This window comes from Filimonas zeae, from assembly GCF_014641615.1.
In the GTDB taxonomy this organism is placed as follows: domain Bacteria; phylum Bacteroidota; class Bacteroidia; order Chitinophagales; family Chitinophagaceae; genus Filimonas; species Filimonas zeae.
On record NZ_BMIB01000006.1, the window covers coordinates 57,672 to 173,014 of the forward strand.

Genomic DNA, 115,343 nt, shown 5'->3' on the forward strand with positions numbered 1-115,343 from the left:
CACTGGGTATAGTTGTAACAATAGTGCGCTGCGGGTATCGGGTAATACAATCATCTGCAACCGCCTGCGCCAGTGCGCTTATATCCAGCTCCTGCCTTTCAAGCCGGTAGGCGCCTGCTTCCAGCTGGGCAGATACCAGTATGTTATTACAAAGCTCGTTCAGCCTGTTGGCCTCCTGTAACGTGTTGCGTAACAACTTTTCCCGCTGGGCATCTTCCAGTTTTCGCTTCAGCATGGTTTCCAGATTCAGACGTGTAACCGCAATAGGTGTTTTCAGTTCATGCGTTACCGCCATCATAAAATTCTGCTGCTGGTGCGATACCATTATCTGCCGCTTGGTAGCGCGATACACAAACCCCGCACCCACCAGTATCAGCAGCAGAAAAATAGAGCCTTCGCCAATGTATTGTATCGATTTTAAACGGCGGGCTTTTTCTGCCTCCATTACTTTGTTGTAGTAGGTTGGTTCATCCCGTTTCAGTTCACTTACCCGGTATACATACATCTGCTGGTTTTGTGTTTCCAGCGATATAAACCAGAACACCAGCGCGGCTATAATATAGAACAGCAGAAACCACGATACCAGTGTAACAAAACTCAGATGCTTTTTGCGGAAATATTGTACAAGCCCCATACGCTATTGCAGATTATACTGCCTGATAAGCGCGAGTAATACACCGTTGGTCCAGCCAAAGCCATCCTGCGCAGGATACTCCCCGCCACCGGCTTCAGTAGTCATATCAGTAACGTTGTATTTCTCCATCAGCTTACCGGTAGCCTTATATACTTTGTTGTTCAGTTCTACCCAGCGCGTAGCAATGGTTTTGGCCAGCGCCTGTTGGTTATACTGGTTCAGCCCCTGTACGGCCATCCATTGCAGTGGAGCCCAGCCATTAGGCGAATCCCATTGCTGACCGGTGTTTTTAAGCGTGGTAACCAGGCCACCCGCTTTCAAAAACTTATTCTTCAGCAGCGTAGCAACCGCATTGGCCTGCGCCTGTGTGGCAATTCCGGTAAACAAAGGGGTTATGCCTGCCAGTGTAAGCTCTTTGCTTTTGCTTTTGGTTACCACATTATAATCGGTAAACCAGCTGTAGTTAGCATTCCAGCAGTATTTCAAAATAGCCGCCTTTCTTTTGCCAGCTATTTTTGTATAGTAGTTGCTACGCAGCAGGTCCCCGGTTTCTTTATACGCTTTACCTAAAGTAAGCTCCAGGTGGTACAACAAACAGTTCAGATCAACCGGAACCAGGTTAACGGTTTGTATGGTAGAGAGTGATTTGCTATCGGCCAGCCAGCGGCTGCTGAAATCCCATCCGCTTTCTGCACCGGAGCGCAGGTTGCGGTATAACTGCGGCGCTCTTTTACCGGCAGCGGCGCCCAGTGTAGAATCTTCGTAAAACGATTCCTGACGTGGAACAATATCCTGATCGTAATACCGGTTTAACACCGTACCATCCGGCATTTTAACCGCATGGCCTTTGCCATCGGCTTTATCCATCCAGTAATCATATTCGCGTTGCAAAGCCAGCTGGTACTGGGCATATACCCTGCCGCCTTTCTTTTCGGCCAGCAAATCCAGCATCAGCGAGAAAAACGGAGGTTGCGAGCGGCTTAGAAAATACGTACGGTTACCATTGGGAATATGGCCATACTGCTGAATCATGAAAGAGAAGTTATTAATCATGTTCTCCATCATATCATACATACCGCTTTCTTTCAGCCCCAGCATGGTAAAGTAAGAATCCCAGTAATAAATTTCGCGGAAACGGCCACCCGGTACAATGTAGGCATTGGGCAGCGGCAGCAGAGAGCTGCCATTAACAGGTTTATCAGGCTCGTGGCTCAGCACCTTCCACAATCCGTTAATATGGGTGGTTACCGGTACCGTGGTATCCGATACATAGCCCGTAGCAACTTCTCCCGGAACGGTAAAGTTCGATTCTACAAACATCTGTAGCGAGTAACGTACCAGCGGGTTATTCTTCAGCTTACCATAGGCATCCGCTATTTCCTGCGGTGTTTTTTTAGGAACACAATCCACAAAGGTTTTCCCGTCTTTAAACACACGACTCATCTGCACATCGGCAAACAATACACCATACAGCTTATCAGGCGGGGTATAGCTACCATATTGCGCCTGTGCAAACGAAAAAACAAACAGAAAAAGAATCAACAGCAGCCTGGGCATACGCGGAATGTTTTAGAGTATAAAACAAAAAGAATGGGGCATTGTTGCCTACTGTTTCTCAATGCGGATACCTGCATTCAGTACATGTTGCAGCGGGTCTTCCCGCATACTCTGCTGTAGCCGGAAGGTATATGTGCCTTTTTTCAGCAGTCCCGGTGCTTTGGAAAAAGCAATCCGGTGCTCAAACACATCGTCCATACCGGCACCCAGCCACTTTTCTCCGTCAGCCAGCGTAAACTGGCGCTTTACGGTATAGGTAGAATCGGGCGATTTCACCTCTATATTCACCCAGATATTTTTATAACGGTACGCATCCGTATGCCTTACCACAAAGAAAAGCTGATAGGGATGCGTAGTATCGGAAATTTCAAATGTAAAAGAAGGTTTGTTGTCGGCGCTCCATTCATGAGAGGCAAAAGAAGCCGTTTTTTCATACAAGCCTACAGTACTGGTACAGGATGCCAGTAGAATACTGCCTGCCAACGCCATAATACCCATTACCGGAATTGCCCATTGCTTCTTTATGCTCATCATACAACCAATTTAACTTACCTGCTATAACACGTTTAACACCTGTTCTTTCGCCTTTTCCAGTTCATCCTTCATAATAATCACCGCCTGCTGAATCTGCGAATCGTAGGCTTTAGAACCGGTAGTATTAATTTCGCGGCCTATTTCCTGCAATATAAAAGACAATTTTTTGCCTTTGCTCTTTTCCTTGCCCTTCAGTATATCGCGGAAATAATTACAGTGGTTGGTTAAACGCACCTGCTCTTCGCTGATGTCAATCTTCTCAATGTAGTAAATCAGTTCCTGCTCCAGACGGTTAGGATCATAGTTTTCTTTACCCACATTGTCTTCCAGCACTTTCACCAGGCCTTCTTTAATTTTAGTGCGGCGTAAAGGTTCCAGTTCAGTAACCACTTTCTGCTGCTCTTCAATGGCTTTAATACGGCCCTGTAAATCAGCTTCCAGCACTTTACCTTCTTCGCCGCGGTGTTTGGTAAGCTGATTGATAGCCTCTTTCAGTATGCCTTCAAAGCCTTTATAATCTTCTTCGCTCAGTACATCCGTTACGGGGGTAATTACCTCCGGCAGTTTCAGTAAAGTACTTAATATATTGTCGGTTTCAATACCCAGTTCCTTAGCCAGTTGCGCCATAGGCTGATAGTAACCTTTAGCCAGATCGGTGTTGATAGAAACAGGTTTGGCAGCGCCATTCTGTTTCAGATAAATGATACATTCTACGCTGCCGCGCTCCAGCTGCTCACTCAATGTAGAACGTACTTCAAATTCGTAGGGCTTCAGCAGCGCCGGTATGGTAAGCCTTAAATCGAACTGCTTGCCATTAAGTGAACGTACTTCCACCAGAAACGTCTTATCTGCAATGGTTTGCTCCGCACGGCCGTATCCGGTCATTGAATATATCATATAGAACGCTTGTTAAATGCGTAAAAGTAGTTGAAAATAAGCAAAATGAAGCCACTATGTGTTAATACCGGCAGATTGAACAACAGAATGTTACCTACCTTTGGCCCATGTTTACGAAAGATATTTACACAGCAAGAAGACAAAAGTTACAGGCTGGCGTAGGCAATGGCCTGGTAATACTACCCGGAAATGAGGAAATAGGCATGAATTACCGCCATAACACCTACCATTTCAGACAGGACAGCACCTTTTTATACTATACCGGCATTAACCGCCCCGGCCTGGTGTACATCCTGGACATTGATAATAACAAAGAGATAATACTGGGTAACGAACCCACCATTGACGACATTGTATGGACCGGCCCGCTGGAAACCCTGCAACAGCAGGCAGATAAAGCAGGCATTACCCAATCCGGCCCGCTTTCTGCCCTGCAACCACTGCTGGATAAAGCATTGAGTGCAGGCCAGACCATTCACTTTACGCCGCCCTACCGTGCCGATACCACCGCGCAACTGAGCGGGTGGTTACAGATACCTTATGCACAGGTTAACAGCCGTGCTTCGGTAACCCTTATAAAAGCCATTGTAGCCCAGCGTGCTATTAAAAGCGCAGAAGAACTGGCAGAAATAGAAAAAGGGGTAAACACTACCGCTGCTATGCAGCTGGCTGCCATTACCGGCGCCCGCCCCGGCAGTTCAGAAATAGAAGTAGCCGGTAAACTGCAAGGCATTGCCATTAGTGCAGGCGGTAACCTCAGTTTCCCTACCATACTTACCGTAAACGGGCAGATACTGCATAACCATTTTTCCGAAACCATTATGCAGGAAGGCCAGATGGCCCTGTGCGATTGCGGTGCCGAAACCGCTATGCGTTACGCAGGCGACCTTACCCGTACCTTCCCCGTTGGTAAACGCTTTACCGATACCCAACGTGAGGTACACGATATAGTGTTACAGGCACAACTGGCCGCTATAGCTGCGCTGAAACCCGGCGTACTGTTCCGCGATGTACATTTTATTGCCTGCGAACAACTGGTGGACGGCTTAAAAGGGTTGGGGCTGATGCAGGGCGACACCAAAGAAGCAGTTGCCGCCGGCGCGCATACCCTGTTTTTCCAATGCGGACTGGGGCACATGCTGGGCCTTGATGTGCATGACATGGAAAACCTGGGCGAAGCATACGTAGGCTATACAGACGACCTGAAAAAAAGCACGGAATTCGGACTGAAATCGCTGCGCCTGGGCCGCGCACTGGAACCCGGTTTTGTAGTAACCATTGAGCCCGGTGTATATGTAATACCTGAACTGATAGATATGTGGCAGGCGAAAAATCACTTACCACAGTTTATTAATTATAATAAAGTAAATGCCTTCCGCAATTTTGGCGGCATACGTATTGAAGATGATTTTGTAATTACCGGAACAGGCAGCCGCCTGCTGGGTAACCCACTTGCCAAAACCTGGCAGGAAATGGAAGCCCTGAAGTAATTGGGATAAATAAGACTATTGACGAACAGGCGGGTTTTCTATGCAGAAAACCCGTTCTGCTCTGTCAGCTTACATAGTTTGTTTGAACAAACAGGTACCGCTATTTTTATAGCAAAACGAGTACAGTGCAGGCACCTGTTATAGCAATTATAGGCGGCGGATTCTGCGGCATGTTAACAGCAGTACACCTCTGCCGCGAAGCGGATAGCACACTTCATCTTATACTGATTAATAAAGGCAGCCCCTTTGCCCGCGGGCTGGCATACAGCCCACACAGCCACCAGTATCTTCTAAACGTGCGCGCCAGAAGCATGAGCGCATTTGCTGATGAACCTGTGCATTTTGTAGAATGGCTACAGCAGCATCCTCTTTATAAACACATTTCACCGGCAGCATTATCTACTTCTTTCATACCCGGCACTATCTACGGAGAATATCTGGAAAGCATATGGCAGCAGACAATGGCTACTAAGCCTTCGTTTGTAACCATTAGTATGATAGAAGAAACTGCTGTAGATATTCAGGAGGCTACACCGCACTACAACATACACCTCCAAAACAACCGGCATGTAACAGCCGATTATATAATACTGGCCACCGGCAACAGCCAGCCCCGTCCACTGCCTTTTACAGCCACACATAGCAGCTTGCCATGGAGTACATACACCTTATCGCTGGATAACACCACCACTCCTGTGTTAATTGCAGGCAACGGCCTTACCATGGCCGATACCGTAACCGGCTTACGCGAACAAGGTTTTACCGGTGTTATACATACAATATCTCCCAACGGCTATGCGTTAAAACCCCATAGCCAACCAGACCTTTCTTATTTTCTTTCTGCGGAAAGTATTGCTACTTGCAGCACACTGCGGCAGTGGAAGAAAGAAGTATATAAACAGATTACACAAGCAAGAGCAGCCTCCCTGCCGGATGAACTGGTTATAGATGCCCTGCGCCCATATACTACAAATGCCTGGCAGCAGTTTTCCTATGCAGATAAACAGGATTTCCTGCGCCACTCCGCACACTTCTGGAGCATCCTTCGCCACCGTCTGCCACACAGCATTCATGCTGCATTGGAAAGAGAATTTCAAGCAGGAATGTTTGCACCACACAAAGGCGTTATTCAACAAACTGAAAAAGACAGCAACGGCGGAATTCATGTTAACTGGTACAACTGCATCAGCCGTAACCACAGGCAACTACATGTACAAAAAATTATCAACTGTACAGGCCCCGGCACAGATATTACCCAAAGCAGCAACCCACTGCTAAAAAACTTAAGCAGTACAGGGTTACTGAAAGCAGATGAGTTAAAGCTGGGCCTGTGGGTTAACGCGGCAGATTATTCTGTTATTGATGCCAACGGCAATAACCACCGCCGAATAGTAACACTTGGCACCAACCTGAAAGGATTGTTATGGGAAAGTACAGCAGTGCCTGAGTTGCGGGTGCAATGTAAACAAGTAGCAGTAAGGCTTTTACAACAGGTTAACCATAAAGAAAAAGCCTGCATATGAATACATCATATACAGGCCTATTTTCAACAGGGGGATATAATTAGTTCTTCTTTAAAATGTAGGCGTAGTTACCAGCACCTTTGCTCAGGTCCAGTGTAATAGTATAATTACCCGCTGCCGCCACGGTAATATCATTGCCCCCACCAGTGAGCTTACCTTTGGTAATTCCTAGATTATTTTTGGCGGTAGCATCACTGTTTGCACGGAATTTTAAGCCCCCTGCCGTCAGGTTAGCTGTTACACTCCATGTTTGTGTAGCACTATTATACGTCATTTTAGTATCAGTAGCAGTACCACCTGGAGTTGCGCTACCTATAATACCCCAATCTGTTTTGGTAGCAGACCATTTCAGCCCCGTAATATTTGCCTCCAGCCTGTAGTATCCTGCGGAAGGAACGGTAAGATCGCCACCTGTTTTAGAAAGCGCATCACCACCGCCGCTTCCGTAAGCAACATCCCAGCTGGCAGCAGGTGTTATTTTAAATGCCAGGTTACCTGCTGTATAATTTATATACCCTTCGTAGTTATTATCGCTTCTTACCGAAGCCAGCTTATTAGCAGTTTCGGGATTCCAACCCTGGTAAGCGCCAGGAACATATACTACAGGATATACGATTACAAACTGGTAAGGAGTCACAGTCATGTTTACGGTATCAGAATACACCGGCGCAACAGTAGAGGTACCATTTTTATCGGTACGCACCTCTGCCTTTACCCTTACCTTAACAGCACTGGCAACATTCGCTTCAAGCCCTACCGTCTGATATAATACGGTATCCAAACCACCATGGGTAAAACTGGCAGTGGTAGCATCTACACCCACCTCAACCAATCCTGAACTCGAAAAATTATCAGAGCCCAGTGAAAACTCCAGAGAATAGGTTAATACTGCCGGAAACCCAAAGCTTACTTTGTTCCAGTTAAAAGAAACCACACTGGTAGCTCTCTTTAAGCTGTCCAGAACCATTGTGGTAGCAGAAGCAGTTAGCTTAGGAGCGTTCTGCGGAATGAGTACAGTTTTAACTTCATCCTTTTTGCAGGATGTTATTAGCAGTGCCGCCACACCGGATAACAGAAATATGTTGAACCACTTTTTCATACAAGCGATTTTGAAGATGAATTAATATCCTGTGTTTTGTTTCAGGTTGGTATTGGCAATAATATCAGATGCCGGAATAGGATAGATATTAAAACGACTATCTACAGCGCGGCCACCTGCAACACCACCTTTCCATGGCCACAAATAAGTATTTGTTGTAAACTTACCATAACGGATAAGATCGGTACGTCTGAATGCCTCCCAATACAATTCACGGCCTCTTTCATCCAATACATTATCCACGGTAAAGGTTGAAACGTTACCAGAGTTATTACCATAAGCCCGCTGGCGTAATAAATTAATATAAGAAATGGCAGTACCAGTGTTTGTGTTAGTACGTAATGCAGCTTCTGCATATATCAGATACATTTCAGCCAAACGGAATAAAGGAAAATCAATAGAGCAGAAAGTACCATTGGTTGACGGCGCTGTTGCCCCACTCTTAGTTACGTTTCTGAATTTAGTTACCTTCAGCCCCTGGTCAAATTTGGAAACATCTGTAATAGCAGGCGTAGTACCAAAGAACATTCCACGCTTATCAACTGAGGTATCAAACAAGTTAAACAGACCAGCTGTAGATCTGTTACCAGACCAACCACCACCAGGAACACCAAAGGAAGCAGGCACCATTTCGGGCCCTACAGCCGCATTCACCAGATAAGTAGTACCACCATAATTCTGAGTAGAGTTACCATCATAATTCAAAGACAAAATTACTTCCGGATTACTCAGGTTGTTATCAGCAAGAAACAGGTTTTTATAAGTACCCATTAATGAATATCCTGCCTTGATTACTTTATCTGAATAGGTTAATGCATCCTCGTAATGAGTTGTACCAATGTAAATGCCTGCATTCAGATATACACGGGCTAATAAAGACCATGCAGCAGCACGGTCTGCACGACCATACTCATTGGCTTTAGGAGCTACCAATAAAGAATCCACCGCCTTCAACTCAGAAACAACATAATTATACAGGTCTGCTCTTTTAATCTGCGGGGGCATAGATGTACCAATCTGAAAATTTTCATCAACGAAGGGAGGATTACCAAACAAATCCATTAAAACCCAGTACTGATATGCCCTTAAAAACCGTGCTTCAGCCCGGTAGTAAGCAATATTAGTAGCATCAGTGCCTGTAATTCCCCTTCCAGACACCTTATCAGGAGTAGATTGCTTAATAAAGTCGTTACAAACAGTTATTCCATATACGCTACGCGTGTACAAGCCGCGTAAAAAAACGTTGGCCGATGTCCAACTTAAGTTATGAAAGTCAGGCAAACCGGCGTCGTTCCACACACACATACCTTCATCAGTAGACAGCTCTTGTGCGTTCCAGAATAAACGCAGAAAGTCAGATGTGCCTGCATCAATCCCCCCAAGATCAGACTTATCCGGACCGTTACTGCTGGTTAAAGCAAAAGATCCATATACTTTAGCAAGCACCTGCTTGTAGGCAGTCGCGTTAGCGTAAGCACTGTCTGCATCAATGGAGTTTTGTGGATATCTGTTCAGGTCTTTGTGACAGGAAGCTAAACCTCCTGCCAGCAAAATCAACATCCCCGCTATATTCAACAGATTCTTTTTCATATCTGAGTTCTTAAATCAATTAATTAAAAGTTAGGTTAACGCCCAGGGTATACGTTCTGGGTCTGGGATAAAACTTATAGTCAATACCCGGATATACATCAGGATAAGTACCAGTGTAGCCGCTTTCCGGATCCAGTCCCTTGTATTTGGTAATTACAAATACGTTCTGGCAGTTGGCAGTTATCATTAATCCCACTTTATTATTCAGTACCCGACCAGCGTTATAAGAGATAGCCAGGTTGTCCATTTTCAGGAAAGAGGCATTCTGCACATAATAGTCACTAAAGAATTGGTTATTTGCAAAATTTGTATTCTGTAAATCTTTATGCGCATTTGAAACAAACCTGTTGGTGTTGTTGATAATACTTGATATACCCAGATTAGAGGCTACGTTGTTGTAAATATAGTTGCCAACATTGGCACGCATTACAACACTCGCGCTCCACTTTTTATAAGTAACGTCAGTATTAAAGCCATACACCATCTTAGGGAATGGCGACTTGTATCTGTACATGTCCTTCTCGTTTATCGCACCATCTCCATTCAGGTCGGCGTATACACCTTCAATAGGTTTTCCGGCCTGATCATAAACCTGTTTGTATACATAGAATGTATTAGGGCTATATCCAACAGAATGTATTTGCACAGTATTTCCTGTACCTCCTGTAATACCACCTACAGGATTACCCGCATATGCCGAGTCTGTAGTTTGTGTAAGGTTAGTGATAGTGTTCTTGTTGTAAGCCACGTTAAAACCAACATTCCAGCTCAGGTCTTTCTTATTAATGATGGCCGCATTTAATGAAAACTCGGCACCTTCATTATCCATATTACCCACGTTGGCAACAGTAATATTTGTGAAGTTTGAACCCACAGGCAGACTGATGGGACCTAACAGGTCTTTGGTTTTCTTCTTATAATAATCAACACTACCTGTAATACGGTTTTTAAAGAAGCCAAAGTCAAAGCCCACGTTAAATGCACGTGTTTCTTCCCACCTCAGATTAACAACATATTTTCCCGGAGAAGTCTGATAGAAGAAATTACTTCCTAACTGATATAAGGCTGTATTAACAGTACTGGAAGTATAAACAGGAAGATAATCATAGTTAGCTATACCATCCTGATTACCCGTAACACCATAAGTTCCGCGCAGCTTCAGATCTGACAGCCAATCCACATTTCTCAGGAAAGCCTCCTGGTTCATGCGCCAGGTAAGACCAACAGAAGGAAATTGCCCCCAACGATAATCCGGAGAAAACTTAGACGATCCATCAGTACGCATAGAAGCAGATAAGATGTACTTATTATTAAACGTATAGATCAATCTTGTATAGTAAGAAATCAGTGTATTCCTTGGCTTATCATCTAAAAAAGTAACCGTTGTTACGGTATCTCCGTTTGCTTTTAACGTAGGATAGTTAAATACATGCGTCAGGTTATCATAATAACCATAACCGGCAACAATATTGATATTACTCTTAATACTTTTTAAGTCCTTAACGTAGTTCAGGTAAAACTCACCCACTCTGTTATTAACAGTTTGCTTGTATTTGGTGCGTGAACCACCCGCGTTAAAGCTTGCCGCCGCTTCTGCAGGTACAAATACACCACCCCAACCTTTTGCTACATCATAGCCGAGGTTCAGGTTAGCACGCAGCTCAGGCAGAAAATGAAACTTGTAATCAAACTGAATATTACCAAAGCTTCTGTTCACCTGGCCATTGTCAAATTTCTGATTCAACAGGCCTACAGGGTTTTTAGGAGCATTGGTACTGGGCAGTGTTCCGTCAAGCCATTCAAAATAACCGCCATATTCGCTTTTGCCGCTATACACAGACTGAGTAGGATCAAAAGTTAAGGCAGAAGTAATAGCATCCTGGTTTCCGAAAGTAGACTTTGAAATAGTTCCTTTCAGATTGATATCCACTTTCAGATGGTCGTCAAAAAATTTAGGGCTAACGCCGATAGCAGCAGAGTAACGGTCCAGATGATCTCTTTTTAAAATACCATCCTGATTAAGGAAACCAACTGAAATACGATAAGGCACCTTCTTAACAGCACCAGTAACACTCAGGTTATTATCATTGGTAATTGCTGTTCTGTATATTTCTTTCTGCCAGTTGGTATTGGCAGTACCCAGCTTGTTAATAAATGTAGCATCACCACTGGCATTTACGCGCGCTCTTATTTCATCAGCGGTATACACATCGACCAGTCGCATTGCTTTACCAGCAGAAACGTTTGAGTTGAAGTTAAATACCGGCTTACCACTTCTTCCTTTTTTTGTAGTAATTAAAATTACACCGCCAGAAGCACGTGAGCCATATATAGCGGTAGAAGCCGCATCTTTTAAAACAGTAATATTTTCAATATCTGCCGGGTTTATCATTGCCATAGGGTTGGTTACACCTGGTATGCTCTGCACAGAAGCGGCTACCGGCACCCCGTCAATTACATACAGTGGATCATTGTTACCGCTGATAGAAGCACCACCACGAACGCGAACCACACTTCCTGCTCCTGGTGCACCACCCGCAGGCGTAATAGATACACCGGCAATTTTACCAGAGATCAACTGATCGGGCGATACAATGGTACCCTTCTGAAAATCTTTAGACCCCACAGAAACAACCGAACCCGTAAGTTCTTTTTTTCGTGCGGTACCATAACCAATTACCACCACCTCACCCAGTGCAGCATTGCTCTGCTCCAGTGCGGCGCTGATAGTACCCTCGCCAACGGCAACGGTTAAAGTGGTATAATTAATGGAAATCAGTTCCAGCGAATCTTTACCGGCCGGAACACGTAAACTAAAAGTACCATCGGCTTTTGTGCGGGTGCCAACGGTGGAGCCCTTTACCAATACGGATACATCAGCTATGGGCGATCCGTCTTTGGCGTCTGTAATTTTCCCTGTAACTACCTTGTCCTGCGCCAGTGCAGGCATCGCCAGACATAGCAGCGGTAGCACTATTGGCAAAAACAGTCGTTTGAAATTCATATCATGTGCGTTTTCGAGTGTATGAGAATCACTTTGTTAATTGTGACTGGTTGAAATTGATCTGGGAAGGGGTTGATGAAAATAGCGGAGCCAGAAAAAAATACGCAAGCTGGCAAAGCATGGAGGCAATTAGCAAACAAACGATAATCATAATTGTAGTATTTATGGCAAAACAAACGGCCGTGTGCGTAATAATTACACATTCACAACAATACAAAATTGTGTAATTTCTACACAACTCAAAAAAAAACTTAAAATTTTTTCCTTAAAAAGGGCTGAAAACAAAAAAAGCGCCGATAAGGCGCTGTTAATTAGAGATAAAGAATTCCGCTAAAAGTCTATTCCAATCCAGCTACGCTGGTTTTTCTCATACTTCTGAAAATTGAATTTGTACAAACGACCCGGGCGGTGTGGTACATCATCTTCATACTCCCCGGTATCAATCAGCAGGTCCATAGAAAAGAACTTCTTGCGAAAATTGCGGCGGTCCAGCTTTACGTTCAGTACCACCTCGTACAGATTCTGCAACTCGCGGAGGGAGAATTTATCGGGCAGCAGGTTCAGGCCCAGCGGGTGTTCCTGCATGCGTTTCTGCAACCATTTATAGCAATAGTCCAGCACTTCCTGGTGGTCAAAAGCCATATCCTTCAGGCCATTGAAGCTGTGCCAGTGTAACTCATTTTCGTGCGTTTTCAGCTGGTGGTGTTCAATATTCAGGAGTGAGCAGTAGGCTACCGTTAGTACCCTGCCGCCGGGGTGGCGTTTGGGATTGCTGAAAGTGCGCACCTGCTCCAGATATACATCGTCCATACCGGTGCGGCTGCGCATTACGCGGTAAGCAGCATCGTCCAGCTCTTCCTGGTCGCCGGCAAAATCGCCCAGTAGCGACCATTTTCCATGAAAAAGAGGTAAATCGCTGCGTATCAACAGCACTTTCAGTTCGTTTTCGTCAAAACCGAATATCACACAGTCAACCGTAATAGGCACTTTGGGGTAAGAGGCCACCAACGCCACCGCTTCTTCAATCAGTTCTTTTTCTCCGGGAACGGCTGTAGTAGCCGGGATATCTGGATTTATATTCATAATGGCACAAATGCGGGTTCAGGTCAAAAATACAAATTTCCGGCGTTTGTGTAATTTTTACATACCGCACGGTCTTTTTCTTTCTTTACACGTATTCCCTGCTTGCACAAAGGTAATTACCTTTAGCGCCCACAAATAACCGTCTATGTATTCTTCCGCGGAAACCAGAGCATTACAGGATAAAACAGAAGCACTTAAAGCAAAAAAAGAATTAGCAGTTGAGCAGTTGGAAGAATTAAGAGCGGTACTCCGGTTTCATGAATACCGGTATTATGTAGCCAGCGAACCGCTGATTGCAGATGCCGAATACGACCAGTTATACAAGCAGCTGGAAAAAATAGAGAAGGCGCACCCGGAACTGATTACACCCGATTCGCCCAGCCAGCGCGTAGGCTTGGGCCTTAGCAAATCCTTCCCTACCGTACAGCATCTGGTGCCTATGCTTTCACTGGAAAACTCTTACAACGCCGATGATCTGGTGGAGTGGGACCGGAAAGCACGCGAACTCTCCGGCCTGGAAACCATTGAATATTGTATTGAGCCAAAGTTTGACGGTGCCAGTATATCGCTCATATATGAAAACGATTTACTGGTGCGTGGTGTAACCCGTGGCGATGGCGTAGCGGGTGATGAAATTACCACCAACATACGCCAGATACGTTCTATACCATTATCTGCCCCCTTTTCTAAATATGGCATTCAAACCATAGAGATACGTGGGGAGATTATCATGACCAAGCAGTCGTTTGAAAAATACAACGAAAAGCTGGCAGAAAAAGGAGAAGCACCACTGGCCAATCCGCGTAATGCTGCCAGCGGCAGCCTGCGCATGAAAGACCCACGTGAAGTAGCAGAGCGTAACCTGGAAGCTTTTCTGTACCATGTAAGTTATTATACCACGCTGGACGGCTTTACCCTGGCCATAGACGGCAAAAGCAATGACGAGTTACCGGATGAAAACCTGAAAACCCAGGGCTCGTCCCTGCCTTCAGCAGACTCTCCGCTGGGTACACACTCCGGATCGCTGAAACTGTTGTGGGAATGCGGGTTCCGCTCGCCCCAGAAGGAGAAGCAGGTACTGAAAGGCATTGCGGAAGTAACCAGACACGTACATGATTTTGAGGTACTGCGCGATGAACTACCGTACGAAATAGACGGCATGGTAATTAAGGTGAACGACCTTACGCTGCAGGACCGGCTGGGCATGACCACCCACCACCCACGCTGGGCTATGGCTTATAAGTTTAAAGCACGGCAGGCCACCACCAAATTGCGGGCAATTGAGTTTCAGGTAGGCCGCACCGGTGCCGTTACGCCCGTAGCTAAGGTTGACCCCGTTTCCATCGGCGGCGTAACCGTAGGCAGCGCCTCTGTACACAACGAAGAATACATACGCGAAAAAGGCCTGAAAATAGGTGACACCGTACTGGTAGAACGTGCCGGCGATGTAATACCGCAGATTGTACAATGCATGCCCGACCTGCGTAACGGCAGTGAGGTGGATATTGCATTTCCACGCAACTGCCCGGTATGCGATAGTGAACTTACCAAAGAAGAAGCAGAAGCCGTATGGCGATGCCCCAATATAGAATGCCGCGCACAGGTGCTGGAAAGAATGATCCACTTTGTAAGTAAAGATGCCATGGATATACGCAGCCTGGGTGCTGCCAATATTCTGCGCTTTTACGAAGCCGGATTATTGAAAGATGTACCGGGTATTTACCAGCTGGACTTTGACGAAATAGCCAAACTGGAAAAGTTTGGAAAGAAATCTATCGACAACCTGCGCAGTGCCATTGAAGCCAGTAAAACCCAACCTTTACACCGCCTTATTTACGCACTGGGCATCCGCTTTGTAGGCGAAACCACTGCCAAAACACTGGCCAATGCGGTACACGATATACTGGAATTGAAAGATAAAACAGAAGAAGAATTACAGCAGCTGGAAGATGTGGGTGTAAAAGTAGCCCGCAGCATTTACGCGTTCTTCAGCAACGAGCAGAATATTCACATGCTGGAGCACCTGAAACAGCTGGGCGTGCAAATGCTCAACAATAAAAAAAGTGCGGTAGCGGCAGGCGCAGATACCCTGCACGGACAAACCTTTTTATTTACCGGCACCATGCCTACTCTTAAACGAAGCGAAGCCGAAGCCATGGCGGAGGCACACGGCGGTAAAATTGTAAGCGGCGTAAGCAGCAAACTGGATTACCTGGTGGTGGGCGAAGATGCGGGCAGCAAACTGGAGAAGGCTAAAAAAATCAATACCATTAAAATTATTGACGAAGCCACCTTTTTAAAACTTGTGGGCGAACAACCCGCAGAATAACAACCATTAACTAACAACGGTTAGGAGTATTTGCGCAAAAAAGATTGTTTATTTGCACCGCAAACGCAACCAATAACACGGTATTCTAAAACATTAAACCAATAATTAGTCATGAGCTACATTACCGACATCCATGCCCGTCAGATATTAGACAGCCGCGGCAACCCTACTGTAGAAGTGGACGTATTAACCGAAAACGGTCACCTGGGCCGTGCTGCTGTACCCAGCGGTGCTTCTACCGGTATTCATGAAGCGGTTGAACTGCGTGATGGCGACAAAAGCGTTTACGTAGGTAAAGGTGTTTTAAAAGCTGTTGAAAATGTAAATAGCATTATAGCTGAGCAACTGATTGGCTGGTCTGTAAACGATCAGGCTGGTATTGATGCCAAACTGTTGCAGATTGATGGTACTGAAAACAAAAGCAAACTGGGTGCAAACGCTACCCTGGCAGTATCTATGGCAGTAGCCAAAGCAGCTGCACTGGAAAGCAACCTGCCTCTGTACCGCTACCTGGGTGGTGTTAACAGCACTGTATTACCTATTCCTTTAATGAACATCCTGAACGGTGGTGTTCACGCTGATAACAAAATCGACTTCCAGGAGTATATGATTGTTCCTGTGGGTGCTACTACCTTCAGCGAAGGTTTACGTTGGGGTGTTGAAATTTTCCACCAGCTGAAAAGCGTGCTGAAGAAAAAAGGTTACAGCACTAACGTAGGTGACGAAGGCGGTTTTGCACCTGATATCCAGAGCAACGAAGAAGCTATTGAAACTGTACTGGCTGCTATTGAAGCTGCTGGTTACAAAGTAGGTACTCAGATTGGTATTGCACTGGACGCTGCCAGCAGCGAAATGTTCAAAGACGGCAAATACAAATTCTATAAGAGCAGCGGTAAAGAAATCACCAGCGATGAAATGGTGGCTTACTGGACTGAGTGGGTAAACAAATATCCTATTGTTTCTATTGAAGACGGTATGGCTGAAGAAGATTGGGAAGGCTGGAAAAAACTGACTGACGCTATTGGCGACAGAGTACAGTTGGTAGGTGACGATCTGTTTGTTACCAACACCAAAATTTTACAGCGCGGTATCAGCACAGGTACTGCTAACAGCATTCTGATTAAAGTAAACCAGATTGGTACTGTAACTGAAACTATCAATGCGGTACAAATGGCGCAGAACGCTGGTTACACTACTATCATGAGCCACAGAAGCGGTGAAACTGAAGATACCACTATTGCTGACCTGGCTGTAGCCCTGAACTGCGGACAAATTAAAACCGGTTCTGCTTCCCGTACCGACCGTATGGCTAAGTACAACCAGCTGATCCGTATTGAAGAGGCACTGGGTGCAAACGCAATTTACCCTAACGGTAAAGTACGTTTCTTCAACAAATAGTACTATCTCCATAGATATACCAATAGCCGGCCGATAACCATCGCCGGCTATTTTGTTTTTATATACCTTTACCCTATGATTAAACCGGCGGTTATTCTTTCTTTTCTCAAAAACAAATACGCTGTGTCGATAACTGCATTTGCCCTGCTGATGCTGTTTTTTGACCGCAACGATGTGTTTACGCAAATGGAAAGAAAGCGCCAGTTGAAAGATTTACAGGCCAGTAAGCGGTTTTATGTAGAAGAAATTGAGAAAACGAAAAAAGAACTGGCCGAACTGCAAAACAACCCCGCCGCACTGGAAAAGTACGCCCGGGAAAACTTTTTTATGAAGCGCGATAACGAGGACGTGTACATTGTGGAGTCGCCCGACGCCAAAAAAAAGTAAGCATACTTACAATATCGGAACGCAACTTCCGTTTAATTACTATTCGACTGCTTTTCATATCACCTTGTCACCTTATTACTATGCACAACAGCTGTACCACGGAGGATCTTTTGCAATATTTATACAACGATTTGCCTGCCGGAGAACGCACAAAAATTGAAGTTATGTTACAGGAAAACTGGGGCCACCGCGAAAAATTACAGGTTTTAAAGGAAGCTCAGGAACAATTGAATTACACGCCATTAGAAGAACCCCGCTCACAAAGTCTGCAAAACGTTCTGGACCATTTGTACAACAGCAATAAGCCGGAAAAACGTTCTTATACTACCTGGTATTCAAAACCTGCGGCTGATATGTTATAAGCCGGTAATTTCGTGTCTTGTTTTTATGTGATAGAATATGACACGAAAGGAAAAGTACCGCTTTGTAATCAACTATTTTGAGCAGCATGCACCCAATGCAGAAACGGAATTAATTTACGATAATCCTTTCCAGCTGCTGGTAGCCGTTATACTCTCGGCCCAGTGTACAGATAAACGGGTGAACTTAACCACTCCGGTGCTGTTTGCGCATTACCCCACCCCATACTCCATGGCGCAGGCCAGCTTTGACGAGTTGTTTCCTTTTATAAGAAGCATTTCGTACCCCAACAACAAAACCAAACACCTCATAGGCATGGCCAACATGCTTATACACGACTTTAAAGGAGAAGTACCTATGACGGTAGAGGAACTGGTAAAACTGCCTGGCGTGGGCCGCAAAACCGCCAATGTAATTACTTCTGTTATAGATGAGCAGCCGAACATGGCCGTAGATACGCATGTATTCCGTGTATCGCACCGGCTGGGCCTTACCTCACCTTCGGCCACCACACCGCTGGCCGTGGAAAAAGAACTGATTAAAAACATACCTACCGAACTGGTACATAAGGCACACCACTGGTTGATATTACACGGACGTTATATTTGCCTGGCCCGTACCCCCAAATGTGCGGAATGTGGTGTTACAGAAGTATGTAACTATTATAAGAAGCTGAATAAGGGCAGGAAATAACTCATTTGAATAACCAACTGCAATAAAGCATATTTCTGTATAACTATTTGCTTAAAATAAAGAAGCCGCCTCCATAACGGACGCGGCTTCTTTATTTTAAGCAATGCAACGGCTACTAGCCAGGCATGCGGGAAATATACTTTTCAATTTCTTTAATCTGGCTTACTACTTCTTTGGTAGTAGGTTTACAAGCCTTCGCCTTACGGAAGAAATCTTTTGCTGCTCTGAACTCACGCTTGTTCATAAAAATCTGACACATGCTAAGGTATGCAACCGCTTCGCTTTCTTTATCAGGAATACCCGCGCGGATGGCCTGACGGATATAGCTTTCGCCACCTTTCAGATCGCCTTTTTGCATAGCCATCATACCCAGCTGCAGCTTGTTGGCTCCTTCTGCTTCCGGCATAGGCGAACCCAGTTCGGAGCTTTTCTTCAGGTGCTTTTCAGCAGTTTCAAAGTCCTGCGACATCATGGCCAGGTTACCTTTTATGGTAAAGTACGTAGAACGGATAGGCTTATACAGCAGGTTGGGAAACCATACAGAATTCAGAATCTTTTCCACTTCTTCCACACGGCCCTGCTCCATTGGCTCCTGAATCAGGCGCAGCGGACCAATAAAAAAGTGACTGAACAGGGCAATCACACCCAGAAAATACAATAAGAATGCAGGCCAGAATCCGGCTGTTACGTTCACAGTCACCGCCAGCACAATAGCCAGTAAACCCAGCCAGAAACGGTATTTAATCAGGAGATTATAAAACTTCATACATCAATTTTCGAGCGGCAAAGATAGGGGGTTCATACAAACCTGAGATTTTTAGCATATAGAATGATGTAAACCATTATTTTTGCTGCCTGAAAAACGGTTTTCCGGTCCCGTAGTTCAATGGATAGAATAGAAGTTTCCTAAACTTTAGATACAAGTTCGATTCTTGTCGGGACTACCAGATACTCTTTAAGCTTTGAGCATGGCGCTCGAAGCTTTTTTTATGCGCCAAATGGAGCTTTATGCTTATCAGATTGATTATATGACAGATACGTAAGCAGCAGCTTCTTAACCGTTGGATTTTTTACAACATACAGATGAGTGGATGTTCTGCTCCGTTGAATGGAGCAGAACATCCGCTCAATAAATTGTCTGCTCCACTGAACGGAGCAGAACATCCGTCCGGCAAATTGTCTGCACCGTTGAACGGAGCAACTGCTCCACTCAGTAAATTGTCTGCTCCACTGAACGGAGCAGATGCACTGCCCGGTAAATTGCCTGCACCGTTGAACGGAGCAACCGCTCCACTCAATAAATTGTCCGCTCCGTTGAACGGAGCAACTGCCCCATCCGATAAATTGTCTGCTCCATTCAACGGAGCAACTGCCGCGCTCAATAAATTGCCTGCACCGCAGACCGGAGCAGTACATGCACTCCACTATTTTCAGGCACCATGGAAGCGCTTTTTAAAAGCATTGCCCCCAACAAACAGAGCCCGGCATTTTTCTTAGTATATTCAGAAGCAAACTAACTGCTATAAGAAACCCTTACACCTTACCCCCATGGGATTAAACATACTGATTGCTACAGACGCCGGCAAAGAGATACATGCGCACTACAACAGCACTACTATAAACGATAAACATAGCCTCAACCAACTTTGGCAGGATTTGGTAAACATGCAACGCTTTCTGAATTTTGCCAAAGAGAAGGGAGCAGGCACTGTTTACTTCCGGTATGGATAACCACTACATACATTGCCTGTATAGGTTACCTTTATGTATGCACTACCACCAGGAATTTGCACCGCCGGAAGCGCTGTGCGATACCATCAGATGCTTTTGGTACAACAGCACAGACTACCCAACAGAACTATCAGGTTTTGAAGTAACACCTGACGGCTATGCTGAAATTATTTTTCATTTCGGAAGTGGTTGCAGCATTGTACACAACGGCGTATTACAACCACTACCATCTCCCTTTATCATGGGTCTGCTCAATCAGCCCGTTCATTTCTACACACAAAACCGTTTGCAGATTATTGGCATACGATGTTACCCGTGGACGGTATTTGATTTGCTGGGGCTGCCCTCGGGCAAAGAACCCGTGCGCCAACTAGAGCACCCTGTAGCTCAGCTACACGCCACCTTACACAAATACATGGAGGCAGGCAACATAGCAGATGCGCTGGCCGAAGTACAGCAGTATTTTATACAGGCACGCGCGCAGGTGGCTATGGATAGCATGTTATTTAAAGCAGGGGTAGCCATGCGTAAAGCCAACGGTACTATGCCCGTAAGTAAGGTAGCAGCTGCAGCACATGCAACCGTACGTACGTTGGAAAGAAAGTTCAGGCAGTCATCCGGCCATACGGTTAAAGATGTATCCGGCCTTATGCGCTTTGAGCAGGTAAGGAACAGACTATGGTTGCATCCGGAATCTAACCTGGCAGGTCTGGCCCATGAAGTAGGTTATACCGATCAGGCCCATCTGAGCCGGGAGTTTAAACGTTACAGCGGTACCACGCCTGCTGCATTTGCACGCAAAGCGAAGAAAAGGCAACAATCTGTAAACGACCATTTTGTCGCGTTTATACAAGCCTGACGTAGCAGCATTCCGGAGTTTTGCGTATCAATATATTCAACATGAACGCAATACAGAAAAGCAACAACGCTTTACACAACCATACTATTTACGATGTTATTATATCTGGCGCAGGCCCTGTAGGTTTATTCCTCGCCTGCGAACTGGCGCTGGCCCAATGCACTGTGCTGGTGCTGGAGAAGGCAGACAACCCGCACTCACCATTAAAACAGCTACCGTTTGGTATACGCGGGCTTTCAGCACCCACTATTGAAGCCCTGCACCGCCGTGGATTATTACAGCAACTGGAACTACACAAGCACTTAAAAAATCCGCATATCGTTCCGGTTACTCGTCAAGGCGTACCACCCACACGCCAGGCAGGGCATTTTGCCGGTATCCCATTTCAGGAAGAAAACATAAACACTTCTCAATGGCCATACCGCCTGCCCAACGCAACCCCTCTTATTTTATTGTCTGAAATAGCAGAGCTGGAAACAATACTAACCCGCCGCGCAATAGCATCAGGCGTAGAAATAAAACGGGGGCTGCCCGTTACTGCTTTTCATCAGTCCGAAAACGAAGTAACTGTGTATTCAGACGATCAATCTTTTACAGGTAAATGGCTGGTAGGTTGCGATGGCAGCCGCAGTGTGGTTCGCAAGTTGGGAGGTTTTGAGTTTGCCGGTACAGAGCCGGAGTTTACAGGCTACTCCGCTCAGGTAACCATGGCTAATCCGGAACTGCTTCGCCCAGGCAGGAATGTAACAGAGAAAGGTATGTACCTGCAATCTCAACCCGGCTATATCATTATACAGGATTTTGATGGCGGAGCCTTTCACCATGCACAAACACCCATTACTGCCACACACTTACAGGAAGTACTGCGCCGTATTTCAGATACAGAGATAACTATCACCAACCTGCATATCGCCACTACCTGGACCGACCGGGCGCGACAAGCCACCGCCTACCGCAATGGACGGATACTGTTAGCAGGTGATGCTGCACATATCCACTCTCCACTGGGCGGGCAAGGCCTGAACCTGGGATTGGGCGATGCCATGAATCTGGGATGGAAGCTAGCCGCAACCATTCAGCAACAGGCACCCGAAAGCTTGCTGGACACCTACTATACAGAACGGCATTCCATTGGCGCACAGGTGCTCAACTGGTCACGTGCGCAGGTAGCTATTATGCGACCCGATGCACATGCCCGTGCATTGCACGCTATTGTCAGCGACCTGATAAATACCCGCGATGGAGCCAGCTATATTGCCGGAAGGGCATGGGGTGTTTTTACACAGTATTCACTGGAAGGTAGTCACCCACTTACCGGTCGCAGCGTTCCTGAGTTTGCATTTGAAAATGGCACCACTATCAGTAGTCTTATGCACGATGGTAAAGGCATGCTGATTGATTTTGATGACAACGCAGCACTGAAAACATTTGCCAGCGAATACAGCAGCCAGATAGAATATGTTTCCGGCACCGTGAAAGACCGGCTGTCTGTAAATGCCTTACTAATACGTGCTGACGGTATTGTTGCCTGGGCGTGTGACAAAGCGCCTGATTACAATGAATTAAAGGATGTTGCTAACCGCTGGTTTGTAAAACAAACAGAGAATGACTGATAGCAACAAAATATGGATATTTGGTGATGAAACTGGAATACCTTGATGACATTACTGACGGTGGCCGATACCCGGATGCAGACCCCGACAAGCTGATCCGGCTGTATGATTTTGATTGTACAGAAGTCAGGCAACTTCAGGAGGCTATCCGGTTACAGGTAATTTCCCACAACCATCCTCTCATGCTATCTTCTCTTCCCTTTATAACCGCTGTCAATTGTCAGCTTACACTCATACTAGCCTCAACAAATGAGGGTATCAGTGTTGCATCTGATAATAATGATTTTAAAGGCTTATTTACAATGGCTTCTTTCGAGGAAATGCTAGCCGTTATGGAGCCCTTTACCAACGAAAGCAGGAATAATTATGGCTATAACTGGCTTTATGACCCCGCAGATAGACAGATTGATCTGTTGTTATCGCCAGCTGGTGGCTGGTAATAAAACATTTGCCTTAATAAGGGACTAATCCTTACGTTGTATCTGCCCCAATATTGCCTTAGGAATTAAAGCGGCTACTTCTACTTTAGTGGCCGCTACTTTAGGTATACGGTATTCTATAACAGGCCCAATAACCTGACTGGCCTCCATAAGAGTGAGACTGTAACGTTGCTGTAGCCATACAAGTAAAGATTCAGTTGCCACTTTCAAAGATTTATCCAGAGAGGATTCTATTCCAAAAAACGTTAAATAGTCAGCGTTTTCTACCATCGGAACCTGTAAAGGGAAAGTATCTCTTTTCAGCACCTTTACAGAAAAGCTGAAGTCCATGGAAGTTTCCAGCGCATCGCCATTCAACTCACCATCACCCTGCGCGGCATGTCCATCGCCCAGATACAGTAATGCTCCCGAATGAAACACAGGAAGGTACACGGTTGCACCCGTGGTATTATAACAGAAATCCAGATTACCACCATAAGGGCCGGATGCACCTGTGCCGGTTTCTCCATCTCCCTCAGGAGCTACGCCTACACAACCGAGAAAGGGATGCAGCGGTATTGTCACATTCCGTAAACGCAGAATGGTATCTGCCGGGCTGCCGGTTAGCTTTTCCACATCAAGCTGCCATTTTACCAGCCTGGCAGAGCGCCAGGTATGTTTGGCAACGGCTTTGGGCAGCACTTTTGGAATTAAAGCATTAAGGGTAGTGGCGTAGTTTCGGCTGAGAGATACTTTATGCAATGTAACGGCCACTACATCTCCCACCTCAGCACCTTCAATGTAAAAAGGCCCTGTTAGCGGGTTGCCGCGTTGGGCTACTCTTGCACCATTCTTATCAAAACCTACTGCATCTACACTGGAGGTAATTACGGTATCGCCCTGCTTAATGCGCAATACCGGCACTGGGCGGGCAGAGAAAACATTGGAGTAATGTTGAGGCGTAAAACGAACGGACTGCTGGGCGAATATCCATTCATACTGGCAAAGCAACATGACTGTGAAAGCAAACCATTTCATAGTTGATACATGTATTGGCTTTTATGCGCAATAGCATTCTTTCACAAGTAAAAACAATCAGGCTAATTCTGCAAGTACAGGTAGAGAATTGTCCGGTCCGGCTATTGTGTTGCCGGAGTCCGGCATACCTGTTTTTATTTACGACCTGTTAGCTGATACAGCTTTTTACCTACGGTAAATACGGCCACCGCCACCAAACCAGCAATCACCCCCGTACCAAACTCCAATATCATAGCAGGCCATTGCGGAAGCGCATGATGCAGGTACTCAATATTATGAATAAAGATGCCACCGGAAACAAGAATTAATGCAATGGTGCCTATAAAGCCTAAGAATTTAATCACCACAGGCAGGGCTTTCACCAGTATATTTCCGAGCGCAGTGAGCCAGCCTTTGTTATCAGAATGTTTTATCAGCTTATATCCGGCGTCATCCATTCTTACAATCAGCGCTACTATGCCGTATACACCAATAGTAGCCAGCAAAGCTACAATGGAAACTACCAGTATTTGTATAGACAGGCTTTGTTCCATTACCGTACCCAGGGCAATAATTACAATTTCTACAGAGAGGATAAAATCCGTAGTAATGGCACTTCTGATTTTAGTTTTTTCTACAGCACCAGAACTCTCTTCATTCAGTTCTACGGCGTGTTGCGGGGCAGGGGTGCGGTGAAACAGGTATTCAATAATCTTTTCTACCCCTTCATAGGCCAGGTAAAACCCGCCTGCTATCAGAATGGCTTTAATGGCCACCGGAAAAAACGCATTCAGCAGCAGCGCCACCGGTATAATAATAAGCTTGTTCAAAAACGAGCCTTTTGTAATGGCCCACAGCACAGGCAGCTCGCGGGAGGCCAGAAAACCGGTTGCCTTTTCTGCATTTACTGCCAGATCATCCCCCAGTATACCTGCTGTTTTGCGGGTGGCCACTTTGCTGGCCAAGGCTACATCATCCATTAAAGCCGCAATATCATCAAAAATTGCAAAAAAGCCTGATGCCATAATTCTGTTATTCGTAGATGTTAATTCCTTCAACAAACATGCCTGCCTCAGTCTGTTTAGGTTACTTTTGAAAAATGTTAAACGATTTAACCGGAGACCAACTGCTGTTAGCTGATTACATGAGCTATATCTCTGAAGAAGGATATACAGCAGGATGGATGGAAAGCCTTGAATTTTCACTATGGAAGATTTTAATTGAAGGTGGAAAGCAGTATGGCAGGCATATTGTTACAGAGCAGGATATTGAACAGCTAAGATACCTATCCGAAAAATGCGGCTGTTGGATAGCATTCGATGATATACAGGAAGAAACTGCAATTGACTTGGAAAGCTGGAAAAAGATATATGACGAAAGAGTAAAGTCCGGCGCTCCAATAAGAGGCTAAGGAAACACAATTGTCGCCCCTTGAAGTAACGTTCATTTACACATAAACACCATTATTATGCACCTGTTTACGCGCGTTTTTCTTACGCTTCTCTTTACTGCCACCTTACTATCTACACGTAGCATTGCTCAGAACAAACACACTTCGGCTAGCGCAGATCAGGATGTTACTCCCATCCGTAATGAATTTAAGCGCATTAACACTTTGCCCTTGCAAAAGGAGCAGTTTACCTATGAAGTGGCGGGCTGCGTAGAAGAAGGAAAGGTGGTATGTTATTTCAGCAACAAAGCACTGGTTAAAATAGCAGAATCTGGCAGCATAGGAGATGGCAGTTGGGTACGGGAGTTTTATTACCGCAACGGCAAATGCATTTTCTGTTACGAGAAACTGGTAGGCGGGCCTGCGGAAGGGGCAGCTGTTACTACAGAGTACCGCTTTTATATAAAAAATGATAAGGCTGTGAAGTGTATGGAGAACAGCACTGTTATACCTGCCGATAGTAAATCAACGGAAATTATTACTATAGCACAGAATCTTTTACGTGCCTATCCTACCAAAGATTTTGGAGCGGCATTGTGCCAGTAGAACATTACGGCACACTCACTTTCATTGCAACAGATGAGAACATTTAAACGCACCATACGCAAAATGGCCTGGTTTCTTATACCCGCACTCATTGTATTGCTGGTGTACATATTACTGGCTTTTAAAAACGGTTACCGCATTCCGGATATTGACAAAGAGAGCAGCTGGAAGGCCTTTCCGGAAGGCAGTAATCAAAGTATATCCATAAAGCCTGTTGACAGCTTTTACGTCTGCAACCTGCAGGCCATACCCGGCACTGCCGATTATATGGTGTTTTACAATACAGATAGTGCCGGTTTTTACAACAGCAGCAATAACAGCATCAATAACCGCTTTGGCATTATTAATCAGCTGGGCGCTTTAAAAACAAGCTTTGCGCCAGACAAAACTATTTATTACGACGATACACGGATTATTCTACTGGATATGGGTAGTGGCGGGGAGCGAAAAGACTCCTGTAGCATATACTACCTGCCAACCGCAACCTTATCACAACATCCTGTACAAACCATTGAACTACCGGAATCGTTAGACCATTTTCTGCAAAAAGCACCTTCCGATACCACAGGATTTATTCAAAAGCACCAGAGTACATTCTTCCGCAACCTCCGGGGCTTGCAATGGTTTGAGGAGCACCCTATCTATCTTGGCAATCAGGATCGTAACCGGGGCTATTACCTGTTTACAGATACCATAGGCAATATTTACCGGCTGTCAGATTCTTCCAGTCATTACGATCTGGGGCTGCTTGCACCACAGACTGTTCATTACAACCTACCGGCATCCGCGTTTGTAAGCGGAGTTAAAGGTGCGGGCATTACTATAGCCCATCCACCTTCGCTTATAGATAATGATATCCGGTGCGGTTACACTGTAGGTTTGGGCAACCCCAATGGAAATGGTGGAGGCTTTTATTTTTTTGTAAACCACACCTGGCTGCATTATTATAAACTACGCGTAGGCAAAGCAGTTACCTGCTTTAAAGAAAAGGGGCCTGAAAAGGATGAAGCTTATATACGACTATTTCAGTTGAACACGCCATTGAATACACATGATCCGCTGGTACTAGTTGCTGCCAACCGCATCTGGCATCTTACAAACCAATCAGCGTTTCGTTAGCTTACCATTGGGCTGCAGCTGATAAACGGTTTGGGATTTTAAAGTACGTTTTCCTTTCTTTTCCACTTCCGTTACAATGGTAATTTTATACATGGCATCTATAGAAAAACGGGTATGTTCTTTTTCTTCATCGTTATCCGGTTCAAACCATAAACCTTCTACGTATTGCTTATCAACCAGTTTGTTACCCACAATGGTTGCCAGGTACCAGCGGTATTCAAAATCGCCACAATCCAAAGGAATCAGTATTACCCGTACGGTACCAAATCCGGGCAGGGGCAGGTAGCGTTTATCATCCTCGCCACATGCCAGATTACTCCAGCCTTTAATGGCGCAGGGCAGGTTTTTCAACACCACCTTATCAGGCTCATGCTTTTGATTATAGGGAAGCTTTAACGTGTTTGTGGGAAGGCAGGATTGTGCAGCAGCACGGCTACTTACTGCCAGCAGCAGCATACACAGGATACCGGTAAACAGGTGTTTCATTGTTTGAGTTGTTTAGGCAGAACAAATCTATCGTTTTTCAGGAAAAAATACAGTAAAGGCACTGCCATAGGGTTGTCAGCGGACAGATTTTACTTTGCATTACTACAATCCCATTGTTATGGAAAAGCTGGATTTAACCAAACAGTACAAAAGCTATTATACGGCCGCCAGAAAGCCTGAACTGGTAAGCATACCACCTGCACAGTATATTGCTATCTGCGGCAAGGGCGATCCCTCTTCAACCGCCTTTGCAGCGCCCATAGAGGCATTGTACGCTACGGCCTATACCATCAAGTTTGTGTATAAGGCCAGGGGTAAAGATTTTACCGTACCCAGGCTGGAGGGGCTGTGGTGGTACAATGAAAAGAAATATCCCGGCGCTACTATATCCTCCGCGGCAACTGCTATTCCCCGGAGTGAATGGGAGTATCGCTTACTGATACGGTTGCCTGATTTTGTGCAGCAGTCAGCTGTAGCCGATGCCACAGCCGCAGTTTTACAAAAAAACAAAGCTGCACTGGCCGCACGGGTAACGTACTTTACTATGGAAGAGGGTAGCTGTGTGCAAATGCTGCATGTGGGGCCGTTTGCCAATGAGCCGGAGAGCCTGCAACAGATGGCAGATTATATGCAAACGCATCAGTTGGGCAGAAATGGGATGCATCATGAAATTTACCTGTCAGATTTTCGCAAAACAGCACCGGAAAAACTAAAAACCATCTTGCGCGAACCGGTTCGGAAGGGTTAGGCAACCTGCCAGAATGCTCTATCTGCTATTGGCATAGGGAAGGAATTGCAAAAAAGCTCCATAGAGACGTTTATTTATAACAATATTCATGATGCAAACTGCTGCTGGAGGCAGGTTTGTTATATTCGTACAAACAACCCATATGAGATTCCTGGTTTTTTCAATTAGTATATTGCTTACGCTTAGCCTTATTTCTTTCACATGCTATTCCCGTGGCTATACTATCAAAGGTTCTGTAAGCGGCCTCCGGGATAGCACGTGGCTCTATCTGCGTTGTGGCAAACCAGACACCCTCATCGATTCCTGTCGCATACTAAACGGCACCTTTCAATTTACTGGCAGCATTTCTGACACAGCAATACCAGTTTACCTTCATACTGCCTCATATTCAGATATGATTGCATTTTGGCTGGAAAATAGCGCTATGGACATAACCCTTCAGGCTGGTTCGTTCCGAACAGGAAAAATAAGTGGCTCGTTAACCCAGCAAGCAATAGATGAACTATCCAAACAGGTTATTGCCATAAGGTCACAAAAGGACAGTATTCACAAAGACAATAAGTTACCTGAAAAGAATTCAGAGCAGCAGGAAATGGAACTATACAAAGCATGGGTAAGATCGCATCCCCGCTCTCCCGTTTCTGTAAGCCTGTTAAGCGCCTATGGTAAACATTGGGGGATAGATACCACTAAAGCACTATTTGAAAATATTAGTCCTGAAATACAGCACACTGTGTTTGGCAAAGAGGTGAGCACCTATCTGTCACTCGCCAGAAACCTTGCTATTGGCAGCAAATATGAAGATTTTGAACAATCCAATACACAGGATAAACCTATAAAACTTTCACAGGTAAAGGCCAGGTATATATTGCTGGATTTCTGGGCCTCCTGGTGCATACCTTGCCGGCATGAAAACATTGGCCTCAAAAGAACATACGACGCATACAAAAACAAAGGATTTGCCATTCTGGGAGTATCGCTTGACAACAATAAGAAAGACTGGCTGGAAGCTATACAGAAAGATGAACTTGCATGGGAAAATGTATGCGACCTGAAAGGTTTTCAAAATCAGGTGGCGCTAATGTATAATGTTGACGCTATTCCAACAAACTTTCTGATAGACGAAAAAGGTATCATTATCGCGAAAAAGCTTCGTGGCAAAGCACTGGAAGATAAATTAAAAGAGCTGCTTCCGTAAGCAGCCGTATAAACAATACAAACAACATGTCGTACTGCAACGCAATAGAATATATGTCGGAGGAAAAGAAGGCGATACACAAACCTTATCACGACCTCCATTATGGCTTTCCCATTCATGATGACAACGAGCTGTTCGGCCGGTTGGTTATGGAGATTAATCAGGCCGGGTTGAGTTGGGAAACCATTTTAAAAAAGGAACAGGGGTTTCGTAAAGCCTATCACAACTTCAACATTAAAAAGGTAGCTGCTTATACAGAGGCAGACCGCGAGCGGCTGATGGCGGATGCAGGCATTATACGTAACCGGCTAAAGATTAATGCAGCTATAGAGAATGCCCAAACCATTCTGCAACTGCAAAAGGAGCATGGCTCTTTTGAAAACTGGATTAACCACCACCATCCTAAAAGCAAAGAAGAGTGGGTAAAGCTGTTTAAGAAAACATTCCGCTTTACAGGTGGGGAGATTGTGAATGAGTTTTTGATGAGTACGGGTTATCTGCCTGGTGCACACTCCAGCAGTTGTGCTATTTATAAGAAGATATTGAAGTCAAAACCTATGTGGAATAATTAATACCATGAAACACCTGTACCTGCTGGCTGCCTTATGTGCAGCCGGCCTTGCCTGTGGCACCAAACATTATCAGCAATCGCAATACCCTTTTCATAATCCGGCGTTTACGATGGATACACTGCACGGGCTTAAAACCAATGGCGTGTATGTACTTCGCAGCATACAATCTGGTGATAGTATACGCCAGGCTACCGTGCACCAGTTTTACCGTTTCTATGCCACCGGGCAAAGCAATCTTACGCTGGATAACCAGCACAGCATTACTACACCTGCCGGTTATGTAAACGCCGTACGTAAAGATGCTGCCTATACCGGCCACGGCACCCTGTTTGAAGGCTATTACCGCCAGCAGGGCGGGCGCATGGTAATACAGGAGGTAACAATGCCTTTGCGGCAGTTCAATTACAGGTATGGCTACACCAACCAGGATAGCCTGGTACTGGTGCGTTCTACTATTAAGGGGAAGGGACGTTTTACAGAAGACTACTTTCACAGCAACTATAAAGAAGTATACCTGTTTATGCCCTTACCTGCGCTGGCAACAGACAGTTACCGTCCGCACTGGTAAGTTTGTTGCGAAGCATGCCGGGGTTCACGGCATACCCGCAACACCTGTCTACTCATATACCACATAAGCGGTATTACTCGTTGCCAGCTGGCTGGCTTTCACATTATCGGATTGCAGATAATAGTAATAGGTGTTTCCTTTTTTTACACCGGCATCTTTAAACCGTAAATCGTTTACACGTACTGTGGCTATCTTTTCCGGTTCGCCCCCTTTGGCATAGCGGTATACCCCCAGCTGGCTTACGCGGGTATCTGTTACCTGCTCCCAGGTAAGCAGTACAGCGGCATCTTCCACAGTGGCAGCCACATCCGGCGGCAACAGTTGGCTGGCAGGCATATTCAGCACTTCTGTTATGGCTTGTGCGCTGGTATGGCCGTCATCATCGGCACACTCCATCGCATATATATAGCCTGTACCTTCTTCTACTGTGGTATCGGTAAAAGCGGTAAAGGCAGCAGGATAACGGGTGGCTACGGGGCGAAAGTCCTGTACCCCATCCCCTTTGCGGTAAATATTGTAGAAAGACAGGTTGGTGTTCAGCAATTTCATATCGTACCACAGCAGGCGGGCAGATTTGTTAGAGAGCAACACTTTTACATCGCGTGGCGTAGGTAAAATAACCGTGTTGCCTGCCTGTATTCCGGTTACATAAGCAGGTACAGAATGCTGGCTTACCTTGTTACTGAGGTTTTCGCTGGCTACGCTATATACATACAACAACGATGGCTGCAATGTACGGGATGAGTCTATAAAGGTATTGATAGAATCAGCCACAGGAAGCAGTGTACTGATGCGCTCAAAATTTTCAGCATCTCCTGTTTTACGGTACACATAGTAACCGCTTACAACACCGGTATCAGGTGGGTTTTCCCAGGTAACCTGAATACCAGCGGGTGTACGTACTGCCTGTACAAATCGGGCGGGCGCATCGTTCAGCGTGTCCTGTAACAGACCAAAGGTTTTTACACTGCGGGCGCTGTTACGGCCCATCTTGTCTGTCATTTGCAGGTAGTAATAGTATTTTCTGCCCGGTACAATTCTAAAGTCAGCAAACAGGGTATCTTCCGGTGTAGCAATGCCTACCTCTTCATATCCTTCATCAAACGATAAGCTGCGCATAATATGTACGCTGCCTATATAGTCCTGATCCGGCAACAGAAAGCGTACCTCTATTGCTTTCTTCGCTATGTTTTCATCGGCCCGTACATACTGCGGGGTAAGCAGTTGCTGCGGATTCATACAGGTGGCAGGAACGGTATCAGATACTATATTACCTCCCCCGCCAAACAGGTTTACAGGGGTAATATAATAGCGGTACATTTCGCTGAACAGTACTTTGGTATCATGTACTATATATACGGTGGTATCGCCACGCTGCTGTGCACCGGCAAATACATCTATGCGCTCAAAAGCAGTATCGTTGCCGGAGGCGCGGTATACCAGAAATTTATCTGAGGGTATAATGCCGGTGCTATACCACTGCAACAGAATGGCATCACGCTCTGTCTGCCTTTGCAGCAGGCGCGGAGCAGGTGCCTGTATTACTGCCGGGTAGCTTACCCAGTTACCGGTACGCCTGTTTGCCTCCGCTTCTGCCTCGCCCTGTTTCTGCACACGGTACTGATAGGTTTTACCTGCTACTACAGAAGTATCGGCCAGTACAATACCAAAGGCCATCTGGCCGGGTATATAACTTACTTCGTTTAACAGCGAATCGAAGGTTTGGTAAAGCTGCCATCTACGCCAGGCTTCACCGGCATCAAAGCGCATATCATACTCCGGAAACAACTGGCGGGCCTCTTCATATCGGTCCATTACATCTGCTGCATTGCTGATAGCGGTGTAGGTGCGCACAGTTGTCCACATTTCACTGCCACCATGTTCACGCCTTTGCAGCAGCAGATTTGTTTTCAGCGTATCGGGCAGCAGGCTGCTGTATACAAACACAGCACCTTTACCGGCAAAAGAGTTATCATCGTTCTGTTGTGCAGCTGCATCAAAGGTGGCAGCAAGCAATATCAGTATACATATATATCGGATACACATAAGTTATAAGTTAGGAACAGGAATGGTAGCACTATATGGCTTATCTAACAGGTTTACGTAAATAACAGCCTGGTCTGGCGTTACTGCACCTTTATTTTTGGTAATGGTAATACCACCAGATACCGACATGGTTTTTCCAATACCTTTTTTATGGCAACCGGGTGGCACGGTAACACCCCACACTTTTACCGAGTTACAGCTGGAGTTACAAACCCCTGCGCCTACATAGGCAGATCCGCCCAGCTGCGCACCCATTTCTACATTCACGTCAATCTTACTATCGGTAAGCAGCGCTACAGGGTTGGTAACATATTGGGTAGCACCTTTCAAAGCAGGCAGTTCCAGATGCAGGTTACCCTGGGCATTTATCTCTGCCGCCAGCGATACGCCCGCACAGGCTATGCCTATACTGGCACCTCCGTTTACATTTACGTAAGCACCTACCTTTAAACCTCCATCCACAATAGGGGCAGTTTCATCAAAGTTCAACCCGGCATAGGCATTACCATATATGCCATATCCCACGTGCACATTGGCCACACCAATATCTATATCCAACGTGGGTAATGGCAGCTTCAGATCTACTGCGGCTACAAACAGGGCTCCTTTAATAGCAGAGAATTTAGAACTGAAATCATTAGGTAGTATACCATTGTGAAATACCGGCTGAATAATCTGTAGTTTCTGCGGGGTGATAGAAGTACTTCCCAGACAGAAGGCGGCACCTGCCCCATTCAATGGCAAAGGCACAATTTTCAGTTTGTTAATACTTACAGAGCCCAGCATGTACCATTCACCACCACCCAGCTGCATTTCTACCGCTGCATCAAAATCAGCAGCAGGCGTTTTCATATCCGTAAGCTGTAAAGAACCTACTACGGCTTTCTTATCAAAATCGTAGGTAAGGTTAAACGCACTGTTGGGCAGATAAGGGAAAGGCATATTCTTTACCCCCAGTTCTGTTTTGTTTGCAACCAGATCGCCTTTTACCTCAAAGCCCATATGGGTAGGTTTGTCCTCCGCCATACCTTCGGCCAGCACATCGCCTTCAAACTTAAAGTTGAGCCAGGTTTGCCCTATCAGCGACATCATGCCTGTAATTCGCTTCATCTGCTGACTGCCTCCCAGCGATATCACATCTTTACGCGTGGTATCTACCACTATGCGGGTATAGTTATTCTTTTTGGAAAATATTACATTCAGCGCGTAGGGCGAATTACTTACTTTATCGCGCAGCACACCTTTCAGCTGTAACATACCCCCGGTAAATATCTGGTCTGCCGTAGAAAACTCGGTACGTATGCCGTTGGTGGTAAGCCGCAGGCCCGCAATGGGCGAATGCTTATGAATCAGCTTACCGGCACTGTCAGTATAATTAAGGCTGTAAGGCGCACTTTCCGTTCCGGTAAAGCCCGGAATAGAGAAGCTTAAAGCACCATTCACTTTCAGGAAGTCTTTACCATTTTCCACCTCAAAAGGCACAAAGCCGGCAAAGCCATTGAGTGTAACCGAAGGATGGTTTTGTTTAAGAATGATACGCGATTCACCACCCTTGCTGTAAAGTGATATGTTCATAATGTGCAGCTTATCGCTGGCAGCCATATCATGTAAGCCCGTTAATTGCGTAAGTGCGTCATTAGCGTTCTTAGGCAGCAGCGAAAGAGACCAGCAACCATACTTTTTATCGTACAGTGTGCCATATTGTGCTGCTTTATCATAACCAAAAGACACCATGGTTTGCGATTGTACAATATTTAGCTTGTACACCCCGGCTATAGCAATCTTATCCAGTTTTAAGTCGCCAAAGCCGATGGACGTTTCGCCTATCACCAATCCTTTTGCAGGTACTGTAATAGAGCCTGCTTCAATATCGCCATCCAGCTCCAGTGCACCGTTGTTTATGCTCCACTTTTTGCTTTTAATATTCCAGTCATCCAGCGGAATAGTAATATCGCTGTTACCCTCCACAGGCGCCATTGCCTGGCTTGTTACCTTCACCTCCCCAATGCCCAGTTTAATATCCGGGGTGGTTACGTTTTCCAGCCGGGTATGTATGGTAGAAAACAAGTGCAGCCCATCTTTATCTACATAGCTTTTAGCATACGTATCTGTTTTGTAAATTTTGTTAAGGCAGTACCGCAGCGTACCTTCTTTGTTTTTAAAGCTGTAATAACCGGTAATGCTGCCAGCCATATCTGCATGCGACACAAATACCGGTATTGAGTTTTCTACCGGTACGTTTATCAGAAAGTCGGAAGATTTAGGGTCTACCAGTTTAGTCATACCCATACCACCGCCGGCCTGTTCAGCACTGGCCAACGCATTCAGCGATACGGAGCCCTGCCATTGTACGTTAGCCGCTACGCTACCGCTCTTCATGGTAACGGTACCGGTTACTATACCCTTGTCGGTACTTTTGTTATAAGAAGTAATCTTAACCCCGGCCTGGTATCCTTTCAGGCGGGCATCATACATACCAAACAGCTTCACAGGCACATCGTCATTATCCACTTCTACTTCCCCGCTTGCAGTGGCCAAAGGCATGCTGCCTTTATTTCTGGTTTTAGACAGTTTGATTTTTGAAAAATGGAGATAGGTTTCTTTACCATTAAATGCTTTATTGGCTGGTACACTGATGCGGCCGGTAAGGTAGCTGGTAATACCATTGGTTACAAACCCTTCCACTTCCAGCGGAAAGCCATATAACTGTGTAAGATCAAAATCTTTATTTTCCGTAAGGGTAAAGTCAATCTGTTTTACCCCCACCACCTGTAAGTTTTGCGAACTGTTGCCATGCGCACCGGCAGCCCAGTTGTTGTTGCCGCTTAAATTATTACTATAGTTGCCGGTAGCAGAATAGTTGCCTTGCCCAATATTAACATTAGCAGTGGTTCCACCACCTGAGCCGGAACTGGTGGGCGTGCTGGTATTATCCAGCTTTACTGCCTGGCCCTGGCCTATTACATTAGAGCCGGGCTTCACGGCCATTACAGTAACAGTGGCATTGTTCTGCGGTGCTCCATCCAGTTTGTAATTACCGGAAGCATCAGTGTATACCGCGGGCAGGTTACCCAGTTCTTTTATATACACTTTCGCATCCTTCAACGGCTGCCCGTTCAGCACTACCTTACCTTGTATGGTAACAGCCGGCTCCAGGTACACCATCAGGTCTTTAGGAATATCATCATTGGAGTTGTTATTTACCCAAAGCGTTTTGGTGGCATATCCGGCACTGGTAATCTGTACGCGGTAAGATGATTGTGCAGAAACAAAAGAAAATTCCTTACAATGATCTTTCTTTAACAGCACCGGATAAATAGCCGGGTTTACCGCGTCTGCTACATCCATAATAGTAACTGTGCCAGGTAATCCTTTTTTAGTTTTAGCATCAAGCAGGCATACGCTGATGCGGTTGCGGCGTGAATACAACTCAAAGTCGGGCAATGTTTGCGAAGGCCCCGATACCTGCTGGGTTTTATCGGCCGGAGCCTTTACCTTATGCTGAAAGGTTTGGGTGCGGTAATGCACATTATCATCTGGTATTACGGTAAAAGTAACATTGCCATAAGGTGTGGTAAGGTCTACCCCGGTGGTAAACAGTGTTGTTTTTTTAGTAGTGAAATTGTAGTTATACAGCACCTTCTGTTCTGCCCAGCTAAACTGATCGCCCACTACAATATTAGCAGCAACCGGCTCACCCGTTTCTGCATCTTTTACGGTAGTATGCACTATCTGCGGCGGAAGCAGAAAACCTTTAACCGTTTCTTTTACACCTGCAACCATAGGTTTGCCTGCATTTATCACCTCATAGTTACTTACAAAACCATCTTTAAAAAAGGCCAGCAGCTTCCATCCTTTGTATTTACCCTGCACGGTAGGATCGCCAAAATAAAAGCGCCCATCACTACCGGTGGTCTGCGTTTCCTGTATCTGTAGTTTATTCTCAAAGCCCTTCATCCATAAAGCCATTTCTACCCCATAGTCTTCAATAGTTTTTTCTATGCTTTCAGCAGTAAGCGAGGTGCTTACATTGTATATACGCACCTTCACACCGGGCAGCGCATTGGTGCTGGTGTTGGTTTGCGGGTATACACCGCCTTCTATAAATGGCGCCAATGGCTTAGCCTCAAACGTATTCGCATATTCTCTGGCCTTCTTACGCACGTCGGCATTGAATACAAAGGCCGCTTTGTTATAGTAATTCGTCCACGATGCTTTCTGAAAAGTACCTATCCCTGCTTTCAATCCGTATTGGGTAGAGTAATTCTGTACAGAGGTGATACCCGATTCGGAGTATATATAATACTGGTCATCGGCATTGTTAAAGTCTTTCGCTACCAGGTTACTGAACATAACTTTACCATCCGAACCTGCCTGCCCGTAGCCAATTACATTGTACCATGTATTATCAGCATCTTTTATCTTCTCCTGCGGCAGGTTTTTCTTTACGCCTTCATCGGCAGGCACACCCCACGACTTTGGATTTACCGAAGCTTTACGGCACAGGAATACCCGTTGACCGGCAAGTGGCTCTATTAAACCATTATTGGCATTTTTACCGGATATAATAGCAGTATAGCTATAGTCTTTTACCTGCGCCACCAGCTCACCTAAGTTATAGGTATTGCCCGCCTGCAAACGGAAAGCATTGTCAGGACTACCATAATAAGGATTGTTTACTGTAATAATCTGATCAAGCCCCAGCAACAAAGCATTACCCGTTGAATAATCATTATAGTTAAGCATACCAGCATTCAACTCAAAGTATCCACTGCTGCTGGTGGTAGTAGTGGCATATACCCGATTGTGGCCATACTTATTTTCATAATCGTATAGCTTACTGCCCTTGTCGTTCTGCCAAAGCACAGATTGAAAGCTCACCTTTACATTGGCCAGCGGTGTAAGGTTACCACCCTTAAACTGGTATTTCATTACCCCTTTTACTTTTATAGATACATAAGCAGGCTTCATGCTCACTTTCTGCGGGGTGTTGTTTACTACATAAATAGGCCGGTATTCCGCAACATTGGCGTAAGGCTGAAAACCAAACTCCTGCGGCGTAAAATAAACCGATGAGCCTTTGTACTCAGCGTAGATATAATAGTTTTCGTTACTACCCAGGTTGTTAACAAGGTTATAGAACTCTGCATTTGCCTGGAAGTTGTTAGGATTGGTAAGGCTGGATATCTGGTGCGTAATAACGGTGCGTTTGGCTACGATATAATATTTACTTCCTTGCAGAAAGGCTGGCTTTATATCGGACTGTGAGGCAAACCCTACCTGACCGCTGTTATCCCCCTCTGTAGCAGGTACCCTTTTGGTATAAGAAGATTGTGTTGGCAGCGGGGTTCCTTTACGCAGAATGTATACATCCACCATGTTATCCGCCTTGTTTTCTACACTCACCTGCTGGCTTTTACCCTGGTCTGTAGAAAACTCTTTATTCCGGTTAATGTTTACCTGCAATACGTAATTATCTATAAACACTTTAGAAAAACCGAGGTTTACAAAAGATCCGTTTTCATCATCTGGCGCGTAAGCATACACAAAGGGATCGGTGTAGTGTTTGTTTTTAACGTTTACATAGTAACAATAGATCATGGCAGTGCCATCAGAAAATGCATCTGATATATAACACCTTTTAAAAGTAGTTGTATTAAAAGCGTAACCGCCGGAATTATCGGTAGTAGTAGTAGCAATTACCTCACCCAGTCCGTTGGATGAAAGGCCTGCCGGCTGAATGCCGGGCATAAGCATAGGCGCACCTGAAACAGGCACACTGTCTATTTGCAAAAAGGTTAGCCGGGCCGAATCTCTGCCCGAATAATTTATTGTAACACCGGTGGGCAGGCTCATGTTTTTCAGCGCCTCGCGGCTTACCGTTTGTGTCACCACTTTCTTCTGAATATTCATTTTCACCTTACAAAGGCCATAACACAATTGCAGCTGCTCATTTGCTAATGGTATGGAATCAGTTTTGATGCCCTTGAAAGAAGCAGGTAGTGTACCATTGTTACTGCGATACCTGTAATGCAACACACCGCTGACAGATACGGCATTGCCCTTTGCCACACGTGCCGGTTCGGGCGCAGCTCTTTCATCCCGCGCTCTTGCCAGCAACTCTGTACGGCCATACTTAAATACTGCCGCTGCACTTATGCCTTCGTTTTTAAAATTGGTTTTACCCGTAGGGTCAGAAGCTACTACGCGCCAGGCGTAATAGCTACCTTTTTTCAGGGCCAGATTGCCTACGTTGTACACATAAGAAGTGGTTCTTAGTTTTTGTGACAAAAGTGGAAACGTAGCACTGATAAGTACCTGATTAGGATTGGCGTTACGCGCAGGCATCTCCTGTATCTGCAAGGTGTACTCCGTTCCGGGCGGCACTGCGCCGGGGTTCATCCAGCTAAAGATTACGGTTTGAGGGGTAGCTGCATTTACACTATCGCCCGGCAGCGGACTAACCAGTACCGGAGGCTCGGGGTAGGTAATGGCCAGCAGGGCGCAACCGGTGGGCGCACCGGCAGATAGTGGCCGGCCTGAGTTATAATCCAGTGCCTGCACACAAAGGTTGTAATTGCCTTCGGGCAAACGCAGCGTACGGGCCAGCGTATTTCTGTCAATACCCGTTACATCAAAATTGTTGAGATCAAATATTTCGCTCAGGGCTGTTCCATTCAATTGGCGAATCTGCCGGGGTGCCAGCGTAATCATCTGCGACGAAACAAAGCCTGGCCTGGAACGGATAGCCACACCATTATCGCCTACCGCAGAGCCCGCCAGCCTAACCTGAAGTGTTCCGGTAGTAGTGTTCTGCAACGTGAGAAATATTTTATTGGCATCCCGCGAGGTATAGTTGGAGAGATAGGGGGAATAGGGCGGTGTTACGCCGATAGTAACATTTACCTGCGCAACCGGCTGCTGTAATATACCCAGCAGGCATAACAGCAATGCAATGATGTATTTAGTGTATCCCATAAACTATTGTTATAAAGAGCTGTGTGGTAACAGCCGCTTAAAATGTATATGCGTATGTGAAATTGGTTCTGAATTCTTTAAATGAGGGCGACTGCTGCTCATCGTCTGATATGCTTTGCAAATAACCCAACGTAGCATTCAGCGCGTTTCTTTTACTTACCCGTACCGATCCTGTAAAGGTTCCGCTGATGTAGCGGCCTGCCTTTGTATCATTATTCGTTTGCAGCTGATAACTCCAGTTGGTATTCAGCGTAATACGCGATTGCCATAGCTGTTTATCCAACCCCACAGAAGGGCCATGTATTACCGCGTGCAAAAACGGTGCATCTGCCACTGTGTAATTGTACGAGGCGGAAACATTGAAGCCCGATTTAAGGAACGCTCCCTGCCAGGAAAGATTACCGGTTTTGCTGTTGGTTTCTGTGCCTCCGGCGGTAGACTTATTCAGATCAACCAAAGCCTGATAATTACCAACCAGTATAAAACTCTGTTGCAGCTGCTCATTAGCCAGCGTATACCGCAGCATCGCATTTACATTGTGGTTGGTGCGCGATACACGCAGGGTGTCTATTACCGGGTTTAGTCCCCTGTCCTGGCTAATGCCGTAGTTGCTATACTGCACACTGGCACCAAACGCCTGCTCATTAAACGCTACGTTTACATTACCAATGGTTTTGTTACTGCGGAAGCTTTTGTCTTTTAGTATATTATCATGCTGCCAGCCAATGCTGCCATTGACTATCAGGCGGCGCCTCATAAAATAAAAAGAGGGTATAAGGGTATAGTTCTCCACGTCTGTTTCAAAGTAGTAAGCTCCCATAGACTGAAAGTTGGGATCTACCCTTTTATACTGCACCCGTATATTGAATGCCTGCGCTTCGTAACCCAGTGAGGCCTGGCCGGCAGTAAGCGCCTGCGAAGAGGCGTTTATCTTCACCAGGCGATTCAGTACGCCCGCATCTTTTAACAGCTCATTAGAAAAGGTATCAGCCCCCTGGTCTCTGGTGTAAAGGCTGCCCGCCACATCACTTTCTATTACAATGTGCTTAAACAGTTTATACTTTAATGAAACGCCGAATACCGCATTTTCTGCGGGGGTAATATTATACAGGGCATCGGGGCGGCGGATGGAGTTGCTGTCATCCTTAGCGCGCATGTAAATAAAATCAACGTGGTTATCCTCTGTACCGTATCCTATTTTAGCCGCGTATCCGGTACGTTTATAGGCTGGTATTTGTGAAAAGTAACTGGTACTTTTGGTAGAATCTGCTTCAATGGCTTTATTAAAACGGCCGTAGACGAACCCCAGCCTCAGTTTGCCGGGATTCATTTCTACTCCGCCACCTAAAAATACTGCTCCCCCAAGCGTATAAGGCGAAAAAGTAACAGAGCGCCATCCACCATGAACGGTAAGCCATTTATACCGCGGACTGGCGCCATATTGGTTAAAAGGTTGTGTAAAACCCCGCTGCTGATCGGATACTACAATACCTACCGGAAAGCTGATACCATATACAGATACCACGGGTGAACCACTTACAAGATAAGAAAAGCTTCTGGCGCGTGAGGGTACCCCGCTAACGTTGTAGGTTCCTATACCCACACCAATAGTACCGGAAACAGAAAAGGGCTTCTGCTTCTTTAGTGCTGCCATATCCTGGGCAGAAGCAATCATTACAGGCAGGTATACAAAAGCCAGCAGCAGCGTGGCTTTGTATATCAATTTACGCATAAGAATAATTTTGGCACAGGTGAAAATACTTTCATAAGTACCACAAAAGTGTTTACATTCATTCTACAGACGAATACCCAAAAAGGGTTACCTGTATGTACAAGGCACTGCCATATATATTATTTATTGCATCTCTATTAGCAACCCAAACTGCTAATACACAAACTATTTCATCACTCACCAACAACTTTCAGTTTGATGCTTATACTACGGATAACGGGTTAACAGACAACTTTATCAGTAAGGTAATTACCGACCGGCGGGGCTTTTTATGGATAGCTACCAAAAACGGCCTCAGCCGCTATGATGGTTATAACTTTAAAAATTATACGCATATACCGGGCGATACCAGCAGCCTGCGCAGTATCTGGATTACCGATCTGCTGCTGGATAGTGCGGGCACCCTCTGGATATCTACTGAAGGGGGGCTGTGCTATTATGATGCTTTATACGACCGCTTTCATTATATCAACGGTACTGATAATATGCATGTACTGTACCGTGCGCCGTTATGCCAGGGCAGCGATGCCTATACTTTATGGCTGGCTGCGGAGGATGGCCTTTTCCGCATTGATACCCGAACCAAAACTTACACGCACATGCTGAAGGAGCATATACCCGATCCGCAGTGTATTGTGTATGATAAAAACCGGCTGCTTACCGGTACCCGCACCAATGGTATTTACGCCTTTGAAGCTGGCAGCAAACAGTTACAGAAGCTTGCCATACCCACCTTACCTGCGGATGCCCAAACAATTGACCTGTATAAAGACGACGATGGCACCATATACGCAGGCACCAATGTAGGTCTGCTTTCTATACGAGACACCAGTTACCGGTTGTTTAACAAAGGCACGCCGGAGTTGCAGCACCTGGACTTTGATGATATTATGTGCATATCCAGCTTTCCACGGCTTACCGGCCCCGGACGGTTAATATGCGGCACCTACGACAATAAAGTACTGGTATTTGATAAACAGCAGCAGCAGTTTATTTACTCCTGGCAAAACCGCAACTCCAAGCTGAGCAATATGCCACGCGGCATCTTCTCCTGCTTATTTCTGATGGATCATATTTTATGGATTGGTACCGACCATGGCCTGTTTAAGCTGAACATGAACATGCAGGATATTGTATCGGAGAATATTCCGCAGATTATGTTTGGCGACAATATTGTACTGGTAAAAAAGATTTATCAGGACCCGCATAACAAACAACATCTCTGGCTTACGTTGGACAAGCCGGTAGGTGGCATCGCTGTATACAATACCACACAGCGCCGGGTAACCCAATGGCTGCAAACACTACCCAAAGGTGAAAGTCCGGAAGCCTGCGTGGTATATCAGGATCTGCAACCAGACAAGCAGGGCTACCTATGGGCTATAGCAGAAAAGGAGATACACCAATACCAGCTGACCAGCTTTCAGCGCACTGCACATACCCCACCACGCACCTGTTATTCCGCCTCAGTAGATCATCAGCAGAATTTATGGATTGGTACCGACCGGGGACTAATGTATTACAATACCCACACCCGGCAGTTTACACCGTATGATTATTCCTTTAACGGTACCTCTATAGAAAACAGCTCGCTGTGGCTCTCTTTTCCGGTACAGGATATCCTGCACGATCAGCAGCACACCGTATGGCTTACCTGTATTAAATACGGCCTGTTTAGTTTTAATACCCAGTCCTGCACCTATACGCCCCATCGCCAACCCTTTACCAGCTGTTACGATACCCGCAACCGCTGCTCCTCACTCAGCTTCGACCAGCAGGGCAATATATGGGTAGGTACTATGGCCGGGCTTACACAGTACCTGCCGCAGCGTGATAGCTTTATCAACTTTAACCGCACGCATGGCCTGCAATCAACCTACGTATATTCAGTAAAAGCCGATACCAACCAGTGCATATGGGGCAGGGGCAATACCGGGGTGTTTTATTATGATATGCAGCAACATAAATTCACCAACTACCTCTTACCCGCCTCGCAAAGCAGCGCATTTTTTCTGCAACGCATATCCGCAGTATCCGATAAAATGCTGGCAGGGTACGAAGGTGGCTATAACATATTTGCATTGAACAACCGCAATCCGGTAAAGGAAACACCACCAGACCCTTATATTGCCCGGTGTTATGTAATGAATGCACCTTTTTATTATAACAGCGATAGTATTCTGTTGCAGCCACCCTCCTTCGATTATCACCAGACGCTTTTCCGGTTTGACTTCAGTGCGGTTAATTTTAACGACAATAACAATATTACTTTTCTGTATAAACTGCAAGGGCTGGATAAAGACTGGCAGCGCAGCTCCGGCCCTTCCAACGCCAGCTACAGCAACCTTAAACCGGGGCAGTACCTGTTTCTGGTAAAAACGCGCAACAGCAATGGCATAGAAAGCGGTGTGGCGGGTTTTCTGTTTGCCATTCAAACCCCTTTCTGGCAAACAGGGTGGTTTTATACACTGATAGGGCTTGCTATAGTGGGTGTTTTTTACGTATTCTATCGCACGCGCATTAACCGGCTTACCGCTTTATACCAGCTGCGGTCTAAAATAAGCAAAGACCTGCATGATGATATTGGTGCCGCTTTAAGCAGCATTAGTATTATGAGTGCAGTGGCGCAGAAGAAAATAGATAGCCAGCCAGAAGAGGCCAAACATGTAGCCACCCGTATAGAAAGCACCAGCCGTAACATGGTAGGCGCTATCAGCGATATGGTATGGAGCATTAACCCCGATATTGACACGCTGGAACAGATTATAGTAAGGCTGCGTGAGTATATGAGCAATATGTTTGATGATACACGTACGCAGTATCTGCTGCATTGTACCCCTCAGTTACTGGCCCGTAAAATAAGCATGGAATTGCGCAAGGACATTTACCTCATCAGCAAGGAGATTATCAACAACACCGTAAAATATGCTGATGCAGAACACTTCTCTCTTCACTTTTCTATGGAAAAGAACTGCCTGGTAATTGCTTCGGAAGATGACGGAGTGGGCTTTAACCAGGAGCATGCCCGTAAAGGCAACGGCCTGTATAATATTACCGAAAGAGCACGCAAACAAAAAGGAAAAGCAGTAATAACTACAGACGACAGCGGCACCCGCTGGTTGATTAAAATGGATATAGGCCGGTAAGCTAACCCGAATAGGGTATTGAGTTTTCAGAAGCGCAATCTTATATTTGAAACAGCATGAATTCCATCAAAGTATTAATATTTGAAGACAACCCGCTGATGCAGGAGTCGTTGAGTGATCTGTTACAGTTGCAACCTGATTTTGAAGTGGCGGGGGTTTATTCCAATGCGCGGCATATATGCAGGCTGTACGATCAGCACCGGCCGGATATTATTCTTTCAGATATAGACATGCCCGAAGTAAACGGACTGGAAGGCATCAGCGAACTGAAGAAAACACACCCACAGGCCAAAACACTGATATTAACCGTTTTTGACACCAACGATAGTATACTTAACGCCATTTGCCTGGGTGCCGATGGTTATCTGCTCAAAAGCACACCGCCTGAAAAAATAGTAGAAAGCATTAAAGATGTATTGGAAGGCGGTTGCCCGCTAACACCTTCGGTAGCCAAAAAGATACTCACGCATTTTCCCAAATCGCGTTTTATTGCTCCTAAACAGGAAGAAAGCTTAAGCGAGAAAGAAAAGGAGGTACTGGATTACCTGGTAAAGGGTTACAGTTATAAAATGATAGCTGCCGCTTTAAATAAAAGCGTAGAAACCATACGGGTACAGATTAAAAGCATATACCGCAAGCTGCATGTAAACTCCAATGCCGAAGCCATTATAAAAGCCATGAACGGCTACGGCAAATAAGTTTATATAGCGGCAGCCATTTCATCATCATATCCACCCGCCTGCTTTTCGGGTATGCTTACCACAAAAGTAGCACCGCTGTCCGGCACACCAGAGGCAGAGATAAAGCCATTGTGCTGTTCCATAATTTTTTTACAGATAGACAGGCCTATGCCGGTACCCTCTATTTCATGATAGCTGTGCAGGCGTTTAAACACTACAAAAATATCTTCGTTGTACTGCTCTTCAAACCCGATACCGTTGTCAATTACAAATACCCGGTAATAGTTGTTATCCTGCATGGCAGACTGCTCTGCATAAATCTTTATTTCAGGCACGCTGTTGCGCTTTCTGAACTTGATGGCATTGCTGATGAGGTTAGAAAACACCTGCCGCATAAGGCCCGGAATTACAAATACAGAAGGCAGGGGGTGCAGGTGTATTTTTGCACCGGATTGTTGCACAGCTATTTCCATTTCCGCAATGGCTTCTTTTACTATTACGTTCAGGTCGGCCATCATAAAATCCCCACCCTGTAAAGAGTGGCGGGAAAACCGCAACAGATCGTTCACCAGCTGCTGCATACGAATGGTGGCATTCATAATTTTAGTTACATACTTATCCACCTCCGCTTCCTGGCTTTTGCGCTGTGCAATCATATCACTGAATACACGAATCTTACGCAGGGGTTCCTGCAAATCGTGTGAGGCGATGTAAGCAAAGCGATCCAGCTCTTCATTCACTGCTTTCAGGTGGCTGTTGTTCTGCACCAGTAACCGGTTAAGATCGCGCACCTTCTGTTCGCTGGCCTGCCTTTCTTCAATCTCCTTCTGCAGGGAGGCATTGATGGTAAGCAGCTTGGTTTCCTGCGCCAGTAACGATTGGGTTTTCTGGTATAATTCCACAAACAACCCCACTTTAACCCGCAACAGTTCGGGGTTAATGGGTTTGTAAATAAAATCTACCGCACCCACCTTATAGCCTTTAAAAATGGCTTCATCTTCACTATGCGCGGTAATGAATATGATAGGCACATTCTTCAGCTTCTCCCGCTCATAAATTAACGAAGCCGTTTCAAAACCATTCATATCCGGCATCTGCACATCCATCAGTATCAGCGAGAAGTCGTACTCCTTCAGCAATATCTTCAGGGCAGCCCTGCCAGAGTTGGCTTTTACTATATGGTAATCTTCTTTCTCCAGTATGGTTTCGATAGACAGGAGGTTATCCGGTCTATCGTCTACCACTAATATTTTTATAAGATCTTTTTCCGGCACTGTGTATTTTTTATAGGAAACTGGAATGCAACTACCTGTACAACCACACTCTCATCAGCGACAACAGTTGATCTATTTTTAAAGGTTTGGTAATATAGTCAGAAGCGCCGGCTTCCAGGCATTTCTCCCGGTCGCCCTTCATGGCTTTGGCCGTTACAGCTATAATAGGCAAGGCACTGTTCTTATGCTCCCTCCGTATCTTCTGCATGGTTTCGTACCCATCCATTTCCGGCATCATAATATCCATCAGCACAATATCAATATGGTTATTCTCATCCAGAATATTCATCGCTTCTTTACCACTCTCTGCCGTAATGGTGTTAATCTGGTAGCGCTCAAATGCCGTGGTTAAAGCAAACAGATTACGCACATCATCATCTACTACCAGTACATTCTTATGAATCAGTACATCTTTCTGCGAGCGCAGGTCTTCAATCAGCTTACGCTTCTCCGGCAACAGCGCCTGATGGTTCAGGTGCAGCTGCATTACGGTTTCTTCCAGTAGCAGATCCAGAGAATTAACGCCCTTAAGCAGTATTTTATTGGCGTACTGCTTTAGTTTCGACTTTTCTTTGTTGGTAAAGTCTTTGGCAGAATACACAATAACCGGTGTAGCGTTGTAACGGTTAATGGTTTGCATGTTGGCCACAAACTCTGCCCCCTCAATATCCGGCAGCATAAAGTCGGCTATAATGCAATCAAACGCCTGCTCTTCCAGTTTCTCTAACGCCATCTTCCCATTCTCAGCAAAGGCAATCTGTATCAGATCTCCATTATCCAGTATGCGCGCAATCTGAGAAGCATCCGGCTCATTATCTTCCACTACCAGAACACGCTTTTGTTTACGTACATGGTGCTCAATAATGCTGGAGAACAATACAGTAAGCGCTTCGGAGGTAAGCGGTTTCAGGTTAAAGCTGCGTGCGCCGCGGTGCATAGCCAGCAGGCGGTTTTCTTCACCGGAAATAAGGTGAATAGGAATATGACGCAGGTTAATATCATTCTTAAACAAGTCCAGCACACGCCAGCCACTGGCATCGGGCAGTTTTACATCCAGGGTAACGGCAATAGGGTTAAACTTATTGGTAAGATCGAACACCTCGCCAAAACTGGTGGCCACCACTACCTTCAGGCCCATTTCATGCGCTTTCTCCTGCATAATTTTGGCAAAACGCACATCATCTTCCACTATCAGCACCACTTTATCATTCTCCGATATATGCGTTCTGTCGTCACCTATTTCGTTTATTATTTCACTCAACCCTTCCAGGTCTTTGCTATCTGCTACCTTAACAGTAGGTACCGATTGTATTACTTCCACATCGGTAAACCCTTCATCTAACTGATACTGGCTTACGGTAAGGCTGCTTTGTTTTTCTTTGCGAATGTTGGCAGGGTTATAATGCAACGGCAGGAACAGGGTAAACACGCTACCATTGCCGGTTTCGCTTTCCAGCTCAATAGAACCGCCCAGCAGATCGGCCAGGCCACGGCTGATGGATAAGCCTAAGCCCGTACCACCATATTTACGGCTGGTAGAACCTTCTGCCTGCTGAAAGGCTTCGAATATAATGTTTTGCTTGTCTTTAGAAATACCAATACCCGTATCGCGTATTTCAAAAGCCACTACACGATCTGCACTATCCAGGCTGTGGTTAGAGAGGCGCCAGTTGCGCTTAGATTCATAAATACGTAAACGCACTTCTCCTTTCTCAGTAAACTTAAAGGCGTTAGACAACAGGTTTTTCAATATCTGGTTCAAACGCTGTACGTCTGTTTCCAGTGCCTGGGGCAGCTGATCATCTACATCAATACCAAAGCGCAGGTTTTTGCTTTCTGAGATATGTTTAAAGGTGGTTTCCACAAAACCAATCACTTCACTAAAGCGCACTTTAATAAAGTCGGTAGATACATAGCCGGATTCAATTTTAGATAAGTCCAGAATATCATTAATCAGCTGAATAAGGTCATCACCACAGCTGTGAATGGTTTTGGCATAACGCACCTGCTTTTCATTCAGGTTACCATCCGGGTTTTCGTACAACTGCTGGGCAAGTATCAGCAAGCTGTTCAGCGGTGTACGTAACTCGTGCGACATGTTGGCAAGGAACTCAGATTTGTACTTGGAAGTAAGCTGTAACTGCTCCGCTTTTTCTTCCAGCGATTTTCTGGCTTCTTCCACTTCCTTGTTCTTGCCTTCCACCTCATCTTTTTGTTTCACCAGCAGGTGGGCTTTATCCTGTAATTCCTCGTTGGTTCTTCTTAACTCATCTGCCAGCGATTGCGATTGCTCCAGCAGATGCTCTGTACGGGAGTTGGCTTCGATGGTGTTTAATACAATACCAATACTTTCTGTTAACTGGCTCAGGAAATCGAGGTGCGTTTGGCTGAACGAATCGAAGGAAGCCAGCTCAATTACGGCCTTAATCTGTGTTTCAAACAATACCGGCAGTACAATCAGATTCAATGGCGGCGCCGCGCCTAAACCAGAGTTGATTTTAATATAATCAGAAGGCACATTGGTTAACAATATCCGTTCTTTATCTATAGCCACCTGGCCCACCAGGCCCTGGCCCAATGCAAACTCACGTTTCAGGCTCACTTCATCACCATAAGCATAAGCAGCAAACAGTTTCAGTTTGGCTTCGCTGTAGTCTTCTTCCTGCTCCAGAATATAGAACATACCTTTTTGTGCGTTTACCACCTGCGCCAGTTCTGACAGAATACGGCGTGTTACCGCGTTCAGGTCTTTCTGTCCCTGTAACATTTGTGTAAACTGCGCCAGGTTCGATTTCAGCCAATCCTGTTCCTGGTTACGCAGGGTAGTTTGCTTCAGGTTGGCAATCATCTGGTTAATGGTATCTTTCAGCTGCTCCACCTCACCTTTCGCTTCTACGCGAATCATCTGGGTAAGATCACCTTTTGTTACCGCCGAAGCCACCGCAGATATCGCACGCACCTGCGTGGTAAGGTTTTCCGCCAGCTGGTTTACGTTCTCCGTCAGGTTTTTCCAGATGCCCGATGCACCTGGTACGCTCGCCTGGCCGCCCAGTCTGCCTTCCACACCCACTTCACGGGCCACGGTAGTTACCTGGTCGGCAAACAACGCCAGCGTATCAATCATTTCATTAATGGTTTCCGTTAACTGTGCCACCTCACCGCGCGATACAATGGAGAGCTTTTGTTTCAGATTACCGGTGGCCACCGCGGTTACCACCTTGGCAATGCCCCTTACCTGGTTGGTAAGGTTACTGGCCATCATGTTTACAGAATCGGTAAGGTCTTTCCAGGTACCACCCACACCCTGCACTTCTGCCTGGCCGCCCAGCTTACCTTCCGTGCCTACTTCACGCGCCACACGCGTTACCTCAAAGGCAAAGGAGTTCAGCTGATCCACCATGGTGTTAATGGTATTCTTCAGATCAAGAATTTCTCCTTTTACATCTATCGTTACTTTCTTACTTAAGTCACCCGAAGCCACCGCTTTGGTTACCTCGGCAATGTTACGCACCTGCGAGGTAAGGTTACCCGTCATCTGGTTTACAGAATCGGTAAGGTCTTTCCAGGTACCGGCCACACCAGGCACAAACGCCTGGCCACCCAGTTTACCATCCGTACCCACCTCACGCGCCACACGCGTTACTTCCGATGCAAACGCCCGCAGCTGATCCACCATCGTGTTCAGCGTTTCTTTCAGCTGCAATATCTCTCCACGCACATCCACCGTAATCTTACGGCTCATATCACCATTCGCTACCGCAATGGCCACATCAGCAATGTTACGTACCTGGGCAGTAAGGTTACCCGCCATCTGGTTTACAGAGTCGGTAAGGTCTTTCCAGGTACCGCCTACACCCGGCACGTTGGCCTGGCCACCCAGTTTACCTTCCGTACCCACCTCACGCGCCACACGCGTTACTTCCGATGCAAAGGCGCGCAGCTGTTCCACCATGGTGTTAATGGTATTCTTCAGCTCCAGAATTTCGCCTTTCACATCCACTTCAATTTTACGGCTCAGGTCACCATTCGCCACCGCTGTGGTTACCTCCGCAATGTTACGCACCTGCGAGGTAAGGTTACTCGCCATGATGTTTACAGAATCGGTAAGGTCTTTCCATAAACCTTCCACACCCGGCACATCTGCCTGGCCACCCAGCTTACCTTCCGAGCCCACTTCACGCGCCACACGAAACACTTCCGATCCAAACGCATTCAGCTGATCCACCATCGTGTTAATGGTATTCTTCAGTTCCAGAATCTCGCCTTTTACATCCACCGTAATCTTACGGCTCAGGTCACCCTTCGCCACCGCGGTGGTTACCTCGGCAATGTTACGCACCTGGGCAGTAAGGTTACTACCCATCTGGTTTACCGATTCGGTAAGGTCTTTCCAGGTACCGCCCACACCCTGCACTTTTGCCTGGCCGCCCAGCTTACCTTCTGTACCTACTTCCAGCGCCACACGCGTTACTTCCGATGCAAAAGAGTTCAGCTGATCCACCATGGTGTTAATGGTTTTCTTCAGCTCCAATATTTCTCCTTTCACATCCACAGTAATCTTACGGCTCAGGTCACCATTGGCCACCGCCGTGGTTACCTCGGCAATGTTACGCACCTGGCCTGTAAGGTTACTGGCCATTTTATTTACAGAATCTGTTAAGTCTTTCCACGTACCGGCCACACCTTTTACTTCCGCCTGGCCACCCAGCTTACCTTCCGTACCCACTTCCAGTGCCACACGCGTTACTTCCGATGCAAAGGAGTTCAGCTGATCCACCATCGTGTTGATGGTCTTTTTCAACTCCAGAATTTCCCCGGCCACATCCACCGTAATCTTTTTGGATAAGTCACCATTGGCCACCGCCGTGGTTACATCGGCAATGTTACGCACCTGTGCAGTAAGGTTACCCGCCATCTGGTTCACAGAGTCGGTAAGATCTTTCCATACACCACCTACCCCTTTTACCGTTGCCTGGCCACCCAGCTTACCTTCCGAACCCACTTCCCGTGCTACACGCGTAACCTCGGCAGAGAAGGAGTTGAGCTGATCCACCATGGTGTTAATGGTATTCTTCAGTTCCAGAATTTCCCCTTTTACATCCACGGTAATCTTACGGCTTAAATCGCCCCGGGCTACCGCTGTGGTTACCTCGGCAATGTTCCGCACCTGGCCGGTAAGGTTACTGGCCATTTTATTTACAGAATCTGTTAAGTCTTTCCAGGTACCGGCTACCCCTTTTACTTCGGCCTGGCCGCCCAGCTTACCATCCGTACCCACTTCACGCGCCACACGCGTTACTTCTGAAGAGAAGGAGTTGAGCTGATCCACCATCGTATTGATGGTATCTTTCAGCTCCAGAATTTCACCCTGTACGTCCACTGTAATTTTCTTGGACAAATCGCCCTTGGCCACGGCCGTAGTTACATCGGCAATGTTACGCACCTGGGCAGTAAGGTTACCGGCCATCTGGTTTACAGAGTCGGTAAGGTCTTTCCACACACCCGCTACATCTTTTACCTTGGCCTGGCCACCCAGCTTACCTTCCGAGCCTACTTCCCGCGCCACACGCGTAACCTCTCTGGAAAACAGGTTCAGCTGTTTTACCATTTCATTCACCTCGGTGGCAATACGGGCAAACTCGCCCTGCAACACGTGGTCTTCAATCTGCAAGGGCATTTCCTGCGATAGGTTGCCTTTTGCCACAGAACTGATTACGTGTGCTATTTCAATGGTAGGATGTACCAGATCGGATATTAATGTATTAATGGCACCCACCGCCACATTCCAGGAGCCGCGGGCAGAGCGGGGCATTTCAACCCGGTGATTCAGCTTACCCTGCTTACCAATGGTATTGCGTGCAATCATCAGTTCCTCTACCAGCAACTCGTTCAGCGCAATAATTTCATTAACTGTATCACATATTTTACCGCTGAGGCCAATATTGCTGCCTGGCATTCTTGCACTGAAGTTGCCATTTTTTACTTCCAGCAATACCTGCAATAATTCATTGGTATCCAATTCATCGGACAAAGGTTTTCGAACGGCATCATTTTGCGGAATAATTTCCACAGAATCTGAGGCAGAAGCAGTCTTGGCCGCTCGCTTTTTGGGGGCAGTCATGAAAGGTATTAGAGTTTAAACTTGATAAAAAGAATAAAAAAATCTGTTCCGGTTGCAGAATAGGCTTGCTTTGATATGAAACCAAATAGTAATTTAGCGTTACCTTTCATATAACCATTTAATTTGATGCAATTTTTAGGCCACTTGAACAGGCTGATTTTATTGGCGGAAGACGACAGTGACGATCAGGAACTATTAGAAAGCGCGTTTGGAGAAATAGATCCGGCATGGAAGGTAGTATGTATACCTAACGGCAAGCGCTTTGTTGCCTATCTGGACACTATAGCGGACGAGCAGTTGCCCGCCCTGCTGGTACTGGATTATAATATACCCGAACTAACCGGTGTAGAGATTGTAAGGGCGCTGAACAACCACACCCGTTACCAGGCCATTCCTAAAATTATCTGGAGCACCTCCAGCTCGCCCGTTTTTAAAGCTATGAGTATGGAACTGGGTGCAGTAGATTATATTACAAAGCCGAATGATGTGGCTTCTTTTTTAACTATTGCAAAGTATATGCTTTCGTTTGTGAAAGCATAATCACTATCATACTTAAAACAGAAAAGCTGCATCTGATATGATACAGCTTTTCTTATATATTCCTATGAACTGATACAGGAAGGCTTACATAGTTATCATTTACTTAATCCTCTCTGCTTCCATCATCTGCCATCCTTACAATTTTAGGTTCAAACTTCGCCACTACTTTAACCAGTTCCTGCTGTGCACCCATTACCTGGTTAATGTCTTTATAAGCCATCGGTGCCTCATCCAAACCTGCGCCAATAAGCGTAACACCGTTTTCTTTTAAAACTGCCTGCATATCTTTTTTAGATATCTGCTCAATGGCTTTAGTACGGCTCATCTGCCGCCCGGCACCGTGTGAAGCAGAGTTGATAGCAGCTTCATTACCCAGACCACGTACCAGGAAGCCCGGCGCAGTCATGCTACCCGGTATAATACCCATTACATCTTTACCTGCCGGGGTTGCCCCTTTTCTATGCACAATCACTTCTTCCCCATTCCATATTTCTTTCCAGGCAAAGTTGTGGTGGTTTTCCACTTTAGCCAGTACCCTGGCCCCGATAGCCGCAGTAAGCTTCCGGTGAATAACCTCATGGCAGGCAGAAGCATAATCACCCGCCAGGTTCATAGCCAGCCAGTATTCCTGACCTGCTTCGCTATCCATATCCAGCCAGGCAAGGTTAGCAGCTTCTTTAGGCAGCCTGCACAAGTCTTTCGCCAGGCGGGTATAATACCCTGCAATAGTAGCACCCATACCTCTTGAGCCGGAATGCGACAACAAAGCCAGGTACTTACCCTTTTCTATATTCAACGCCTCGTCTCTTTCTTCAAATTCAATAATCCCCCATTCCACAAAGTGGTTACCTCCCCCCGAAGATCCCAGTTGTGAAGCTGCTTTATCATGCAGCTGCTTAATGAACGGGGTAATATTGAATGTATCGCTATCCAGTACGCCGTGGTCTGCCTTATACTGACCGTGGAAACCGGCACCTGCACCAAATTTGGTATGGGCAATCAACTCTCTTTTATATTTTGCTTCATTGGCATAAAAGGCATCAGCCGGAATATCAAACACAGACAGCGCCATCCGACAACCAATATCCACCCCCACCCCGTAAGGTATAACTGCATTACGGGTAGCCAGTACACCACCTATAGGTAAACCATAGCCCTGGTGCGCATCGGGCATTAAGGCCCCCGCGGCAGTTACCGGTAATTGCATAGCCACCGCCATTTGCTTACCGGCACCTTCTTCAATATATTCCTTACCATACACCGCATACTCCTTTTTCTCTGTTACCAGTGCTATAGTAGTATCGGCTGGCTTATTCATCTCTTCAATCATGGCAGTAGCCAATGCTTCCAGCTTTTCATCATCCAGAAAATTTTCCGGATAATCTTTTACTTTCAGCAGCAACGCCAGTGCTTCTTCTCTTGAAAGATGCTGTAGTGCTGCTGCGGCTTTTAACGCCTCGCCTAAAATACGCCCCTGCTTATAGCCGGCAGCTAATAAATCATCACCGTTTATTCTGTTTTCCATATGTTATCAGTTCAGGTAGCTTATCCATACAATGCTGTACGCATATCCACTACTATTTTTTCAATCCGTGCTTTATCAGGCATAGCCTGTAGCACAGTATTACTATATGCCTGCACCATTTCTTCCTGCAAGGCTTCTGCCATTTTCAGCAACGCTTCGTACGTATACCTGCCTTCTTTAATAGCCAGTAACTGTTCCCGGTTATTGCGCCGCACCTGCAATTTACCTGTTGCGCCTATTTCCACTGCCATTTGCAGCAACCTTATCGTGTGCATCATGTTTTTAGCGTCATAATCGCCACCATGTGCCTGATTGCCCAGAAAGCGTAATTCATTGCGTTTATCCACCCAATCCCAATACTCCCGGTATTCTTTACAGTATATGGAATATCCATCGCGGTTAAAGAAAAGATAAGTCAACATTGCCTCCTCTTCCGGAACAGAAGAAAGGCATACCTCATTGGCATCTTCTCCCGTGGTTATTCCTCTGTAGCCTTTTGTACCGGTAACATCATAATACAAGGCATACATTCCTCTGGCATGTGTAACAGCGCTCAGCCCGCAGCACTCCTGTCTTTTATCGCATGCCTCCAGCCATTGCTGCAAAGGCAACGTTCCACCACCTTCCAGTATATAGCAAAAATCAGTAACGCTTTTTCTTGCTTTCTCCTGCGGGTTCAGCATTTTTTTGTTCAGTCCTCTGGCCTTTTTAATCTGCGTAACAGCGTAGCTGCCAAACGTTTCCCGGCAAAGGGCCGATAAAAACAAATCTGCCGTAAGGTGCTGCATCACCGGATGCCTGTATAATATACAGTCATCCGGGGCAGCCAGTGTTTCGAGGAGGTTAGGGTTGTTTTTTAATAGCAGAGAAACAAATCTGCCCAGTTCATAATATACTTCGTCGTTGGTGTCGTTGTTTATCTGTTCTATATAGCCCAGTCCGTAGAAATGCTCTTTAGGTAAATAAAACACCCCCTTTATATCTGTATCCGATTGCGGAGTGGCCAGGCCATATGCCCTGCTGCCGCTAACACATTCCAGCAACAGCAGTCCTCTGCTTTTCATTTCTGCTATAGTCATAACACTTCAGGGTTTGTACAAAAAAAGCATCCAATGCCTCTGGCGTAAATACCTGTTTTTCCAAACGGCTCACCGCTTTATTACAGGCTGCTATTTCTGTGTTTATATAATCTGCCATGCCTGTGCTTACCTTAACCATATACTTCTCCGGCGATGTTGCCTTTAATGCTATCAGCGCATGCACTTCTTCCTGCAAGTCTGCAGGCAATAACACCATCAGATCATAGATAGTAAGCGGTGCTATAGCATTCTTTTCTATATTCCATTTAGCGCACAACAACGAGCGTAGCACGTAAAACAAACCTTTTATGGTAACCGGCTCATCACCTATGGCGTCACCGGTAAACTTACGTACCAGACCCAGGTAGTGGCAGGCGTTGGTTTTCGCATCAAAATAACTACCCGCCAGCTTTTCCAGTGCTGTTATAAATGCAGCGTTTTTAAGATATACAATGGGCGATTGCATCCACTCAAAGCCGGTTACGTTACTCCTGTGCATCAGCTTCAGTACCTTGCGCAAATCCCAGCCGTACACATCCAATTCATCGTTTATAGGCAATGTTATAAAGTCGTCCGTTTCTTTTACAGAAAGGTAACCGGCCAATGGGCGTATATATATAAATCTTACATCGTAGTCGCTGTCAGGAGAAGGAAACTGCCATCCCCGGCAACCCGACTCGCAGGAGTACAGGATGTGTATACCATACTCCTTTTCTATTGTATCCAGCGTTTCCAGTATCCGCTTTTCCATACTATTTCCTTTTTAATCAATTAATAAAGCTGTAACAGCCGCAGCGTTGGTTGCCCATGCTTTGGTATACACTTCATCTGCCTGTTCAGTTTCTGTTAAAACCATACCCTGCGCCTCTGCTTTCAGCGTTAACAACTCGCCTATGGTAATTTTATCCTTCAATTTCTGCAACATTCCTTCCACTACAGTGGTATCCAGGTTCTGCACCACCTGGCCATCAAACGGAATCTCCATCCACACCATTTCACCGGCCGCTACATCCAGCATACCAAACACCAATCCTTTAGAAAGGCTCCGGGTTACACGCACCTGGTGTTGCACATGCGCAGGGTTATAAGCCACACCGGTGTTTTTAGAAATCTTCATCGGGTATCTGCTGTTCATCCATCCCACTACCAGGTTAGGTGTTACCGTACCATTGCTAAAAGCGTTACAGGTAAACACCACATAATCCGCTTTTGCTTTACGCAGTGCTTCCAGGTTAATTTCAATATACTCAGCCGTACCTGTTTTCTCCGGAATATGAATAATATCGCCGCTATGCTTACATCCGGTAATGCTCAACGAACTATAAGAACATCTTTCCACTTTACCACGATAAGTAACCAGGCAGCTAAGATCCATATCCAGGTGTTGCGCAGGCAGGCCGGTACCCCATTGCATAAATAACCGTACCGAAGCACCTTCTACAGGAAATCGTGTACCCATTAATGCCGGGAAAACATCCTGCACGGTAGTGCTACGATCGCCAATAGCCACAGGCATATAAAACAGTTCAGGCGCTATATACATTTGCTTACCAGCAGCAGGTGTAGCTGCAAAACGCTGCTGCACTGCTTTTTTACACAAACCCCTTACCGCCTTACGCATTTCCTGCAAATCATCCTCTGCATAAATATCCAGCAACTGGTGTTTATTCACCACTTTACTAATACCTCCCAGCGGCTTTACTATACGTTTGGTACGTTTATCAAAATAGTTCTCTGCATACATATCCAGTGTTAACACCAGGCGTGCAGGCACCTTATCAATTACCTCTGTAAACGCCTCCGTTACCTCTTCATGGCCAAACCATAACATGTTTGAAAACAAAGAGCGGGCAAACAAGCCGGGACGTTGTTTTAACAAAGCCAGCGTAGCAGCGCTATCGTAACGGGTACGACCGGTATTCACCTGGCCCTGCCATACTGTATAGTCTTTGTTATAAAACTTATCCAGTACTTCCTGTAACTTTTCAAAGCCTTTACGGTTGCCGTATTCTGCCAGGCGCAAGGCACGTATAAAACGCACCCACATCGCTCTTTTTGTATGCATTATCTCACACATGGCATGTGCCTTCAAAGGCAGTTCATTCAGCCAGCGCGCTATTACAATGCTCTCCTTTCTGGAATAATGTAGGTGCAGTTTTGCCTTCGCTTCTTTTTCTCCGGACACTACTTTGTTTTTCAGCAGGCTTTTAACTATAACAGAAGGTTCTGTCAATTGCAGCATACCGGTATTTTTAAACCACAGGTACCGCAGTATATCCGCCGGCGTATCAAACAGGCTTTGTGCTTCTTCGCCTTTGTTATGAGTCAGCAATGCATCAATAACTGCCATACGTGTTTCCTTCATCGCTATCTCTACCGCAGGCAAACTTAGTTCGGCCAGTAAGGCATTCAGGCTATCCATCTGGGTAGCATCCAGTGCTGTTTTAGATAACAGCAGGTTACACAAATAGGCTTCCGCGTCTTTCTCCGTCCACAGTTCCAGCACCTGTAAAGTGCCCTTGTATTCTTTTAAATGCAGCTCTCCTTTGGTGAAGGGCGTACCACAAAAAGGGCAGCCGTTATAACGCTCTAAAGGAAATGTGTTGGCAGGTATAATATGACCGCACTGCAACCTTGTACCCTTTGTCTGAAATATATTGGCAAAGTAGGTAATGATATGATCCAGCAGGGTTTCGCCGGTAGCATTACCCCAGTCCTTCACCAGCGGCGTCCAGTTTTTATGTACCCCCTTTACCTTTTGCACGGCAGCCAGCACCTTAGCCAGATAAGCTGGCGGCGCCACGCTAAGGGCTGCCAACAGTTCGTCAGATACGCCATAACCCAGCTTTGCCATATTGGCCACTAACATAGCCGCAGGGCCACTCAGCAGTTTACCTGCTGTTTTTCTAATGGTAGCCGGAACAAATATGGCCTTCCCGCGCAAACTCACCTGTAATACTGTGCTCATAACTTTTATTTTAATAACCAGGTAATGCGGTTGCTGTATTTACCTGAAAAATATTTGAAGTAAGCAACCTTTGACCTCAGTTTGTAAAGCAGGCCGGATTTGAACCGGCAACCCGCGCATAATGGGCATAGAAGTAAGTTTTAATTGACCACAGGGGTAAGTTTAAAACTATTTGCGTGCGCTGCTCTAACCAATTGAGCTACTGCTTTAAATACGAAGGAGGTAATGGATAAAGTGGTCATTTAACAGATGGTTTTGAAGTAACTTTATCTTGACCAACCTTCGATACAGCAAATATGGCCGTGGCACTACGCAGCGTAAGTACGCGGTAAAAACTTTTTTGATCGAAATCCGATAACTGCCTGTAAACAAATCTGATAGCGCCGGATTTTACTTAAAATCCTTTTGTAACACTTCCTTGTACGCAGATATATTGCGCAGTAAAAAGCGGATTACCTATTTTTAAACCACAATAACCCTTATGTCTATTAATAAACTGGCCCTTATACGCTATAAAACCATTGACGACTGCCTGAAAAACCGCCGCCGGAAATGGACACTGGACGACCTGATTGAAAAAGTATCAGATGTATTATATGAAAGCGAAGGCATCGCAAACGGAGTAAGCAAACGCACCATTCAGGCAGATATTCAACTGATGCGCAGCGATAAGCTGGGTTATAATGCCCCTATTGTGGTTGCCGAAAGAAAATACTACATGTATGAAGATGCGGATTACAGCATTACCAACACCCCCATCAGCGATGCAGATGTAGACAAGATGAAAGAGATAGTGGGAGTGCTGAAACAGTTTAACGGCTTCAACTATTTTGAGGAGATGAGTGAGATGATTGCCCGGCTGGAAAATAATCTTTATCAGTCTACCCACCAAAGCCGCAACTGCATTCAGTTTGAGGATAACAAACGCCTGAAAGGCCTGCATCATATTACTCCGTTATATCATTGCATTCTCAACAGAAAGCCCCTGCTGCTCGAATACAAATCGTTCAAAGCAAAAAGTGCACAGCAGAATGTGTATTTCCCCTACCTGCTTAAAGAATACCGCAACCGCTGGTTTTTGATAGCCAAGCCTAAAAAAGGCAACCTGCTGGCCACGCTGGCACTGGACCGTATTATTGATTTTCAGGAGCTGCCCAAAGAAAAGTTTGTAGACTATGATGGGGTAGACTTTGACCGGTATTTTGATGATGTGCTGGGCGTAACCAAAACTATTAAAGACCGGGCACATAAAATAGTGCTGGAGGTAAACAAGTACAATGCCCCCTACATACTTACCAAACCCCTGCACCCATCGCAGCAGGTGTTACGCGAAAATGAAAACGGCATTATTATACGTATTGATGTGGTATTGAATTTTGAACTGGAGCGTGAAATACTGGGCTTTGGCGAATGTATGAAGGTATTGGCCCCACGCAGGCTGGCACATGTTATAAAAAAGCGCCTGGCCAATGCCGCCGCACAATATATAAAACCAGCGGCAGAGGAAGCAGCCACGGATGAGCAAGAAGCGGGTTGATGCCGCTAAGGGCAATTACTACTTTTGACAGATGAACACGCAGGCAATGGAAACACAGCAGTTAATGAACTATGAGCGGATAGCAAAAGCTATTGAATACATTCAGCAACACTTTAAAGAGCAGCCCGAACTGGAAGCCATAGCCGCGCACGTACACCTGAGCCCTTTCCACTTTCAGCGCATGTTTACGGAATGGACAGGAGTAAGCCCTAAAAAGTTTCTGCAATACCTGAGCATAGAGTACGCAAAAGATTTATTGAAGAGCAGCCAGGCCAGCCTGTTTGAAACGGCGCACGAAACAGGCCTTTCCGGCACCAGCAGGCTGCACGACCTTTTTATCAACATAGAGGGCATGACGCCGGGCGAGTACAAAAACGGCGGCGCACAACTTACTATTAACTACAGCTTTGCAGAAAGTCCGTTTGGCCACATCATTGTTGCCTCTACCAGCAAAGGCATTTGTTATCTTGCTTTTGCCACAGAACAGCTGGCAGCTTTTATGGAGTTACAAAAGCATTTCCCCAACGCACAGTATCAGCAAATGACCGACCTGCATCAGCAAAACGCACTGTTTATTTTTACGCAGGACTGGAGCAGGCTCAGCGAAATAAAGCTGCACCTGAAAGGCACCCCGTTTCAGTTAAAAGTATGGGAGGCGCTGTTGAAAATACCCATGGGCAATCTTACCACGTACGCTGCCCTTGCACATTCCTTAAACCATCCCCGTGCCAGCAGGGCAGTAGGCACCGCTATTGGAGATAATCCGGTTGCATTTCTCATACCCTGCCATCGTGTAATACGCACCAACGGCGGGCTGGGCGGCTATCACTGGGGCTTTACCCGCAAAACCGCTATTATAGGTTGGGAAGCAGCAAAGACGGCGCGGGAAGACTAATTTAACAAAACCAATACCGCCCGCTTTTGTTAGTATTGCTGATATAACTGATACTATATGAATCTTACCTATCCGGCTTTACTACAGCAAGGCATTCTCATCAACAACCAATGGCAAACAGGCAACAACACCTTTCCCGTTTATAACCCCGCCACCGGCCAACAGATTACGGAGGTAACCGATGCAGGCACCGCAGAAGCAGAGCAGGCTATTGAAGCAGCCACTACCGCTTTTAGCAACTGGAGCAGCAGACCTGCCAAAGAACGGGCAGACTTACTGAAAAAATGGTACCAGCTGGTAATACAGCATACAGATGATCTGGCAATACTGCTTACTACTGAGCAGGGCAAACCTTTAACGGAGGCAAAAGGAGAAGTGCAATATGGTGCTTCTTTTATTGAATGGTTTGCGGAGGAATGCCGCCGTACTTACGGGCAGGTTATTCCCGCACCTGTAGCGGACCGCCGCTTTTTTACTATTAAGCAACCCATAGGTGTAGTAGCTGCTATTACCCCGTGGAATTTTCCCATTGCTATGATAACGCGTAAAATAGCGCCTGCACTGGCAGCAGGTTGTACCGTAGTATTAAAACCAGCCGAAGATACCCCCTTGTGCGCACTGGCTCTGGCGCAACTGGCCGTAGAAGCCGGGCTGCCCGCAGGCGTACTAAACGTAATTACCACACAGCAGGCTGCGAAAGTAGGCAAGGTACTTACCACGCACCCCAACGTACATAAAATATCCTTTACCGGCTCTACAGAGGTAGGCCGTATATTAATGCAACAGGCATCCTCTACGTTAAAAAAACTTTCGCTGGAGCTGGGTGGCAATGCACCTGCCATAGTGTTTGACGATGCCGATCTGGAGCAGGCCGTTAAAGGCACCATGGCCAGTAAATACCGCAACGCCGGCCAAACCTGTGTTTGCGCCAACCGTGTACTGGTACAGCGCAGTATTTACCCCGCCTTTTTAAAGGCATATCAGGCCGCGGTAACTGCCCTTAAACCAGGTAACGGCACAGAGCAAGGTGTAACCATTGGCCCACTGATTAATCAGGAGGCTATTGATAAAATACAAACACTGCAAAAAGATGCGGTGGAACATGGGGCAGAAATAGTTTGCGGCGGCAACATACACGAGGCAGGACCATTGTTTTACCAACCCACCATACTTACCCATTGCACAACCGATATGCGGTTAAGCCAGGAAGAGATATTTGGCCCTGTAAGCGCTATTTACCTATTCGATACAGTGGAAGAAGCCATTGCACTGGCCAACAACACAGCGTATGGCCTTGCCGCTTATTTCTTTTCGCGCGATGTGCAAAGGGTATGGCATGTAGCAGAGCAGCTACAGTATGGCATTATAGGAATGAATGAAGGCATTATTTCCTTTGCAGAAGCACCTTTCGGCGGTATTAAGCAAAGTGGCTATGGTAAAGAAGGCAGCTTCTATGGTATAGAAGACTACCTTATTACCAAATATCTTTGTTTGGGTGGTGTTAGTTAGTCACAGGCATAAATATGCTCAATAGCATCTTTATACTTTTCCATAATCACCTTACGCTTCAGGCTTAGCTTAGGCGTCATTTCACCGGTATCAATACTCCACTCACGCGGCAGCAGTTCAAACCTTTTCACCTGCTCTACGTGGTTAAAGGAGGCATTGAGGCTTTCTACAATTTCCTTATACTTATCCAGCACTTTGGGGTTCTTCACCGCCTCTTCATGGGTGGTATAAGGAATATTGTTGCGCTTCATCCATTTTTCCAGATGACTGAAAGAAGGTACTATCAATGCACCTACAAACTTTCTTTCCGGCCCCACTACCAGCACCTGTTCAATGAAAGGGTTTTCTTTCATCTTGTTTTCAATAGGCTGGGGGGCTACATATTTACCACCACTGGTTTTAAACAGTTCTTTTTTACGGTCGGTTATTTTTAACAGATTGCCGTTTACCCACACGCCTATATCACCGGTATGCAGCCAGCCATCTGTTACTGCTTCGGCAGTAAGGTCAGGCCTTTTATAATACCCCTTCATTACGCTCGGGCCTTTTACACAAATCTCTCCGTCTTCTGCCAGCTTTACTTCCAGGCCATCAATAGGCGGGCCTACGGTACCAAACTTAGCCAGTTTTCTATCTCTGCGGTTTACACAAATTACCGGACTGTTTTCTGTAGGGCCGTAACCTTCGTATACAGGCACCCCGGCAGCATTAAATATGCGCAGCAGCCTTTCCTGGCAGGCAGCGCCACCGGTTACAATAAACGAAATATTACCGCCCAACGCCTGGCGCCATTTACTAAACACCAGCTTATTGGCTATAGCCAGTTGCAGGTTATACCAGAAGCCACCACTGATATTGTTATCGTATTTCTCCGCAAGCTTTACCGACCAGAAGAACAGCTTACGCTTAATGCCGGTTAACTGGCTGCCAGTGTTCATAATTTTCTCAAACACCTTTTCCAGCAAACGTGGTACGGTGGTAAAACCATTTGGCTTAATCTCTTTCAGGTTATCGCCAATGGTTTCCATGCTTTCAGCATAGTAAATACCAATACCGCTATAGAGATAGATATAAGTAACACACTTTTCAAAAATATGGTTCAGCGGCAGAAAGCTTAATACCTTATGCTCCGGCGCATCATCAAACGGAAAGCTTATTTTACTCAGGTAAGCATCGCTCATAATGTTGCGGTGCGTAAGCATTACACCTTTAGGCGTGCCGGTAGTACCGGATGTATAAATGATAGTAGCTACATGACTTTCCGGTATACGGCTTTTTACCGCCTCCACATCATGTAACGAAGCATCGCCCGCAGGCACCAGTAAGGTTTCCCAATGGTCTACGCCTTCTACCTTGTCAAACGTGTAAATCTTTTGTAACGAAGGAATGGAAGGCAGCACATCCTTCACCTTTTCGTACAGTTCTTTGCTGCTGATGAAAATATGCTTCACCGCGGCATCATTGAGAATAAACTCAATTTCGTGCGGGTTGGTGGTAGGATACAAGGGTACCAGTATGGCGCCTGTCTGCTGCACAGCCAGATCGGTAAATACCCACTCGGGGCGGTTATTGCTGATGATAGCAATTTTATCTGCACTGTCTTCATCAAACTGATTGCCGCTTACACCCAGCTTTAGTAAACCCGCGCTAAGCCGGTTTACCATACCTGCCACATCGCCGGTGCTGTAGGTTTTCCATTGGCCATTTACTTTGGCAGCCAGCATATCCGGCTTTGGAAACTTCTGTAACTGATAGTTTACTGCGTCGAAAAGTCTTTTACAATCCTTCATACATGCAAGAATCAAATGTATACAATTACTACATTTAAGGTAGTTATATTCAGGCAAATAAAAAAGTTCCCACCCTTACGGGCAGGAACTTTGCTTTATAAATTAACATTCCTGTGCTAGTGCGGGTAATATTGCCCTTCAGGCACCTTAAACACCCGGTTACTTTGCAGCTTCAGAAAGTTGTTATTCTCTTCTTCATGTGCTTTTACCCAGGTTTGGTACGCGTCCGGGCTGGCCGGTGCAGTAAACAACCACTGGTTATAGGCATCAAAAGTACCTTCCTGCAGCAGCTGACGCTGATGATCGAACAAACGATAAGGAAACTGTGTGGCATACTGCTTATACCAGTCGGTAATAAAGCGGGTACGCAGCACGGTTAAAGAAGCAGCGGTTACACCTTCCGTAGTAACATCACCGTACTTGTTAAACGTTTCGGCTATGGCTCTGGTAAACGGAGTGCCTTTGGCTATGTAAGTATTCAGCAACCCCGGTTTCATGAACAACAGTTTGTAATTGTCTTTTACTATGTTCTTCATAATAATGGTACGCGGGCTAAGGCTTTCTATGTTCAGAAACATTTCGCCATAAATAACCGACCACAACAGATCATCCTTTTCATCGTAATACCTGGCTGCGTTGTAGTAGTTGGTGCTGATGTTAGGATCTACCTCAATGCCTTTTTCCCAGTAAGGAATAGCCTGATCCAGCTTATGCTGCATCGCATACAACTCGCCAAACTCGTTGTACAACACACCGCTTTTTGGAAACTTTTTCAGCCCCTTTTTATACAGCTTTTCGCATTCCGTATATTCAGCAATAGCCTTATAGCTTAAGCCCAGTGTCTGGTAACCCGTTTCATCGTCAAACGCATCCACCACCTTTTTACCGGTAGCAATAGCATTTGCATAATCCTTTTTCAGGTAATAGGTAAACGCCAGGTCTTTACGTATATCCGCATTGCGGGGCTCCTGTTCTGCGGCACGGTTTAATACCATTACTGCATTATCGTAATCCCCTTTGCGCATAAACTCTTTACCCGTGGCGTGTAACGATTTACTGTCGCCCTCCTGAGCCATTGCTGTAAAACCTGTGGCAGCAAACACCAACGCAATCAGCGTTCTTTTCATCATAGTACTTCAGTTCTATTCGTAAATAAGATGTGTTAATAACCCATCTCTCAACTTCGGCTCAAACCAGGTGCTTTTGGGTGGCATTACATTTCCGGTATCTGCAATAGCAAATAACTGGTCAATGCTTACCGGATACAGACTGAAAGCAACAGCCCATTCGCCGCCGTTTACACGCTTTTCCAGCTCGCCCAGTCCTCTTATACCTCCCACAAAGTCAATACGCTTATCTGTACGCGGATCGCTGATGCCCAGCAGTTCGTCTAATACGTTGTTCTGCAACACGCTCACATCCAGTATTCCGATAGGATCTTCTGTGTAAGTACCTGGTTTAGAAGTTAATTTATACCAGGTACCGGCTAAATACATGCCAAATTCGTGTAAACCTGCCGGATGCACCGCACTGGTGGCAGGCGCTACCTCAAACTTCTGCTCCAGCTGCTTCAGAAAATCTGCCGCCGACAAACCGTTCAGGTCTTTTGCCAGGCGGTTGTAATCCATAATATACAACTGGTTAGAAGGAAACAGGGTGGTAAGGAAGTAGTTAGCCCCCTCTTTGGCATCGCTGCCAATGGCTTTACGCACCTTGGCAGCAGAAGCAGCACGGTGGTGACCATCTGCTATATACGTGCAAGGCACTTCTTTTTCAAACAAGGTGGCTATTTCTTCTACGGCTTTTTCGTCGTTCACAATCCAGATAGTATGCTGAATGTTATCGTCTGCCGTAAAATCGTATACCGGGCTTTTGGCAGCTTTCCATTTTTCTATCAGCGCATCAATACCCTCGTGGCTGCGGTAGGCTAAAAACACATTACCGGTTTGTGCGCCGGAGGTTTTAATATGGTTAATACGGTCCTGCTCTTTTTCAGGGCGGGTAAACTCGTGCTTTTTAATAATATCGTTCTCGTAATCATCCACACTGCTTACACCTACCAGGCCGGTCTGGCTTCTGCCATTCATAATCAGCTGGTAGATATAATAACACTCTTTTGCCTCTCTGAAAAGCAGTTCTCTTTTAACAAAAGCTTCCAGATTTTCTTTGGCCTTTTCGTACACCTGCTGATCGTGAATATCTACCGACTCGGGCAGATCTATCTCACTTTTGGTGATATGTAAAAACGAATTGGGGTTGCCCTGGGTTTCAACTTTAGCCTCCTGGCTGTTGAGTACATCATATGGCTTGCTGGCGATTTGTTTGGCCAGTTGCGCCTGCGGACGTAAGGCCTTGAATGGTTTAATGATTGCCATTATAGTAAGAGTGGTTAATAATTAAGCATGTTTGTTTGAAAAATCTTTCATCAGATGGCACATAGCCTCTACGCTGCTCAGTGGCATGGCATTGTACATAGATACGCGTAAACCACCCACACTGCGGTGGCCTTTTACGCCCACCATACCGTTTTGTTTACACAGGTCCAGAAACTCTTTTTCCAGTTCCGGCGTAGGCAGTAAAAATACGGCGTTCATCAGGCTGCGGTCTTCCTTAGCCACGGTAGGGTTAAACAGCGGCAGACTATCCAGTGTGTTATACAGCAGGTCTGCACGCTCTTTCGCCTTCTGCTCCATAGCCGCTAAACCACCATTGGCAATAATCCAGCGCATGGTAAGCATGCTTACATATACCGCAAATACCGGTGGGGTATTTAACAAAGCTTCTGCCTCAATATGCTTGCGATAATCCATAATTGGCGGTATGGCCCGGCTAATCTTACCCAGTATATCTTTCTTTACCACTACCAGCGAAACACCTGCAGCACCTATGTTCTTTTGCGCACCCGCATAAATGAGTGAGAAACGGCTGAAGTCCATGGGGCGGCAGAAGATATCACTGCTCATATCGGCAATCAGCGGCACCTGTGTATCAGGAATATGATGCCATTGCGTACCTTCTACCGTGTTATTGGTAGTATAATGCAGGTAAGCAGCATCAGCCGGAATATCCAGCTGCTTATTAATATAAGTATGTTTTTTATCGGCCGAAGATGCGGCAACAGCCACCTTACCAAACAGCTTCGCTTCTTTAATGGCTTTATCGCCCCAGATACCATTATCGCAATACGCTGCGGTAGCATTCGTATCCAGCAGGTTCATGGGCACCTGCATAAACTGGGTGGTAGCACCTCCGTGCAAATACAGCACTTCGTAATCATCACCCAGTTGCATTAATGTTTTTACATGTTGCTGCGCCTCGCGCAGTACAGCCTCGAAATAAGAGGTACGGTGACCAATTTCCAGAATGGATAATCCTGTGTTGTTAAAGTTGTGAATAGCAGCAGCAGCTTCGGTAAGTACTTCCTGTGGCAAAATCGAAGGACCTGAATTGAAATTATGCATTTTCATTTCATCAAATTAAGATGCAAAGTAAAGTGTTTTGAAACAAAGGGTTGTTAGTATAAACCCTTGTACTGTGTTAATCTACATGCGTAACACCACCCGAAACCACAAACTTCATGGCGTCTGAAGCAGAAGTGTTTCTTATCGGTCTTACTTTATGTTTGGGAACAATATAAGTTATGCCGGAGATAGCGTAGGAATGCGGCACGTACACCACCACATGATCTTCCAGATCAAAGCGATCCGCGTTTTCTCCCGTAACAAACCCTACCCGCCACACATCATCCCCATCTACATTTACCAGTACAGGCTGATCAAACTTCTTTTTGTTGCCGGCAAACGCCTCCATAAAATCTTTCACCGAGGTATAAATAAACCGTACACCCGGTGTTTTTTCCAGTACCTTATCCAGCACATGCACCAGGCGGGTAACCACAAAAGAAGAAGAAATCCACCCCACCAGCAGCACTATCGCTATCACTACCACAAAACCCAGGCCCGGGGTTCTTTCCAGTTCGCCTGCTGCATTCTGCTCTATCCAGCGCGGAAACAGGCCATGAATAATATTGGGCAGTATATTATCTACCGCGTTAAACAGCCATACCACGGCAAAAATGGTAATACCAATAGGTGCCAGCACTACCAACCCCTGTAAAAACAACTGGATCAGCCTGCGCCAGCGAAACCTCACCAATACCCTTTTTCTGCCTATTGACATTTACCCTGATTTTGATGTAAAAGTAACGCACCGTTGGTGCATGCGTAAACTTACCGGTATAAAACATGAAGATTTTGCGGCAGCTGTTTTTTACCAGCAAACAAGCCGCCCCGGCTGGCGGAGGCGGCTTGTGTAAAAAGCCACTGATTATCTGGCTGCTACTCCGCCAAATACGGCCATATATACTTCACTGTTCTGCCCTACATACTCATCACCGGTGTAACAACGGCACATATATTCACGTACCTCTGCTTTGCCTGCCACCTGTAACGGCCTTACATCTTTATAAGGCGTACGTTCTGCATCATCAAGCTTTATCCATTCCTCTGTGCCATGAAGGCGTGAGTAAATGGAAACTCCCGTTTGGCTACGCTTATTAAAGCCAACTTCCACATACTGAGGATATACATTTAACCGCATGGCCGGCTGTAACGTTACCTTACTAAATGCCCCTGTGGTAGTAATAATGCCCAAAGCACCGCCTATGTTGCTTGTATACAAAGGGCTTCGTTTCAATATAACCGCAGCATTGGCAATAAAGCCTACCTCATCGGTGCGTACCTGATTTTTAGACAATATGGCATCTTTGTACTCCTGCTTTTTAAATACCACCAACAGCAGCTTTTCAATGGCCTTCTGCGCCTTATCCTGCAGTTCTGTAACCTGAGCCGCCGTAAGCCCGGCCGCCGGTCCTGCAGTAATGATCTGCTCTTTAAAATTGTTCAGCCAGCGTACCAGTTCTGCATCAGCCGACGGAATAAAATAGTTATATGTCTTTTTCATTGTTTACAATTTGATAGATGATAAAAATCCCGGTTTTATATAGTCCGGGGCCGGAACAGTTTCCGCATCAGCTGCTGCTTCTTTTGTACAAATCATCCGGAGAAGAAGCGGGCAGATATGCCGGATCGAATGGCCATTCTGGTACTGCTCTGTTGCAATGTAAAATTCGAAAGAAGGCGCCGGGCGGCAAAACTTGCGTCGCAAGTGCGTCGGCCTCAAACGCAGTGGTGGCGCGGAAAAAAACTTTTAAAAAAATTGAAAAGACAGCAGTGCTGAAAAGGGGGAAAAATTCATTTTATTGATAATCAATCAGATGCGACTATCCAAAACGCAAATCCGGGACAAGTCTGACGCAAGTTTTTTTCTGAAACCCTTGCTACACAGGGGCCGCAGACGTCATATAGTTTGTTTTTCAAATGTGTTTTAAGCCATTTTAGCGGCCAAAAAGCCCAAAATGCCACTTTAGCTTTCCATCCGTAAGCTGGGCGGTTCCACCGGCAAGCTTCTGCAAATGCTCCTAAAGCTGCTGATTGCCGTCTGGCAGTTGGCTCACCACTTCCATAAGTTGTTTCTTTCTGTGCCAGAGCTTTCTGATTGCGCCAGAAAGCTGGTTGCGCACTTTTACAAGTTCTTTACTCCCGTCCGGAAGTACGGCCATTACCTCATAAAGTTGGTAAATGCCGCCGGAAGGTTAATGGATGCCATGCAGAAGCTGCTGAATTTCATCCGAAAGCTGGGCCGTGGCATGCAGAAGCTTCAGAATGGCGATTGGCAGCAGCCAGCTATCCAGCTATAACACTATGCGCTTTCCGCCCAGCTCTGCCGTTGCATACAGATTACCGTGTGTTATATGCCTGAGCTTCTGCTCCATTTCGCCCTGCTTTTCATTTAGTTGCTGGCGCTTTTTGATGGCATGCCAGCGCTTTAGGGCCATTTGCCAAAGCACCGGATTGCGCCGGAAACACCCCTTATTTCCACGGATAACCAAAACGCTCATCCCTGGCATATAACCATTCAGCCCAAAAAGCCTGCGGAAACTCTAAGTCACTAAAAAGTTTCCATAGTTTTACTCCGGAAAAATTCAACACCATGGAAATAAAAGAAAGGATACTGGAAAAAGCGGAGGAGTTGTTTCTGCGGTTTGGTGTACGGAGCATTACAATGGATGAGATTGCCAGTCAGTTAGGCATCAGCAAAAAGACGATTTACCAGTCGTTTGCCGATAAGGAGGAGTTGGTTTTTATGGTGTTTGACAATCTGTTTAACCATTGCAGCGAAGATTGTGTGCAGGACCGGGCACGGGCAGAAAATGCCATTCACGAATTGTTTCTGGCTATTGACATGATGGAAGGGTTTTTAAAAACCATGAACCCTTATATATTATACGACCTGGAAAAATACCACCCGGCCGTATACAAACGCTTTCTCTCTTTCAAACACGGATTTCTGTATCAGAGTATCAAAGACAATGTGGAGTGGGGTATTAAAGAAGAGCTGTACAGAACAGATATCAATGTAGAAATCGTAAGCCGGTTCAGAGTTGGCACAGCCATGTTATCGCTGGATGCAGAAACCTTCCCGCATAATAAATTCTCGGTGTTGGAAGTGGAAATACAGTTGCTGCTACTGTATGCCTACGGCCTCGCTACCCCTAAAGGAATTAAACTGATACATAAATACAACCAGCAACGTGAAAATAAAAATGTGTAAGATTATGAATAAAGCAAGGAGGGTAAACCTGCTATTGCTTTGCTGCCTGCTTGCCGCAGGCGCCATTGCCCAGGCACCCGGCGACACTACCCATGCAGTACACACCATGAGTGCGCAGCAGATTGTGGAATACGCCCGCAAGAACAATGTACAGGTAAAGAATGCGCTGATTGATTTACAGATTCAACAGCAAACCAACCGGGGCATTACCGCCGCCGCCTACCCGCAACTAAACGGCCAGGTAGGAAGCACGTATTACCCCAACATTCCCGTGCAGGTATTTCCCAACTTTATTGCTATGGCTACCTATGGCGTACTGGAGCAGGAGGGTGTTAAAAATGGCAGTGGCGCCCCTATTACCTCGCCCACCGATTTTGGTTTTGTACAGGCTGCCTTTGGTACCAAATGGAATGCAACCGGCGCCGTAAGCCTTTCGCAGATATTGTTTGATGGGCAGGTGTTTGTAGGCCTGCAGGCCCGCGAAGCTTCTATTCAATATCAGCAAAAGAATATTGAAATAACAGAAGAGAACATTAAGGTAAATGTGTACAAAGTGTATTACCAGCTGGTAGTAAGCAAAACACAAATGGCACAGATAGATGCCAATATTACCCGCGCCAATAAACTGCTGAGCGATACCAAAGCCCTGCATGAGAATGGCTTTGCAGAACAGTTATCGGTAGACCGCGCCAACGTACAGCTGGCCAACCTGGAAACAGAAAAACTGAAGCTGCAACGCACTATCGACAATGGTTATACCGGCCTTAAGTTTCTGGTAGGTATGCCGGTGAATGATGTACTGATACTTACCGATACCTTGTCTGATACAGAAATACGCAAAGGCATACTGGAAGCCAGTGAATACCAGTACAGCAACCGTAAAGAATATCAGGGGTTAGAATTAGCGCAGAACCTGAATGCCTACAATGTAAAGCGTTATAAATATGCCTACCTGCCTTCTGTTAACCTGTCCAGCTCGTACGCCAAAAATGCCTTCCGGGATAAGTTTAACTTCTTTGGCCGTGGCGATTGGTATACTGCCTGGAACATTGGTTTAAACATCAACATTCCCATTTTTGATGGCTTTTTAAAAGCATCCAATGTAAGAAAAGCAGAACTGGAACTGCAAAAGACCAACAACCAGCTGGAGAATCTGAAACTGTCTATAGACAACGATGTAGTACAGGCCCGCAACCGCTTTAAAGCAGCCATTACTACACTGGACTATCAGCAAAAGAACATGCAACTGGCCGAGCAGGTGTATAACCAAACCAAAAAGAAATACGAATCGGGCCTGGCATCTAACACAGATATTACCAATACACAAACAGACCTGGTAGGCGCGCAAACCAACTATGTAAGCGCCCTGTACGATGCTGTAATTGCTAAAATTGATTTTCAGAAAGCTACCGGTCAATTACCATAACCATTATCAACTCAACTATATGCAAAAGATATTTCCTGTATTTATAGCAATGATTGCCGTTACACTTACAGCCAGCAGCTGCAAGGAAAAAGATCCGCTGAAAGCGAAGAAAGAAGAACTGGCCAAACTGAAAACAAAACAGTCTGACCTGAACAAAAACATTACTAAACTGGAAGGCGAGATTGCCAGATTAGACCCCAATGCAGTACCCGAAAAACCAAAGCTGGTAAGCATTGATACCGTTACCAACAAGCCTTTCAGCCATTTTATAGAATTACAGGGCCGTGTAGATGCAGAAAACATTGCTTATGTAACCCCACGCGGCGGTGGCGGCCAGGTAAAAGCAGTGTATGTTAAAAAGGGCGAAAGAGTAAGCAAAGGCCAGCTGCTGTTAAAGCTGGATGATGCCGTGGCACGCAAACAGATAGCCCAACTGCAAACGCAGTTAGACTATGCCCAAAACCTGTATGAGCGCCGCAACAACCTGTGGAAAGAAAATATAGGCACCGAAGTAGAACTGATTACTGCCAAAAACAATGTGGAGCAGGTACAGCGCCAGATGGAGCTGGCCAAAGAGCAACTGGGCTTTAGCAATGTATATGCTGATATGAATGGCGTGGCAGAAGAAGTAACCATACGTGTGGGCGAACTGTTTACAGGCGGCAACCCTGCCAGCGGCATTAAACTGGTAAACACCGGCGATTTAAAAGTAACCGCACAGGTGCCTGAAAACTATCTGGGCCGTGTTAAACAAGGCGATAACCTGCTGGTAGTATTTCCTGATGTAAACAAAACAATAAACGCCAGAATAACATTAGCAGGCCAGTTGATTGATGTAAACAGCCGCTCGTTTTATATAGAAGCACGCCTGCCTAACGACAAAGCTTTTAAACCCAACCAGGTTGCGCTGGTAAAAATACAGGACTATTCCGTGGCACAGGCTGTTACAGCACCTGTAAACACCCTGCAGACTGATGACAAGGGCAAATTTTTACTGGTAGCGGTAAACGAAGCCGGCAAGTGGCGCGCTAAAAAACGTCAGGTACAACAGGGCGAACTGTATGGCGACCGTATTGAAATTAAAGAAGGACTGAAAGCCGGTGACCTGATTATTACCGATGGCTACCAGAGCCTGTACGATGGTCAGTTAATTACCACTAAGTAAACAGCCTGTGCCACGCACAGCATTTTACACCCAACAACTTGTTTCATGAGCGCACTCGAAAATTTTACAGGTAAGTTTAAGCACTTTAAGCCTACTACCTGGAGTATAAAAAATAAGACCTCCATTTACCTGCTCATGCTGATGGTGAGCCTGGGAGGCATTTTTCAGTTTGTTACCCTTCCGAAGGAGCAGTTTCCGGATATAGTTATTCCTACTATTTATGTATCCACTATCTATGTAGGTAACTCACCCAAGGATATGGAAAACCTGGTAACACGCCCCATTGAAAAGCAGATAAAGGGCATTACCGGAGCCAAGATTAAAAAGTTTACCAGCACCTCGCAGCAGGATTACTCTTCTATCATTATTGAATTTGATACACGGGTAAAAACTGATATAGCCCTGCAAAAGGTAAAAGATGCAATAGACAAGGCCAAGCAGGACCTGCCTAACGATCTTACGCAGGAGCCTACTGCACTGGAAGTGAGCATTAGCGACCAGCCGGTGATGTACGTAAACCTGAGCGGCGATTACGATCAGCAGCGTTTAAAAAAATACGCCGATGATATGAAGGATCGCCTGGAAGATCTTACCCAGATTAACCGGGTAGATCTGGTAGGTGCGCCTGAGCGGGAGTTTCAGATTAATGTAGACAACTACCGCATGCAAAGCGCCAATGTTACTTTTGATGATATTGCCAATGCGGTAGCACGGGAGAACATGGACATATCCGGCGGCCTGCTGGATGTGGGTAACATGAAGCGTAACCTGCAAATGAAAGGGCAGTTTAAAACTGCTTTTGATATTGAGAAGGTGGTATTACGCAACGGCCAGGGCAGAACTATTTATCTGAAAGATATAGCTGTAATTAAAGACACTATTAAAGACCGCGAAAGCTATGCCCGTCTGGATAGCAAAAACGTGGTAACGCTTAACATTATCAAACGCTCCGGCGAAAACCTGATTGAAACATCGGATGAAGTAAAGAAAGCAGTGGATGAAATGAAGGCCACTGTGTTTCCTAAAGACCTGAAAGTGGTAATTACCGGCGATTTGAGTATAAAAACCAAAGCCTCTTTTAATGAGCTGGTGAACTCTATCGTTATCGGCTTTGTGCTGGTGTTAATTATCCTTATGTTCTTTATGGGTGTGGTAAACGCCTTCTTTGTGGCGTTGTCTGTACCGCTGAGTATGTTTGTGGCCTTTGTGTTTTTGCCCGCAGCAGACTTAATTGTAGGCGGGCACGTAACGCTCAACTTTATTGTACTGTTTGCACTGCTGTTTGGCCTGGGTATTATTGTAGACGATGCCATTGTGGTAATTGAAAACACGCACCGCATATTTACAGAAGGTAAGGGAAAAATAAAAACCGAAACCTCGGCCATGATGGCTGCCGGCGAAGTGTTTGTGCCGGTACTGGCGGGCACCTTAACTACGCTGGCTCCCTTCTTCCCCCTGCTTTTCTGGCCAGGCATTATTGGTAAGTTTATGATTTACCTGCCTACCATGCTCATATTTACGCTGGCTGCCTCGCTGGTAGTGGCGTTTATTATGAACCCGGTGTTTGCAGTGGACTTTATGAACCATCCGGAGCATGGAGAAAAAGAACCCAAATCGGCTATGTTTAAAAAGCCGGGCTTCTGGATAGGCTTAGGGCTGGGTATAGTATTAGATCTGATGGGCATTACTTTCTGGGGCAACCTGCTCATCTTCTTTATGCTGCTGATTATACTTAACCGCTTTGTGTTTGATGATGCTATTCATGCCTTCCAGAACAGAGTACTGCCGTGGATTATGGACCACTACGAAAACCTGCTGCGCTGGGCGCTAAAAGGCTGGCGGCCCGCCTGGCTGCTGCTGGGTACGTTTGGCCTGCTGGTATTCTCTTTTGTATTCTTTGGCATACGCAAAGTGCCGGTGGTATTCTTCCCTAAAGGAGATCCTAACCAGGTATATGTATATCTGAAACTGCCGGTGGGTACTGCCGTAGAGTATACCGATTCTGTTACCAGCGAACTGGAGAAGAAAGTATTTAAGGTACTGGGCATGGAAAACGGCAAGCATAACCACGTAGTGGAAAGTGTTATTACCAACGTAGCTGTTGGTGCCAGCGACCCTGCCAGTGGCGACCGCAGCACCCGTAGTGAACTCGGCCGTATACAGGTATCTTTTGTGGAATATGAAAAAAGAGAGGGCACTAGCACAGCACCTTATCTGGATTCTATAAGAGCGGTTATGAAAGGTGTACCCGGTGCAGAAATATCGGTAGATCAGGAGCAGAGCGGCCCGCCAACAGACCCGCCGGTGAACATTGAAGTAGCCAGTGAAGACTTTGACGGATTAATTAAAACAGCCGTATCGCTTAAAAACTATCTGGATAGTATACAGGTGGCTGGTGTGGAAGAGCTGAAGCTGGATATTGACCTGAAGAACCCGGAAATTACGCTGAACGTAAACCGCGAGCGCGCATTGATTGAAGGCGTATCTTCTGCACAGATTGGTCAGCAGATAAGAACCGCCCTTTTTGGCCGCGAAGTATCTAAGATTAAAGAAGGCAAGGATGAATATAAAATTCAGTTACGCAACCAGGAACTGCAACGCAAAAACCTGGCAGATCTGCTGAACATGCGTATTTACTTCCGAGACCTGGCTACCGGTGGTTTCAAGAGTATTCCTATCAGCAACCTGGTAAATATTGACCTTACCACTACCCTGGGTAGCGTAAAGCGTAAAAACCAGAAACGCATGATTACGGTGCGCAGTAACGTGTTAAGCGGTTATACGCCTACAGAAATTAACGATGTAATTAAAGGACATATTGACAACTTTAAAGGCAAAGCAGATGGCGTAACCATTAAGCAAACCGGTGAAGGAGAGCAGCAGGCAGAAACCGGCGCCTTTCTGTTTACCGCGTTGATAGTAGCGCTGATGCTGATATTGTTTATTCTGGTATTACAGTTCAACAGCGTAAGTAAATCGGTAATCATTCTTACTGAAATTGTGTTCAGTGTTATTGGTGTACTGCTTGGGTTCTCCCTGTTTGGAATGGAAGTATCGGTAGTAATGACGGGGGTAGGTATTCTGGGGCTTGCCGGTATTGTAATTAAAAACGGAATTCTGGTAATTGAGTTTGCCGATGAACTGCGCAGTCGTGGTTTACGCACGCGTGAAGCCGTAATACAGGCAGGTAAAACCCGTATTATACCGGTACTGTTAACGGCCGTGGCCGCTATATTAGGTTTTATTCCTATTGCCGTTGGCTTTAACATCAACTTTGTTACTCTGTTCTCTGATCTTAACCCGCATATCTTTTTCGGAGGCGATAACGTAGTGTTCTGGAAGCCGCTGTGCTGGACCATCATCTTCGGTTTAATATTCGCGTTTTTTATGACGCTGATTATTTTACCAGGTATGTATCTGATAGCAGAGCGCTTAAGACGCCCGATGCGCAGCATGTATGGCGGCAAATGGGTATCTATGTTAGGCATACCACCGCTTACGCCATTGTTTCTGTTATTTATGGCAGGTACACTGGTTAAACATCGCTGGGATAAAGCACGCCGCCGTCGTAAACTGGCAAAGCAGCGTGTTAACGAAGCCTTTATAGGCAGTTGGTTTTAACGGTATTGATTAATACATAAAAGAGGGTGTATCATAAAAGTTGATACACCCTCTTTTTTATCAGGCAGCAGGTGCAGCCGGTTTAATAGCTACCACCGGGGCAGGCTCATTGCCATGCAGTGTTACAAACGCCGCTTCTACCAACGCCCCCAGTTGCTCGTAAAAAAACAGTACTTCGGCACGTTGCCTGGCGCTTAACCCATCGGCATATTCACTACTTACCCAGCTTTTGGCCAGCTGCCATAAATGGGTATAACAGGCAGGAAGTTCAAAGGCATCAAAAAACTCTTCTACGGCAAGCTGTGGTTGTTCTGTTTGCCTGCCGGTGAGGTAACGGAATGTGTTTGACTGGCTGTTCATATGTCAGTTTTAATGTTAACAGGCGCGGATTTAATTAAGATAATTAGCGAATCAAAGTATATTAGTACAATGATTTACGCTGTTATGCGTGGAGATAAAGTAAGTAGGAATAGCTGAACCAAAGATATTCCTACATTTTTGAATTTCAAATTTTATACTTCATTTTTAACCTTAAAAATTGAAAGTAACCTTGAATAACTTACCGGGAAACCTGCGTGTTTTACGCAAAAGTAAAAAACTACAGCAGGAGGATATGATGGAGCCTTTGGGCATTTCGCGCGCTACCTGGAGTAACTACGAACTGGGCAAAACAGAGCCGCAGATACAGACACTGCTTGATATAGCTGGTTTTTTTGAAGTATCGATGGACGATCTTTTGAAGAACAACCTGAGCGAACACCCGCAATGGGCACAGAAAAAACCGGTACGCTATCAGCAACAAAAACGCAAAAAAGGATTGCAATTGGAAGAAAACATTGCAAAAGATGCCAATTTTGCTGCTGGGCAGGAAGAACTGCTGCAACAAATACTGGAAGAACTAAGAGCCATCCGTAAAAACATCAGTCAACAATAAACCATAAATTTCAAGACAATGATCAATAACCATGATATCGACTTCCGCATTATAGGTGAGGAAATGCAATATGTGGAGATAGAGCTGGATCCCAATGAAACCGCAGTAGCAGAACCCGGTGCCTTTATGATGATGGATGACGGTATTCAGATGCAAACCATGTTTGGCGATGGCAGCCAGCAACAGGGTGGCCTGATGAACAAACTGTTTAACGCAGGTAAGCGCCTGCTGGTAGGGGAAAACCTTTTTATGACCGCGTTTACCAACGTTGGACAAGGTAAAAAACACGTATCCTTTGCTTCACCTTACCCCGGTAAAATTATTCCACTGGATTTGCTGAGACTGGGTGGGCGGGTAATTTGCCAGAAAGATGCTTTTTTATGCGCAGCAAAAGGAGTTAGCGTGGGCATTGAGTTTCAGCGCAAGCTGGGTACCGGCCTTTTTGGGGGTGAAGGTTTTATTATGGAAAAACTGGAAGGCGATGGAATGGCCTTTATGCACGCAGGCGGGCACGTATTGCAAAAGCAACTACAGGCCGGCGAAATGCTGAAAGTAGATACCGGCTGCCTGGTAGGTTTTACCCATGGCGTACACTACGATATTGAGTTTATTGGTGGCATCCGCAATACTTTTTTTGGTGGTGAGGGTGTTTTCTTTGCCACACTACGCGGGCCTGGTACGGTATGGATTCAAACCTTACCCATCAGCCGTTTGGCCAGCAGAATTATACAATACGGCACCTATAAAAGAAAAGAAGAAGGCAGCATCCTGGGCGGCTTAGGCAACCTGCTGGATGGTGATGGACGCTGATAAATCGCCTGAACTACAACTGAGTCCATCAGGAAACCAAATAAAAAGCGGGTGTATCACTAATTTTGATACACCCGCTTTTATGCCTATGCCACAGTTACGTGAAAGTTAACATCCATATTTCCTCTGGTAGCCTGAGAATAAGGACATATTTCATGCGCCTTGGCAACCAGATCTTCTGCTGTAGTTTGCTCCACACCGGGTATATGCACCTTTAACAGCACCTCTAACCCAAAACCTCCACCATCGTTTTTGCCAAAGCTTACCTCCGCAGTAACCTGGGTAGGGCCGGCAGTTAACTGCGCATTTTTAATAATCAACCCCAGCGCACCATCAAAACAGGCAGCATACCCCGCTGCAAACAACTGCTCCGGATTAGTATACGGGCCTCCGGTGCCACCCATTTCTACCGGTATACGCAAATCGTGCTGCAGCACCCCATCAGAACTTTTAACCTGCCCATCTCTTCCTCCTGTGGCTGTAGCCGCTGCTGTATACAGTATTTCCATGTGCGTGTTGTTTGGTACTAAGATAAGGCTAATCTCCAAACCCGTTTACCGTTGCACCGCCGATTTAACATACACTAAACCTGGCGACACAAAAAACGCCCGGTGTTTGTAACACCGGGCGCCTTATTATCACAACTATAAAAAATTAATTTCTGCTGGATAAGCGGCTTAACAGCTTCAGAATCTGAATGTATAACCATACCATGGTTACTGTTAATCCAAAAGCACCGTACCACTCCATGTGTTTAGGCGCGCCCATTCTTACCCCCTGCTCAATACGATCAAAGTCCAGTATCAGCGAAAAGGCTGCAATACCTGCCACAAACAGGTTAATACCTATACCCAGCATGCTGGTATCTTCCCAACGCATAAAAGACATGTTTACACCAAACAGGCTGAGAATGAACCAGATGCCATAGAATAAGGCAATACCAGCTGTGGCCGTAAGAATGATAGATTTAAAGCGCTCCGTAGCTCTGATTACTTTAAAGTTGTACAGCAGAAACATAGCCAGGCCAATGGCAAATGTTAAACCTACCGCCTGTATTACAATGCCAGGGTTCTTTTTGGCAAAAGCACTGTTTACCAGTACCGAAATAGTACCCAGCGCCAAACCTTCCAGCAGGCCATACAGCGGTGCCAGATAGCGGGCGGTATTGGGTTTAAAGGAAATGATAAGGCCGGTAACCAAACCTCCAATCAGGCCCACCCAGAACAAAGTCATCATGGTTCCATCCTGATATTTACCAAACAGGCCCCATGTATAGGCTGCGCCTGCCATAATCATTAACAGTAAAAAGCCAAATTTGGCAAGTGTGCCACGTACGGTCATTACCGCTCCGGAAGGCATAGAAAGCGACTGTTGAAATACCTTTTCGCCTAACGTAGGGTTTTCTGATTCAAATAAAGCCATAAGTTTTTCAGTGTTTATTCAACAATAAAATTACAAACTAAGTAAATGTATAGATTGTTAATTAATTCGCCACGGAATACTCCGGATGTTTTAACCGGGGATAGTTATCAATGGTTTCAAAAACGTACCGGGAATTTTTCTGCAACTCGCTGATAAACAGGCGTAAAGAATCGGCATCCTGTGGGCGGCGGAACATACGGTCGTGCGCCAGAATCACAATATGGTTGCGGGCATGGCTTTCTTTTCTTTCCACTGCTGTAGATACCATTTTCAACATACTGCTTACGTGTTGCACCGGCCGGCTTTCTTTATGGGTAAAATTCCATTCCAGATCCCAGCCTATTACATTATAGCCCAGCGAATCCAGCAAAATACTTACGGGTTTTACCATTTTAGAAGCACGCACCTCTCCGCTATCACGTACCCAGGCACTGTTACCGGGCAGGCGGATAATTTTATAAGGCACTTTCAGGCTTTTCTGTGCACGCAGAAAGTCGTTTAAAGCATATACAGGATGCGTATAAAAGTATTGATAGTGGTTGCCCGCATGGGTATAACTATGGTTGGCCAGTAATGCCTGCGGATAGCTTAAACGGATAGAATCCACAATTTCGGTCGTCTTTTTATCGTATACATGTTGCCCTACCATAAAATAGGTGGCTTTAACCCCCAGGTTACGGCAGATATTATATACGCTCATGGTGCCGTTTTGCGGGCCATCATCAAAAGTGAGGTAGATATAACATTTGGAAGAATCGTACACCGGCGGTTTCCATTTAAACCCTTCCTCTGCGGTAGAGTCCGTCATTAATTGAAAAGGCTTTACTTTTTCCGTATCTGCAACAGTACTGTCACTGTCATGCGCAGGGGAGGAACTGTTACTACAGGCCGTTAATAAAGCGATGGTGTTTAGCGAAACAAGCACAAGCGCTCTTAAAAAGCGCCTTTCCGGTTGAATGAACATGTTGGATAGCAGCATTAAAACGATAAAAATGGCTTCAAAAATAATCATCTTTACCAAATGCACTTCCGATTGCGCAATTTTTAACCAAATTCAAAGGCCACCCCCGTAAGAGTGGCCTTCTTATACAAACGATTTTTGTTCGTTGTTTCTTTGCCTTTTAATCAGCTTCCTCTGCTTCCACCTGTTTTAACAGGTTTAATGCTCACCGCTGCTTTACCAGGTTTGGCGATAAATTTAGAACCCTGCAGGTTGTTTGTTTTCGCCTTGCCGGCCTTTTTACCTTCGTTTTTGTTGTTTACAGGTAGTGCCATAGCTTATTGTTTTAACGGGGTGAAGATAGGAAATAATTTCTCCGGCAGGGAGAAATGCAGGTGCTGTTTACCTGTTAGCAGGAAAAAGAGCGGCTATTTTCTGAAAGCGGAAATCGAAGATATGCTTCAGCTGCTTTTTTACATATAAAACATGCGCCAGGCTACCCAGTATGCCAAAAGGAATTTTATAGTGTACAATATCCGTCATTTCCACGCCGCCGTCTTTCTCCTGAAAATGATGCTGGTGGTGCCAGAGCGCGTAGGGGCCGAAGCGCTGCTCGTCAATAAAATAGGCATGAGGCTGTACGTGGGTAATCTCCGTCATCCAGTACAGTTTTATAAGCCCCAGCAGCTTCAGGCGGTATTCAATAACCTGCCCCGCGTACATCTCTGCGCCGTGGTGTGTGCTTATGATATCAAAGCCCATATCGGGCGGGGTAATTTCTTTGAGATTGTAGGGGCTGCTGAAAAAACGCCAGGCCGTATCCATATTCACCGGTAGCCATTGTACCGTTTTAAGAGAGTATACTTTAGACATGCCGGTAATAATGTTAATGGAACAAAATTACCGGCAAGTTAAGTTATTCAGCTATGGCTTATTACTCATTACAAAAACAAGACTACCGCCTTTTACAATATCGGCGTGGCTGATAGCTGTTTTAGTGTAAGGCTGGCCGTTCAGAAGCATCTTTTTTACATATACATTTTTATCGCTCTGGTTCTGCGCTTCTACTGTAAAGGTATTGCCGTTCTCCAGATGCAATACCGCCTTTTCAATAGCAGGGCTGCCAATAGCGTAATCTTCACTACCGGGCGCTACCGGATAAAAGCCCAGCGTACTGAAAATATACCAGGCACTCATCTGGCCACAATCATCATTGCCTCCCAGGCCATCTGCACCGGTATGATACTGATGTTTCAGAATCATGCGTACACGTTCCTGGGTTTTAGCAGGCGCCCCCGCCCAGTTATACAGGTACGCAACATGATGCGAAGGTTCGTTGCCATGTACGTAGTTGCCAATGATGCCGTCACGGGTAATATCTTCTGTATGTTCAAAGTATTTATCGGGCAAATGCATGGTAAACAATGAATCCAGATGGGCTACAAAACGTTTTTTACCGCCCATCAGTTCAATCATGGAGCCAGGGTCCTGTGGTACATACAAACTGTAGTTCCAGGCATTTCCCTCAATAAAACCCTGCCCCTCGGTATCCAGCGGATCAAACTCTTTTTTAAAGCTGCCATTGCTCAGGCGCGGGCGCATAAAGCCGGTGGAGGCATCAAATACATTCTTATAATAAGCAGCACGCCGCATAAAAGAATCGTACACCGCAGGCCGGTTCAGCTTCCTGGCCATCTGGGCAATAGCCCAGTCGTCATACGCATACTCCAGCGTTTTAGATACCGAAGCACCGCTTTTATCCTCGGGCACATACCCTTTATCAGTATAATCACCCACCCCCTCATACCAACGGTTGCTGGCGGTAACAATACAGGCGTCCAGCGCTTTATTGGCATCAAAAGAAGCATTACCCTTTACCACCGCATCTGCAATCAGCGAAACGGAGTGATACCCCGTCATACACCAGTTTTCATTGGCATAATGGCTCCATATGGGCAGCATATGTAATGAAGTCTGATCGTAATGTGCCAGCATAGAGCGTATCATATCTGCATTACGTGCCGGTTGTATCAGGTTAAAGAAAGGATGTAAAGCCCGGTAAGTATCCCACAGCGAAAAGGTGGTATAGTTTACAAAACCATCTGCTTTATGGACATTCTGATCCAGCCCTTTATAACTGCCATCCACATCCATATACACCGTGGGGTTAATAAATGTGTGGTACAGTGAGGTATAAAACACTTCTTTGGTAGCTTTATCGGGCGTGAATATTTCTACGCGGTGCAGTTCGTTTTCCCAGGCCTGTTGCGCTGCATTCTTATATCCATCAAAGTTCCAGTTGCCCGCTTCTGCACGCAGGTTGCGTAAAGCGCCATCCATACTTACAGGCGATAAAGCCATCTTCAGCATTACCTGCTCTCCCTGGGTTATAGCAAAGTCGAAAAACAGCTTCAACTGTTTGCCAGCCAGTTCCGGAAAATTGGCATTCTGATTAAACTTGCGCCAGAAGCCGCGGTACACCTGCCTGGCAGAACTGTTTTCGCAGCCGTAGTTTTTGAATGGCTTAGAAAAGCTAAGCGCAAAATATTCCGTACGGGTTCTTGCCCAGCCATTGGTTTGCCTGTAGCCGGTAATGAGTGTATCATTTACTACCCGCACATACGTCCATACATTTTTATCGGGGTAATTGTAAATACCATGCACCAGGTCCAGTATAATATGCGCCTGGTCTGCTGCCGGAAAAGTATACCGGTGTATACCTACCCGCGGCGTAGTGGTTAACTCCGCAGTAATATGATGATCATCCAGCTTTACCTTGTAATAACCGGCTTCTGCTGTTTCATTGTCGTGAGAAAAAGCAGAGCGGTAACCGCTTTCCGGTTTATCTGCCGTTCCTGGATTCAGCTGCAATGCACCTGTAGTGGGCATAATCAGAAAATCGCCCAGATCAGAATGACCGGTTCCGTTAAAGTGCGTATGGCTGAAACCTACAATGGTTTTATCGGCATACTGATAGCCGGCACAATACCGGTACACATCTTTGTTATACTGCCCATTCTGCTCGTAAGACAGGGTATCTGTATCAGGACTCAGCTGTACCATACCAAAAGGAACCGTAGCACCCGGGTAGGTGTGCCCCATGCGTGCGGTACCGGTTAACGGCTTTACGTAGGGCACCAGACTTTCTGTTTGCTGCGCCATGGCGGGAATGGCAAACGCCATTCCCAGAAAAGAATACCAGTATTGAATACGCATGCTCAATGCATTTCTTGGTTACAAATTATAAAGCGGGATTGGCTGCATACTCCTTCCAAAGCTCATCCACAGTAGAGCCGGTTTGCTTTTGCCAGAACTGCCCGGAGTACGTTTTAGAGCGCATAGCCGCATCCAGCTTTTGCACCAGCCCGGCCTTTTTATGCTTTTCTATCCAAGCCAGAAAACGTGCTGTTACCCGGTAAGCATTTTCATAATGCTGGTTCTTGTTATAATCAGGCAATGCCCAGTTACCACCTGCATTATCTACGCCCATGCTGTACCGTACATAATCAGCAATGCCCTCGGTTATCCAGCCCGGCCCGGCACCATCGGGATAGCCCTGGGCAATATGCATTACCTCGTGGGTAACCACATCAATATCTTCCGGATGGTTCTGCATCCACTCAGGACTAAAACGGACTATACCGCCGGCAGTTGCTGCCACACCTTTGTATTCGGGGTCAATAATGAAAATAACTTTGCGGGTAGTGTGTTGATTATACAAAGCAGCCTGTTTAGGATACACCGTAAAATAGGCATCTACCATACGCTTACCCGTAGCAGTATTAAAACCGGCTGATTTGTTAATAAATATCAGCGTAAAGCCCTGCCGGGTAAAAGTATCTCTGCTTACAATACCCTGCTCTTTAATTTCATCCCATTTACTTTGTGCAGCACCAGTGTGGGGCTTTAGTAAAGGCAGCAGTATTGCCGCCGCCATTATCCAACGTTTCATATATTAAATGCCTCTATTTTTTATCTGTAGAAAATGAATAAGGAAAATCTTTTTCCTGGGTGCCCTTTGTGGTTTGCGGACGTGCAGACATGTTTACCTCCATGCTGCCGCCTTTCTGAATATCCCAATGACTGATCCAGTTTTTAGTATAACCCACGCCATTCAGTTTTGCACCTTGCACATAACGGTTTTCGGCGTTATTGGCAGGGGCAGCTATTACGAATGACTTACCGTTCTCCTGCTTCAGGGTAATTTTTTTAAACAGAGGCGCACCCAGCACATACTGGTCAGTTGCCGGACAAACAGGGTAGAAGCCCATTGCCGAAAACACATACCAGGCAGAGGTTTGGCCGTTATCTTCATCACCACAATATCCATCCGGTGTAGCCTTATACAGTCTCTTCATTGCCTCACGCACCCAATACTGCGTTTTCCAGGGCTGGCCTGCATAGTTATACAAATACAGCATGTGCTGAATAGGCTGGTTACCATGTGCATACTGGCCCATATTGGCAATCTGCATTTCTCTTATTTCGTGAATAACGCCACCGTAGTAACTATCGTCAAACGTAGGTGGCATTACAAAAACAGAATCCAGCATGCCCACAAACTTGTCTTTACCTCCCATCAGTCCCATCAAACCATTAATATCATGAAACACGCTCCAGGTGTAGTGCCAGCTATTGCCTTCGGTAAAAGCATCACCCCATTTCAGCGGGTTAAAAGGCGCCTGAAACTTACCATCCTCATTCTTTCCTCTCATTAAACGGGTTTCAGGATCAAACAGGTTGCGGTAGTTCTGACAACGTTGTGCATACAGATCAATTTCTTCTTTGGGGCGGTTTAACGCCTTTGCCAGCTGGTAAATAGTAAAATCGTCGTACGCGTACTCCAGTGTTCTGGCAGCATTTTCATTAATACCCACGTTATACGGCACATAACCCAGCTTATTATAATAAGCTACCCCTTTACGCCCTACTGCAGAAACCGGCCCTTCGTTATTAGCGCCATGCAGCAAAGCCTCGTACAGTTTGTTAATATCATACCCTCTTAAGCCTTTGATATAAGCATCAGCCACTACAGAGGCTGAGTTGTTGCCCACCATAATATCTGCATAGCCTGGGCTGCTCCATTCCGGCAAAAAGCCGCCTTCCTTATAATCATTCAATAAACCTTCCTGCATTTCCTTATTAATAGAAGGGTATACCAGATTGAGGAAAGGATATAAAGCCCGGAACGTATCCCAGAAGCCCGTACCCGCAAACATATATCCTGCGTGTACCTTACCGGTATAGGGGCTATAGTGTACTATATTGCCGGTAGCATCTTTTTCATACAACTTATGTGGGAAAAACAAAGTGCGGTACAAGCTGGAATAGAACGTACGCACCTGATCAATAGTACCACCTTCTACCTGTAAACGGCCCAGGGTAGTATTCCAGATATCGCGGCCCTGTTTTTCTACCGTTGCAAAATCATCCTGCTTTAACTCTTTCAGGTTAAGCAACGCCTGCTCTTCGCTGATAAAAGAAGAAGCTACCCGCGCATGCACTTTTTCGCCACGGGCGGTTATGCTAAAACCCACTACGGCACCGGCGTGTTTGCTGTGCATTTCTGTTTTGCCGCGCTCCAGACCGTTTTCATTCCAGGTATTTACGGTAGAAAAAGGCTTGTCAAAAACGATAACAAAGTAATTTTTGAAGTTTTTGATGGGCCCTCTGGAGTACCGGGTAGAGTAACCCACAATCTTATTTTCGGAAGGGATAATTTTTACGTAAGATTCTTTATCAAAAGCATCCAGCACAATAAACGCGCTATCTGTTTTGGGAAAGGTAAAACGAAAAATAGCAGCACGTTCTGTTGGCGTTATTTCGGTAGTAACATCATGATCGGCCAGGTAAACGCTATAGTAATAAGGCTTTACCGTTTCTGCTTTGTGAGAGAACCAGCTGGCCCTTTCTTCCTGTTTGTACACCAGCTTACCGGTAACAGGCATGAGAGAAAACTGCCCGTAATCGTTCATCCAGGGAGAGGGTTGGTGGGTTTGCTTAAACCCTTTTATTTTATGGGCGCTGTAGGTATACTGCCAGCCATCACCATTGTTGCCCGTCTGGGGTGTCCACAGGTTCATACCCCATGGCCGGCCGATGGCAGGATAAGTGTTTCCGTTCGACAAATCACCCTGAGAATCAGTACCCATCAGCGGATTTACCCAGTCTACCGGGTCAGATACTTTTTGCACCTGTTGTGCATGCGCCACACCTGACAAAGCAATCAGGCCTGTAACTATTATCCTTTTCATATTGAGTTTCCGGGTTTTGCAAAGCCCTGGTAAATATAATTGCTATTTCGTTTTAGCACTGATAAAAATGTGTTCAGGCAGTTCCGTTTTATCACCTTACAAAGCTTCTGTTCTACCTGCTGTAGCCCCCCGTTTCACAAACAGCTTATAGTTTTCTGCTGAAAGCCACACCTTTACATAAAAATAAAAAAAGGCAAGACAAGTTTGACTACAGATTGCACCCACAAATGTTAACGGATATTAAACGGGCCGGAAGCGGGGGAATAATAGCAAAAAACTAACGAAATTTAAAAATGAAGAGTATTTCCTTTTCCTACAAAGCCATTGCTGTGGCAAGTTTTTTAATTCTGTCGGCGGTACAGTTCTTTCTCATTTACAATACCTACAACTTAAAAGGCGAGCACTACTACATAGCGGAAAAGGATATTATTAAAGAAGAATATGGCGCTATTATCAGCAACGAACTGGCCTATCCGGGCGGGGTGCGTATTATAGACAAATACCTGAACGGAGCCAGCATAAGGCACCTGGAAACCCTGTACAACAGCAACAAAAAAGCTTTTGAAACCTATCAGCAACAGATTACCGATAGCATGTATCATGATCTGGTACGTAACAATATTATGGACAGCTTTATGCAGCGTGTAACAGAAAAACACCACCTGGCTAAAAACTTCCGTTACGCCCTTATCATCAACCAACTGAGCGTTACTTTTAAAAACAACGTGTACATTCCTTTGTATAAGGCAGGCACCTCTTACCCGCTGATTGATGAGAAGCTGCAAAAACCTTATGGCATATTGCTGGGTGGTACACTTACAGATATAAAACTTCAGAACCAGACCAATAGCATTACCGTAAGCGTTGCAAGCAACTATACCTATAAAATTACCATTGCCCTGCATGCGGATACGCCTTACAGAATGCTGGGTATTCTCAAATCTATACTTCCCATTCTACTGTTGTCGTTAATTTCTATCATATTGGTCGTATTCCTTTTTTATATCACCTTCCGCAACTGGCAGCAGCAAAAGAAGCTGGCAGAAATGAAATCAGATTTTGTAAACAGCATTACCCACGAGTTTCATACGCCGCTGGCAGCTATTATGATAGCCAATAAGAATCTGCAGAACAGTCGCATTATTGAAGACAAAAAGAACATTGGCCCGCTTACAGATATTATACAGCGCCAGAGCGACCGGCTTAAAAGCCTGTTTGAGCAGGTTTGGGATATTACCAACACGCAGCAACCGCATCTGAATAAAAAGCAGCAATCGCTACACCTGTTACTGGATGATATTCTGCTGGATTACCGGCTTAAACTGACAGATAGCAATATTCAGCTCAGTTTTACACCCGATGCAACCAGCGATGTAATACGTGTAGATACCTTCTGGCTTACCACCATGCTTACAAACCTGTTTGATAATGCACTCAAGTATAATAACAGCAGCAGCAAAGAAATTCACGTACGCACCGTTAATTCGGGCAGTAAACTGATTTTAGAAATAGCAGACAATGGCATAGGCATGAGCCCTGAAACTCAGAAACTGATTTTTGAAAAGTTCTACCGCCACCCGGGTGTGTTAAAAAACAGCAAAGGGCTGGGTGTAGGGTTGTACTATGTAAAGCTGTGTATAGATGCCCATCAATGGAATATAGATATCAATAGTGAACCAGGTAAAGGCAGCAGATTCAACATTATAATACCCGTTAATTAAGTATATACGCATGAAGACGAAAGTGTTGTTTGTAGAGGATGAAACTGATTTGGGTAATGTGGTAAAACAGTATCTGGAGGTAATGGATTTTGATGTGGACTGGTGCCATAACGGGAAAGCAGCACTGGAAAAAATAACAGATCCGCAAAACCATTACCACATTTTTCTTATAGATATCTCTATGCCTGAGATGGACGGCTTTGAGCTGGCCGATCAGCTGATACAGATGAAAAACACAACACCTTTTCTTTTTCTCACCGCCAGAAGTGAGAAAAAGGATAAGCTACATGGTTTGAAAATAGGTGCCGACGATTACATTACCAAGCCGTTTGATATTGACGAACTGGTGCTGCGCATTAAAAACATTATCCGTCGCAATCAGGTAGAAGCCCCAGCAACGGTTGCCCCGGATTTTATACAGCTGCACGATGTAAAATTTCATAAAGACACCCTGCGGTTGTACATACACAGTAATGAAATTGTGCTTACTGTGCGGGAAGCCGAACTGCTGGAATATCTGTTTAACAACCGCAACCGCGTGCTGAAGCGGGAAGAGATATTACAGCAACTATGGGGTGAGAATGATTATTTTCTCGGCCGCAGCCTGGATGTGTTCATCTCCCGTTTGCGCAAACACCTGAGTAAATCGGAAAAAATAGCCATTAACAACGTATACGGTGTGGGTTTTGTGTTTTCCTGTTAACGGGTGGCGCTTTCTGCCGGGAGGGTTATCTTTGCCCCTCCTTTAAAGCAATAGAACATGAATAATCCTGGTACAATTGATCAGAAACTGGACACCCTTACCCGTTTAACAGAAGGTTACGATGCATTTTTATACGACTGCGATGGCACCCTGGCCGATAACATGCAGGCACACAAAGATTCTTATGTAAAAGTGGCTGCCAGTTACGGACTGGAAATGGACCCGGCCATTATTGATGAGTTTGCCGGATTACCTACCGTACTGGTAGTACAGGAAATTAACAAACGTTACGGTACCAACTTTGAGCCGCAGGAGTTTGCCACCACCAAGTCAGGCGTGTTCTTTGAAGATTATATTGAAAAAACACTGCCTATAGATTTTGTGGTAGCACACTTAAAAGCACACCATGGCAGGGTAAAGATTGCCGTAGTATCTGGCGGCAGCCGCAGAACCGTTACCAAAACCTTAACCGTACTGGGCATAGTTGACCTGATTGAAGTAATGGTTTGTGCCGGTGAAACACCTAATGGCAAACCTTTTCCCGATCCGTTTCTGCGGGCAGCAGAATTGCTGGGTGTAGCACCTGAGCGTTGCTTTGTGTTTGAAGATGGCGAGCCCGGTGTGGCAGCAGCTACCGCAGCCGGTATGCAATCGGTGCGGGTAGATAAGATTGTATAACAATCACCAAAACATACATCATGAGAAAACAAACAGGGGTAATAGCCAGCATTCTGGCCTGTGCCATTACTACCGCCACTGCACAACTGCCGGACTGGACACCGTTTTTTACACAAATTAACCAGGAAGTACTTACGCATTCGCGCGCGTACAGCACTTTAAAAGAAGCTACCTCTACCATTGGCCACCGGCTTACCGGATCGGCCAATGGCGCAAAGGCAGAAGCATATGCTTTTCAGTTGCTGAAAAGCTATGGCTTTACCGATGTACAATACCAGCCTTTTGAAGTAGAAAGCTGGAGCCGGGGCACCATTGCCATTACCACCGGCCCTTCTGCTGCTGTACAGAAGCCGGTGAAGTCTGTTTCGCTGGCACACTCACCGGTAAAAGCCGATGTAACGGCTGAACTGGCAGACATGGGCAACGGCGTGGAAGAGGATTACACAGCCGCACCCGGTAAAGTAAAAGGCAAAATAGCACTGGTATACCTGGGCGTACTGCCCGGTTCTAAAACCGGCACGCCACGCCTGCACCGATCAGAGAAAACAGCTATTGCTACCAAACATGGAGCGGCGGGTGTACTGTTTATTAACACCGTAGACAATGGTGTATTGCTTACAGGTACTGCCTCTGTAACCGGCAAACTTATTCCTGTTCCTGCCGCCTGTATAGGCAAAGAAGATGGCCTGGCTATTAAAGAGCAACTGAAAGCAGGTAAAGTGGTTAGCCATATTACCATGACCAACTTTTCCGGTAAAATAAAAGCACGCAATGTAATAGCCACCCTGCCCGGCAAAACACTACCAAACGAAAAGGTAGTGATTGGTGGACACCTGGATAGCTGGGACCTGGCCACCGGTGCTATTGACAATGGTATTGGCTCTTTTTCTGTAATGGATATGGCCCGTACATTTAAAGTACTGAACCTGCAACCCGCCAGAACGGTGCAGTTTGTACTGTTTATGGGTGAAGAGGAAGGCCTCCTGGGTTCCAAAGCTTACATTAAGGCAGCTGTGAAAGACAAGAGTATTGAGCAGGTAAGATATATGCTCAACTACGATATGACCAACGACCCGAAGGGCTACCATACTACTGCTGCGGAAAGCAAAGAGTTGTTTCAGCACATAGGTGCAATTGCACATACGTTAGACACTTCATTCGCCAACAGCTTTCGTAACGAAGCAGGTTTACATAGCGATCACCAGCCGTTTATGTTACACGGCGTACCCACCGCCGGTGGTGATGGCGGCAAATTGCCCAACAATGCAGGCGCCTGCTATCATGCCGATTGTGACAATTTTAACCTGGTTGATGAAAAAGGCATGCAGAACACGGTACGTTTCAGTGCTATGTTGTTGTATGGCATTGCAGATGCACCGGAGTTGAAGGCTAAACATTTCAGCGATACAGAAACACGCGACTTTCTGATTAAAAACAACCTGAAGCAACCGCTACAGATTGCCGGCGAATGGCGCTGGAAAAACTAATGCTTACAGCCGCTTCATACCATATATAGCTACAGGAGGCCGGAAATACTGATCTTCTTCCGGCCTCTTGTAAATGTTATTTACAATATTCATCCCTTTTACCACCTTGCCAAAGGCGGCATATCCCTGCCCATCAGCATTATTCTCGCCTCCAAAGTCCAGCCCGGGCTGCTCTCCTATACAAATAAAAAATTCTGCCGCAGCACTGCCTGGGGTGGTTCTGGCCAGCGATATAGTACCGGAGGTATGGCGAACGCCACTCTGTTGCGTGGTTTCGTGCTGCACGCCTGGTATACCAGCTGCCTTTTTGTATTTGGTGCGCCACAAACCTCCCTGTATCAGATTGGTTTTAGGCGCATTGGAGGGCTGATTGTCATCGTTAAGAATGCGGTAGAAGCTGGTGTTGGTATAAAACCCGGAATCAACATAAGACAAAAAAGCCCCTGCGGTTTTGGGTGCCTTATCGGGATACACTTCCAGTTCAATATCACCTGCACTGGTTTCAATTAACACATGCGGGTGGGTGTACGTAGGCTTGCAAGCTGTATGCAGCAATACCATTACAATTAACGCGTATATATAACGTATCATAGTCCGTTGATGAGTAAGGCAAAAATAACAAACCGTACCTTTATATGATGGCAGGTAAACAGTTACAAGCAGAAAAGTATCAACAGGTATACCAGCAACTTAACCCCCAACAACAACTGGCCGTAAATACCATTGAAGGGCCTGTAATGGTAATTGCAGGCCCCGGAACGGGAAAAACGCAGATACTAAGCGTACGCATTGGCAAAATACTACTGGAAACCGATGCCCATCCCCACAACATTCTTTGCTTTACCTATACCGATGCCGGCGTAATAGCTATGCGCAAACGCCTGTTCAACATTATAGGTGCCGATGCCTGTAAAATAAACATCTATACCTTTCAAGCCTTCTGTAACCATGTAATACAGGAAAACCCATTGCAGTTTGAGCAAACAGCCCAGGCCCCCATCTCAGAACCGGAACGCATTGGGATATTAAAACAGCTGATTGACGGGTTTCCTAAAAACCATCCGCTGAAGCGGTACCGGGGTGATGTATACTTTGAAATCACCAGCCTGCAATTGCTTTTCAGTACCATGAAACGCGAAGGCTGGACACCGGCGTTTATGAACAGTAAGATAAACAGCTACCTGGCCGACCTGCCCCTGCGGGATGAGTATATTGCCGAAAACGCAGTAAAAGCCTTTAAGAAAGGCGATATACGTACAGATAAGATTGCAGCAGAACAGGAGAAAATGGAAAAGCTGCGTGCTGCAGTAAACGAGTTTGACCGCTTTGAAGATATGATGCACCAGCGCGGACGATACGACCCTGACGATGCAATCAACCAGGTAATACGTGCATTTGAAGAGAACGCCCCTATGCTCAGCCACCATCAGGAACGCTTTCGGTATATACTGATTGATGACTATCAGGATATCAGTGAAACGCAGAACCGGCTGGTACAACTGATCACTAACGTCCGGGAAAAGCCGGGCATTTTTGTGGCAGGCGATGATGACCAGCGTATTAACCCTTTCCAGGGCGCTGATATTAACCACATGCTCAACTTTGCAGATAACTATAAAAACGATCTGCTTACCGTAGTACTTACCAGCAACTACCGCTCTGTACAACCCATACTGGATGTATCCAAAGCAGTAATTAACCACAATCAGGAACGGCTGGTAAACCAGGTAAACGGGTTGAGTAAAGAATTGATTACCGCCAATGAGCAACTGATACATTCATCGCACCGGCCTGTGGTAAGGGAATACGATACGCAGCAGCATGAAATGATACATATTACCCTGGAGATAGAAAAACTGCTGCAGCAACACAACATAGCACCCGGCCGTATTGCCGTTATTTATAATGAAGGCCTATATGGCGAAGGTTTTGCGGAATACTTCAGCGCCCGCAGCATTCCGCTGTACAGCGAGCGCAGTGTAAACCTTCTGCACCTGCCCATGGCAAAAAAACTGCTGCTGCTGCTACGTTACCTTTCTGCTGAACACGATATGGCATACGGAGGAGATGAAATGCTGTTTGAAATATTACACTTCGACTGGTTTCAGATACCTGCTATTGAGATAGCCCAACTGAGCGTGGAAGCCGCAGCACGTAAGTACGGAGAACGGAAAACTACGCTGCGTCAGCTACTGGCCGAAAAAAGTAATCAGCCTCCTAAAGACCTGTTCAGCCTATCCATTCACCCGCAGCTGAAAAAGGCCGGCGCGATTATGGAAAAGCTGATAGCCGATGTACCCAATTTGCCCCTGCAACAGCTGTTTGAAAGTAGCATACGTGAAGCAGGCGTACTCAGCTTGATTATAGCCAGCAGTAATAAGATGGCACTGATGCAGGAGCTGACAGCACTATTCGACTTTGTAAAAGCAGAAACCCGGCGCAACCCCGTTTTAAACCTGCGTGAATTTGTGGCTATTACAGATCTGATGGTGCGGGAACGCATTCCCATTCCTATGGTACAGGTAAGCGGCAGCGAAAAAGGGGTAAACCTGCTTACTGCCCATGATGCTAAAGGGCTGGAGTTTGAGCATGTGTTTCTGGCCGGCTGTAATGCTGCCTCCTGGGAAAAGCAACGCAAGCCCGGCCCAGGTTACGCCATGCCCGATACCCTGTTTTCTTCTTCTGCCAACGGCACACAGGAAAATCACGATGCACTACGCCGCCTGTTTTATGTAGCGCTTACCCGTGCAGAGCAACATCTGGCCGTTTCGTACAGCCGCTTTAAAAGCGATGGTAAAGCACTGGAGCCTTCCCTGTTTCTGGCAGAGATACAGGAGCAGCTTTCCCTGCCGGTAGAAACTCCACCTGTTGATTCAGAAACAGCATTTGTATTCCAGGGGCTGGCCTTCCAGCGCCCCCAGGCACCGGAGATTGCCCGTGTAGAGGCAGACTGGGTTACCCATAAGCTGGAGAAGTTTGTAATGAATGTAACAGCCCTCAACAGCTATCTCAAATGTCCGCTGGAATTCTATTATAAAAATCTGGTACGTATCCCTTCCCCCAAAAACGAGGCTACCGGATTTGGCTCGGCCGTACACCATGCCCTGCAAAGACTGTTTGAGAAAATGAAACTGAACCGTGACGAGTTTGGACCACTGGAAGAGTTTATTACCGGTTTTGAGCAGTACATGCACCACCACCGTGAAGACTTTACCCCTGAGCAATACAAAAGAAGGCTGGAATACGGCAACGATGTGTTATCGGCTTATTACCACAAATACGTACACCAATGGCACAAAATCACTTCCATTGAAAGGAATTTCAAAAGCGTACTGGCAAACGGCATACCCCTGAAAGGCAAGCTGGATAAACTGGAGTTTTGGGGCAAGGAAGCCAATGTGGTGGATTATAAAACCGGCGATCCGGATAAAGCGCTTGAAAAACTGGCCCCCCCTGGTGAGCAATGCCCGAACGGCGGCGATTACTGGCGGCAGGCCATTTTTTATAAGATACTGGTAGATGCATATGACCAGAAATTGTGGAACGTGGCAAGTATTGAGTTTGACTTTATAGAGCCGGACAGGAAAAAGGAATATCAGAAACGCAAAGTGGTGGTTACCCCGCAGGATATTACCACCGTTAGCCAGCAGATACGGATGGTTTGGGACAAAATACAGGCCCGCGACTTTTACACCGGTTGCGGAAAAAAAGGTTGCCACTGGTGCCAATTTGTTAAAACCAATAATATGGCTGTTAAACTGCACGAAATAGCGGCAGAGGACGAAGAGGGATAACGCGAACAACCTATGTTTGCAAATTATATGCGTTTACGGATGAAACACTCATATTTTCCGGCTTTTGCGATAGCGGTTTTACTGGCAGCCCTTCAACTTCTGCCTTCCTGTGCCAATATTGTACCTCCCAGCGGTGGACCCAGAGACTCGCTGCCGCCGGTGCTGGTACGTGCCGTTCCGCGGGATTCCGTGACTAATTTTACCGGCAACAAGATTGTGATTGAGTTTGATGAGTATGTTACCATTGATAACCCGATGGAAAACCTGATTGTTTCGCCTTATCCTAAAAACCAGCCACAGGTAGATGGCAAACTGCGCACCATTACCGTAAAACTGCGCGATAGTCTGGAAGCCAATACCACTTACGCCATTAACTTCGGCCACTCTATTAAAGACGTAAACGAAGGCAACGTGGCGCGTGAGCTGACTTATGTGTTCAGCACGGGTGATTATATAGACAGTAACTTTCTGGAAGGGCAGGTACAACTGGCCGAAACCGGCAAACTGGATACCACCCTCATTGCTATACTGCATCGCGACCTGAATGATAGTGCAGTATACAAACGATCGCCCCGGTACTACGCCAAACTGGATGGACAGGGACATTTTCAATTTACTAACCTGCCGGCATCTAAGTTTAACCTGTTTATTATGCCGAACGATTATGGCAAGAAGTACGATGACAGCACCAAGCTTTTCGCCTTTTTAGACAGTGCTATTGAGGTGAGTACCCATACCCCGCCGGTAACCCTGTACGCTTATAACGAATACAAAGAGCAGCCGAAAAAGCCATCTACCAATACCAACACATCCGGCAACAGGAAAAAAGATAAAAACAAAGACGAAGAAGATAAACGCCTGAAAATAACCGCAACTTCTGTAAACGGCGGTGAGCAGGATGTGCTTGGTGATATGCAAATAAGTTTCAGCCGCCCTCTACGCAGCTTCGACAGTTCGCAGTTTATTTTAACGGATACCAACTATAAGGTATTACCCAAACAGCTTTCTGTGGAATGGGCGGATACCACCGCTACCAAATTAACCCTGAAGTATCCCTGGCAGCCCGCTCAATACTTTAAACTGATTATCAACAGCAAGGCAGCTACTGACAGTGGCGATGTAAATATTCATAAAACAGATACCCTGGAGTTCAGCACCAAAAAGGAAAATGCCTACGGCAGTATAAAGCTGCACTTTGAAAATATTGACTATGCTAAACGCCCCATGCTGCTGATACAGCAGAATGAAAAAACGATAGACTCTGTTTTTATTACCCAAAAGCAATGGTCGGTTAAGCTGTTTCAGCCGGGTGATTATGACTTAAGAATACTGTACGATACCAATAACGACAGCACCTGGACACCCGGCCAGTTCTGGTTATCTGAAACCAGGCGCCAACCCGAGATAGTAGTACCGGCCAAACCAGCCAAAATAAATGTACGCGCCAACTGGGATAACGAATGGGATGTAAGCCCCGGCAGCCCCTTTGACAGCGAAGAACCCGGCAGGAAGGGCCCGGGTAGAAACCCCGGTGGTTTATCCGGCGCCGGTAACGGTTCCGGACTACAGAGTGGCGGCTTGCGCAAGCGGCCCAATTAACGGAATTATTCAGTGCTGCGGTTGTAACTTTGTAGTATGCAGTTACCATCTTCGTTGTTAGAAAGTGCGGTGAATGAGTTTTCCAAACTGCCCGGCATTGGTAAAAAAACAGCCTTACGCCTGGTATTGCACCTGTTGAAACAGGAAGTGGGTGAAGTGCAGCAATTTGGCGATATCATCACGCGCATGCGGCGTGATATTCAGTTCTGCCAGCGTTGCTTTAACATCAGCGATGCCAAAATCTGCTCTATCTGCGCCAACCGCCTCCGCAACCAACGCCAGATTTGTGTGGTAGAGAATATCCGGGATGTAATTGCCCTGGAAACTACCCAGCAGTTCAGCGGTACCTACCATGTATTGGGTGGCATTATCTCCCCGCTGGATGGCATAGGCCCCGATCAGCTGAACATAGAGTCGCTGGTACACCGCATTGGAGAAGAACAGACCGAAGAACTGATATTTGCCCTTAACCCCAATATACAGGGCGACACTACCATTTACTATATTCAAAAGAAAATCAAACACTTACCCTGTAAGGTTACCACTATTGCACGTGGTATTGCCTTTGGGGGCGAACTGGAATATGCCGATGAACTAACGCTTGGTCGTAGTCTGGCCAACCGCCTGCCGGTAGATAGCTATATCAGTAACCGGTAAAATGCTCCCTATGTATTATCTTTGCGCCGTCAGGCAGATTTGTTTATTGTTCGGCCTGTAAAAAAATCTGAACTAATAAACGTACAAAGAGGCTCACCCGCAGTTTTCCTACACGTTTACCAATTCAGACACTATTCATTACTAAAAACAAGTTCTCCTGTTTAAGAGAGGAGGGATAGGCATGAAAACAATTCAGGAATGTTTGAAGGAGCGTATTCTGATCATTGACGGTGCAATGGGTACTATGATTCAGCGATACAAGCTACAGGAAGAGGATTACCGCGGAGAGAAGTTTGCCAACTGGCATTGCGATGTAAAAGGCAACAACGACCTGCTGAGCATTACACAACCCCATATTATAGAAGAAATTCACAGGCAATACCTGGAAGCTGGTGCGGATATTATTGAAACCAACACATTCAGTAGTACCGTAATAGCCCAGGCCGATTACGACATGCAGGAAGTGGCTTATGAAATGAACGTGGCCAGCGCCCGTGTGGCCCGTAAAGCAGCAGATGCTTATACGGCCCGGAACCCCGACAAGCCCCGTTTTGTAGCAGGCGCCATTGGCCCTATGAACAAAACCCTGTCCTTATCGCCTGATGTAAACAACCCCGGTTATCGTGCCGTGCATTTTGATGAGGTAGCCAACGCCTACTACGATCAGATTAAAGCATTGGTAGAAGGGGGCGCACAGCTGTTACTGATTGAAACCATTTTTGATACACTGAACGCCAAGGCCGCCATTTATGCAGCCCGTAAGTTCTTTACCGATACTACCGGCAAACCGGATGGACCGGGTACGCTGCCTATTATGATCAGCGGTACCATTACCGATGCCAGCGGACGTACGCTTAGCGGACAAACGCTGGAGGCATTTTATATTTCGGTAAGCCATGCCAGCCCCTTAAGCGTAGGCCTGAACTGCGCGCTGGGTGCTTCTGAAATGCGCAGCCACGTAGAAGAGCTGAGCAGCATTGCCGGTTGTTATACCTCTGCCTACCCCAACGCAGGCTTACCTAATGCCATGGGCGAGTACGATGAAGCGCCGCATGAAACGGGGCACTTTATTGAAGAGTGGGCAGCCAACGGATTTGTGAATATAGTAGGCGGTTGCTGCGGCACCACGCCCGACCACATTAAGCATATAGCAGACTATGTGAAAAAGTTTCAGCCCCGGCAGTTACCTGTGCTGGAAACAACACTTTAACAGATACCCAGTAGATATTTTCAACGTACGCATTACATGAGCATTATAAAGCCTTATTTACGTCTCTCCGGTTTAGAACCCCTGGTTGTTCGTCCAGAAACCAACTTTGTTAACGTGGGTGAGCGCACCAACGTAACAGGTTCTAAAAAGTTTGCACGCCTGATTAAGGAGAACAAATACGAAGAAGCCTTAAGCGTTGCCCGCCAGCAGGTGGAAAGCGGCGCACAGGTGATTGACGTAAACATGGATGACGCCCTGTTAGACGGGGTGCAGGCCATGACCACTTATCTGAACCTGATGCAGAGCGAACCGGATATAGCTAAGATTCCGGTAATGATTGATTCCTCCAAGTTTCACATTATTGAAGCGGGGTTGAAGTGTGTACAGGGCAAGTGTATCGTAAACTCCATCTCCATGAAAGAAGGAGAAGAGAAGTTTATTGAACAGGCTTTTATCTGTAAAAGCTATGGCGCTGCGGTAATTGTAATGGCCTTTGACGAAAAAGGACAGGCAGATACCATGGAACGCAAAGTGGAAATATCTGAACGGGCATATAAGATACTGACGGAGCAGGTAGGCTTTTCCCCATCTGACATCATATTCGACATTAACGTATTTGCAGTAGCTACCGGCCTGGAAGAGCACAACAACTACGGGGTAGACTTTATTGAAGCCTGCCGTATTATTAAACAGAAATATCCACTGGTTAAAATAAGCGGCGGTGTAAGTAACCTGTCTTTCTCTTTCCGTGGTAACGAGCCGGTGCGCGAAGCTATGCACTCTGTATTCCTGTACTACGCCATTCAGGCAGGTATGGATATGGGTATTGTTAACGCTGGTCAGTTACAGGTATATTCAGAGATTGAACCGCAACTGCGTGACCTGTGCGAGGATGTAATTCTGAACCGCAACAACGACAATAACGAGGCTACCGATAAATTGATTGCCTTTGCAGAAACCGTTAAGGCTTCGGGCAAAGAGGTGAAGAAAGATGACGCGTGGCGCAATACCAGCGTGGAAGAACGCCTGAAACACGCACTGGTAAACGGTATTACAGATTATATTGAAGCCGATACCGAAGAAGCCCGCGTTAAATACAACCGCCCGCTGGAAGTAATTGAAGGACCGTTAATGGACGGCATGAACGTAGTGGGTGATTTGTTCGGTGCCGGTAAAATGTTTTTGCCACAGGTGGTTAAAAGTGCGCGCGTAATGAAGAAGAGCGTAGCGGTGCTGACCCCCTTTATTGAAGAGGAAAAGAAAAACAACCCGCTGGCCCAGCAGGGCGGCGCAGCCAAAATATTAATGGCTACCGTTAAAGGCGATGTACACGACATTGGTAAAAACATTGTAGGTGTGGTACTGGCCTGTAACGGATATGATATTATAGATATGGGCGTAATGGTGCCGGCAGATAAAATACTGGACACCGCGCAGAAAGAGAATGTAGACATCATCGGCCTCAGCGGACTGATTACCCCCTCACTGGATGAGATGGTACACGTAGCCCGTGAAATGAAGCGCCGTAATATGACACAGCCTTTGCTGATTGGTGGCGCTACCACCTCCCGCACCCATACTGCTGTTAAAATTGAACCGGAATACGGTGAGGGCGTAATACACGTACTGGACGCCTCCAGAAGTGTTACCGTAGCTGGTTCGCTGTTAAGCAAAGAGCAGAAAGGCGGCTTTCTGGAAGGTATTTCTAAAGAATACACCAGGCTGCGTGACGACTTTGGTAAGAAGAAATCTGTTAAGCAATACATTTCTTACGAAGCAGCACAGCAAAACCCCGTGAAGGTAGATTGGGATAACTACGAACCTGTTACCCCTGCTTTCACTGGCATTAAAACGTTTGACAATTACGACCTGAACGAGGTACGCGAGTTTATAGACTGGGGGCCCTTCTTTATTTCCTGGGAGCTGGGTGGCCGTTTCCCCGACCTGCTTACCGATAAGGTAATTGGCGTAGAAGCTACCAAACTGTACAACGATGCAAATGCATTGCTGAACAAGATTATCGAAGAAAAATGGCTCTCTGCCCACGGCGTAATAGGCTTCTGGCCTGCTACCCGTACCGGTAGCGACTCTGTACTGGTAAAACAGGGCGACGCCAATTCCGGTGACATTAAACTGGAATTCCTTCGCCAGCAGGTGAAGAAGGCAGCCAACCTGCCCAACTTGTCACTGGCCGACTTTATTAAACCCGCAGCGGCCGACAGCGATAAAGCCAACGATTACATAGGCGCCTTTGCTGTTACCATTAAAGGCATAGAGCCGCATATTAAACGACTGGAAGCTGCCTTTGATGATTATAACAAGATTATGCTACAGGCCCTGGCAGACCGCTTTGCAGAAGCCTTTACTGAACTGTTGCACAAGAAAGTAAGAACCGAATACTGGGGCTACGTAAACAACGAGCAACTGAGCAACGAAGACCTGATTAAAGAGCAATACGTAGGTATACGCCCTGCCCCCGGCTACCCTGCCTGCCCGGACCATACAGAGAAATACAAGCTGTTTGATCTGCTGAATGCTACAGAAAATACCGGCATTACGTTAACGGAATCGCTGGCTATGTATCCGGCCTCTTCTGTGTGTGGCTGGTACTTTAGTCATCCGCAGAGCCAGTACTTTGGTATTGATAAAATCAGCAACGATCAGTTTGAAGATTATCTTCAGCGTAAAGGCCTGAGCAGAGATGAAGCGGAGAGATGGCTGCGTCCTATTCTGGATTAAAGTGAAGGCTCAGAGAATGGCGTAAACAAAAACTGAGTCCATCAGCATAGTTGAATAAAAGGATGGTGTATCGAACCTGATACACCATCCTTTTAGTTTTCACCTTCCTCTGTGGCCAGGCTATTGCAGCCGTCTGTGTAATTACAAGCCTTAAGTTTAAGCACACTATATACGATTAAACCGCTGCTATAAAATACCGCCCACTTCAGGCCCTTACTTTTTCTCAAACAACCACCACAACCTTCTATCCTTTGTGCGCACTTTATAGTTTAACCGGATGTACTTGGCGATATGTTCAATAGCCTCATCCATATCATCGGTAATTAATACCAGCTTCATATCATCGGGCGATATAGTGCCTTGTTTGGCCATATCTTCCATTGCATTCATCAGGGGCTGATAATATTCCCTGCCGTATAGTACGATCGGAAAATCGTTAATGGTTTTGGTTTGTACCAGGGTAAGTGTTTCAAAAAACTCATCCATAGTACCAAAGCCACCGGGCATAATTACAAATGCGTACGAATACTTTACCAGCAGCACTTTACGTACAAAAAAGAATTTGATATTGATGGACTTGTGCAGGTAGGGATTGGCGTGCTGCTCGTGCGGCAGTATAATGTTACAGCCTACAGACATGCCGTTGTTTTCAAACGCACCTTTGTTAGCCGCCTCCATAATACCGGGGCCACCACCCGTCATGGTAGTTAAACCCATACCCGCAATGCGTTTACCAAACTCCACTGCTGCCTGATAGTATTTATGATCGCTTTTATACCGTGCAGAACCGAATACCGTTACACAGGGGCCTGCAAAATGCAGGTTGCGGAATCCTTTAATAAACTGCCAGAACACCTGCCATACAAAACTCAGCTCATACATACGGGGCTTGGGGCCATCCAGATAAGCATTCATAGTGCCGGCCGGAATAATACGATTGGGATCTTGTTTCGCTTCCATTCTATTGCTCTTTTTAATCAGTTATGCAAGTTATGTATTAACTGTTGTATTACTTTGCAGCTACAATTGAATACACAATGCGTATTATCTCCTATAATGTTAACGGAATCAGAAGCGCTATTACCAAAGGGTTTATAGACTGGCTGAAGACCGATCCGGCTGATATCATCTGTCTGCAGGAAACCAAGGCGCATAAAGACAATGTAAACTATGCAGCCATTGAAGAGCTGGGTTACAGCACTTACTGGTTCAGTGCCGATAAAAAGGGGTACAGTGGTGTGGCAGTGTTTACCCGTATACACCCCGATGAAGTGTTTTTTGGCAATGGCATTATGCAGAGCGATGCAGAGGGCCGGGTGATACGGCTGGACTTTGGCGATATCACACTGGTGAATGCCTACTTCCCTTCCGGCACCAGTGGCGATTTACGCCAGACTTATAAATACCAGTGGCTGGATGAGTTTTATGATTACCTGGATGTACTGAAACGGACGCGCCCGAATCTGGTGGTGTGTGGCGATTACAACATAGCGCACAAAGAGATTGACATTCATGATCCGAAAGGCAATAAGAAGTCATCAGGCTTTTTACCCGAAGAACGCGCGTGGATGGACAAGTTTCTTGCTAACGGGTTTGTAGATACCCTGCGCGAGTTTCATACGGAACCGGCTTTATACAGCTGGTGGAGCCAACGTTTCCCTTCTGTACGCCTGCAAAATAAGGGCTGGCGCATTGATTACCTCTGTGTTACCACGCCGCTGAAAGACAGACTGAAAGGTGCGGAGATTTACCCCGATGTAAAACACAGCGACCATTGCCCCGTTTACCTAGAACTGAATTAAACTGAACTGATGCTGATTTACAATATTACCACCAAGGTAGACTGGCTGATACACGACCAGTGGCTGAAATGGATGAAGACCGTGCATGTACCCGAAGTAATGGCTACAGGCTGCTTTCAGCAACAGCAGATGGTGCGGCTGCTGGAAACCGACGAAACCGAAGGTGCTACCTACGCCATGCAGTATTATGCCGCTACGGAGGCCGATTACCACCGGTATACGGAACTTTTTGCCCCGGCGTTACGCCAGCAGATACTGGGCAAATGGGGCGCTCGGGTTATTTCTTTCCGTTCGCTGATGGAGGTTGTGAACTGATTGTGGAAATCTTATTCAAGTGGTTTCGTCATTGGCCAAACTATTGTATATTACTTCCAAAGCCGCTACAGCACCGCATTACAGGCCACAAAACGCTCAAACGCTTTATAGCTAAGGGTTTGAGTAAAAAAGCAGGTATATACAGTGATTTTACAGTAGTGGACTTATCGGCTATAACGCTTATCAGGAGCGGCATTCAGGACTGTTGCGAAACTGTGAATGTTGCTCAAAAAAATTTTGCTGGTAGGTAAAAGCCGATAAATTTGTTTCAGTATAAATCACTACTTAAAACATACACTATGAACAAAGCTGAATTGGTTGCAAAATTAGCCGAAGATGCAGGCATCACTAAAACCCAGGCAAACGCTACATTAGATTCTTTTGTAGAAGCTGTTACCAAAACCCTGAAAGGTGGCGGCAAAGTAACCCTGGTAGGTTTCGGAACTTTCTCAGTTTCCAAGCGTGCTGCACGTACCGGCCGCAACCCTCAAACCGGCGAAGTAATCAAGATAAAGGCGAAAAAAGTAGCCCGCTTCAAAGCTGGTAAAGAGCTTTCCGCCAAAGTATAACGGTGTAGGTGCCAGGAAAAATTATCAGAAGCAGAAGAATAGCTTATTCTTCTGCTTTTTTATTGACTGAAATATACGAATTTCGCGCTTCGTCGCTTATTTTGTAACCATTAAACTGATTTACCATGGGTAGAGGTGATAAAAAGAGCAAGAAGGGTAAAATCTTCAAAGGCTCTTACGGTAAAAGCCGTAGTTCAAGACCTGAAAGCTCCAGCGTTAAAAGAGCTGCTGCTGCTAAATTACAAGCTTAATTGCAGCTTTCTGATGTGATGATGTCTGATTTGTAATACCGGTTTCCGCTATATATCAGACATCAACCATCAAAAAGGCCCCGTCTGTTATCAGGGAGCCAATCTTTCTATCTTCCACTTTCCATTCTCCGCTTTTGTATACTTTATTCTGTCGTGCAGGCGGCTGCTTCTGCCCTGCCAGAACTCTATTTCCAAAGGTTCCACAATATAGCCACCCCAGTTATCCGGACGGGGAATAACCACTGACTCCTCAAACTTTGCCGTGTTTTCTGCCACCTTCTGTTCCAGCACCTCGCGGGAGGAGATTACCTGACTTTGCGGGGAGGACATAGCGCCGATGCGGCTACCTACGGGGCGGGATTGGAAATATTCATCGCTATCCTGTGCGGCGGCTTTTTTTACGGTACCGTTAATGCGTACCTGCCGTTGCAGTTCACGCCAGAAGAATACCAGCTCTGCACGTGGGTTTTCTGCCAGGGTGCGGCCTTTGGCGCTATCGTAGTTGGTAAAAAACCAAAAGCCCTTTTCATCAAAACTCTTCAGCAGCACAATGCGTGCAGAGGGAATGCCCTCTTTAGTAGCGGTGGCCAGCGTCATCGCATTTACCTCTTCCAGCTCGCTCGCAATGGCTTCCTGCCACCATACCTTAAACTGGTCAATGGCATCCGCCGCCACTTCTGCTTCCTCCAGCGTTTTAAGGCTGTAATCCGTTCTTATATCAGCTATTGCTTTCTGTATAGACATGCGCACAAGATTTAAAGCCTCAAACCTAATATAAAAAGCGGAATGGCAATATGACCTGCATCAGGTAGGGGGCTTTTGCAGTCAGTATACACCCCTCGTCCGGTTTACCATTTGTTAACAGCTATGTTGCGGTGGCCTATGCCTTTCTGATGGGTGGCAGGATGGTGGCAGGATACCAGAAGCATCCTACGGGTTGGTATGGAGTATTCACGGAGGAAACATGGAGTAGACATGGACTTATCCACAGTTTAGCCGGGCGGGAAAACAGAAGCCCGGAACAAACGCTCCGGGCTTCCACAGATATATCGTAAGTGCCGCCGCTATACGCAGCAGCCTGTATGTGAGTAGCTTAGCTTACCAGTGTACCAATGTTCTGGCCTTCTACCACCTTCAATAAAGTACCCGGCGTGTTCATGTCGAATACAATGATAGGCAGTTTGTTTTCCATACACAGGGTGAAAGCCGTCATATCCATTACTTTCAGGTTTTTGCTGATGCACTCCTGAAAAGAAATTTTCTCGTAACGGGTAGCAGTGGGGTCTTTCTCCGGATCGGCGGTGTAAATACCGTCCACACGGGTACCTTTTAAAATAACATCGGCCTGAATTTCTATTGCACGCAGTGAACCGGCAGTATCGGTAGTGAAGTACGGGTTACCGGTACCTGCACCAAATATCACCACACGGTTTTTCTCCAGATGGCGGATAGCGCGGCGGCGGATATAGGGTTCTGCAATCTGCTCCATTTTAATAGCGCTCTGTAAGCGCGTATAAACGCCTATTTTCTCCAGCATTGCCTGCATGGCCATACCGTTAATCATAGTAGCCAGCATGCCCATATAATCGCCGTGTGCACGCTCAATGCCACTGTCATGCTCGTTCATGCCTCTGTAAATGTTACCACCGCCAATTACTATGGCTACCTGTACACCCAGGTCGGTTACCCTTTTGATATCGTTCGCATACTGCTCAATGATCTGGGGGTTAAAAGGATCGAAACCGTTCTTGGACTCGCCCATCAGGGCCTCACCCGACAATTTCAGGAGGATACGTTTGTACTTCGGTAGCATGAATGAGGAATTTGTGGGTGCAAATAACCTGAATTTTTCCCCAAATGCCAAATCATCGTTCTTAACCGGCTACATCACGTATTCGTTGTTAATCGGCTTCACCGGAGCAGGAATATCCTTTTCGCCCAGCATTTCCAGCAGATTAATCTCAATAGTACGGCTTATCTGGTTCAGCGGCATGCTGGTAGTAAGCGTGCTGAAGGGGTCCATCAACGTTTGTCCGTTAAAGTGGGTGATATGAAATACGGAGCCTACGATGGAGCCCATCACTATAGACCATAACCCTATTTCACGGGAGCACACCATGGTAATCATAATGGTGAACAGCCAGATAAAAGCTTTGGTAAAGAAGATATAGATAGTGGGGAATACGGTGTTTTTGATCCGCTCCGCCATGCCCATAGAATCCGTAAAGGCTACCAGCATTTTATTCAGCTCCAGATAACGGAACCCATCAATATAGCCCATGCGCGACAGGGTTTCCAGGTCGCGGCTCTGCAGCAACAGCACAGCGTTGTGCATGTTAGAGTGGCTTTCTATCAGGCCCAGTTCTTCATCGCTCAGGTATTTGCGGTAGGTAACATCATTCTGCGGGCGCAGGGCTGTTTTAAGGGCATATATAAACGCAATGTGGCGCTTTACCATTTGCTGCTTCATCAGCTCTGTCTGTGTATCATCTTCGGCAGGTATAACGTAACAGAGTACGTTTCTGGCCCATGTGCGGGAGTCGTTTACCAATGCCCCCCATATTTTACGCGCCTCCCACCAGCGGTCGTATGCCTGGTTGTTATTAAAGCCTACAAAAAAGGCAATGGCCGGGCCCAGCACAGTGGGTATAATCGGCGGCAGAATAAAGAAACGTTCTATTATGTACGTATCCACATAGTATACCATTACACAGGAAAAGAAAATAAGCAGATCCATTTTCCAGGTGTATTGCAGCACGCGTATAAAGCGGTAGGTTGGTGAAATAGTCATAGTTGCTTTGAATTAACAGGCTGTACCGTGCAAATAATCGTGCCGGGATTAAGTATCTTCACGTTTAATGAGAGAGGGTGGTATGGAAAACATCGCACATACAACGGAACGGTTACTGCAACTGTTGAAAGAGCATTTCGGGTACACTTCTTTCCGGCACAACCAGCAGGCTATTATAGAAAATACCATGGCGGGCAAAGACTCTATGGTACTGATGCCTACCGGCGGCGGTAAATCTATCTGTTATCAGATACCGGCACTGGCGCTGGACGGTCTGACTGTGGTAGTTTCTCCCCTGATTGCGCTGATGAAAGACCAGGTAGATGCCCTGCGCCAGAACGGTATTGAAGCCGCCTTTTTAAACTCCACCCTTTCCAACTACGAGCAGCAGGATATACTGGAACGTTTACCGCAGCAAAACAAGATTGCCCTTAAAAGCAACCTGAAACTGCTGTATATATCCCCCGAACGTTTACTGGGCGAGCGCAACTTTCTCAGCTACCTGAAAGAGAAGGTAAAAGTGGCACTGTTTGCTATTGATGAGGCACACTGCATCAGCTCCTGGGGGCACGATTTCCGGCCGGAATACCTGTTGCTGGGCAACCTGAAACAGCATTTTCCTACCATACCGGTAATAGCACTTACAGCAACAGCTGATGTGCCTACCCGTAACGATATTATTCAGAAGCTGCACTTTACCAACTATGCTACTTTTGAAAACTCGTTTAACCGGCCCAACATCAGCTACTTTATAAAGCCGCGTAAGAACTATTTTGACGACCTGGTAAACTACCTGAACACGCATGAGTCTGACGCAGGTATCATCTACTGCCTCTCCCGAAACGGTACAGAAACGCTGGCAGAAAAGCTGCAGCAGCACGGCATTAACGCCCTGGCCTACCACGCCGGTTTTGAACCACAGGAGCGGGAAAAACGGCAGGAGCAGTTTCTGAAAGATGAGGTGCGCATTATGGTAGCTACCATTGCCTTTGGCATGGGCATTAACAAGAGCAATGTGCGTTTTGTAATACATACTGATCTGCCCAAGAACATGGAGGGTTACTACCAGGAAACCGGCCGTGCCGGGCGCGACGGATTACCCGGTGAAGCCATCTTGTACTACAGCGGCGGCGATGTACTGAAGATGACCAAAATAGTACAGGTAGAAGGCAATGAAGAGCAGTCGAAACTGATGGTGAAAAAGCTGAAGCAGATGGCGGATTACTGCGAGCTGCGCACCTGCCGCCGTAAATACCTGCTCAACTACTTTAACGAGAAAGCCGGCAACTACTGCGGCAGCTGTGATGTATGCCTTACCGACCAGGTAAAACAGGATATGACCATAGCCGCACAAAAAGCACTGAGCGCCGTAAGCCGCTTACAGGAAAGGTTTGGCATCAACTACGTTATAGATTTCCTGCGGGGCAGCAGCACCACCCGCCCCATGCACCAGAGCATTAAAACCTATGGTGCGGGAAAGGAATACAGCAAAGACCAGTGGCGCAGCTTTTTAAAAGAGATGATACAGCTGGGCTACCTGAAACAGGCCGATGGAGAATACCCGGTACTGCAGTTGACGGATGACAGCTGGCCCATACTAAAGGGAGAGGTGCAGGTAATGCTTACCACCGTTACCCACGAAAAAGCGCCGCTACCCGAAGTACTGGAGGCTAAGAAGATAGCACAGCCTGTAGAGAAAGACCTGTTTGAAGCATTGAAAACGTTACGCAAGCAGATAGCGGTAAGCGAAAACGTACCGCCTTACATCATCTTCTCCGATGCTACCCTTACCGAGCTGGCCAGTTATCTGCCCATTACCAGAAGCGACATAGCAAAAATCAATGGCTTTGGTGAAGTAAAGCTGGAAAAGTATGGAGAACCGTTTCTGGAAATGGTACAGGATTACTGTATACAACACCAGCTATATACACGCATACAACATAAACAGGCCAAACGCAAGCGATAAATATTGCACCAATAAAAAGCCCGATAGCATAACTACCGGGCTCCTTAATATATTGAGGTTGTGAAGGATTATCCTAAAGCTACACGTTTGAAGCCCAGTACTTTCACATCACCATTGCTCTTCAGGTATTCAGCTACAGTTTTACCGCCATCTTTAACAAAAGGCTGAGCCAGTAAGGTTTGCTCTTTGAAGAAAGCGTTCAGTTTGCCATCAGCAATCTTAGCGATCATTTCAGCAGGTTTGCCCGCCATTTTAGGATCAGCAGAGATTTGCTCAGTAACAATAGCTCTTTCGCGCTCTACTGCTTCAGCAGGTACGCTTTCAGGATCAACTGCTACAGGATTCATAGCTGCAATCTGCATGGCTACGTCTTTACCAGCTTCAGCAGCATCTTTATCTAAAGCAACCAGTACACCCATACGGTTAGCACCGTGGATATAAGAGGCTACGAAAGGAGCTTCAATTCTTTCAAAACGGCTAACACCAATTTTCTCACCAATAGCAGTCAGCTTATCGTTGATCAGATCAGCCACTTTAGCACCATTGATAGATACCTCGTTCAGTTCTTCCGCGCTTTTTACGTTGTTAGCGATAGCAGCGTCAGCAATGCTGGTAGCAAAAGCTACGAAGTCAGCATTTTTAGATACGAAGTCAGTTTCGCAGCTGATGCACAGTACAATACCGGTTTTGTTGTCAGCGGTTGTTTTAGCCAGCACAACACCTTCTTTTGCCTCACGGTCGCTACGTTTAGCAGCAACTTTCTGGCCTTGCTTACGCAGCCAGTCAATAGCAGCTTCAAAGTCGCCATTGGTTTCAGTTAATGCTTTACGGCAATCCATCATACCAGCACCGGTAGCCTGGCGCAGTTTGTTAATATCAGCGGCTGTAATTGTTACAGATGACATACTTGTTATATTTTGAATGTTAAGTGCTGAATAATTCAGCATCCAACATAGTGTGTTTTTATTGTAAAAGAGGAATGTTGAATGTTAAATGAACATGATTTTTACATCTAACATTTAAGATTCAACATTCATCCGATTATCTATAAGCGAAGCTTAGCGGGCGCCACCTGGAGCACCACCGGGACCACCTGGTCTGCGGCTTGCACCACCTGGAACACGGCGTTTAGCAGGAGCACCACCGCGTACTTTACCACCACGTGCAGCTTCAGCTTCTGCTTCAGCCTGGATACGTGCAGCTTTCTTTTCGTTTTCGTTGTCTACTTCTTCCACATCATCATCTTTAGCAGCCTGACGCTCAGCTAAACCTTCTGCAATAGCAGCAGTGATGTAATTGGTGATGATAGCGATAGATTTAGTAGCATCGTCGTTTGCAGGAATTGCAAAGTCAACTTTGTTAGGATCGCAGTTGGTATCAACCATGCCGAAGGTGGTGATGCCTAAGCGTTTTGCTTCAGCCAGAGCAATGTGCTCGTGTCCGATATCTACCAGGAATAAAGCTGCTGGCAGACGGCCCAGCTGAGCAATACCGCCCAGTACTTTTTCCATTTTATCTTTATCGCGGGTTAAAGTCAGACGCTCTTTCTTGGTTAAGCTTTCAGCGCTGCCATCAGCCAGCATTTTTTCAATGCTCTGCATTTTCTTCACGCTCTTACGAACGGTGTTGAAGTTGGTAAGCATACCACCTAACCAACGCTCAGTAGCAAAAGGCATGTTTACTTTCTTAGCGCACTCGCTAACGATTTCTTTAGCCTGTTTTTTAGTAGCTACGAACATGATCTTTTTACCGCTTTTCGCAATCTGCTTCAGAGCAGCTGCAGTTTCCTGCAGGTGATCTACGGTTTTGTTCAGATCAATGATATGGATACCTTTCTTCTCAGCGAAGATGTAAGGCAACATTTTAGGATTCCACTTCTTACGCAGGTGGCCAAAATGCACACCGGCTTCGAGTAACTGCTGTTGCAATGAAGTGTTATTTTCCATTTTACTAATTTGTAAAGTTTGATTTGAAAATTGTGAATATTAACGCTTGCTGAACTGGTAGCTACGACGGGCTTTCTTATGACCGAATTTCTTACGTTCAACACCACGTGGGTCGCGTTTCAGGTGACCTGCAGCTTTTAAAGCAGGGCGCAGTTCAGCGTTTACTTCCAGCAGCGCACGGGCAATACCCAGTTTAGCAGCTTCAGCCTGGCCTTTTAAGCCACCGCCTGTTGCGTTTATTTTCACATCAAATTTATCCAGAGACTCGATAGTCTTTAAAGGCGCTTCTACCTGGTTTTGCAGGTATACCAGCGGAAAATATTCTTTGTAGTCTTTATCGTTAACAGTGATCTTGCCTTCACCCTTGCTAATGAAGATACGGGTAACGGCTTCTTTACGACGACCAACTGCATTCTTTTGCTTTTCCATTTATAACAATTTGGAATTTGAAATTTGATTGGTAAAATTAGAACTTCAGTTCTTTAGGTTGCTGAGCAGTGTGCGGATGCTGGTCGCCAGCGTACACAAATAATTTTTTAACCATTTTACGGCCCAGACGGTTTTTAGGCAGCATACCTTTAACAGCACGCTCAATAATTACCTCAGGACGACGCTTAATCAGGTCTTTTGCAGCTTCCTCTTTTTTACCACCTGGATAGCCGGAATAGTTGATGTAGGTTTTGTCTTCGAATTTGTTACCGGAGAAAACCACCTTATCGGCGTTAATGAAAATTACATAATCACCGGTGTCAACGTGTGGTGTGTAAGAAGCCTTGTTCTTGCCACGCAGAACAGAAGCGATTCTTGAACACACACGTCCTACGGTTTGATTAGTACCATCTACAACGTACCAGTTGCGTTGCACGGTAGCCGCATTCGCATGCTTGGTTGTGAAATGAAGTTTGCTCATTTTAATGTTACATTTAGAAATTTCACCTGCCGCTAACCCGGCATGGCGCCCCAAAAAATTCGGGAGTGCAAAGGTAACAGCTATAAATGGTTTTTCAGGTGTTTTCACAGCCCTTTTCACCACACACCTCTGTAACACACTGGTTTTCAATAAAAATTTTGCACGCCTTTCTATAATTACCTGTGAAACATACGCTATTTCTGGCCGTTTTAACATTTTCCAGGCCATAACGCAGCCTGGAAGCGTGTTTTACAAAGCTGCATTCCCCTACCTTAGCGCTCCAAAAATTCTTTCCAAAACAGAGTACATTAGTTATGAACAAAAAGTATGCGGTGCTGTTAGCCATGCTGCCTTTTGGCAGTCTTCTGGCCCAGGATAATCTGGTGAATTCGCTGAATGCCAACAAAAGCGATGCTTCTAAAGAGAAATTTACGTTTACCCCCCTCATTAACATCGAAACCACTTCTATTAAAAACCAGGGCAGCAGCGGAACCTGCTGGAGCTATTCCGGTAACTCTTTTCTGGAAACAGAAATGATACGCAAAGGCAAAACACCGGTAGATATTGCCGAGATTTATACTGCCCGTTGCGTATACATTGAAAAAGCAAAGAACTATGTACGCATGCATGGCGCCGTTAGCTGGGGCGACGGTGGCGAACTGCATGATGTGGTAAATATGTACGCCAAATACGGCGCTTTACCACAAAGCGTATACAACGGCTTAAACTACGGTACTACCGTAAACAAGTTCAGCGAAATGCAGGACGTACTGAAGGCTATGCTGGACGGTGTTATTAAAAACAGCAACGGACAGTTAACCCCTAACTGGCTGAAGGCATTTACCGCTGCACTGGACGCTTACCTGGGTACGGTACCTGAGAAGTTTGAGTACAACGGCAAAACCTATACGCCGCAAACTTTTGCTAAAGAAGTGGTAGGCCTGAATGCTGCTGACTATATTGAAATGACTTCTCTGAACGATCAGCCTTACTACCAGAAAGTATTCCTGCCTGTTCAGGACAACTGGAGCTTTGATTATGCTTACAACGTTCAGATGGACGACATGACCGCTATTATTGACAACGCCCTGAAAAACGGTTACAGTGTAGGTTGGGCTACCGATGTTAGCGAAAAGTATTTCAGCTGGAAAAATGGTGTTGCCTTTGTACCTGAGAAAGACTTTGCTAACATGACCGACGCAGAAAAAGCAGATATGTTCAACGGCCCTAAACCAGAAAGAGCTATTACCGCTGAAATGCGCCAGACCGCTTTTGACAACTACGCTACTACCGACGACCACGGTATGCAGATTGTAGGACTGGCAAAAGACCAAACCGGCCGTGAGTATTACATTGTAAAGAATTCATGGGGCGAAAGCAATGATTACAAAGGATATTTATATGTTACCAAAAACTATGTGAAGTTTAAAACCACTGGATTACTGGTTAACAAAGAAGGTATTTCCAAAGACCTGCGGAGCAAAATGAAAGTATAATCATTTTACTGTTTTATGATATTCCACTGAAAAAGGGGGCCTGTGGCCCCTTTTTTATTAAGTTTGTTACGCCCTAAATCAACAATTACATGAAAAGGACAACTGTAGGGTTGTTTTGCTGCTTATGGTTATCAACCGCCACTCTGGCGCAATATCAGGCCGCTGACGACGAAGGCGTGCTGGCCGCCTCTTTCCTGAAAAAGCTGGACAAAAAAGCCAAATACGGCGCGTACGACATTAGTAAGGAAATATCCTTTGGCACCGCCAAAGGTCTCAATGATCTTCCGGTAGTAACTGCCGAAGAAAAAGGCACTGTGGAGATGGTGGCACTGGAAAACAGGGCCGTGGTAGGCTATATGGTTCCCGATAACACGTTTGCCCGGTTAAAAGACTACGATTTTGAAATCTTTTACAAAAACACATTCAGAAGCCAGAAGTACCCACCGGAAAAGGTATCTCTTACCGATGAGAGTGTGTATCTGGATGACAACTATGGTCTGTTCTATGGCTTCCGCGCTGAGGAATCGGGTACCCGTTGCCGCTTTAAATACATTACAGAGTATAAAGATGGCAAGTACCTGAGCCGTGTGTTCTTTCATCAGAGTTTCCCGGTTAAATCTACCAGTATGAGTTTCAGAATACCAGACTGGCTGCAGCTGGAGATAGCCGAGAAAAACTTTGAAGGCTATAACTTCAAAAAAACCACGAAAAAGGAAAAGGGGTATACAATTTACAAGTACG

94 protein-coding genes, 2 tRNA genes and 1 pseudogene (2 of these 97 cut by a window edge) are annotated in these 115,343 nt (G+C 46.0%); 50 read left to right on the forward strand and 47 right to left on the reverse strand.

Features of this window, described 5'->3' with window-relative positions; genetic code table 11:
* The 4 genes in view from IEY13_RS26320 to IEY13_RS26335 are tightly spaced (at most 48 nt apart) and all read right to left on the reverse strand, a layout consistent with a single transcriptional unit that may run on beyond the window.
* Window positions 1-634: the 5' portion of a sensor histidine kinase gene (locus IEY13_RS26320; RefSeq protein WP_188958095.1), read on the reverse strand. It extends 353 nt beyond the left edge of the window; the window shows 634 of its 987 coding nt (coding positions 1-634); the start codon lies at window positions 632-634; the stop codon falls past the left edge of the window.
* A 3-nt stretch (window positions 635-637) separates the two neighbouring features.
* Window positions 638-2,191 (reverse strand): alpha,alpha-trehalase TreF, encoded by a 1,554-nt coding sequence (treF, locus tag IEY13_RS26325; protein WP_188958097.1) that lies wholly within the window; start codon window positions 2,189-2,191, stop codon window positions 638-640.
* Between the two features lie 48 nt (window positions 2,192-2,239).
* Complete coding sequence (locus IEY13_RS26330) at window positions 2,240-2,725, reverse strand: gliding motility lipoprotein GldH (RefSeq protein ID WP_188958099.1); 486 nt, start codon at window positions 2,723-2,725, stop codon at window positions 2,240-2,242.
* 21 nt (window positions 2,726-2,746) lie between these two features.
* A complete protein-coding gene (locus tag IEY13_RS26335) occupies window positions 2,747-3,622 on the reverse strand; it encodes a YicC/YloC family endoribonuclease (RefSeq protein ID WP_188958101.1) in 876 nt (291 codons plus the stop codon).
* Window positions 3,623-3,729: 107 nt separating this feature from the next.
* On the opposite strand from IEY13_RS26335, the gene IEY13_RS26340 reads away from it, so the two are divergent.
* Entirely contained in the window at window positions 3,730-5,112 is a 1,383-nt protein-coding gene (locus tag IEY13_RS26340; protein WP_188958103.1) for an aminopeptidase P family protein, read from the forward strand.
* Window positions 5,113-5,237: 125 nt separating this feature from the next.
* Window positions 5,238-6,635 carry an FAD/NAD(P)-binding protein gene (locus IEY13_RS26345; RefSeq protein ID WP_188958105.1) on the forward strand — a complete coding sequence of 466 codons (1,398 nt, stop codon included), beginning with the start codon at window positions 5,238-5,240 and terminating at the stop codon, window positions 6,633-6,635.
* Window positions 6,636-6,675: 40 nt separating this feature from the next.
* On the opposite strand, the gene IEY13_RS26350 is transcribed toward IEY13_RS26345, so the two are convergent.
* The 4 genes from IEY13_RS26350 to IEY13_RS26365 all read right to left on the reverse strand — a co-directional run bounded on the left by IEY13_RS26350 (window position 6,676) and on the right by IEY13_RS26365 (window position 13,411).
* Window positions 6,676-7,734 (reverse strand): SusE domain-containing protein, encoded by a 1,059-nt coding sequence (locus tag IEY13_RS26350; RefSeq protein WP_188958107.1) that lies wholly within the window; start codon window positions 7,732-7,734, stop codon window positions 6,676-6,678.
* Window positions 7,735-7,755: 21 nt separating this feature from the next.
* Window positions 7,756-9,324, reverse strand: a complete 1,569-nt coding sequence (locus tag IEY13_RS26355) for a RagB/SusD family nutrient uptake outer membrane protein (protein ID WP_188958109.1) — start codon at window positions 9,322-9,324, stop codon at window positions 7,756-7,758.
* Window positions 9,325-9,343: 19 nt separating this feature from the next.
* Window positions 9,344-12,328 (reverse strand): SusC/RagA family TonB-linked outer membrane protein, encoded by a 2,985-nt coding sequence (locus tag IEY13_RS26360; RefSeq protein ID WP_188958111.1) that lies wholly within the window; start codon window positions 12,326-12,328, stop codon window positions 9,344-9,346.
* Window positions 12,329-12,658: 330 nt separating this feature from the next.
* Window positions 12,659-13,411 (reverse strand): NUDIX hydrolase, encoded by a 753-nt coding sequence (locus IEY13_RS26365; RefSeq protein WP_188958112.1) that lies wholly within the window; start codon window positions 13,409-13,411, stop codon window positions 12,659-12,661.
* Window positions 13,412-13,556: 145 nt separating this feature from the next.
* Here IEY13_RS26365 and ligA point away from each other — a divergent pair, with 145 nt between their 5' ends.
* The 5 genes from ligA (at window position 13,557) to nth (ending at window position 18,578) form a co-directional block, all read left to right on the forward strand.
* On the forward strand, window positions 13,557-15,740 hold the full coding sequence (gene ligA / locus IEY13_RS26370; RefSeq protein ID WP_188958114.1) for an NAD-dependent DNA ligase LigA: 2,184 nt from the start codon (window positions 13,557-13,559) through the stop codon (window positions 15,738-15,740).
* A 111-nt stretch (window positions 15,741-15,851) separates the two neighbouring features.
* A complete protein-coding gene (eno, locus tag IEY13_RS26375) occupies window positions 15,852-17,138 on the forward strand; it encodes a phosphopyruvate hydratase (RefSeq protein WP_188958116.1) in 1,287 nt (428 codons plus the stop codon).
* A gap of 75 nt (window positions 17,139-17,213) precedes the next feature.
* Window positions 17,214-17,525, forward strand: a complete 312-nt coding sequence (locus IEY13_RS26380) for an FtsB family cell division protein (protein WP_188958118.1) — start codon at window positions 17,214-17,216, stop codon at window positions 17,523-17,525.
* A 164-nt stretch (window positions 17,526-17,689) separates the two neighbouring features.
* Entirely contained in the window at window positions 17,690-17,887 is a 198-nt protein-coding gene (locus IEY13_RS26385) for a hypothetical protein (RefSeq protein WP_188958121.1), read from the forward strand.
* Window positions 17,888-17,924: 37 nt separating this feature from the next.
* Window positions 17,925-18,578: an endonuclease III gene (gene nth / locus IEY13_RS26390; protein ID WP_188958123.1), complete on the forward strand. Its 654-nt coding sequence runs from the start codon at window positions 17,925-17,927 to the stop codon at window positions 18,576-18,578.
* A gap of 115 nt (window positions 18,579-18,693) precedes the next feature.
* On the opposite strand, the gene IEY13_RS26395 is transcribed toward nth, so the two are convergent.
* The gene (locus tag IEY13_RS26395) at window positions 18,694-19,344 is read right to left on the reverse strand and encodes a tetratricopeptide repeat protein (protein ID WP_188958125.1); all 651 of its coding nucleotides are present in this window, start codon (window positions 19,342-19,344) and stop codon (window positions 18,694-18,696) included.
* 106 nt (window positions 19,345-19,450) lie between these two features.
* Here IEY13_RS26395 and IEY13_RS26400 point away from each other — a divergent pair.
* The 6 genes from IEY13_RS26400 to IEY13_RS26425 all read left to right on the forward strand — a co-directional run bounded on the left by IEY13_RS26400 (window position 19,451) and on the right by IEY13_RS26425 (window position 23,221).
* Window positions 19,451-19,525: transfer RNA gene (locus tag IEY13_RS26400), tRNA-Arg, on the forward strand.
* Window positions 19,526-19,661: 136 nt separating this feature from the next.
* Window positions 19,662-20,075 carry a ribosomal eL19 family protein gene (locus tag IEY13_RS26405; protein ID WP_188958127.1) on the forward strand — a complete coding sequence of 138 codons (414 nt, stop codon included), beginning with the start codon at window positions 19,662-19,664 and terminating at the stop codon, window positions 20,073-20,075.
* Between the two features lie 51 nt (window positions 20,076-20,126).
* Window positions 20,127-20,309 carry a hypothetical protein gene (locus IEY13_RS26410; RefSeq protein WP_188958129.1) on the forward strand — a complete coding sequence of 61 codons (183 nt, stop codon included), beginning with the start codon at window positions 20,127-20,129 and terminating at the stop codon, window positions 20,307-20,309.
* A 37-nt stretch (window positions 20,310-20,346) separates the two neighbouring features.
* Window positions 20,347-21,168 carry a helix-turn-helix domain-containing protein gene (locus tag IEY13_RS26415; RefSeq protein ID WP_188958131.1) on the forward strand — a complete coding sequence of 274 codons (822 nt, stop codon included), beginning with the start codon at window positions 20,347-20,349 and terminating at the stop codon, window positions 21,166-21,168.
* 41 nt (window positions 21,169-21,209) lie between these two features.
* A complete protein-coding gene (locus IEY13_RS26420; RefSeq protein ID WP_188958134.1) occupies window positions 21,210-22,781 on the forward strand; it encodes an FAD-dependent monooxygenase in 1,572 nt (523 codons plus the stop codon).
* A gap of 26 nt (window positions 22,782-22,807) precedes the next feature.
* The gene (locus IEY13_RS26425) at window positions 22,808-23,221 is read left to right on the forward strand and encodes a hypothetical protein (RefSeq protein WP_188958136.1); all 414 of its coding nucleotides are present in this window, start codon (window positions 22,808-22,810) and stop codon (window positions 23,219-23,221) included.
* 24 nt (window positions 23,222-23,245) lie between these two features.
* Here the strand turns inward: IEY13_RS26425 and IEY13_RS26430 are convergent, their stop codons facing one another.
* Complete coding sequence (locus IEY13_RS26430; protein ID WP_188958138.1) at window positions 23,246-24,238, reverse strand: acetamidase/formamidase family protein; 993 nt, start codon at window positions 24,236-24,238, stop codon at window positions 23,246-23,248.
* 134 nt (window positions 24,239-24,372) lie between these two features.
* Window positions 24,373-25,242 carry a DUF808 domain-containing protein gene (locus IEY13_RS26435; protein WP_188958140.1) on the reverse strand — a complete coding sequence of 290 codons (870 nt, stop codon included), beginning with the start codon at window positions 25,240-25,242 and terminating at the stop codon, window positions 24,373-24,375.
* 74 nt (window positions 25,243-25,316) lie between these two features.
* Between IEY13_RS26435 and IEY13_RS26440 the strand changes: the two genes are divergently transcribed.
* The 3 genes from IEY13_RS26440 to IEY13_RS26450 are packed head-to-tail and all read left to right on the forward strand — an operon-like array spanning window position 25,317 to window position 27,332.
* Window positions 25,317-25,628 (forward strand): hypothetical protein, encoded by a 312-nt coding sequence (locus tag IEY13_RS26440; RefSeq protein ID WP_188958142.1) that lies wholly within the window; start codon window positions 25,317-25,319, stop codon window positions 25,626-25,628.
* Window positions 25,629-25,685: 57 nt separating this feature from the next.
* On the forward strand, window positions 25,686-26,213 hold the full coding sequence (locus IEY13_RS26445) for a hypothetical protein (protein WP_188958144.1): 528 nt from the start codon (window positions 25,686-25,688) through the stop codon (window positions 26,211-26,213).
* Window positions 26,214-26,246: 33 nt separating this feature from the next.
* Window positions 26,247-27,332 carry a hypothetical protein gene (locus tag IEY13_RS26450; RefSeq protein ID WP_188958146.1) on the forward strand — a complete coding sequence of 362 codons (1,086 nt, stop codon included), beginning with the start codon at window positions 26,247-26,249 and terminating at the stop codon, window positions 27,330-27,332.
* Here IEY13_RS26450 and IEY13_RS26455 read toward each other — a convergent pair.
* Window positions 27,318-27,818, reverse strand: a complete 501-nt coding sequence (locus IEY13_RS26455) for a hypothetical protein (RefSeq protein WP_188958148.1) — start codon at window positions 27,816-27,818, stop codon at window positions 27,318-27,320. The two genes, IEY13_RS26450 and IEY13_RS26455, sit on opposite strands and share 15 nt — an antisense overlap.
* 118 nt (window positions 27,819-27,936) lie before the next feature.
* Here IEY13_RS26455 and IEY13_RS26460 point away from each other — a divergent pair, with 118 nt between their 5' ends.
* The 4 genes from IEY13_RS26460 to IEY13_RS26475 all read left to right on the forward strand — a co-directional run bounded on the left by IEY13_RS26460 (window position 27,937) and on the right by IEY13_RS26475 (window position 30,904).
* On the forward strand, window positions 27,937-28,566 hold the full coding sequence (locus IEY13_RS26460; protein ID WP_188958150.1) for a GyrI-like domain-containing protein: 630 nt from the start codon (window positions 27,937-27,939) through the stop codon (window positions 28,564-28,566).
* Between the two features lie 142 nt (window positions 28,567-28,708).
* The gene (locus IEY13_RS26465) at window positions 28,709-29,764 is read left to right on the forward strand and encodes a TlpA disulfide reductase family protein (protein ID WP_188958152.1); all 1,056 of its coding nucleotides are present in this window, start codon (window positions 28,709-28,711) and stop codon (window positions 29,762-29,764) included.
* A 26-nt stretch (window positions 29,765-29,790) separates the two neighbouring features.
* Window positions 29,791-30,336, forward strand: coding sequence for a DNA-3-methyladenine glycosylase I (locus IEY13_RS26470; RefSeq protein ID WP_188958154.1), 546 nt, complete (start codon window positions 29,791-29,793; stop codon window positions 30,334-30,336).
* 4 nt (window positions 30,337-30,340) lie between these two features.
* Window positions 30,341-30,904, forward strand: a complete 564-nt coding sequence (locus IEY13_RS26475) for a hypothetical protein (protein WP_188958156.1) — start codon at window positions 30,341-30,343, stop codon at window positions 30,902-30,904.
* 48 nt (window positions 30,905-30,952) lie between these two features.
* Here IEY13_RS26475 and IEY13_RS26480 read toward each other — a convergent pair whose 3' ends face one another.
* The 3 genes from IEY13_RS26480 to IEY13_RS26490 are packed head-to-tail and all read right to left on the reverse strand — an operon-like array spanning window position 30,953 to window position 41,660.
* Window positions 30,953-32,950 carry a fibronectin type III domain-containing protein gene (locus tag IEY13_RS26480; RefSeq protein WP_188958159.1) on the reverse strand — a complete coding sequence of 666 codons (1,998 nt, stop codon included), beginning with the start codon at window positions 32,948-32,950 and terminating at the stop codon, window positions 30,953-30,955.
* Between the two features lie 3 nt (window positions 32,951-32,953).
* On the reverse strand, window positions 32,954-39,928 hold the full coding sequence (locus IEY13_RS26485; RefSeq protein ID WP_188958161.1) for a peptidase associated/transthyretin-like domain-containing protein: 6,975 nt from the start codon (window positions 39,926-39,928) through the stop codon (window positions 32,954-32,956).
* 37 nt (window positions 39,929-39,965) lie between these two features.
* Window positions 39,966-41,660 carry a hypothetical protein gene (locus IEY13_RS26490; protein ID WP_188958163.1) on the reverse strand — a complete coding sequence of 565 codons (1,695 nt, stop codon included), beginning with the start codon at window positions 41,658-41,660 and terminating at the stop codon, window positions 39,966-39,968.
* Window positions 41,661-41,755: 95 nt separating this feature from the next.
* On the opposite strand from IEY13_RS26490, the gene IEY13_RS26495 reads away from it, so the two are divergent.
* Complete coding sequence (locus tag IEY13_RS26495; protein ID WP_188958165.1) at window positions 41,756-44,806, forward strand: sensor histidine kinase; 3,051 nt, start codon at window positions 41,756-41,758, stop codon at window positions 44,804-44,806.
* Window positions 44,807-44,862: 56 nt separating this feature from the next.
* A complete protein-coding gene (locus tag IEY13_RS26500; RefSeq protein ID WP_188958167.1) occupies window positions 44,863-45,504 on the forward strand; it encodes a response regulator transcription factor in 642 nt (213 codons plus the stop codon).
* A 2-nt stretch (window positions 45,505-45,506) separates the two neighbouring features.
* On the opposite strand, the gene IEY13_RS26505 is transcribed toward IEY13_RS26500, so the two are convergent.
* Entirely contained in the window at window positions 45,507-46,760 is a 1,254-nt protein-coding gene (locus IEY13_RS26505) for a sensor histidine kinase (protein WP_188958169.1), read from the reverse strand.
* 31 nt (window positions 46,761-46,791) lie between these two features.
* Complete coding sequence (locus IEY13_RS26510; RefSeq protein ID WP_229688030.1) at window positions 46,792-52,881, reverse strand: HAMP domain-containing protein; 6,090 nt, start codon at window positions 52,879-52,881, stop codon at window positions 46,792-46,794.
* 144 nt (window positions 52,882-53,025) lie between these two features.
* On the opposite strand from IEY13_RS26510, the gene IEY13_RS26515 reads away from it, so the two are divergent.
* Entirely contained in the window at window positions 53,026-53,421 is a 396-nt protein-coding gene (locus IEY13_RS26515) for a response regulator (RefSeq protein WP_188958171.1), read from the forward strand.
* A gap of 103 nt (window positions 53,422-53,524) precedes the next feature.
* On the opposite strand, the gene IEY13_RS26520 is transcribed toward IEY13_RS26515, so the two are convergent.
* The 5 genes from IEY13_RS26520 to IEY13_RS26540 all read right to left on the reverse strand — a co-directional run bounded on the left by IEY13_RS26520 (window position 53,525) and on the right by IEY13_RS26540 (window position 59,202).
* Window positions 53,525-54,946 carry an RtcB family protein gene (locus tag IEY13_RS26520; protein WP_188958173.1) on the reverse strand — a complete coding sequence of 474 codons (1,422 nt, stop codon included), beginning with the start codon at window positions 54,944-54,946 and terminating at the stop codon, window positions 53,525-53,527.
* Window positions 54,947-54,966: 20 nt separating this feature from the next.
* Window positions 54,967-56,025, reverse strand: coding sequence for a DNA polymerase beta superfamily protein (locus IEY13_RS26525; protein WP_188958175.1), 1,059 nt, complete (start codon window positions 56,023-56,025; stop codon window positions 54,967-54,969).
* The gene (locus IEY13_RS26530; protein WP_188958177.1) at window positions 55,973-56,776 is read right to left on the reverse strand and encodes a nucleotidyltransferase domain-containing protein; all 804 of its coding nucleotides are present in this window, start codon (window positions 56,774-56,776) and stop codon (window positions 55,973-55,975) included. Before IEY13_RS26530 ends, IEY13_RS26525 begins: the two co-directional genes overlap by 53 nt.
* A 12-nt stretch (window positions 56,777-56,788) precedes the next feature.
* Window positions 56,789-58,993, reverse strand: coding sequence for a hypothetical protein (locus IEY13_RS26535; protein ID WP_188958178.1), 2,205 nt, complete (start codon window positions 58,991-58,993; stop codon window positions 56,789-56,791).
* 84 nt (window positions 58,994-59,077) lie between these two features.
* Window positions 59,078-59,202 (reverse strand) — tRNA-OTHER (locus tag IEY13_RS26540).
* 272 nt (window positions 59,203-59,474) lie between these two features.
* Between IEY13_RS26540 and IEY13_RS26545 the strand changes: the two genes are divergently transcribed.
* From IEY13_RS26545 to IEY13_RS26555, 3 genes are read left to right on the forward strand one after another with little or no spacing between them, the layout of a single operon-like run.
* Window positions 59,475-60,530: a helix-turn-helix transcriptional regulator gene (locus tag IEY13_RS26545; RefSeq protein WP_188958180.1), complete on the forward strand. Its 1,056-nt coding sequence runs from the start codon at window positions 59,475-59,477 to the stop codon at window positions 60,528-60,530.
* Between the two features lie 31 nt (window positions 60,531-60,561).
* The gene (locus IEY13_RS26550; RefSeq protein WP_229688031.1) at window positions 60,562-61,425 is read left to right on the forward strand and encodes a bifunctional transcriptional activator/DNA repair enzyme AdaA; all 864 of its coding nucleotides are present in this window, start codon (window positions 60,562-60,564) and stop codon (window positions 61,423-61,425) included.
* Between the two features lie 57 nt (window positions 61,426-61,482).
* Complete coding sequence (locus tag IEY13_RS26555) at window positions 61,483-62,934, forward strand: NAD-dependent succinate-semialdehyde dehydrogenase (RefSeq protein ID WP_188958182.1); 1,452 nt, start codon at window positions 61,483-61,485, stop codon at window positions 62,932-62,934.
* Here IEY13_RS26555 and IEY13_RS26560 read toward each other — a convergent pair.
* From IEY13_RS26560 to IEY13_RS26585, 6 genes are all read right to left on the reverse strand, one after another.
* Window positions 62,931-64,724, reverse strand: coding sequence for an AMP-dependent synthetase/ligase (locus IEY13_RS26560; protein WP_188958184.1), 1,794 nt, complete (start codon window positions 64,722-64,724; stop codon window positions 62,931-62,933). The genes IEY13_RS26555 and IEY13_RS26560 overlap by 4 nt on opposite strands.
* 116 nt (window positions 64,725-64,840) lie before the next feature.
* A complete protein-coding gene (locus IEY13_RS26565) occupies window positions 64,841-65,854 on the reverse strand; it encodes a tetratricopeptide repeat protein (RefSeq protein ID WP_188958186.1) in 1,014 nt (337 codons plus the stop codon).
* A gap of 12 nt (window positions 65,855-65,866) precedes the next feature.
* Window positions 65,867-67,099, reverse strand: coding sequence for a DUF1015 domain-containing protein (locus tag IEY13_RS26570; protein ID WP_188958188.1), 1,233 nt, complete (start codon window positions 67,097-67,099; stop codon window positions 65,867-65,869).
* A gap of 21 nt (window positions 67,100-67,120) precedes the next feature.
* Window positions 67,121-68,191, reverse strand: coding sequence for a 3-phosphoserine/phosphohydroxythreonine transaminase (gene serC / locus IEY13_RS26575; protein ID WP_188958190.1), 1,071 nt, complete (start codon window positions 68,189-68,191; stop codon window positions 67,121-67,123).
* A 70-nt stretch (window positions 68,192-68,261) separates the two neighbouring features.
* A complete protein-coding gene (locus IEY13_RS26580) occupies window positions 68,262-68,903 on the reverse strand; it encodes a DUF502 domain-containing protein (RefSeq protein WP_188958192.1) in 642 nt (213 codons plus the stop codon).
* Window positions 68,904-69,050: 147 nt separating this feature from the next.
* Complete coding sequence (locus tag IEY13_RS26585) at window positions 69,051-69,686, reverse strand: hypothetical protein (protein ID WP_188958194.1); 636 nt, start codon at window positions 69,684-69,686, stop codon at window positions 69,051-69,053.
* Window positions 69,687-69,703: 17 nt separating this feature from the next.
* Here IEY13_RS26585 and IEY13_RS26590 point away from each other — a divergent pair, with 17 nt between their 5' ends.
* A complete protein-coding gene (locus tag IEY13_RS26590; protein WP_188958196.1) occupies window positions 69,704-69,988 on the forward strand; it encodes a hypothetical protein in 285 nt (94 codons plus the stop codon).
* A 209-nt stretch (window positions 69,989-70,197) separates the two neighbouring features.
* Complete coding sequence (locus tag IEY13_RS26595) at window positions 70,198-70,482, forward strand: hypothetical protein (protein WP_188958198.1); 285 nt, start codon at window positions 70,198-70,200, stop codon at window positions 70,480-70,482.
* On the opposite strand, the gene IEY13_RS26600 is transcribed toward IEY13_RS26595, so the two are convergent.
* A complete protein-coding gene (locus IEY13_RS26600) occupies window positions 70,477-70,620 on the reverse strand; it encodes a hypothetical protein (protein WP_188958200.1) in 144 nt (47 codons plus the stop codon). The two genes, IEY13_RS26595 and IEY13_RS26600, sit on opposite strands and share 6 nt — an antisense overlap.
* A 155-nt stretch (window positions 70,621-70,775) precedes the next feature.
* Here IEY13_RS26600 and IEY13_RS26605 point away from each other — a divergent pair, with 155 nt between their 5' ends.
* From IEY13_RS26605 to IEY13_RS26620, 4 genes are read left to right on the forward strand one after another with little or no spacing between them, the layout of a single operon-like run.
* Window positions 70,776-71,396: a TetR/AcrR family transcriptional regulator gene (locus IEY13_RS26605; protein ID WP_188958201.1), complete on the forward strand. Its 621-nt coding sequence runs from the start codon at window positions 70,776-70,778 to the stop codon at window positions 71,394-71,396.
* A gap of 4 nt (window positions 71,397-71,400) precedes the next feature.
* Window positions 71,401-72,822, forward strand: coding sequence for a TolC family protein (locus tag IEY13_RS26610; protein WP_229688032.1), 1,422 nt, complete (start codon window positions 71,401-71,403; stop codon window positions 72,820-72,822).
* Between the two features lie 19 nt (window positions 72,823-72,841).
* Window positions 72,842-73,987, forward strand: coding sequence for an efflux RND transporter periplasmic adaptor subunit (locus IEY13_RS26615; protein ID WP_188958203.1), 1,146 nt, complete (start codon window positions 72,842-72,844; stop codon window positions 73,985-73,987).
* A 45-nt stretch (window positions 73,988-74,032) separates the two neighbouring features.
* Window positions 74,033-77,608 (forward strand): efflux RND transporter permease subunit, encoded by a 3,576-nt coding sequence (locus IEY13_RS26620; RefSeq protein WP_188958205.1) that lies wholly within the window; start codon window positions 74,033-74,035, stop codon window positions 77,606-77,608.
* Between the two features lie 60 nt (window positions 77,609-77,668).
* Here the strand turns inward: IEY13_RS26620 and IEY13_RS26625 are convergent, their stop codons facing one another.
* On the reverse strand, window positions 77,669-77,968 hold the full coding sequence (locus tag IEY13_RS26625) for a hypothetical protein (protein ID WP_188958207.1): 300 nt from the start codon (window positions 77,966-77,968) through the stop codon (window positions 77,669-77,671).
* 190 nt (window positions 77,969-78,158) lie between these two features.
* Between IEY13_RS26625 and IEY13_RS26630 the strand changes: the two genes are divergently transcribed.
* Window positions 78,159-78,542: a helix-turn-helix domain-containing protein gene (locus IEY13_RS26630; protein ID WP_188958210.1), complete on the forward strand. Its 384-nt coding sequence runs from the start codon at window positions 78,159-78,161 to the stop codon at window positions 78,540-78,542.
* An 18-nt stretch (window positions 78,543-78,560) separates the two neighbouring features.
* The gene (locus IEY13_RS26635; RefSeq protein WP_188958212.1) at window positions 78,561-79,352 is read left to right on the forward strand and encodes a TIGR00266 family protein; all 792 of its coding nucleotides are present in this window, start codon (window positions 78,561-78,563) and stop codon (window positions 79,350-79,352) included.
* 86 nt (window positions 79,353-79,438) lie between these two features.
* On the opposite strand, the gene IEY13_RS26640 is transcribed toward IEY13_RS26635, so the two are convergent.
* The 8 genes and pseudogenes from IEY13_RS26640 to IEY13_RS26675 all read right to left on the reverse strand — a co-directional run.
* Complete coding sequence (locus tag IEY13_RS26640; protein ID WP_188958214.1) at window positions 79,439-79,861, reverse strand: organic hydroperoxide resistance protein; 423 nt, start codon at window positions 79,859-79,861, stop codon at window positions 79,439-79,441.
* Between the two features lie 145 nt (window positions 79,862-80,006).
* On the reverse strand, window positions 80,007-80,774 hold the full coding sequence (locus IEY13_RS26645) for a Bax inhibitor-1/YccA family protein (protein ID WP_188958216.1): 768 nt from the start codon (window positions 80,772-80,774) through the stop codon (window positions 80,007-80,009).
* 61 nt (window positions 80,775-80,835) lie between these two features.
* Window positions 80,836-81,786, reverse strand: coding sequence for a polysaccharide deacetylase family protein (locus IEY13_RS26650; RefSeq protein ID WP_229688052.1), 951 nt, complete (start codon window positions 81,784-81,786; stop codon window positions 80,836-80,838).
* Between the two features lie 113 nt (window positions 81,787-81,899).
* Window positions 81,900-82,049 carry a hypothetical protein gene (locus IEY13_RS26655; protein WP_188958220.1) on the reverse strand — a complete coding sequence of 50 codons (150 nt, stop codon included), beginning with the start codon at window positions 82,047-82,049 and terminating at the stop codon, window positions 81,900-81,902.
* Window positions 82,050-82,116: 67 nt separating this feature from the next.
* Window positions 82,117-82,587 (reverse strand): SRPBCC family protein, encoded by a 471-nt coding sequence (locus IEY13_RS26660; protein WP_188958222.1) that lies wholly within the window; start codon window positions 82,585-82,587, stop codon window positions 82,117-82,119.
* Between the two features lie 51 nt (window positions 82,588-82,638).
* Window positions 82,639-84,930 carry a GH92 family glycosyl hydrolase gene (locus IEY13_RS26665; RefSeq protein ID WP_188958805.1) on the reverse strand — a complete coding sequence of 764 codons (2,292 nt, stop codon included), beginning with the start codon at window positions 84,928-84,930 and terminating at the stop codon, window positions 82,639-82,641.
* A gap of 25 nt (window positions 84,931-84,955) precedes the next feature.
* The gene (locus IEY13_RS26670) at window positions 84,956-85,666 is read right to left on the reverse strand and encodes a basic secretory protein-like protein (protein ID WP_188958224.1); all 711 of its coding nucleotides are present in this window, start codon (window positions 85,664-85,666) and stop codon (window positions 84,956-84,958) included.
* 13 nt (window positions 85,667-85,679) lie between these two features.
* A pseudogene (locus tag IEY13_RS26675) lies at window positions 85,680-87,974 on the reverse strand (GH92 family glycosyl hydrolase); the annotation flags it as partial.
* A 287-nt stretch (window positions 87,975-88,261) separates the two neighbouring features.
* Here IEY13_RS26675 and IEY13_RS26680 point away from each other — a divergent pair.
* From IEY13_RS26680 to IEY13_RS26695, 4 genes are read left to right on the forward strand one after another with little or no spacing between them, the layout of a single operon-like run.
* Complete coding sequence (locus IEY13_RS26680) at window positions 88,262-89,689, forward strand: sensor histidine kinase (RefSeq protein WP_188958228.1); 1,428 nt, start codon at window positions 88,262-88,264, stop codon at window positions 89,687-89,689.
* A gap of 10 nt (window positions 89,690-89,699) precedes the next feature.
* Window positions 89,700-90,392 (forward strand): response regulator transcription factor, encoded by a 693-nt coding sequence (locus tag IEY13_RS26685; RefSeq protein ID WP_188958230.1) that lies wholly within the window; start codon window positions 89,700-89,702, stop codon window positions 90,390-90,392.
* A 57-nt stretch (window positions 90,393-90,449) separates the two neighbouring features.
* Window positions 90,450-91,070: an HAD family hydrolase gene (locus IEY13_RS26690; RefSeq protein ID WP_188958232.1), complete on the forward strand. Its 621-nt coding sequence runs from the start codon at window positions 90,450-90,452 to the stop codon at window positions 91,068-91,070.
* Between the two features lie 20 nt (window positions 91,071-91,090).
* Window positions 91,091-92,557 carry a M28 family peptidase gene (locus IEY13_RS26695; RefSeq protein WP_188958234.1) on the forward strand — a complete coding sequence of 489 codons (1,467 nt, stop codon included), beginning with the start codon at window positions 91,091-91,093 and terminating at the stop codon, window positions 92,555-92,557.
* A 3-nt stretch (window positions 92,558-92,560) separates the two neighbouring features.
* On the opposite strand, the gene IEY13_RS26700 is transcribed toward IEY13_RS26695, so the two are convergent.
* Window positions 92,561-93,148: a peptidylprolyl isomerase gene (locus tag IEY13_RS26700; protein ID WP_229688033.1), complete on the reverse strand. Its 588-nt coding sequence runs from the start codon at window positions 93,146-93,148 to the stop codon at window positions 92,561-92,563.
* A 44-nt stretch (window positions 93,149-93,192) separates the two neighbouring features.
* Between IEY13_RS26700 and IEY13_RS26705 the strand changes: the two genes are divergently transcribed.
* From IEY13_RS26705 to metH, 5 genes are all read left to right on the forward strand, one after another.
* Complete coding sequence (locus IEY13_RS26705) at window positions 93,193-96,351, forward strand: ATP-dependent helicase (protein ID WP_229688034.1); 3,159 nt, start codon at window positions 93,193-93,195, stop codon at window positions 96,349-96,351.
* 39 nt (window positions 96,352-96,390) lie between these two features.
* Window positions 96,391-97,950, forward strand: a complete 1,560-nt coding sequence (locus IEY13_RS26710) for an Ig-like domain-containing domain (protein ID WP_188958236.1) — start codon at window positions 96,391-96,393, stop codon at window positions 97,948-97,950.
* Window positions 97,951-97,986: 36 nt separating this feature from the next.
* Window positions 97,987-98,607 (forward strand): recombination mediator RecR, encoded by a 621-nt coding sequence (gene recR, locus IEY13_RS26715; protein ID WP_188958238.1) that lies wholly within the window; start codon window positions 97,987-97,989, stop codon window positions 98,605-98,607.
* A gap of 181 nt (window positions 98,608-98,788) precedes the next feature.
* The gene (locus IEY13_RS26720) at window positions 98,789-99,817 is read left to right on the forward strand and encodes a homocysteine S-methyltransferase family protein (protein ID WP_188958240.1); all 1,029 of its coding nucleotides are present in this window, start codon (window positions 98,789-98,791) and stop codon (window positions 99,815-99,817) included.
* 36 nt (window positions 99,818-99,853) lie between these two features.
* Window positions 99,854-102,556, forward strand: a complete 2,703-nt coding sequence (gene metH / locus IEY13_RS26725) for a methionine synthase (RefSeq protein WP_188958242.1) — start codon at window positions 99,854-99,856, stop codon at window positions 102,554-102,556.
* Between the two features lie 213 nt (window positions 102,557-102,769).
* On the opposite strand, the gene IEY13_RS26730 is transcribed toward metH, so the two are convergent.
* The gene (locus tag IEY13_RS26730) at window positions 102,770-103,516 is read right to left on the reverse strand and encodes an LOG family protein (RefSeq protein ID WP_188958244.1); all 747 of its coding nucleotides are present in this window, start codon (window positions 103,514-103,516) and stop codon (window positions 102,770-102,772) included.
* A 77-nt stretch (window positions 103,517-103,593) separates the two neighbouring features.
* On the opposite strand from IEY13_RS26730, the gene IEY13_RS26735 reads away from it, so the two are divergent.
* The 4 genes from IEY13_RS26735 to IEY13_RS26750 all read left to right on the forward strand — a co-directional run bounded on the left by IEY13_RS26735 (window position 103,594) and on the right by IEY13_RS26750 (window position 105,493).
* Window positions 103,594-104,358, forward strand: coding sequence for an exodeoxyribonuclease III (locus tag IEY13_RS26735; protein ID WP_188958246.1), 765 nt, complete (start codon window positions 103,594-103,596; stop codon window positions 104,356-104,358).
* 9 nt (window positions 104,359-104,367) lie between these two features.
* The gene (locus IEY13_RS26740) at window positions 104,368-104,673 is read left to right on the forward strand and encodes a DUF4286 family protein (protein WP_188958248.1); all 306 of its coding nucleotides are present in this window, start codon (window positions 104,368-104,370) and stop codon (window positions 104,671-104,673) included.
* A 263-nt stretch (window positions 104,674-104,936) separates the two neighbouring features.
* Window positions 104,937-105,242 (forward strand): HU family DNA-binding protein, encoded by a 306-nt coding sequence (locus IEY13_RS26745; protein ID WP_262891995.1) that lies wholly within the window; start codon window positions 104,937-104,939, stop codon window positions 105,240-105,242.
* A gap of 125 nt (window positions 105,243-105,367) precedes the next feature.
* Window positions 105,368-105,493: a 30S ribosomal protein THX gene (locus IEY13_RS26750; RefSeq protein ID WP_188958250.1), complete on the forward strand. Its 126-nt coding sequence runs from the start codon at window positions 105,368-105,370 to the stop codon at window positions 105,491-105,493.
* Between the two features lie 90 nt (window positions 105,494-105,583).
* On the opposite strand, the gene pdxH is transcribed toward IEY13_RS26750, so the two are convergent.
* The 3 genes from pdxH to IEY13_RS26765 all read right to left on the reverse strand — a co-directional run bounded on the left by pdxH (window position 105,584) and on the right by IEY13_RS26765 (window position 108,284).
* Window positions 105,584-106,237: a pyridoxamine 5'-phosphate oxidase gene (pdxH, locus tag IEY13_RS26755; protein WP_229688035.1), complete on the reverse strand. Its 654-nt coding sequence runs from the start codon at window positions 106,235-106,237 to the stop codon at window positions 105,584-105,586.
* Between the two features lie 349 nt (window positions 106,238-106,586).
* A complete protein-coding gene (gene pyrH, locus IEY13_RS26760) occupies window positions 106,587-107,306 on the reverse strand; it encodes a UMP kinase (protein WP_188958252.1) in 720 nt (239 codons plus the stop codon).
* A gap of 69 nt (window positions 107,307-107,375) precedes the next feature.
* Window positions 107,376-108,284, reverse strand: a complete 909-nt coding sequence (locus IEY13_RS26765; RefSeq protein WP_188958254.1) for a bestrophin family protein — start codon at window positions 108,282-108,284, stop codon at window positions 107,376-107,378.
* Window positions 108,285-108,366: 82 nt separating this feature from the next.
* Between IEY13_RS26765 and recQ the strand changes: the two genes are divergently transcribed.
* Entirely contained in the window at window positions 108,367-110,250 is a 1,884-nt protein-coding gene (gene recQ, locus IEY13_RS26770; protein ID WP_188958256.1) for a DNA helicase RecQ, read from the forward strand.
* 68 nt (window positions 110,251-110,318) lie between these two features.
* Here recQ and tsf read toward each other — a convergent pair whose 3' ends face one another.
* From tsf to rplM, 4 genes are all read right to left on the reverse strand, one after another.
* Entirely contained in the window at window positions 110,319-111,155 is an 837-nt protein-coding gene (gene tsf / locus IEY13_RS26775; RefSeq protein ID WP_188958262.1) for a translation elongation factor Ts, read from the reverse strand.
* 153 nt (window positions 111,156-111,308) lie between these two features.
* Window positions 111,309-112,196 (reverse strand): 30S ribosomal protein S2, encoded by an 888-nt coding sequence (gene rpsB / locus IEY13_RS26780; RefSeq protein WP_188958264.1) that lies wholly within the window; start codon window positions 112,194-112,196, stop codon window positions 111,309-111,311.
* A 39-nt stretch (window positions 112,197-112,235) separates the two neighbouring features.
* Window positions 112,236-112,625 (reverse strand): 30S ribosomal protein S9, encoded by a 390-nt coding sequence (rpsI, locus tag IEY13_RS26785; protein ID WP_188958266.1) that lies wholly within the window; start codon window positions 112,623-112,625, stop codon window positions 112,236-112,238.
* A 37-nt stretch (window positions 112,626-112,662) separates the two neighbouring features.
* Window positions 112,663-113,106, reverse strand: a complete 444-nt coding sequence (gene rplM / locus IEY13_RS26790; RefSeq protein WP_188958268.1) for a 50S ribosomal protein L13 — start codon at window positions 113,104-113,106, stop codon at window positions 112,663-112,665.
* Between the two features lie 314 nt (window positions 113,107-113,420).
* Between rplM and IEY13_RS26795 the strand changes: the two genes are divergently transcribed.
* Window positions 113,421-114,602, forward strand: coding sequence for a C1 family peptidase (locus tag IEY13_RS26795; protein ID WP_188958269.1), 1,182 nt, complete (start codon window positions 113,421-113,423; stop codon window positions 114,600-114,602).
* An 89-nt stretch (window positions 114,603-114,691) separates the two neighbouring features.
* Window positions 114,692-115,343 carry the beginning of a transglutaminase-like domain-containing protein gene (locus tag IEY13_RS26800; RefSeq protein WP_188958271.1) on the forward strand. The gene runs 1,286 nt beyond the window's last position, so only the first 652 of its 1,938 coding nucleotides appear in the window; its start codon is at window positions 114,692-114,694; its stop codon lies off the right edge, out of view.

Coding starts and splice junctions, on each gene's coding strand:
- treF (WP_188958097.1), bottom strand. CDS start 2,191: ATGCCCAGGCTGCTGTTGATTCTTTTTCTGTTTGTTTTTTCGTTTGCA.
- IEY13_RS26665 (WP_188958805.1), bottom strand. CDS start 84,930: ATGCGTATTCAATACTGGTATTCTTTTCTGGGAATGGCGTTTGCCATT.
- IEY13_RS26475 (WP_188958156.1), top strand. CDS start 30,341: ATGAAACACCTGTACCTGCTGGCTGCCTTATGTGCAGCCGGCCTTGCC.
- ligA (WP_188958114.1), top strand. CDS start 13,557: ATGTATTCTTCCGCGGAAACCAGAGCATTACAGGATAAAACAGAAGCA.
- IEY13_RS26555 (WP_188958182.1), top strand. CDS start 61,483: ATGAATCTTACCTATCCGGCTTTACTACAGCAAGGCATTCTCATCAAC.
- IEY13_RS26445 (WP_188958144.1), top strand. CDS start 25,686: ATGCACCTGTTTACGCGCGTTTTTCTTACGCTTCTCTTTACTGCCACC.
- IEY13_RS26330 (WP_188958099.1), bottom strand. CDS start 2,725: ATGATGAGCATAAAGAAGCAATGGGCAATTCCGGTAATGGGTATTATG.
- IEY13_RS26710 (WP_188958236.1), top strand. CDS start 96,391: ATGAAACACTCATATTTTCCGGCTTTTGCGATAGCGGTTTTACTGGCA.
- IEY13_RS26460 (WP_188958150.1), top strand. CDS start 27,937: ATGGAAAAGCTGGATTTAACCAAACAGTACAAAAGCTATTATACGGCC.
- IEY13_RS26690 (WP_188958232.1), top strand. CDS start 90,450: ATGAATAATCCTGGTACAATTGATCAGAAACTGGACACCCTTACCCGT.
- IEY13_RS26655 (WP_188958220.1), bottom strand. CDS start 82,049: ATGGCACTACCTGTAAACAACAAAAACGAAGGTAAAAAGGCCGGCAAG.
- IEY13_RS26485 (WP_188958161.1), bottom strand. CDS start 39,928: ATGGGATACACTAAATACATCATTGCATTGCTGTTATGCCTGCTGGGT.
- IEY13_RS26500 (WP_188958167.1), top strand. CDS start 44,863: ATGAATTCCATCAAAGTATTAATATTTGAAGACAACCCGCTGATGCAG.
- IEY13_RS26520 (WP_188958173.1), bottom strand. CDS start 54,946: ATGGAAAACAGAATAAACGGTGATGATTTATTAGCTGCCGGCTATAAG.
- IEY13_RS26735 (WP_188958246.1), top strand. CDS start 103,594: ATGCGTATTATCTCCTATAATGTTAACGGAATCAGAAGCGCTATTACC.
- IEY13_RS26365 (WP_188958112.1), bottom strand. CDS start 13,411: ATGAATATAAATCCAGATATCCCGGCTACTACAGCCGTTCCCGGAGAA.
- IEY13_RS26565 (WP_188958186.1), bottom strand. CDS start 65,854: ATGATGAAAAGAACGCTGATTGCGTTGGTGTTTGCTGCCACAGGTTTT.
- nth (WP_188958123.1), top strand. CDS start 17,925: ATGACACGAAAGGAAAAGTACCGCTTTGTAATCAACTATTTTGAGCAG.
- IEY13_RS26395 (WP_188958125.1), bottom strand. CDS start 19,344: ATGAAGTTTTATAATCTCCTGATTAAATACCGTTTCTGGCTGGGTTTA.
- IEY13_RS26660 (WP_188958222.1), bottom strand. CDS start 82,587: ATGTCTAAAGTATACTCTCTTAAAACGGTACAATGGCTACCGGTGAAT.
- IEY13_RS26645 (WP_188958216.1), bottom strand. CDS start 80,774: ATGGCTTTATTTGAATCAGAAAACCCTACGTTAGGCGAAAAGGTATTT.
- IEY13_RS26480 (WP_188958159.1), bottom strand. CDS start 32,950: ATGTGTATCCGATATATATGTATACTGATATTGCTTGCTGCCACCTTT.
- IEY13_RS26595 (WP_188958198.1), top strand. CDS start 70,198: ATGCTCCTAAAGCTGCTGATTGCCGTCTGGCAGTTGGCTCACCACTTC.
- IEY13_RS26335 (WP_188958101.1), bottom strand. CDS start 3,622: ATGATATATTCAATGACCGGATACGGCCGTGCGGAGCAAACCATTGCA.
- IEY13_RS26580 (WP_188958192.1), bottom strand. CDS start 68,903: ATGTCAATAGGCAGAAAAAGGGTATTGGTGAGGTTTCGCTGGCGCAGG.
- IEY13_RS26430 (WP_188958138.1), bottom strand. CDS start 24,238: ATGAAATGGTTTGCTTTCACAGTCATGTTGCTTTGCCAGTATGAATGG.
- IEY13_RS26635 (WP_188958212.1), top strand. CDS start 78,561: ATGATCAATAACCATGATATCGACTTCCGCATTATAGGTGAGGAAATG.
- IEY13_RS26440 (WP_188958142.1), top strand. CDS start 25,317: ATGTTAAACGATTTAACCGGAGACCAACTGCTGTTAGCTGATTACATG.
- IEY13_RS26490 (WP_188958163.1), bottom strand. CDS start 41,660: ATGCGTAAATTGATATACAAAGCCACGCTGCTGCTGGCTTTTGTATAC.
- IEY13_RS26450 (WP_188958146.1), top strand. CDS start 26,247: ATGAGAACATTTAAACGCACCATACGCAAAATGGCCTGGTTTCTTATA.
- IEY13_RS26455 (WP_188958148.1), bottom strand. CDS start 27,818: ATGAAACACCTGTTTACCGGTATCCTGTGTATGCTGCTGCTGGCAGTA.
- recR (WP_188958238.1), top strand. CDS start 97,987: ATGCAGTTACCATCTTCGTTGTTAGAAAGTGCGGTGAATGAGTTTTCC.
- pyrH (WP_188958252.1), bottom strand. CDS start 107,306: ATGCTACCGAAGTACAAACGTATCCTCCTGAAATTGTCGGGTGAGGCC.
- IEY13_RS26535 (WP_188958178.1), bottom strand. CDS start 58,993: ATGAGCACAGTATTACAGGTGAGTTTGCGCGGGAAGGCCATATTTGTT.
- IEY13_RS26620 (WP_188958205.1), top strand. CDS start 74,033: ATGAGCGCACTCGAAAATTTTACAGGTAAGTTTAAGCACTTTAAGCCT.
- IEY13_RS26670 (WP_188958224.1), bottom strand. CDS start 85,666: ATGAAACGTTGGATAATGGCGGCGGCAATACTGCTGCCTTTACTAAAG.
- IEY13_RS26415 (WP_188958131.1), top strand. CDS start 20,347: ATGCACTACCACCAGGAATTTGCACCGCCGGAAGCGCTGTGCGATACC.
- IEY13_RS26465 (WP_188958152.1), top strand. CDS start 28,709: ATGAGATTCCTGGTTTTTTCAATTAGTATATTGCTTACGCTTAGCCTT.
- IEY13_RS26705 (WP_229688034.1), top strand. CDS start 93,193: ATGATGGCAGGTAAACAGTTACAAGCAGAAAAGTATCAACAGGTATAC.
- IEY13_RS26615 (WP_188958203.1), top strand. CDS start 72,842: ATGCAAAAGATATTTCCTGTATTTATAGCAATGATTGCCGTTACACTT.
- IEY13_RS26700 (WP_229688033.1), bottom strand. CDS start 93,148: ATGATACGTTATATATACGCGTTAATTGTAATGGTATTGCTGCATACA.
- IEY13_RS26405 (WP_188958127.1), top strand. CDS start 19,662: ATGAGTGGATGTTCTGCTCCGTTGAATGGAGCAGAACATCCGCTCAAT.
- IEY13_RS26360 (WP_188958111.1), bottom strand. CDS start 12,328: ATGAATTTCAAACGACTGTTTTTGCCAATAGTGCTACCGCTGCTATGT.
- IEY13_RS26750 (WP_188958250.1), top strand. CDS start 105,368: ATGGGTAGAGGTGATAAAAAGAGCAAGAAGGGTAAAATCTTCAAAGGC.
- IEY13_RS26350 (WP_188958107.1), bottom strand. CDS start 7,734: ATGAAAAAGTGGTTCAACATATTTCTGTTATCCGGTGTGGCGGCACTG.
- recQ (WP_188958256.1), top strand. CDS start 108,367: ATGGAAAACATCGCACATACAACGGAACGGTTACTGCAACTGTTGAAA.
- IEY13_RS26550 (WP_229688031.1), top strand. CDS start 60,562: ATGAACACGCAGGCAATGGAAACACAGCAGTTAATGAACTATGAGCGG.
- eno (WP_188958116.1), top strand. CDS start 15,852: ATGAGCTACATTACCGACATCCATGCCCGTCAGATATTAGACAGCCGC.
- IEY13_RS26410 (WP_188958129.1), top strand. CDS start 20,127: ATGGGATTAAACATACTGATTGCTACAGACGCCGGCAAAGAGATACAT.
- rpsB (WP_188958264.1), bottom strand. CDS start 112,196: ATGGAAAATAACACTTCATTGCAACAGCAGTTACTCGAAGCCGGTGTG.
- IEY13_RS26525 (WP_188958175.1), bottom strand. CDS start 56,025: ATGACTATAGCAGAAATGAAAAGCAGAGGACTGCTGTTGCTGGAATGT.
- IEY13_RS26560 (WP_188958184.1), bottom strand. CDS start 64,724: ATGAAGGATTGTAAAAGACTTTTCGACGCAGTAAACTATCAGTTACAG.
- IEY13_RS26650 (WP_229688052.1), bottom strand. CDS start 81,786: ATGATTATTTTTGAAGCCATTTTTATCGTTTTAATGCTGCTATCCAAC.
- IEY13_RS26530 (WP_188958177.1), bottom strand. CDS start 56,776: ATGGAAAAGCGGATACTGGAAACGCTGGATACAATAGAAAAGGAGTAT.
- IEY13_RS26605 (WP_188958201.1), top strand. CDS start 70,776: ATGGAAATAAAAGAAAGGATACTGGAAAAAGCGGAGGAGTTGTTTCTG.
- pdxH (WP_229688035.1), bottom strand. CDS start 106,237: ATGTCTATACAGAAAGCAATAGCTGATATAAGAACGGATTACAGCCTT.
- IEY13_RS26545 (WP_188958180.1), top strand. CDS start 59,475: ATGTCTATTAATAAACTGGCCCTTATACGCTATAAAACCATTGACGAC.
- IEY13_RS26695 (WP_188958234.1), top strand. CDS start 91,091: ATGAGAAAACAAACAGGGGTAATAGCCAGCATTCTGGCCTGTGCCATT.
- IEY13_RS26355 (WP_188958109.1), bottom strand. CDS start 9,324: ATGAAAAAGAATCTGTTGAATATAGCGGGGATGTTGATTTTGCTGGCA.
- IEY13_RS26470 (WP_188958154.1), top strand. CDS start 29,791: ATGTCGTACTGCAACGCAATAGAATATATGTCGGAGGAAAAGAAGGCG.
- IEY13_RS26590 (WP_188958196.1), top strand. CDS start 69,704: ATGATAAAAATCCCGGTTTTATATAGTCCGGGGCCGGAACAGTTTCCG.
- IEY13_RS26730 (WP_188958244.1), bottom strand. CDS start 103,516: ATGGAAGCGAAACAAGATCCCAATCGTATTATTCCGGCCGGCACTATG.
- serC (WP_188958190.1), bottom strand. CDS start 68,191: ATGAAAATGCATAATTTCAATTCAGGTCCTTCGATTTTGCCACAGGAA.
- tsf (WP_188958262.1), bottom strand. CDS start 111,155: ATGTCATCTGTAACAATTACAGCCGCTGATATTAACAAACTGCGCCAG.
- IEY13_RS26610 (WP_229688032.1), top strand. CDS start 71,401: ATGAATAAAGCAAGGAGGGTAAACCTGCTATTGCTTTGCTGCCTGCTT.
- IEY13_RS26340 (WP_188958103.1), top strand. CDS start 3,730: ATGTTTACGAAAGATATTTACACAGCAAGAAGACAAAAGTTACAGGCT.
- IEY13_RS26510 (WP_229688030.1), bottom strand. CDS start 52,881: ATGACTGCCCCCAAAAAGCGAGCGGCCAAGACTGCTTCTGCCTCAGAT.
- IEY13_RS26425 (WP_188958136.1), top strand. CDS start 22,808: ATGAAACTGGAATACCTTGATGACATTACTGACGGTGGCCGATACCCG.
- IEY13_RS26585 (WP_188958194.1), bottom strand. CDS start 69,686: ATGAAAAAGACATATAACTATTTTATTCCGTCGGCTGATGCAGAACTG.
- IEY13_RS26685 (WP_188958230.1), top strand. CDS start 89,700: ATGAAGACGAAAGTGTTGTTTGTAGAGGATGAAACTGATTTGGGTAAT.
- IEY13_RS26640 (WP_188958214.1), bottom strand. CDS start 79,861: ATGGAAATACTGTATACAGCAGCGGCTACAGCCACAGGAGGAAGAGAT.
- IEY13_RS26765 (WP_188958254.1), bottom strand. CDS start 108,284: ATGACTATTTCACCAACCTACCGCTTTATACGCGTGCTGCAATACACC.
- rplM (WP_188958268.1), bottom strand. CDS start 113,106: ATGAGCAAACTTCATTTCACAACCAAGCATGCGAATGCGGCTACCGTG.
- IEY13_RS26420 (WP_188958134.1), top strand. CDS start 21,210: ATGAACGCAATACAGAAAAGCAACAACGCTTTACACAACCATACTATT.
- IEY13_RS26680 (WP_188958228.1), top strand. CDS start 88,262: ATGAAGAGTATTTCCTTTTCCTACAAAGCCATTGCTGTGGCAAGTTTT.
- IEY13_RS26600 (WP_188958200.1), bottom strand. CDS start 70,620: ATGGCCCTAAAGCGCTGGCATGCCATCAAAAAGCGCCAGCAACTAAAT.
- IEY13_RS26380 (WP_188958118.1), top strand. CDS start 17,214: ATGATTAAACCGGCGGTTATTCTTTCTTTTCTCAAAAACAAATACGCT.
- IEY13_RS26495 (WP_188958165.1), top strand. CDS start 41,756: ATGTACAAGGCACTGCCATATATATTATTTATTGCATCTCTATTAGCA.
- IEY13_RS26570 (WP_188958188.1), bottom strand. CDS start 67,099: ATGGCAATCATTAAACCATTCAAGGCCTTACGTCCGCAGGCGCAACTG.
- IEY13_RS26740 (WP_188958248.1), top strand. CDS start 104,368: ATGCTGATTTACAATATTACCACCAAGGTAGACTGGCTGATACACGAC.
- IEY13_RS26625 (WP_188958207.1), bottom strand. CDS start 77,968: ATGAACAGCCAGTCAAACACATTCCGTTACCTCACCGGCAGGCAAACA.
- rpsI (WP_188958266.1), bottom strand. CDS start 112,625: ATGGAAAAGCAAAAGAATGCAGTTGGTCGTCGTAAAGAAGCCGTTACC.
- metH (WP_188958242.1), top strand. CDS start 99,854: ATGAGCATTATAAAGCCTTATTTACGTCTCTCCGGTTTAGAACCCCTG.
- IEY13_RS26435 (WP_188958140.1), bottom strand. CDS start 25,242: ATGGCATCAGGCTTTTTTGCAATTTTTGATGATATTGCGGCTTTAATG.
- IEY13_RS26720 (WP_188958240.1), top strand. CDS start 98,789: ATGAAAACAATTCAGGAATGTTTGAAGGAGCGTATTCTGATCATTGAC.
- IEY13_RS26795 (WP_188958269.1), top strand. CDS start 113,421: ATGAACAAAAAGTATGCGGTGCTGTTAGCCATGCTGCCTTTTGGCAGT.
- IEY13_RS26385 (WP_188958121.1), top strand. CDS start 17,690: ATGTTACAGGAAAACTGGGGCCACCGCGAAAAATTACAGGTTTTAAAG.